Here is a 111,877-nt window from a genome sequence, read left to right as displayed (position 1 = left end):
ATCAGCAGGCCGGCGACGAACGAGACCTGCTGCCTGTCGGTGGTCAGGACGTCGGCGTAGGGGGTCGCGATCCCCTCGGGGAGCACGTAGAAGCCGCACAGCCAGGCGAAGAGCACCAGCGTCCGCAACCGGGGGTCGCCGAAGACCAGCCTGGATCCGGCGCGGGTCATGGTCCACATGGAGGGCCGGTCGGTGCCGGTGTCGAGGGGAGCGGGGCGGCGGCGTACTCCCGAGACCAGGATCAGCGCGGAGGCGAGGAACGTGGACGCGTCGAGTGCGAGCGCGCGGTACGGTCCCATCGCCATGATCAAGGCGCCGCCGAGGGCGAAACCCAGCATCTGCGCGCCCTGGTTGGTCATGTTCTGCAGCGCCGAGCCCGCGACATAGCGATCGCCCTTGAGGAGCTCGGGCAGGAGCGCCGCCCTGGCGGCCGAGAACGGGGCGCTGAGCAGCACCACGCAGAAAACCAGCGCGCACAGCACGGCGAACGACGTCCCGGGGATGGCCATGAGCGCGACCAGGACGGCTCGGAGCAGGTCGCAGAAGATCATGATGCGCCGCCGGGCGTAGCGGTCGGCGAGCCCCGCGAGCAGAGGGCCCCCGATGATGGGCGGCAGATAGGTCAGCGCGTAGACCGACGCGGTCGCCAGCGGCGACTCCGTCCGCTGGAACACCAGCACGGACAGCGCCACTCGTGAGAGCTGGTCGCCGAGGAGAGAGAGTGCCTGGCCGATCCAGAGCGCGCGAAACTCCCTGATGGCGATGACCTCGCCGTAGGTCGCTTGGCGCTCGGCCGGGCGGCGGTGCCGCCCGGGTAGCCGGCCGGGCCTGGTGGCCGCCATAGGACTCCGCTGGGCTTAGCAGGCGCATTGACTGTAGGTGTTCGGTGCGTAACCTACGGTGCCCGCTGGAGAGTCGGCGCGCAACTGAAAGCAATCAACCTCATGCAAGCTGTAATTGTAAATTGGGAAATCTCGGGCATGGGGAAGGTCGATATGTAATACGGCTTTGGCTACCAGCCGAGGGTGTGCAGCCTGTCATCGTCGATGCCGAAGTGGTGGGCTATCTCGTGAACCACGGTGATCTGCACCTCTTGCACCACGTCATCCTCGGTTTCGCAGATCGAACAGATCGGGTTGCGGTAGATCTCGATCCGGTCGGGTAACACTCCTGCGTACCAGTCACCGCGCTCGGTGAGTGGTACGCCCGTGTAAAGGCCTAGAAGATCCGGCTCAGGCGGATCGTCCACGACCACCACGACCACGTTGTCCATGACTCTCGTCAGCTCGGGAGGGATCGTGTCCAGTGCGTCGGCCACGAGCTCTTCGAACTTCTCTCTCGAGACCTCGATCACACCTGCCATTGTGCCCCGTGTTTTCGGGTAAGGGGGAGCCGCATGGATTTCACAGACTGGACTCAGAGACTTCGCCGGTTCGCGACGGGGCGCATCTCGCGCGCGGTGGCGGTCCTGCTCGTGGCCGTGGGCGGAGCCTGGCTGGGCATCGCGCTCGGCGGCCCGGTGCGCGCCGCCGTCGGACCCGTCGAGATCGGCATGTCCGCGGAGCCGTCGTGGGCGGGGGAGACCGTCGTGGACGCGCACCCGCTGGGCACGCTCCTGTTCGACACCCACAACGCCCCGGTCGGCCTGCGCATCACCCTGGAGAACATCAACACCACCCGGGCCGGCGCGCTGCTGGAGGATCCCCGGTTCTCCGACCAGCTCCCCGCCCTGCTGGAGAAGGAGCTCAGCGAGGGCGTCAGGACGCTGATCCTGCGCGCCGCCCTCTGCGGCCTGGCGGGCGCCCTCATCGCCTCGCTGATCGTCTTCCACCGCCCGGGCCCGGCCCTGGCGGGCCTGCTGAGCGCCGCCGTCCTGATGACCGGTACGGGCGCCGCCATCGCCCTGACGTTCCGGCCCGACTCGGTGGTGGAGCCGAAATACACCGGCCTGCTCGCCGGGGCGCCTTCCCTGGTCGGCGACGCCGAGTCGATCGTGACCAAGTTCGAGTCCTACCGGGTCCAGCTGGCCAAGCTGGTCAACAACGTCTCCCAGCTGTACGACACGGTCTCGGCCCTGCCGGTCTACGACTCCGATCCCGCGTCGATCCGGGTGCTGCACGTCTCCGACATCCATCTCAGCCCCATCGCGTGGAATCTCATGCACTCGGTCACCGCCCAGTTCAAGATCGACGTGATCGTGGACACCGGCGACCTGACCGACCACGGGACCGGCCCCGAGGACAAGTTCGTCGAGGAGATCGACAGCTTCGGCGTGCCGTACGTCTTCGTCAGGGGCAATCACGACTCCAAGGCCACCCAGCGGGCCGTGGCCAAGCAGAAGGGGGCGGTCGTCCTCGACGACTCCGCCAAGACCGTGGCGGGGCTGCGCATCTACGGCCTGGGCGACCCCCGGTTCACCCCCGACAAGTCCGTGGCCGTCGACTCCGACCCCGAGTCCCTCGCCGCCCTGGGGCGCGCCCACTCCACGCGGCTCGGCCAGGCCTTCGAGCCGGTGGACCTCGTGGCGGTGCACGACCCGACGATCGCCCGGGAGTTCTCCGGCAGGGTCCCGATGATCCTCGCCGGCCACTCCCACGAGCGATCCACCGAACTGCTGCCCTCCGGCACCCGCCTCCTGGTCCAGGGTTCCACCGGCGGCGCCGGCCTGCGCGCCCTGGAACACGACGAGCCGACCCCGGTCGCGGCCTCGGTTCTGTACTTCGATCGCAAGACGCATCGCCTCCAGGCCTGGGACGACATCACCCTGGGAGGGCTCGGAGAGCAGTCGGTTCAGATCGAACGTCACGTTGAGACCGAGCCTGGCCGTACAATTTCTCCTGGGCCAACGTCCGTCCCGTCTCCGACGGGATCGGCCAGCGGCACCACGTCGCCTTAAGCCGGGAAGCCGCTTTGGCATCGGGGCAAAAGTCCCCTATGCTTCAGAGGTCTCCAGCGGAAGACGGCAACGGAACGGAATGAGAATTCCGAGCCCCCATCGTCTAGTGGCCTAGGACACCGCCCTTTCAAGGCGGCGACACGGGTTCGAATCCCGTTGGGGGCACGGCCGGGCAGTCGCTCGCCAGGGAAACGGCAGGTCGCAGACCTCCGAAGAACTGGTAAGCTAAGCAAGGCAAGAAGGACGGAAGCGAAAACTTCCGACCAAGCAAGGTCCTGTAGAGCAGTTTGGAGTGCTCGCCACCCTGTCAAGGTGGAGGTCGCGGGTTCAAGTCCCGTCAGGACCGCTCTGGTAGGTGTTCGATCCACCACCTAGGTCAGGTAGCTCAGTCGGTACGAGCGTCCGCCTGAAAAGCGGAAGGTCGGCGGTTCGACCCCGCCCCTGACCACAGCAGCTGAGCAGGAAAGACGCCCCGAACGATCATCGTTCGGGGCTTTTTTGATCTCCAGTGACAGCAACGCTGACAGCAACGGCTCTGCTGCCCCAATCTCGGATCTCTTGCCGGTGATCTTTCGTGCTCTGGACGATCCTGCCTAGGGACAGGATCATGAGAGTGTGAGCAGGACGGACAGCACGATGCCGCTTTGTTTGCAGGCGCAGGATGGGCGCCGTTTCGGACATGATGTGGGCGGGACCTATTCAGGTATCGGTGAGGACGCCAACCTCGCGGAGCGTAAGGCCCGACAGCGGGTACGACTGGCGCTGTTGCGCGGTGAGGAGCCGGAGCCGACCAGGCACCGTCATTGCGAAAAGTGGCTCTATTAACGAAGCGTCCCGGAGATTCCCCTCCGGGACGCTTCGTTTATGTACGGGAGATGTCAGCCGAGGGCATCACCGAGCTTTCCGAGAGCATTGCGCTTGTCGTCGAGGGAGACATGGGCGTAGATCGTCATGATGACCTCGATGTCGGAGTGTCCGACGATCTCCCGGACGATGTGCGGAGGCACTCCCGGGTCGAGCAAGACGAGCTAGTGCTGTGACCGCGTAGGTTCGCCGGGTTGGTGGTCGTGACGGTTGGATGTGCGGTGACGTCCATTCGACCGCTGGAGGCGCGGTGGCTGAGCCTGTCCGTGTACGCAGCTTGACCGACAAGGAGGGGCGGAAGCTGAAGCAGATCGTGCGCCGGGGCAGCACGAGTTCGGTGCGTTACCGGCGGGCGATGATGCTGCTCGCTTCGGCGGGCGGAAACCGGGTGCCGGTGATCGCCCAGCTGGTCCAGGCCGATGAGGACACCGTGCGCGACGTGATCCACCGCTTCAACGAGATCGGCCTGGCCTGCCTGGACCCTCAGTGGGCGGGAGGCCGTCCCCGCCTGCTCACCCCTGACGACGAGGACTTCGTCATCCGGACGGCCACCACCCGCCCCACCAGGCTCGGCCAGCCCTTCACCCGCTGGTCGATCCGCAAACTCGCCGCCTACCTGCGGGAAGTGCACGGACGTGTCATCCGCATCGGCCGTGAAGCCTTACGGTGCCTGCTCCGGCGCCGCGGCATCACCTTCCAGCGCGCCAAGACATGGAAGGAATCACCCGACCCTCATCGCGACGCCAAGATCGACCGGATCGAGCAGGTTCTGGACCGCTTCCCGGACCGGGTCTTCGCCTTCGACGAGTTCGGGCCGTTGGGGATCCGGCCCACCGCAGGCTCCTGCTGGGCGAAGCAGGGCAAGCCAAACCGGCTGCCGGCGACCTACCGCCGCACCCACGGCGTCACCTACTTCCACGGCTGCTACTCCGTGGGCGACGACCGCCTGTGGGGCGTCAACCGCCGCCGCAAGGGCACCGCCAACACCCTGGCCGCGCTGAAGTCGATCCGTGCCGCCCGACCCGACAGCGCCCCGATCTACATCATCCTGGACAACCTCTCCGCCCACACCGGCGCCGACATCCGCCGCTGGGCGAAGAAGAACAAGGTCGAGCTGTGCTTCACCCCGACCTACGCATCTTGGGCCAACCCGATCGAGGCCCACTTCGGCCCGCTGCGGCAGTTCACCCTGGCCAACTCCCACCACCGCAGCCACCCCACGCAAACCCAGGCACTGCACCGCTACCTGCGCTGGCGCAACGCCAACGCCCGCCACCCCGACGTACTTGCCGCCCAACGCAAGGAACGCGCCCGCATCCGCAGCGAGAAGGGCATCCGCTGGGGCGGACGCCCCCTCAACGCCGCAGCCTGACCGACCGCGAACCGCAGCCCCGGAGTGCCGAAAGGGACAAGTTCACGAGAAGGACAGCGACAGAAGAACGACTCAGGAGGCGGACGGCTCGATCTCCCCCGCAAAGACGATGACCTGGTCGATGAGGCTCCGCCGCAGATGGACGACGTCCGTTCCCGTCAGGCGGGGGCCTCCATCCGGCGTAGTGAAGACCCACTGGTACCGGGCCCACTCGTCAGGCATGTCCACCGCTGAGCAGCGCACCATCGTGCCGGTCCCCGCCGGGTGGCGCCGAATGTCCAGCACGAACCGCTCGACCGCCGCGATTCCTTCGCTGCGACCCAACGGCCCCCAGAAGACCACGTCTGAGGTCAGGGCCTGGGAGAGCAGGGCAGTCACATAGCTGTCGTCCGAGGCGTTAAACGCGGAGATGAACGTGTCGATCGCGGAGCGTGCCGTCTCTTCCTGCATGCCCCAGTAATACCAGCCGTTGCGCGTGCGCTCGTCCCGCGAGCCGCCTTCCGATCACGGTGGACCATCCCGGTCACAGCACTAGACGCCTGGTTGATCAATGGGTGCTTGAGAACGCGCTCACCTGGATCACCGGAGGTCTGGACTACCGCTTCGACAGCCGGTTCCGCGGCCTCATCAAGGCGGCCGAAAATGACTTCGACAGTTTCATGGATGCGATGTCCTACGAGGCGGACCGGATCGCCGACATGGAGTGGTGATGGAGACTGGTCACTCTGCTGTGAGCGAGTGGGTCGATGAGCTCACCGAGCGGATTGCGCAGCAACGACAGCAGATCACGAAACTCCGTGCTGCGAGCGGTGCGAGACGGCGCAATCGGCAGCCTGATCCGCTCGCCTCGGACGCGACGAGGGTGACGGGCCGACTGATGTGACGTTCCCGCGGCGGTCTGGGCTCCCAGCCGGTGCCACTGTCCGATGGGGAACGGTGCCTGCCAGGCGGCGATTGCTCTCGTGGCAGTGACGGTGTCCCGCTCGACTTGCTTCAGTCTGGCTGTGGATCACCGTCAGCTCGTTCAAGAGACGACCGCATCGCGGTGCGCGTGGATGGCTCGGGTCAGGATCCGGTGGACATAGTCGGTATCGGCGGGGGCGTTGTCGATGAGGATGGCGGTGCACAGACCATCGGAGGCGGCGACGAGTGCGGCGATGGCCTCGGGGTCGTCGGTGAGGGTGGCTGCGAGCTCGGCGATGTTCTCCCGCCAACGACGGGCGACGGGCGCCAGTGCCGGGCGGCGAGCCGCCAGGGTGGACAGCTCGCGCTCGGCCAGGGCATGTTCACGGCCGGCACCGGCGGATTCGACGATCAGCTCGGCCAGGTCACGGAGCTTGTCCCCGGGGCCGTCAATGATCTGGCGGATGCGCGTGGTGTAGGTGTCGGCGACGCTGGACAGGGCCGCGACGAGCAGGTCGTCGAGAGTGGCGAAGTAGTAGGTGCTCAGGCTGGTGGTGATGCCGGCCTGTTTGGCGACGGTGCGGTGGGTGACGCCCGCGGCACCGTCCCGCGTGACGATGGCGAGGGTGGCGTCGATGATCTCGGCGCGGCGCTTATTGCCCCGGGCCTTGCGCCCATCGATGTGCTCGCTCTCGCCGTTCATGCTCCCCTCCTGTGCGTTCCAGGGTAGTCGAGCACATCACCGCTGATCCGTTCCGTCGTGCTGATTCTCCCCAAGCGGACGCACGTGCCGTAATGCCGTCAGGCAGAGCACGGCCGCCGCGACGATCGCGACACCGGCCACGGCGGAGGCGATGTTCACCCCGCTGGTGAACATCCGCTGCGCTTCCTGCATCACCTGGGCCGGCACTTGATCGGCGACCGACAGCGCCCCGGAGAGGCTGTCAGTGAGACGCCCCTCGATCTCGGGCGAGACGTCCACAGGAGTGGCCATGCGGGCGGTGTAGAGGGCGGTGGTGAGGCTGCCGAGGACGGCCACGCCGACGGCGATGCCGAGTTCCTGGACGGTCTCGGACATCGCGGCGGCCGATCCGGACTTCGAGGCCGGTGCGGCGCCGACGACCATATCGGTGCCGAGGGCGGCGATCGCGCCGAGGCCGAGGTAGACGAACGCGAACCCGGCCACCACCATCACCGCATCCCCGGTGCCCGCGGTGGCCAGCAGCGCGTAGCCGATCACCGAGAGGCCGAGCATGATCGCCATGACCAGGCCGGGACGCACCCGCCTGGCGATGAGCGGTGCGCCGATCGCCGCGGCGAACATCGCCAGCGCGGGCGGCCCCATCCACAGGCCCGCCGCGAACGGCGTCAGGCCTTCGACGAGCTGGAGGTACTGGGTGACCAGATACATGGTTCCGCCGACCCCGACCAGTCCGATCAGCAGTACGGCCAGCGCCACGGAGAACGCCCGGCTCGTGAACAGCGTGACATCCAAGAGCGGCGAGGCCAGGCCGCGCTGGCGACGCACGAAGACCACCCCGGCCACGATGCCGAGTACAGCGAGGATCACAGTGCTGAGGTCGAGGCCGTACGCTGCGGCGTGCTTGATCGCATAGATCACCGGCAGGATCGCGGCCAGCGACAGGGCGACACTGGCCAGGTCGAGGCGGCCCGCCTGCGGGTCGGCATACTCGGGCAGCAGCGCCCGTGCCCCGGCCAGCACGACGGCCGCGATGGGGACGGCGAGCAGGAACGCCGCTCCCCACCAGAACGTGTCGACCAGAGCGCCGCCGACCACGGGGCCGGCGGCCATGCCCAGGGCGAACATCGTCGCCCAGACCCCGATCGCGACCGCGCGCTGACGCACATCGGTGAACATGTTCGAGATCAGCGACAGCGTCGAGGGCATCAGCGTGGCCCCGGCGACCCCCAGCAGCGCTCGGGCGAGAATCAGCAGCTCGGCACTCGGGGCGAAGGCTGCGAGCACAGAGACTGCGGCGAACGCGGCCATTCCGATCACCAGCAGGCGACGCCGTCCGATCCGGTCACCCAGGGTCCCCATGGTGATGAGGAACCCGGCGATGAAGAACCCGTAGGCGTCCATGATCCACAGCGTCTGCGTCGCCGACGGGTCCAGCGCCTCGGCCATGCTCGGCAAGACCAGATACAGCACGGTGACATCCAGGCCGAGCAGCACCGTCGGCAGCCCCAGCAATCCCAGGCCCGCCCACTCACGCGTTCCCGCACGCCGGGTCGTGACTTCTGGCATGGCGTCCTCCCTCGATGAGATTATTTGAACGATAGTACAACTAGGACTATCGTTCAAACATATGCGAGAAGAGTGGGCACCGGGAGTCTGCGGAGGCTTGGCGCCTGCTCTGGACGTCATGTGCCGGCGGTGTTCCCTTGGCTGAGCGATCACTGCCCGGGGCGCGGCGAAGACGTTCACGCTGATCGTTGCGCGCACTCGTGCGGTTCACTCACCCGTCGCGTCGATCGCCTACGACTGTGTGAAGCTCATCGTCGTCCGGTCGGAGTCTGCGATCCTGCTTGGAAGCCGGCGCCTTGCCGCCGCCCGTGGCCCAGGCCCGGTGCCATCGGTTCGCCGACACGCGGGTGACCCGCAACTCCTTGGCCACCTGCGCATCGGTGCATTCCCGTGCGAACAGCTCCGCCGCGCGCAGCCGTACCCGTTCTCGCCCGGTCCGTTGTGCGGCGGTCAGCCCGCCGCCCTGCGCATACCGCATGACCAGGGCATGCCCACACCGATTCCCTCACGCCACCAAGCCGCCAAACCCCACGAGTTAAAGATCAGTGAGCGGTAGCCGTCCCTGGACAGCTGGGGGACGACAAATGCTGATCTTGCTAACGCGGATGCTGACAACAGGTCTGGACGGTCCTGGACGCCGATGGACTGAGGAGCCTCGTAACGCCCGCTTGGCCAGGCACAGGAGACAGCGGTGGACGGTCCTGGACGATCGTCCCTTGACTCGTAATGGAGTGCTCCGGGGGTAGATGCCGCTCCGGGCCGGAGACCTGTGTCGCGCCCCCGGGGAGCGTTGTCGTCGCCGACGCGATCTTCCGTGCCGAAGAACTCGTCGGCTTCCTGACGCATGCGCTCGTGGTCCACACGCGGTAACCGGCGATGGCGGGCGGTGAGTTCCTCCGCGGTCAGGCGCCGTCTGCGGGCCAGGGGCCGTAGTTCGGCGACCTCGATGCCGTTGCGGGTGATGTGGTAGACCTCGCCCGCCTCGCCCGCCTCGCCCGCCTCCACCGCGTCCATGACGGCCGCGGAGTTGTTGCGGAACTCACGCTGGGTAATCGTCTTCACACATTCAATGTGGCTTCTCGTGTCTCGCTGTGCTGCGCCATGACGGATGGCCGTACGGGGAGAACCAGCCACCATGACGGATGGCCGTACGGGGAGAACCAGCCACCATGGCGGATGGCCGTACGGGGAGAACCAGCCGCCCGCGCGCTCTCGCCAGGCCATGCCCTTCCCCCCGCGGGTAGGCGGGAACAGGGGCCGGTCCCGGGCCCTCGCGTCAGGAGCCGGGACCGGCCGAGGTGACCGGCAGCGCGACGGGGCGGTAGGTCAGGCCGTCGCTCCACGCGACGTCCTCGGCCGGAACGGCCAGCCGAAGCCCCGGCCGTTTGATCACCAGCGCCCTGACGGCCTCGGTGAGCTCCACCCTGGCCAGCGCGGCGGCCAGGCAGCGGTGCGGGCCGTACCCGAAGGCCAGGTGCGGGTGCGGCGGCTGCGCGCCGAAGCGGTGGATGTCGAAGCGCTCCGGCTCGGGGAAGGCGCGGGGGTCGTGGTTGGCGGCGTTGAGGTTGGGCATCACGACCGTCCCGGCTTTCAGGGTGCCGCCCGACAGCTCGACGTCTTCGGTCATCCGGCGCATGAACGCACTGGCCGGCGGCCCGTCGTAGCGCAGGATCTCCTCGGCCGCGGTGGGCGCCAGCTCCGGCTGAGCGACCAGTTCGTCCCACTGCTCGCGGTGGAGCATGAGGCGGAATGCTCCCCTGGACACCATCGAGGCGGTCGTCTCGTGTCCTGCGGTGATCAGCGAGAACACGGTGTTGACCAGCTCGCCCTCGCTCAGCCGGTCCCCGTCGTCGCGGGCCTGCACGAGCAGGTCGATGAGGTCGTCGCCGGGTTCCGCGCGATGGCGGGCCACCAGGTCGCGGGCGTAGGCCATGAACTCGGTGTAGCCCTGGTAGCGGATCTGCTCGGTCGCGGTGGAGGTGGTGAGGAACATGTCCGTCCAGGCCACGAACCGGTCGTAGTCGCCGGGCGGGACGCCGAGCAGCCGGCAGATGACCTGGCCGGGCAGCCGCACCGCGAACGCGTCCACCAGGTCGAACTCCTCTCCCAGCCCGTCGAGCAGTTCACCGGCGATCGCCGCGATCCAGGGCCGCCACGGCTCGGTCTGGCGGGGCGTGAAGGCCCCGTGCATGATCCGCCGGTAGCGGGTGTGTTCCGGCGGGTCCTGGTTGATCAGCGCGTCGGGGTCGTCGTCGATGCCCATACCGCTCACCAGCCGCGGCAGACCGGGCAGGCGCAGGTTGCGGCTGGAGGCCGCCGAGCCCAGCAGGGTCCGCACGTCCTCGTATCTGACGGCCACCGGCACCAGGTCCCCGCTCGGCATGGCGGCCGGGTCCAGTGGCCCCTCCTCGTGGCGTCGCGCGAACTCCGGCGGCGGCGTGCCCAGCGGTCCGGGGACGATGTCCTTGTTCGGGCTGAGTTCGGCGGTCATCGCACCCCTTCCGCTCCGGGCGCCGTACAGGCGGCCCAAGCGGAACGTATGCAGAGGGCTGCCCACGGTCAATGACCGGTTCCGGATACCTTCGGGTGCGGGAAACGGCTGGGGAGGTTCACGCTGGTCCGGGCTCCTGCCGGGACGGTCCGCGACGATACCGGCCGTGGGGGACGACTGGACCGGGAGCACGGTCCGGCATCCCCCGGCACCGTCGCAGCCCGGCACCGTCGCGGACCGCGAGCAGCACGCGTACCGCCGCCGCCCAGGCCGGGCGCCTACTTCGACGCTCCGGTCAGTTCCCTGGATGCCTGCCGTACCTCGGAGCGGCCCAGGCGGCTGGGCCACCATGCCCGCGGGCCCAGATCACGCACCAGCGCCGGGACCAGCAGAGACCGCACCACCAAGGTGTCGAGCAGGACGCCGAAGGCGACGATGAAGGCTATCTGCGCGAGGAAGGCCAGGGGGATCACCACCAGCGCGGCGAAGGTGGCGGCGAGCACGACGCCCGCCGAAGTGATCACCCCGCCGGTGGTGACCAGCCCGCGCAGCACACCCTCGCGCGCCCCGTGGTGCGCGGTCTCCTCGCGCACCCTGGACATGAGGAAGATGTTGTAGTCCACACCCAGCGCGACCAGGAAGACGAAGCCGTACAGCGGCACGGACGCGTCACTGCCGGTGAATCCGAACACGTGCGTGAAGACCAGCGTGGAGACGCCGAGGGTGGCCAGGAAGTTCAGCGCCACGGTGACCACCAGGAGCACGGGCGTCATCAGCGAGCGCAGCAGGACGATCAGGATGAGCAGGATGATCGCCAGGACGACCGGGACGATGAGCAGCGTGTCGTTCTTCGCGGTCTCCGTCGTGTCGTATCGCTGGGCGCTGTACCCGCCGACCATGACGCCGTTCTCCGGGGCGAGCGCGGCGCGCAGGCGCTTGACCGTGTCCTGGGCGGCGTCGCTGTCCGGCGCGTCGCGCAACGTCGCCTCCACCAGCACGCGTCCATCGACGATCTTGGGGGTGTCGCCCGGCCGTCCGCTCTGCGTCACCACCGAGGCGCCGGACACGCCCTCGACGCCGTCGGCCGCCTCCGCCACGGCCGCGGCACGTTCGGCGGGGGCGACGATGACCGCGGGCTGCCCCGAGCCTCCGGGGAAGTGCTCGCCCAGCATCGCCTGTGCCGCCACCGACGGCGCGTCGTTCACGAATGTCTCGTCCAGCGGCACGCCTCTGGCGTTCAGCTGCGGCGCGAAGAGGGCGAGGCCGATGAGGGGCAGGATGGTCGCGATCCAGAGCCGGCGCGGATGGCGGTCGACCAGGGCGGCCACGCGGCCCCAGATCCCGCGGCCCTTGGCGTCGACCGGATGCGGCTTCGCCGGCCACAGGGCGGCACGGCCCAGCAGGACGAGAGCCGCGGGCAGGAAGGTGAGCGCGCTGAGGGCGGCGCACGCGATGCCGATGGCGCCCACCGGGCCGAGCGCGCGGTTGTTGGTCAGGTTGCTGAGCAGCAGCGCGAGCAGGGCCAGGGCCACCGTGGCGGCACTGGCGACGATCGGCTCGAACGAGCGTCGCAGCGCGACGCGGCCCGCGGCGAAGCGGTCGCCGGTCGCGGCCAGCTCCTCCTGGAAGCGGGCGGTCAGCAGCAACGCGTAGTCGGTGGCCGCGCCGATGACCAGGATGAACAGGATGCCCTGCACCTGGCCGTCGACCCGGACGATGTCGCGGTCGGCCAGGAAGTACACCACGGCGCATGCCAGGCCCAGTGCGAAGACCGCGCCGGTGATGATGACGAGAGGCAGCAGCACGCTCCGGTACACCGCCAGCAGGATGATCAACACGGTGATCAGCGCCACCCCGAGCAGCAGGCCGTCGATCCCGGCGAAGGCATCGGACAGGTCGGCCCGGGTGGCCGCCGGTCCCGCGAGCTGAGCCCGCAGGCCGTCGACCGCCACCGCCGAGCCGATCCGGTCCAGGCTCTCCCCGAGCGAGCCCTCAAGGTCGGGGCTGAGCTGGATCACGCCTTGCAGCGCCTGGCCGTCGTCCGATCCGATGGCGGGGCTGGGCGTCCCGACGACGCCCGCCGTGCCGCGCAGCGAGGCGAGCGTCCGGGTCGCCGCGGCGCTCTGCTCGGGAGTGATGGCCTTCCCGTCCGCGGTCCACACCACGATGACCGGCTGCGACTCGCCCTGGCGGAAACCCTCCTGCACCTCCAGCACGCGCGTCGACTCCGCACTCTGCGGCAGGAAAGCGGCCTGGTCGTTGGTGGACACCTCGGTGAGCTTGCCGGCGAACGGCCCCAGCCCTCCGCCGACGGCCAGCCAGACCAGCACCAGCAGCGCCGGGACAAGCCAGCGGATCGGTTGCCGCGCCATGAGATCACCTCTCCGTGATGCCATATAACTCAATAATTGAAATACTCAATTGTTGAGTTAATGTAGCATGGCGGTATGAACGGCGATAACGAGGAGGGCATCGATCTGCAGTCCTTCGCGGTACGACTGCGCCGGATGACCGCCGAGTTCAACCGCATCGCCCACGAGTTCGCCCACGAGCACGGGCTGCACACCACCGACGTCCAGGCCCTCATCAAGATCTTCGACGCTCCGTCGCCGATCACTCCAAGCCGGCTGCGGGAGGAGTTGAACCTCACGTCGGGTGCCATCACCGCGTGCCTCGACCGGCTGGAGCGGGCCGGGCACATCCGCCGGGTCCGCGACGTGCACGACCGGCGCGTGGTCCACCTGCACTACCTCGGCGCGGCGAAGGAACTCGCCGCCGCCTTCTTCCGCCCGCTCGCCCGTGGCACGGACAGCGCCGTGCGGCGTTTCAGCCCGGAGGAGTTGCGCACCGTGGCCGCCTTTCTCGACGCTATGAACGAGGAGCTTGACGCGCTGCGAGCCGCGCCGCGTTCTCCCTGACATTGCTTTCGAGCGCGCGGGTCGAACGGTTGCGTACCGGCATCGACTTCTCTCGGCCTTCATGGCCGTCGGCTGGGGCGGCAGCCGCCGCGTGCCAGGATGGTGCAGCTCGCCGGCGCCCGCGACTGTCCGGCCGGGCCACGGCCGGACAGTGAAGCGGTAGCACCCCCGCCTTCCTAGCCGGAGATGTCCAGGGCGGTGCCATACAGGCGTGACACCCGAAGCCTGATCACCACGCGTCGTTCCTTCACCGCCTGCCTGAGGAACGCCGCCTCCTGTGCCGGGTCCTGGAAACCCGGGGTGAGGGACAGCAACTCCCGGCCGACCGTGTCCCCGGGCTCGGTCGTGGCCTCTGACACCTCCGCATCGCCCTCCGCGACGGCGAACGACCAGATGTCCGGCCCGTTCACGTGCAGCGCGAGGCGGGGATTGTTGCGTACGTGACGCGCCTTGAGGCGGTCGGCCGTCGTGGAGATCCGTACGATCCGCTCGTCTGGATTCCAGTGGTAGAGGACGGTGGACATGTGAGGGTGACCGCTGCGCTTCACGGTCGCCAGCACGCCGAACTGCTGCTCGCTGAGCAGGTTCGCCAGTTCCTCGTCGGTAAGGATCCGCGGCGCGGGGCCGGAGCCCGGCTCGTTCTCGTCCGTGGTGGTGAGCGTGGTCATCTGAATCAATCCCTGTCTACTCTGTGTGGTTGAGCTGGTTGTGGCGGCGGTCAGCCGGTTCAGCGGACCGCCGGCTCGGCGGGGGCCGTGTCCTGGGCGGCTGCGCCCTGTCCGGAGTGGCGCAGCACGAGGAGCGCGACGGCGAAGGCGGCCACGAGCAGGGCGGCGGCGACGCCGAAGGCCAGGTGGTAGCCGCCGGTCAGCGCGGACGCCTCGTCGCTGCCGGCGGACAGCAGCTCATCGGTACGCGAGGCGGCCAGCGTGGACAGCACCGCGACGCCGATGGCCATGCCGATCTGCTGGGTGGTGTTGAACAGCCCGGAGGCCAGGCCCGCGTCGTCGGCCCGGGCGCCGGACATGCCGAGCGTGGTCAACGCCGGGAGCACCAACCCGCCACCCGCGATGAGCAGCATCACCGGGAGCAGGTCGGTGACGTAGTCCGCGTTCACCGGGACGCGGGTGAGCCAGCCCATCGCCCCGAGCAGGAGCGCCAGGCCCGTCAGCAGGACGGCTCGCTCGCCGAAGCGGGTGTTGAGCCGGGCGGAGACGAACAGGGACACGCCGCCGATGGCCACCGCCGCGGGGAGCATCGCCAGGCCGGTGTCGAGCGCGCCGTAGCCGAGCACCTTCTGCATGTAGAGCGCGACGATGATCTGGAAGGCGAACATGGCCGACAGCGTCAGCATCTGGACCAGGTTCGCGCCGGAGACGTTGCGCGAGCGGAAGATCCGCAGGGGCATCAGCGGGGTCTTGGCGGTCGCCTGACGGGCGACGAACGCGGCCAGCAGGGCCAGCGACACCGCGCCGAGGCCGAGGGTGTGTGCCGCGAGCCAGCCGTACTGCTCGATCTTGACCACGGTGTAGATGCCCAGCATCAGCCCGCCGGTGACCAGCACGGCGCCGATGACGTCGGCCCCGGCGGCGAGTCCGGCCCCACGCTCGCCCGGCAGCACCCGGACCGCCAGCGCGATCGTGGCCAGCCCGATCGGCAGGTTGATGAAGAAGATCCAGTGCCAGCTGAGGGCGTCGGTGAGGACCCCGCCCAGGACCTGGCCGATCGAGGCTCCGGCGGCGCCGGTGAAGCTGAAGATGCCGATCGCCTTCGCGCGCTCCCCGGCCTCGGTGAACAACGTCACCAGGATGCCCAGAACGACCGCGGAGGCCATGGCGCTGCCGACGCCCTGCAGGAACCGGGCGGCGATCAGCATGCCGGGGCCGGTGGCCGCTCCGGCCAGCAGCGATGCGGCGGTGAAGACCGCGTTGCCTGCCAGGAACATGGCCTTGCGGCCGATGAGGTCGCCCAGCCGTCCGGCCAGGAGGAGCAGCCCGCCGAAGGCGATCAGATAGGCGTTGACGGTCCAGCTGAGCCCGGCGGGCGAGAAGCCCAGGTCCCGCTGGATGGCCGGCATCGCCACGGTCACGATGCTGCCGTCCAGGATCGTCATCAGCATCGTGGCGGACAGCACGGTGAGCGCCAGCCAGCGCGATCGCGCCGTGCCGGTGCGGGTCGGTCGGAAGGAAAGTGTGGTGTGCGACATGGCCATCTCCTGTCGGAAAGCAACAAGAGTGACCGTAGCAGATAGTTTTGTTGTAGACGATCCCTTATGGATTCATTTTGTGTGCTGCCGTGCCCGCCGGACCCCTTGCGGCGCCTCGGCGGGGGTGGCCAGATGCCCCGTCACCAGGTGGTTCATGGCCCGCACGAGCGCCTCGCCCTCGTTTCCGGGCAGCGCGCCCAGGGCGGCCCTGTGCACGCCGTCGACGATCTCCTGGCTCTGCCGCGCGACCTCCGCGCCCTTCTCGGTGACCGCGATGATCCGGGCCCGCCGGTCCGTCCTGGACGGGCGTCGCTCGGCGAGTCCCGCCTTCTCCAGGGCGTCGACCGTGACCACCATCGTGGTCTTGTCCATGTCGCCGATCTCGGCGAGCTGGATCTGGGTCCGCTCCTCTTCCAGGGCGTGAACCAGCACGCAGTGCATGCGCGCCGTCAGCCCGATCTCGGCGAGCGCAGCCGCCATCCGGGTTCTCAGGACGTGGCCGGCGTGGTCCAACAGGAACGACAGGTCCGGCTGAGTGCGAGCAGGTGCCATGGCGGTCATGCCTCCAGCGTAGCAACTGGTTCCGTTCTGGATTATCCATAAGGAGTCCCATCGAGTCCGTTGGCCTCGCCGATGGCCCCGGTCCGATGGCGGGCCGGTGTCGCGGCGGGGCCGGCCCCGCGTCACGCACACCTGCTTCCAAGGCGCTCCGTCATCCAAGGCCTTCCAAGGCGCTCCGTCTGACATCTGCTTTCAAGACGCTCCGTCTGACACGCCCGACTGCCGCGGTCCTAGAAGTCGCGCCACTCGTCGAACCAGGCGGCCGTCTCGGAGTCCGGGACACCGGCGCGCCGCGCCAGCTCGAAGAACGCGTCCGCGGCCTCCTCTCGTCTGACCGTGTCGATGATCTCGTGGCGTCCGTCGATCGCGTTCAGTTTCTCGACGAGGCCCTGGAGGATCGGCCGCGCGCCGGCCGCCGTGGTGGGATCGCCGGCAGGCAGGCGTTCGATGGCGCGAAGTGCGGACGCGTAGGCCTTGCACGCGGCGGCGCCCGCCCGTCCGTCGTCGTCGGCCCAGTCACGCAGCGGGTTGTCGACATTGGCCGCCAGCCAGGTGTCGGACTTGGCGCCCCGGATGGTCACGCACACGGGCGAGTCCTTGTAGCGGGCCTTGATCGGTTTGACCTGGCTGCGCCGGATCCCTGCGAGGTCCAGGCGGCGCAGGGACGGCGCGGGGAGTGGCAGGGAGGACGAGTCGACGCCGTACGCGTCGGTGAGCCGCAGGGTGTGCAACCGCTGCAATAGGCCCGGGCCGGCGGCGTCCAGCAGCCGGCCGTACGGTCGGGACCACCAGATCTGCAACGACTCCAGATCGGTCAGGGCGCCCAGCGCGGCCATGGACAGGTCGTCTGTCACCCGCAGGTCGAGGTCACGGATCCCATGCAGGCCGCTCGGGACGGGAGCGGGTGAGGTCATGGTGAGCTGGATCCATCGGCCCTCCTCGGCCGCCTCGACAACCTCGGGTGGCTCGGCGGTCAGCCGGAGATCCATCAGGCCGGGCGGGAGACGGAGGTGCCGCAGCCCGGAGCCCCGGATGACGAGCTCGGTCAGGTGCGTCGTGCTCAGATCCACGACGGCCGGTGGGGACTCCCAGATCAGAGACTGGATCATGGGCCGACCGGCGACGGCCTCGGAGAGGCCGCGATCGGCCCCGGACCATCCCAGAGCGGTCAGGCGTGGCAGCGCGTCCAGGCCCGACCAGCGGACCTCCGCGAGATGAGCCGGAAGGTCGAGCCTCGACGTCGTGGCGTCCATGGTCTGCGGCGCATCACCGAGATCGACCACGACCGGGCCTCTGGCGGAGTTCTTGTAGGCCGCCTTGGCCTCCGCGGGCACCTGCAGGGCCCATCGCCTCTGGTGGGCGATCTGCAGCGGCAGGCCTTCCCAGCCACCGAGGGAATCGATCTCGCGCGGGACGTCCGGGTGAATCGGCAGATGTCCGAGCCATACGAAATCAGGCGGTGGGGCATCGGAGCCGTCGATCCTGAGGGCCTCCGGCTCCGCCGACCAGCTGTGGTGGTCGCGGAGCAGGGGACCCGCCGAGGACAGGTCGTCCAGCGTTGGCATCGCGTCGGAGCGCCAGTCGAGCACGCACACCGTCACCCAGCCGTCGGCGTCGATCCCGCTCACCTGGCAGGCGCCGTATCCCCCCAGCGGCAGGAGCACGGCTGCGGTGTCTCCGATCTTCAACATGGCCGGAGGCTAGCAACCGCCCACGACAGGACCGGCCGTCGAACCGGCGGTTGCCGCGCCCGGGAGGCGGAAGGCCGGGGGTCCGGCCCCGGCCCCGGCCGCAACTGGACCGGCGCGCTGGCCGACGCGGACGCGGCGCTGGACCGGCCGGTCCGGGGCGGGGTCGCCGTGGTTCCCGCGCTGGTGGCGCGGGGCCGGATCCGGGCGGCTCGCGGCGAGCCCGAGGCGCCGGCCACGCTGGACGAGGCCGCCCGCCAGGCTCGAACGCACCGGTGAGGTGCAGCGGGTCTGCCCGGTCGCGGCGGCCCGCTCGGAGTGCTTCCTGTGGTACGGCGACGCCGGGCGTGCCGCGGAGGAGGCCCGGCGCGGCCTGGACCTGGCCATGGCGGACGCTACCTGGGATGCCCGATCTGCTTCGAGGCCCGCGCGCTCGACAGGCGGCGGCTCGTCGAGGGCGCGGAGCTGGGCGGCACCGTCCCCATGTGGCAGTGGATCGGCGACGAGGGCGCGACCACCTTCAGCTACTGATGTCCCGGGGGCGTGGACGTGTCTTGAGGGGCGGTGGATGTGTCCCGGGGGGGCGTGGACGTGTCTTGAGGGGCGGTGGATGTGTCCCGGAGGGCGTGGACGTGTCTTGAGGGGCGGTGGACGTGTCCCGGAGGGCGTGGACGTGTCTTGAGGGGCGGTGGATGTGTCCCGGAGGGCGTGGACGTGTCTTGAGGGGCGGTGGACGTGTCCCGGAGGGCGTGGACGTGTCTTGAGGGCCGTGGACGGACTACGCCGTCCCCGCCAGGCGCCGCCGGGTGCGGGACGGCGCCGACGGGGGCAGCGCGGCGAGGATGCCGGCGAGGGTGACCTCGGCAAGGGTGCGTCGCCACGCCTCGTGTGCGTCGGCCATCTTCTCGGCGAGGATGCAGGTGCGGCGGCACTCCTCGGGGGCCAGCGCTCCCCGTCCCTGCTGGCGGATCTCGCGGCACTCATACGGTGGGGACGTGCCGTCGACTGCCTCGACGATCTGCAGGAGCGTGATCTCGGAGGCGGGCCGCGCGAGCCGGAATCCTCCCCGCGGGCCCGTGGTCGCGGCCAGCAGGCCGGCTCTGACGAGCGACTTCAGCTGCTTGGTGAGATAGGCCGCCGGGAGGTCGTAGTACTGCGCGAGCTGTGCCGCCGACGCGCTGGCTCCCGGATCGAGCTGGGCCAGCGTCGTGGCGCAGTGCAGAACCCATTCGGTGCTCACAGGCAGCTTCACGCCCCGAGTCTATCGCAGATATTATGGACCTCTTTAGTCCATGATACTGTCTGCTCGACAGCGAGCAGAAGGAGAGATCATCATGCGGATCGCAGTCGCCGGCGCGACCGGGAACATCGGGGCCCTCACCGTCGCCGTCCTCGAACGGGGCGGGCACGACGTCGTACGCATCAGCCGCTCCCTCGGCGTGGACCTGTCGACCGGTGACGGGCTCGACGACGCCCTGGCCGGTGCCGAGGCGGTCGTCGACGTGACCAACGGGCCGGCGGTCGGCGAGGCCGAGACGGTGGCGTACTTCGGCACCGCCACGCGGAACCTGCTCGCCGCCGAGGAGCGGGCCGGTGTCCGTCACCACGTGCTGCTGTCGATCGTCGGGATCCATCGCGTCGAGGGCAACGCGCACTACGCCGGCAAACGGGAGCAGGAGCGCCTCGTGGCCGCGGGGCCGGTGCCGTGGACGGTCGTCCCGGCCACCCAGTTCCACGACTTCGCCGAGATGGTGGCGGGCTGGACCGAGCAGGACGGTGTCGCCATGATCGCGCCGCTGCTCGTGCAGCCGGTCGCGCCCGCGGACGTGGCCGACATCCTCGCCGAGATCGCGGTGGGCGAGCCGCAGGGATGTTACGCCGATGTCGCCGGGCCCGAGCCGCAGGACCTGGTGGACATGGCCCGGCGCACCAACGAGGCGCGCGGCCGCGCGGTGAGGCTCGTCCCGACGTGGTCGGCAAGGTTCGGCCTGGCGATGGCCGGCAACGTGCTGCTGCCCGGCGAGGGTGCGCGGATCGCGCCGACCACCTTCGACGAGTGGCTCGCGGAACAGCGATAGATCCGCCCCGGGGAGGCGTCACTTCGCAGGGCCGGGCGTTTTCAGAGGGGCCGAGGGTTCTAAATCACGATGACATGCGATAAAAGATCATTTGTCCTTATCATCTCTTTTTGAGGTACATGTGAAGAAGCTCCTTCGACTTCTTGCTACCCCGCTGTTCGCCGCGGCCCTCGTTCTCACCGCCTTCTCCGGCCCTGCCCGCGCCGACGTCCCCCAGAGCGACGCCGAGCTCGCCGCCGAGTGGCAGACCGCTTGGGACACCTACAGGTTCTACGACTCCACACCCCCTCCCCTTCCGGGGTCGGGGCGGAGCCGGGACAAGGCCAGCATCTCAATCGAGATCGACGCCCCGGTGGAACACGTGTTCGCCGCGTATTCGGATATCAACCATCACATCGGCATGCATTCGTTCCTGAAGCGAGTCGTCACCCACGACGACCGGTCTCAGGCCGGCACGCGCACCATCGACTTCACGGCCATCGAGGAGATCCCGTACCAGGGCACGATCGTCACCAGCAAGACACACGCGCAACAGCGCATTGACCACGCCGGCCTCAGGTACGAGACGGACACCTGGTCGCTGCCCGGCGTCGTCACGCACCAGAAAATCGTCTTCAAGGAGCTGGACAACGGGAAGACCGAGGTCACCGAGCGTCTCATCTTCGACGCGGACACCTCGCTGATCGATTTCGTCGTCACGAACGGCGTCGCCTCCCATGAGCAGACGCAGGCGGCCCTCAAGCAGGCGATCGAGAGCGGCGAGCTCTGATCCACCGCCGGGCGGGGCTCGCTCTCCGGACGCGTCCCGCCCGGCACCGCCGCTGTCGCGGTGCTCGCGTCCGGCCGCGACATCGGCGGTGCCGCCGCCGTCGACGAGGTCAGGGATCAGGCGAGCAGGAGCCGGCACCAGGAATCGGCGAGCCATCGCTCGTAATGCTCGCGCGTCCACCGGCGGTCGCGGACGAGAAGAAGGTAGAGCTCGGGGGAGTTGGTCGCCCAGATGACGTCCGCCGCTTCTTCGACCTCGATCCTCAGCCGGCCCGTCGTCGCCAGGTCGGCGGCCAGGAGGCGCATGTTGGCGGCACGCCGTTCCGCGATCTCGTGCCACAGCTCGGCGAGTTCGGGTGAGGCCGGCGCGGCCGTCTGCAGCACGCCGAACAGCGGCCCGAGCCGGGCGTGGATCCGGCTCATCGCGGCCGCGTAGACGGCCAGCTTGCGTGCCGGGTCGGGCTGGGCCCGGATGTCCTTCACGTAGTCGCGCTCCGGAGCGGGCACCGCGTGGTCCTCTCCGGAGATCGCCGCCTCGACGAGGAGGCGGAAGAGCGCGGGTTTGGCGCCGACCGAGGCGTAGACGGTGTCGGTGTTGACCCCGGCGCGCCCGGCGACGGCGGCCATGGTGGTGGTCGCGTAGCCCCGTTCGAGGAACAGCGCGGTGGCCGCGTCGAGGATGGCCTGCCTGGTACGGCCCGCGGTCGCCTGTCGCAGGCTCGTGTCGTAGCGCCTCTTGACGCGTTTGTCGTCAGCGGTCATGCTCGCATTATTGATCCGAGATAGTCTCGGATCAAATTACGGAAGAGCCGCGATGTCGTACGCGTTCACCTACGAAGTCCCGATCGGCCCCGACACCTACGCCCGGATCAAGGACGAGCTGGGCCCCGATTCGCCGCCCGGCATGATCCTTCACCTTGCCCACAACACCGACCAGGGACTGCGCTACGTGGAGGTGTGGGAGTCCAAAGAGGCCTACCTCGATTTCGTGGACAAACGCCTCCATCCGGTCGTCGACCGGGTGGTCACCCAGGCGCTGGGCTTCCGCCCGCCCGAGCCGCCCGTGACGATGCTCGATTTCGTCGACGTCTGGACCGGAGACTCGGCCGCGTAGGACACGACCGCGCCTCCCGGCGCCGTGCCGCCGGGCTGCGCGGCCGCCTCGGCCTCCGGGCCGTCGCACCGGACCGCGCCCGGACCCGCCGTGGCCGTGTTCCCCGCCGGCATGGCAGGCTGAGCCCGTGGACGAGTCGACGCTTCACCCGAAGGTTCTCCCTGCGGCCCGGACCCGCGGGCGGCGCCGCCGGACCGCCGTCTCGCGGGCGGAGGGACGCCGCGGATGAGCGAGCAGGTGGAGCAGGCGGAGCCGGTGGTCTGCTCGGCGAAGGGCTGCCGGGCAGCGGCGTTGTATGCCCTGATCTGGAACAATCCTCGGATTCACCCGCCTGAGCGGGAGAAGACCTGGGTGGCCTGCGAGGAGCACCGCCAGTCGCTCGCCGACTTCCTGGACGCGCGCGGGTTCCTGCGCCGGGTGGAGAGGTTGTAGACACCGTCCCGGCGGCGCCGGCGGTGCACGGACTCCGAAGCGCGCACGCCCTTCCCGGGAGCACATGCGGATTCTCCCGAAGCGCGCACGCCCTTCCCAGGAGCACATGCGGATTCCCCCGAAGCGCGCACGCCCTTCCCGCAAACGCGTGCGGACCGGCTCCGCCCGGCCGGGGTCACCGCTCCGGTGCGGGGGCGAGGCCGACGTCGAAGCGCACCTCGACCTCGTCGCTGAGTTTGAGCGTGCCGAAGAACGCCGAGTAGGGCCGGATCCCCCATCGGGTCTGCGCGATGGCCGCCGAACCGCGTGCGCGGCCCTCGGCCAGCACGCCCTGCACCGTGACGGGCCGGGTGACGCCGACGATGGTGAGCTCGCCCTCGACGCGGAACGACTCCGCGGTCCCGCTGACCCGCGTCGACCGGAACGTGATCGCCGGGTGGCTCTCGACGTGAAGGATCTTCTCCTGGAGGATCCTCTTGATCTCCCGGCGATCGGAGTCGCTGAGCGGCTTCACGCCGCCGGTCCCCTCCCGGACCTCGAACGACCCGGCGTCGGCCTCGACGGTCACCGAGGAGCCGGCCGGGTCGGCGATGTCGATCGTGGCGTCGCCGCGCCAGCGGGTGACCTCGATGGTGAGATCATGACCGGCCTTCGCGCCCAGTCCGGTGCGGGTCGTGTTGACGAGGAGCCGGCCGGACTCGGGCCCCAAGGCATGGCTACCAGCGGTGATGCTCACCATTCCAGGCTAACTCGCATCCGGGGGGAGGGCTCGGGAGAGGATGAAGGAGCCCGAGTGCACGGAGACGGCCGCTCTCTTCGGTCCCGCAGATGCGATGGGGATATGGAGAGCCGCCACGTGATTGCTATGAAATATGGGTATCAGGACCTGAATATGCAAAGGTATGGTGGTCGTTCGTGACGACGTTTCGGATCAGTGAGGCCGCCGCGCTGCTCGGGGTCAGCTCCGACACCGTCCGCCGATGGGTCGACGCGGGTCGGCTTCCGGCCCGCCGGGACGAGCACGGCCACCGGACGGTGGCGGGCGCGGATCTGGCGGCGTTCGCGCGCTCGCAGATCGAGGCGGAGAACGGCTCGGGGCACTCCTCGGCGCGTAACCGCTTCCGCGGGATCGTGACCGAGGTGATCAAGGACGCGGTGATGGCCCAGGTGGAGATCGCCGCCGGGCCGTACCGGGTGGTGTCGCTGATGAGCCGCCAGGCCGCCGACGAGCTGGGCCTGGAGGTGGGGGTGGTGGCGGTCGCCGTGATCAAGTCCACCAACGTCGTCGTGGAGATCCCCGACCGCGTCCGCGCGGTGAGCCAGTAAGGAGCCCCCCTTGTTCAGGCGTCTTTCCCGGTGGACCGTCACGGTCCCGCTCGCCCTCACGCTGGCCGCCGGTCTCTCCGGGTGCGGCGCCGGCCAGGACGCCCCCGGGGCCTCCGCCGCCGGTGGTGAGGCCACGACGTTGACGGTGTTCGCCGCCGCGTCGCTGACCGGCACGTTCGGCGAGCTGGGCAAGACCTTCGAGGCCGCCCACCCGGGTACGTCGGTGACGTTCAACTTCGGTTCCAGCGCCACGCTGGCCCAGCAGATCGTCCAGGGCGCCCCGGCCGACGTGTTCGCCGCCGCCAGCCCCGCCACGATGAAGACCGTCACCGACGCCTCCCTGGCCACCGGCCCGGACGTGTTCGCGCGCAACAAGCTGCAGATCGCCGTCCCGGCCGACAACCCGGCCGGGGTGGACGGCCTGGCGGACCTGGCGGACCCGAAGGTCAAGGTCGCCCTGTGCGCCGCCCAGGTGCCGTGCGGCGCGGCGGCGGTCAAGGCGCTGGACGCGGCCGGGCTCAAGGTCACCCCGGTGACCCTGGAGCAGGACGTCAAGGCCACGCTGACCAAGGTGGCGCTCGGCGAGGTGGACGCCGCCCTGGTCTACAGGACCGACGTGCTCGCCTCCGGCGGCAAGGTCAAGGGCATCGACTTCCCCGAGGCGGACAAGGCGATCAACGACTACCCGGTCGCCGTGCTGTCCAAGGCGCCCTCTTCGGAGCGGGCCGGGCAGTTCGTCGAGCTGGTCCTGTCGCAGCAGGGCAAGGACGTGCTGACCAGGGCCGGCTTCGAAGCTCCCTGAGTGACATGACACCTTTCACGACATCGGCCGGCCGGGACGGCGCGTCGCGCCGCTCCGGCCCGGAGGGCGGTACGGCGGGCCGCCTCCCGTGGGTGCTGGTCCTGCCCGCCGTGCTCGGCCTGGCCTTCCTGGTGCTGCCGCTGGCCGGGCTGCTGGTGCGCGCGCCCTGGTCCACCCTGGCCCGGCGGCTGGCCGAGCCGCAGGTGCTGGAGGCGCTGCGGCTGTCGCTGGTGACCGCGACCCTGGCCACGCTGCTGTGCCTGCTGCTCGGCGTGCCGCTGGCGTGGCTGCTGGCCCGCGTCGCCTTCCCCGGCCGTCGCCTGGCGCGGGCGCTGATCACCGTCCCCCTCGTGCTGCCTCCGGTGGTGGGGGGCGTCGCGCTGCTGCTCGTGCTGGGGCGGCGCGGGCTGATCGGCCAGTGGCTGGATGCCACCTTCGGCATCACCCTGCCGTTCACCACCGCCGGGGTGGTGATCGCCGAGGCGTTCGTCGCCATGCCGTTCCTGGTCATCAGCGTCGAGGGCGCGCTGCGCGCCGCCGACCTGCGGCTGGAGGAGGCCGCCGCCACCCTGGGGGCCTCCCGCTGGGTCATCTTCCGCCGCGTCACCCTGCCCCTGGTCGCGCCGGGCGTCATGGCGGGAGCCGTCCTGTGCTGGGCCCGCGCGCTGGGCGAGTTCGGGGCCACCATCACCTTCGCCGGCAACTTCCCCGGGCAGACCCAGACCATGCCGCTGGCCGTCTACCTCGCCCTGGAGACCGAGCCCGAGGCGGCCATCGTGCTCAGCCTCGTCCTGCTGGCCGTCTCCGTCGCCATCCTGGCCGGTTTGCGCGACAAGTGGACGGCCGGCCCATGACCCTGCGCGCCCGTCTCGTCGTCGCCCGGCCCCGCTTCCGCCTGGACATCGACCTGGAGGTCGCCTCCGGCCAGGTCGTCGCCCTGCTCGGCCCCAACGGCGCGGGCAAGACCACCGCGCTGCGCGCCCTGGCCGGGCTCACCGCCCTGGACGGCGGCCACATCACCCTGGACGGCGACCCGCTGCACACGTTCGCGGCCGAGCGCCGTCCGATCGGCATGGTCTTCCAGGACTACCTGCTCTTCCCGCACCTGTCCGCGCTGGAGAACGTCGCCTTCGGCCCGCGCTGCCACGGCGCCGCCAGAGCCGACGCGCGCCGTACGGCCGCCGCGTGGCTGCGGCGCGTCGGGCTGGCCGAGCACGCGAACGCCCGGCCCCGGCAGCTGTCGGGCGGCCAGGCCCAGCGCGTCGCCCTGGCCCGCGCCCTGGCCGTGGAGCCGCGCCTGCTGCTGCTGGACGAGCCGCTGGCCGCCCTCGACGCCCACACCCGGCTGGAGATCCGCTCCCGGCTCCGCCGCCACCTGGCAGACTTCGACGGCGCCGTCGTCCTGGTCACCCACGACCCGCTGGACGCCATGGTGCTCGCCGACCGGCTGGTGGTCATCGAGAACGGCGCGGTCGTCCAGCAGGGCACCCCGGCCGAGGTGGCCCGCCGCCCGCGCACCGACTACGTCGCCCGCCTGGTCGGCCTCAACCTCTATCGGGGCACCGCCGCCGGTCAGCAGGTCAAGGTCGGCGACATGCTCCTCAGCGTCGCCGACCACCTCGACGGTCCCGCGTTCGTCGCGTTCTCGCCCGCGGCGGTCGCCCTGTACCGCACCCGCCCGGACGGCACCCCGCGCAACCTGTGGCAGGCCCGCATCGAGGGGATCGAACGGCACGGCGACAACGTCCGCATCCACCTGGAGGGGCCGCTCACCGCCTCGGCCGACGTCACCCCCGCCGCCGTGGCCGATCTCGACCTGAGTCCCGGCCAGCGGGTCTGGGCCTCGGTCAAGGCCACCGAGACCCACGCCTACCCCGCGTGAGCCGGTCCCGGCCGCCCCGTCCGGAGAGTCGGCAACCCCATGCGCCGGTCACGCGCGGGCGTTCTCCCGCACGACCGGCGGCCCCCGGTGTATCCGTCGCACCAGAGCACCGCCATTCTCAGCTGATTTTCATGCCGCACAGAGGTTGATCCGAGAAGACGTGGCCAGTCTGAAAGTGACCGGTAAGCACTTCACACTGGACGGATCACGGTGAAATCAGGGAAAACGGAGCTGGCTCTGGCGGCACTCGCCGCCTGTGGCTCACTCACCGCCTGCGGCGGATCGCCGGCGGAGCAGGCGCCCGCCCCCGCGGCGGCCACAAGCGGATCGACCCAGTCCGCGAGGGTGTCGGCGAACACCGCCGGCGAGGCCGAGATCGCCGCCGCGCTCAGAGCCGCCGGCGTGTCCAACCCCGAACGGTGGGCGAAGGAGGTCGTCGAATACCGGCCCTACGCCGTCGATGACAGCGACCTCACCTCGCTGCGCGAGAACCTCGCCAAGTACAACCCGGGCCAGGGCACGGTAGACAAGATCGTATCGGCGTTGACACCTTGAACGGCGGCTCCGTGACCCTGCGCCGTGGTCTCATAGGCCTGACCGTGCTGAGCATCCTGGGCACCGCCTTCGAGCTGGCCACCGAACGCCACTGGCAGACCTGGGAGCAGTGCCTGCCCTGGGGCGCGCTGGTCCTCCTCGCGGCAGGGGTCGTGCTGCCGGCGCTCCACGACTCCCCACGTGTGATCATGGCGGTCCGGTGGCTCGCGTCGGCCGTACTGCTGGTGGCGCTGTTCGGCGTCTACGTCCACGTGGCCGCCAACCACGAGGCGGGCTTCCTCGACCAGGGGAACGCCGGCACGTGGGAGACGCTCCCCGCCCTCTCCCGCTGGTGGTACGCCCTCACCAAGTCGGTGGGGCCCACGCCGCCCCTCGCGCCCGGCATGCTCGCCCAGACCGCGTTCTTGCTGCTGCTGGCCACTCTCGCCCGCCGGACGAGCGGAAGGAGCGGACCGTCCGCGCCGGCTGTCGTCTACCGGTAGTCCCATCCGTCGCAGGGGGATGAGGCGATCCGATGGGAGGGACCTGGATCGCGCACCTACCGGGTCATCGCCTGGTTGCAGCCGCTCCTGGCCCGCTCGGCCGGGCTCAGCCGAGAGAGGCCCGCTCCAGCCAGAAGTCCAGCAGCGCCGCCTCGCCCAGCACCTCCACCCGCTCGCTGTCCGCCGGCAGCCGCCGGTACAGGACCCGCAGGACATCGGTGAGCGGGCCGCGCAGCGCGACGGTGGCCTTCGCGTGGCCGCGACGCCAGGTGAAGCCGTCCGCCCCGAACTCGATGAGCCACTCGGCGTCCAGCTCGGCACCGGTGTCGGTCGCGTGGAGATGGATGCTCCTGCCGGGGCCGCGCAGCTCCGCGAGGCCGGGGGAGCCGCCGGCCTGCTGGCCGCGGAACAGCTCCAGCAGCTCGTCGACGGCGTCGGCCGCCACCTCGGGGGCGAGGGTGTAGCCGGCGCCCACCGCGGCGGCCGCGTCGGCGCGGTGGATCGCCAGGTCATGCAGCCCGCGGCGGACCCAGAAGGCCGTGCTCCCCTGGAACGTCCAGATCCGCGCCTCGGCGTCGGGGCCCGCCTCGCGCAGCGTGCCCGCGTATCGCGCGGCCCCCTCGGCGAGCCAGGCGTCCAGCTCGGCCGGATCGTCGCCGTCCGGTCCCGCCACGCCGGGGACCTGCTTGCCGGGGTCGTCTATGGTCTCCCCGGTCCGGACCGCCGTCTCGCCGGTGCGGAGATTGCCGCCGATGTGCCGGACGAGCCCGGCGAGTGTCCAGCCGGGGCAGGTCGGCACGTCCGCGGACAGGTCGGCTCCCTTCAGGAGCTCCCTGAGCAGGTCGGTCTGAGTGATGATCTCGTCGCAGTAGCGGTCGTGCCCCAGGAGTGCCATGCGCCCACCAATGTCTCGATGATGCTTGCCGTCCCGCCATTCTCCGGGCCTTCCCCGCCCCCGTGAAGGACGGCAGGGCCGATTAGGGGGTGCTGATCGGCGGCGCCGGGGCGGGGGACGGCGGGCTCCCTTCCCCCGGCGGGGCCGGGGACCGGTGAGCGCCGGGGAGCGGCATGCGACCGGCGTCGCACTACTTCGCGATCGCCTCGCGGACGGACGGGACGATCTCCTGGGCCCAGCGGGCCAGGAAGGTGAGGTCGGGGGCGCCGTGGCCGGCGGAGAAGAGCGTGAAGCCCGACGCGCCGTGCTCCAGCACGGCTCCGGTCAGTTCCTCGACCCACTGTCCGACGGAGCCGCCGACCCAGCGGCCGTCGCGGTCGCGGGTGGCGGGCAGCGGCCGGTCGGTGATGCGTCCGGGGAAGTTGAAGACCGTGCGGATCTCGCTCGGATCGCGGCCGACGGCCGCCGCCGCCTCGTCGATGACGGGCCGCGAGGTCCGGTAGCGCTCGCTGAGCCAGTCGGCCGCGTGGCCGGGGATCCAGCCGTCGGCCACGCGGCCGGTGGCGGCCAGGGATTTCGGGCCGACCGATCCGGTCCACACGGGAGGCGCGGCGACGGGAGCGGGCTCGATCTGGTTCACCTGGTAGTGCCTGCCCTGGTAGGTGACCGGAGGGCCGCCGCCCGACAGCAGCTTGACCAGGACGATCGCCTCCTCGAAGGCGTCCACGGCGTCGCCGGCCGTCAGCCGCGGCACCCCCATGTCGGCGATGCGATCCCACAACCCGCCCGCGCCCATGCCGAGCACGATCCGGCCTCCCGACAGCGCCGACAGCGACGTCACGGTCCTGGCCAGCATGGGAGCGGGCCGGGTCGGCAGGTTGGTGACGTTGGCGAAGCCGGCGATGTGCTCCGTACGCCCGAGGATGAAGCCGAGCGCGGCGTAGGCGTCCAGGCGCCCGCCGATGTAGGGATGGTCCGACAGGGTGAAGATGTCAAGCCCGTCCCGGTCGGCCTGCTGGGCCATGCGCAGCAGCTCGGATATGTCGTCGATGCCGGAATGCGCGCCGAAACCGAAGACGATGTCATGTGCGGACAATGCTCTGCCTTTCCGCGAGGAAGTTGAGTTCGTGCCACGAACAATATTAGTTCGTGGCGCGAACTGCAATTCCTTCTCGGGCTCAGCGCGTGTGATCCGGTTCCATGAAGACGACGGGGGCCTTGTTGTCGGTCACGACGCGGCCGAGCAGGGCGGCGAGCGTGTCGTGCTCCTCCGGGGCGAACCCCGAGGTCAGCTCCTCGATGCGGCGGCAGGTCTCGGTGTAGAACTCGTCGGCGAGCTTGGCGCCCTGCCCGGTGAGCGCCACCCTCACCGCACGGTGGTCCTGGGGGTCCGGCTCGCGCTGGACCAGGCCGTTGCGCTCGCTGCGATCGACCAGGCCGCTCAGGCTCGACTTGGCCAGGCCGAGCACCGCGCCCAGTTCGCTCATGCCGTACGGCTGCGCCATCAGGACGCACAGCAGCTGGCCCTGCTGCTGGGTGAGGCCGTACTCGCGGGCGGAATCGGCGTACACGGCATTCACCAGGAACGTGGACCGCACCAGCGCGGCCACTGTCCCGATCCGGCCGTCAACATGCTTGCTCATCGGCCCACGGTAACAAATTCGTGGGACGAACTACCGCTTCCGGGCACAGCCCGATGAGAGCCCGCCCGGACAGCGGTAATCCCTCCCCGCCCATGGGACTTGCGGGAGTTCAGCGCCTGCGGGCGAGGGTGACGCCGTCGCGCACGGGCAGCATCACGGAGTCGACGCGCTCGTCCCCGACGACGGTCTCGTTCATCCGGCGCATGGCCACGTCGGCCTCGTCCTGGAAGGCCGGGTCGAGCACGCGGCCTCCGCGCAGCACGTTGTCGAGGACGATCAGGCCGCCGGGGCGCAGCCGTACGACCAGTTCCTCGTAGTAGAGGGGGTAGCCGACCTTGTCCGCGTCGATGAACGCGAAGTCGACGACCGGCTCGGCGGGGAGTGCCCGCAGGGTCTCGACCGCCGGGGCGATCCGCAGGTCGATCCGGTCGGCCACGCCGGCCCGGTCCCAGTAGCGACGGGCGATCGAGGTCCACTCGTCGCTGACGTCGCAGGCGAGAAGGTGACCGTCCTTGGGCAGGCCCCGGGCGATGCAGATCGACGAGTATCCGGTGAACACTCCTACCTCGACGGCCCGTCGCGCGCCCACCAGCCGGACCAGCATGGTGAGGAACTCGCCCTCGTCGTGGGAGATCTGCATGCCCGCGGAGTCGGGGAAGGCCTCCCGCGTCTCCGCGGCCAGTTCGCGCAGCAGGTCGTCGGCGGGTGTGCAGTGGGAGAGCAGATAGTCGTTCACGGCGGGGTTGACGATGTCCATGTCGTCTCCTTCGGATGTTCTTCTCACGGCGGGGTCGCCGGTCGGCCGCGAGCTCTTCGCGGGGGCGGGGCGCGGGAGGCGGCGGCCGGCGACGCCCCGCACCCCGGCCGGACAGCCCGAGGGTGAACCTTACGGGTCGCCGCTCGACCTCCACCGGGCCGGCGTCCCCGGTCTTCCCGTGGAGCGGCGGCGGCCGTCCCCGGCGGCACCGCCCGGGCACGCGGGCGGAGAATTGCGATGATCCACCATCCGAGCATTTTATGACAACAAATATTGATATATAAGGGAGTGCAAAATATGCATATATCTACATTTGCTCCAGGCGTCCTGGAAAGGATAAAGGAAATCTGGCTATCCGCCGCGCCAGGCGAATGAGGCGATTAGGATTTAACGCGACCGGCGAGGTGAAGGGGGATCATCTCCCGTCCATGATCGTTGTGAAGTTCCGTCGTCGAAATCGTCGAACAGGCAGTGGTCTCCATGGCCGGATCCTCTCCCTCCCCGCCCGGCGACGGCTCGCGAGGGCCGGACGGGGATCCGTCCGGCCTCACCCCCGCGAAGCTCAGGGAGATCGCGCTCACCGCCCTGATCGGCGGCGGCGTCACCGCCCTTTTCACCCTGCTGGTGGAGGGCATGCGGGCACTGGGAACGGGTCTCACCCTGCTCATCAGCGCGGTGATCGGCCTGGCCGTGGCCGTTCTCCTGACCCTGGGCCATTTCTCCAGGTTCCTCCGACGGCTGTTGGAGCCGGTGAAGCGGGTCGTCACGCGCCGCCGTGCCGCGGCGACGGCCGGGACCGGCGGCCCGGATCGGCCGCCGAGCCGGAGACGTCAGCGGCTGGAACGGGCCGTGCTCAGGCTGTCGGCCGGTTACGTCGGCGTCCTGCTCGGCGCCGCCGTCGTCATGGTCCCGTGGGGAGCCGTCAAGGGCGGGGCGTGGCTGAGCCACAGAATCCAGCCCCCGGACTGCGAGCGGCCGCTGGAACTGCGCGTCATCACCGCTCCCGAGAACGTTCTCGCCCTGCGCGAGAGCGTCGCCCTGTTCATCCGGAGCAGGCTGGTGGACGGCTGCGCGCCGTACGCGATCTCGGTGGGGGTCGCGCCGTCGATCGGCGAGCTGGCCTACGCCCTCGGCGACAACTGGTACCGCGACGACGTGCGCCAGGAGGGGGGCGAGCCGTTCCGCCGCCTGTACGGCCCGCGTGCCGACGCCTGGATCGCCACGAGCACCGGTGAGGCCGATCTGGTCTCCGACGAGATGAGGGCGGGTGGCGCCACGCTCCGCATCGGCCCGGCGGTCGCGTCCGACCGCCTGGTGATCGGCATGATCAGCGGGCGGGCCGAGGACATCAGGGAGAGGCTCCCGCTGGAACGGCCCGGCAGTCACAGCCTGCGGGACCTGTGGACCGCCATCCGATCGGAGGCCGGCATGTCGGTGAGCTACCCGCAGCCCGAGCTCTCCACCGCCGGGCTCGCCGCCGTCTCCGACCTCCTGCTCCTCGACGGCGAGGCGGACGGCACGGCGGACGGCGAGGCGGACGATGCGGCGGACGACGTGGTGGATCGGGAACAGCGGGGGATCGTCGCCGAGAGCGTCAGCTCCCTGCTCTGCCAGTTCAAGACCGCGGCTCAGGGAACCGGGGGCGAGAACCTCGCCCGGAGCCTGGCCGTGGTGGTCCCCTTTCACAGCCTCACGGACTACAACAACGGAAGGTTCAACGACCCCCGCTGCCCGGAGGGGGCGTCGAGCGGAAGGAACAAGCTCCGTGAGTTCTCCTCTCCGGGGCTCTCCAGGCTGGACTACCCGTTCGTCACGATCGACTGGCCGAAGGAGCGGAGCGGGGAGCGCGCGGCGGGGCTCGACCTGTTGCGCGGATGGCTGACCACCCACCCGCTCTTCGGCGATGGTGCCGGGGGGAGACCGGAGACCGGAGCGGCGGTGCGCGGCCTGAAGGATCTGAGAGACGCCCAGAACGAGTTCTTCGACCTCCTTCCCCGCGTCGACGCCGAGATCGCCCTCGACGTGTCCGGCTCGATGGCCGCCCCGCCCCGGTCCCTGCTCGTCCGGCTGCGTGAGGCGTTTCCCGACGTCAAGCCCGTGATCACGCCGCGAGACGACCTCACGCTGAGCTCCTTCTCCAGGGTCGGTGGGAAGACCCGGGTCAGGGAGCTCCAGCCGTCGGTGAGCCGTGAGGAGTTCGACGAGCTCACCAAGAGCGTCATCGGCGCGACGGGGCGCGGCTCCGACGCCCCCGTATCGGACATGATCATGAATCTGAACGGGCGTGCCGGGTCACCCGGGCGCGCTCTCGTCGTCGTGACCGACGGAGGCGTATTCGACAACGAGCGGCCGGGAGAGAGCGTCGGCAGGACGCTCGCCCGCGCATCCCACGTCACCGACCTCTACGTCCTGGCCCTCGGCGACAACGGCTGCGACCGCTCTCCCCCGCGGCGCGGGAAATACCGGGCCTGCGTCGAGACCGGCACCGACATGCAACAGGCGCTGAGACATCTGATCTCCAGCATGCGCGGAGAGGCCCGGCGATGAGCGCGATCCGACGCCCGCGTGATCTGCTCCGCCGGTTGGATCCGGCCCAGCGCCGCTGGGGCGGCGCCGGGCTGGTGGCCGGGCTGGCCCTGGCGTCGGTGCTCGTCTCCCTCACCGGGAAGGGCGCCCCGCCCTCCGTCTCCTCCTTCACCGGCTGCGGCGGGCCGAACCGGCTCACCGTGGCGACCGGCGCCGACATCACCGCCGGGAGCTTCCGCCGCGACCTCATCGAGGAGTGGAACCGTACGCACACCACCCAGGTCACCCTGGTGGAGGTGGCCGACCGCACCGACGAGGAGCGGGCCGAGATGGTGGGCCGGGCCCGGCTGGGGAGCTGCGCCTACGACGTGTTCTCCGTGGACGTCGCCTGGATGGCCGAGTTCGCCCGCAGCGGCTACATCCGCCCGTACCCTCTCGAACCTGGAGAGGCCAACCGCTACGTGGACAACGTTCTGAAAGCCGGCCAGGTGGACGGTGTCCAGTACGCGGTGCCCTTCGTCACCGACGTGCCCCTCCTCTTCCACCGTCGTGGCGTACCCGTGCCCGCCACGATGGAGCAGCTCTGGAAATACGCCGCCGAGAACGGCGGATACTCCGTACAGCTCGGCGACTACGAGGGAGGGACGGTCAACCTGCTGGAGGCGATCCGGTCCGCGGGCGGGAGGGTCACCGACGGCGAGCGGATCGTGGTGGACGAGGGAGACTCCGCTGAGGCCGTGCGCGAGGCGCTCTCCCGCTGGCACGCGCTGCTGGAGAAGGGGGTCCTGGCGCGCGGCGCGGAGAACTTCTCCAAGGAAGACACCTTCAGCACCTTCCGGAACGGATTCCTGGAGCGGGGGTCGAAGAACTCCGTGGAGGAGAGCAGCCTCCGGGCGTTCCGCGACGACGACGTCGCCTACATGCGCAACTGGCCGTTCGCGTTCCACCGCCTGGCCACGGACCGTTCGATGTACGACGACCAGGGACGGCTGCGCTTCGGGATGGCCGCGCTACCCGGGACAGGCATGCTCGGCGGGTTCAATCTGGCGATCTCCGCGCATTCCGGCAACCCGGCCAAGGCCAGGACGCTCATCGACTTCCTGACCGGGCACGACGCGCAGATGAAGCTGTTCGCATGCAGCGGATACCCTCCCGTCCTCGAATCCGTCTACGAGGAGTACGCCAGGAATCCGCGCACCTGCGGCCAGTTGCTGGCCGCCTCCGGGACGGCCGCCGACCCCACCGCCGGGAAGGGCACCACGGCCCCGACGGACGGTCCCACCCCCGTGCCCGCCGGCGAGGACACCGAGCTCACCGGCCCCATGCTCCAGGACCTGGCGGCGAAGATCCACCAGGCCCTGCGCACGGCCGAATCGCGTCCGCAATATTCCTATTACGCCACTTTCAGTGAGGTGTTCCGTTCGTGCGCCCGCGCGGTGGTCACCGGCGACCTGCTCGCGAAGGAGCTGGATCTCGCCCGGTTCGCCGACGCCCTGCGCGACGCGCGGCAGGGCAGAGCGCCCGCGGAAACGGTCAGGTCGCTCGCCCACTGCGGGAAACCCGAAGGGCGGCAGGGGCAGTGAGACCAGGGCTGATCCCGTCCCGGACGTTCGATTCCCGCACCGACCGGGAAGGCTAGCCGGTCAAGGGGGGATCGATGTGGAATACAAGGAGTTCGTTCAGACGGTGGCGGAGCGTGCCGGTCTGTCGCGCGAGGAGGCGGCGGATCTCACCCGCGCGACGCTCGGCGCGCTGGGGGACCGGCTGAGCGCGGGGGAGGCCCGCCACCTCGCGCTCCAGCTCCCCGAGCCGCTGCGGGAGTCGCTTCCCGTGAAGGACAAGAGCGAGCAGTTCGGGCTCCACGATTTCGTCGTGCGGGTGAGCAACCGGACCGGCCTGACCGTGCAGGAGGCCACCGGCGGCGTCCGCGCCGTCCTCACGACGCTGCGCGAGACGATCCCCGGCGAGGCCTTCGACCATGTCATGTCCCAGCTCCCCGGTGAGTTCCAGGAGATGGTCGAGTCCACGACCTGACGGTAGAGGGCCGCCCGCGCCGTGCTCACAGCATTTCGAGCGGCCTTCCGCCGAGCGGTGGCGGGAACGCCCCGTCCAGCGACGTGAAGTCGTCCTCGGTGAGGCGGAGGGCGAGGGCCGCGTGGTCCTGCCGGACGTGCTCCCGCGTCCCCGCCTTGGGAATGATGACGACACCGTCCTCGCGCAGCACCCAGGCGAGGGCCACCTGGGCCGGGGTGGCTCCGTGCCGCTCCGCCACGGAACGGAGCGCGGGATGGGTGAGCATCCGGCCCTGCTCGATCGGCGAGTAGGCCATGATCGGCAGGCCCTGCCCGCGGCACCAGGGCATCAGGTCGTACTCGACGCCGCGCCGCATCAGGTTGTAGAGCACCTGGTCGGTCTGTACGGCCTCCCCGCCGGGAAGGGCCACCACCTCTTCCATGTCCGCCACGTCGAAGTTGCTCACGCCCCAGCTCCGGATGCTCCCCCGGCTCACCAGCTCCTCGAAGGCTCCCACGGTCTCCTCCAGCGGCGTGGGGCCCCGCCAGTGCAGCAGGTAGAGATCGAGCCGGTCGGTCCCGAGGCGGCGCAGGCTGCCCTCGCAGGCGGCGATCACGCCCTTGAACGTGGCATGCCGCGGCAGCGCCTTGCTGACCAGGAAGACCTCGTCCCGGTGGCCGGCGATCGCCTCGCCGACGAGCTGCTCCGCCTTGCCGTCGCCGTACATCTCAGCGGTGTCGATCAGCGTCATGCCCAGCTCCAGGCCCAGCCGCAGCGCCGCGATCTCCTCTCCCCGGCGCGAGGGGACCTCGCCCATGCGCCACGTCCCCATGCCGAGAACCGCGACCTCACCGCCGGACGGAAGCTTGGTCATGCGCATGGCGGACCTCCCTAAAGGCCGACTCTCGCTGTCAGGCAGTGCCTTCCGAACCGCGGGCTCAGGTGCATAAAGTCGATGGTATGACGGTCATCATCGGTCTTGCCGGTGCGGGGCGCCGGGCCGCCGAGGCCGAGATCTCCGGTCCGGGTGGCGCCGCCGTGATCGACCGCGTGGCGGCGGCCGGTCCCGACGCGATCGGCACGATGCGCCGGGAGTCCGTGGCAGCGGTCGGGCAGGGCATCCCGTACGGACTGGACGTACGGGACGGCCTCCGCCTGCGGCAGGTGATCGAGGCCGCCGGGACCGGCCTGATCGCCGGCGAGGCCTGAGCGAGATCTCCAGGGAAAGCAGGCCATCCCATGACCCTGGATCCACCGGCGGGCGTGCTCTGCGACGCCTCACCGTTCCCGCCCATCGCGGACTACGGCTTCCTGTCCGACTGCGAGGTCACCGCTCTGGTCGCGCCGAGCGGAAACGTGGAGTGGCTGTGCCTGCCCCGGATGGACTCTCCCAGCGTGTTCGCCGCCATCCTGGACCGGGACGCCGGAGGGTTCCGGATCGGTCCCGCGGACCTCAGGGTGCCGGCCGCGCGCCGCTACCTGCCGGGCACCATGGTGCTGGAGACGAGCTGGGGCACGCCGACCGGCTGGATCATCGTCCGTGACCTGCTGCTCATAGGGCCCTGGCATCACGACGAGGAGCTGTCGAACACGCACAGGCGGGCCCCGACCGACTACGACGCCAGCCACGTGCTGCTGCGCACGGTGCGCTGCGTCAGCGGGGAGGTGCAGATCGCCCTCGACTGCGAGCCGGTGTTCGACTACGGGCGCAGGCCGGCCCACTGGATCTACACGGACCGGGGCTACCACCAGGGCGCCGCCCGGGGAGACGGGGTGAATCTGGAGCTCAAGCTCACCACCGACATGCGACTGGGGTTCGAGGGGTCGCGGGCGACCGCGCGCACCCTGATGAGAGAGGGGGACACCCGCTTCTGCGCGCTGTCGTGGACCGTTCACGAGCCGCCCTACACCTTCGCGGAGGCATACGGACGGCTGGTGTGGACCGCCCACCACTGGCAGCACTGGCTTGCCAGAGGCGACTTCCCCGACCACCCCTGGCGCAGCTTCCTGGAGCGCAGCGCCCTCACCCTCAAGGGCCTGACCTTCGCCCCGACCGGAGCGCTGATCGCGGCGGCGACCACCTCCCTGCCCGAGACACCGGGCGGGGACCGGAACTGGGACTACCGCTACAGCTGGATCCGCGACTCGACCTTCGCCCTCTGGGGCCTCTACACCCTCGGATTCGACTGGGAGGCCGACGACTTCTTCTGGTTCATCGCCGACGTCGCGGAGAGGGACGAGGAGCTTCAGGTCATGTACGGCGTCGACGGCGAGCGTGACCTGGAGGAGCACATCCTCGACTATCTGGACGGCTACGAGGGGGCCAGACCCGTCCGGGTCGGCAACGCCGCCTACAAGCACCACCAGCACGACGTCTGGGGGGCGGTCCTCGACTCCTTCTACATCCACACCCGGTCCCGGGACCGCCTGGACGAGCGGATCTGGCCCATCCTGAAGCGCCAGGTCGACGCCGCCATCAAACACTGGCGGGAGCCCGACCGCGGTATATGGGAGGTGCGCGGCGAGCCCAAGCACTTCACCTCGTCGAAGGTCATGTGCTGGGTGGCGGCCGACCGGGGCGCGCGGCTCGCCCGGCTCCGCCAGGACTTCCACCTGGCCGCGCGCTGGCAGGCGTCCGCCGACGAGATCCACGCCGACGTCTGCGCCAACGGAGTCACCGAGCGGGGGGTCTTCAGGCAGCACTACGGCACCGATGCCCTCGACGCGTCGCTCCTGCTCCTCCCGCTGGTGCACTTCCTGCCGCCCACCGACCCCAGGATCCGCGACACCGTCCTGGCCATCGCCGACGAGCTGACCGTCGACGACCTGGTCATGCGCTACCTGCCGAAGGAGACCGACGACGGCCAGGCCGGGGACGAGGGGACCTTCACGATCTGCTCGTTCTGGCTCGTGTCGGCGTTCACGGAGATCAGGGAGGAGAGCCGTGCCCGCAGGCTCTGCGAGAAGGTCCTCTCCTTCGCCAGCCCCCTCGGTCTCTACGCCGAGGAGATCGACCCCGTCACCGGACGCCACCTGGGGAACTTCCCCCAGGCCTTCACCCATCTCGCCCTCATCAACGCGGTCATCCACATCATCCGGGCCGAACGCGGCTCGCTGACCTCGAAGACATGGCGAACGCCCGCGACGGGATCACTGTGACCGTGCACGACGCGCCGCGCAGCAGTGACTGGGAGACCAGGCCGAGCGGCAGCTCGACCGGGTCGTCCTGCTCGCGGTCGTTGACCACCAGCAGGTCCGCGTGCTCGGCCGCGCTGTGCATCACCGCCGTGTGAGGCCGCGTCTCGATCATGGTCTCCACGTTCACCTGGGGATACTTCTCCTCCCACACCGAGATGGTGCTGTGGAAGCGGGCCGCCAGCGGCCGCGTGTCCTCTAGCCCCTCGGGGCACAGGCAGATCGCCAGCAGCGTGGCGTGCCGCAGCTTCGCCTCCTCGAACGCCGTCCCGAGACCCGACCGCTCCACGTTCGCGCCCTCCACCCCGACCACCACGCGGCCCGTGGCGGGCCGGCCGGACTCCCTGACGACGGCCACCGGGCAGTACGAGTGCGCGGCCAGCTGCATCGCGGTCGAGCCGATCTGCAGCTCCTCGAAGCCGCCCGTTCCGCGCGGCCCGACCGCGACCAGCTCCGCGGTGGACGACTCGCCCACCAGGACGACCGCCGACGACCCCGTCACCAGCTTCCCCCGCACCTCCAACCGGGGCGCCAGGCTGCGCGCGAGGCTCACTCCCGCGTCGAGCACGTGCTGGCCCATCCGCCGTACGGCCTCCAGCGTCTCGGGGGAGACGGGCGGCATGGGATAGGACCACTGCCAGGCATGGCAGACGACCAGGGGAACGAATCGCATCCGGGCCTCGTTGACGCCCCACCGGAGAGCCTGCTGGCTCGCTGTCGAACCGTCGTATCCGGCGACCACCGGCCGCCCGTCATCTGCCTGCATCGCGACCTCTTCCCCCTGCTTCCCCTTGTTCCCCTCATCTCCATAGTTGTCTTGTTCACGGGTGATGGCGAGCGCCACGCCAGGTCAGAGGGCTTCCTTTGGCGTAGGGCATGCGCGCGCGAGTGGCACACGGGCATGCGGACGCGAGCCGTACGACATGCGGACGCGAGCCGTACGGCATGCGCGGGACTCCGGCGGCACGCGTAGGCGGGGTGAGGACCAGGCCGGCCCTCTCGGTGCTCCGGTGGGGGAGGGAAGGCCCGGGGAAGCGTGGTTTCTCCCCGGGAGAGCGTCGGAGCCGCTCCGGCGTGGCGCTCAGAGCCGCTCCGGCGGTGGCTTCGGCGTGGTCCTCAGCGCGCTGCTCCGGCGGTGGCGGTCAGCCGTCCCGGGTGGCCGTCAGAGCCGCTTCAGCAGGCGGCGACGGCGCCAGAGCACCAGGGGCATCGCCCCGGCGACCCCGAGCAGGAACGGCGCCCCACCGCCGATCGCCCCGGCGGCCTGGAGCGCGGGCTGGGAGAAGGTGTCGGGGATCGGGAGCGTGGTGGCGCGGGAGAACGGCCACACGATCACGAAAGCACGGCCGATCACCTGGTCGACCGGGATCGTGCCGCCTCCGGGGTCGCCCTGGTGGGAGCGGGAGTCGTACGACACCGAACGGTGGTCGCCCATCACCCAGAGCCGCCCCTCCGGCACCTTGATCTCGAAGTGCCTGCCCGACGGCTTGTCGTCGGGGTAGATGTAGCTCTCCTCCTCCAGCGGCACCCCGTTGACCGTGATGCGGTCCTTGGCGTCGCAGCACTTCACGACGTCACCCGGCACACCGATGACCCGCTTGATGTAGTCCTTCTCGCCGGGCACCACGCCGAAGACGGTGCCGGCCCAGTTGAAGAACGCCGCGACCGGGTTGGACGGCTCCGGGAGGTCGACCTCCCCCTTCCACGAGTCGACCCCGGAGAAGACCACCACGTCGCCGCGCTCGATGTCACGGGTGTGGTAGACGAGCTTGTTGACCAGGACCCGGTCGTTGACGAGGAGCGTGTTCTCCATCGACTCCGACGGGATGTAGAACGCCTGGATGACGAAGCTCTTTATCAGCAGCGCCAGCAGAAGGGAGACCGCGACCAGCAGGGGGAACTCCAACCAGAACGAGCGCTTCTTCTTGCCGCTCTTGGCCGACTGCTCGATGTCTTCGGCGACCACGTGCACCTCGTCCTCGGTGGGGCGGCGTACGCCGTAGCCCGGTCTTCGCTAGTCAACGCTGACGAGCCTAAATCATTCTCGCCGCCGGCACCCCCCGTTGAGATGCTCAAAGAGCGTGAGGATCGCCACCCGGTGCCGCGGGACGAGAGCGCGCGGATCGGCGGGGAGACGGAGCACGCTCCGCGTGCCCGCCGTCCGGTGGGCGACCGCACCGGCGACCTGTCGCTAGGCTCCGAGGCATGAACCGTCGGATCGTCGCCATAGTGGTGCTTATCGGACTGATCGGGACGAGTGGTCTCGCGGTGGTCGCGTCCTGGGGACTGTCGGGCTGAACCCGCGCCGCCGGCGCCGTGGCACGCCGCCCGCGGGCCGGAGTGAGACGCCGAGCCGCGGCACGGGCTGGAGTGAGACGCCGAGCCGCGGCACGGGCTGGAGTGAGACGCCGAGCCGCGGCACGGGCCGGATGCCGCGGCGGCTCACTCGACGGCCTGGCTCGCTCAGACGTTCACCATCGTGGCCTGGCCGGGGAGGCGCTCCTGCTGCTGCGGCTGCTGTCTCTGCGCCTCGGGCTCCGCGGGAGCCTCCGTGGCGGGCGGGCAGGTGCAGTATCCGTTGGTCACGATCAGGCGCCCTCGCTGCGGCGTGTACGTGCGGGAGTCGCTGGCGAGGAGAACACCTGTGCATGTATGGCAGAGAACGGGTTGGGGGTCCATGGGACGGCTTCCTTCCTGAGGGTAGCCGTCGAACACCGCTGGGTCCGGCCGGCCGGCTGCTCCTGCCCTAAAGAGGAGTCTTCAATCTCTCTATCGGGCCTTTATCTTACTTGATAGCATAGGGTAGTCATTCAATTGCAGATAGTGACAAGCGTGCGTTGTTCCACACCGCCGAATGTAGCCGCCCGGGGACTCGCGTGATCTAAAACCGGATAGGAAGTGGGGGAAAACACCCCTATATCACTGCCGCCCTTTTCTACCGGTTGTGGTTTTTCCCACTCTTTTTCTACCCGGCCCCGCCGCCCCGACGGCCCCGCCGTCCCACGGTCCGCCGCCTTACGCCCCGTCGCCCCGCTGCTTACGCCTCGCCGCCTCGCTGTCTCGCCGCTTCGCGCCTTACGCCCCGTCGCCCCACGCCTCGCGCCCCGTCGCCCCGCTGTCTCGCCGCTTCGCGCCCCACGCCCCGCGCCTCGTGGTCCGTGGCTCGCCGGCTCACGGCTCGCTGTGCGCGTGGGCGAGGATGTCCTCGACCGTCTCGGCGGGCGTCTGGTCCGAGGTGTCGAGCCAGAGGCCGATGCGGGGGGTCTGCCTGCGGAGGATGTGATCGAGCTGCTGGATCGCCCAGGCGTCGTAGGCGTTCTTTCCCCGCGCCGCCTCACGCTCGGCGACAACCTCGGGGCGCGGGGCCAGCACGACCACGGACAGCGGCCGGGTCTTGATCATGGCCACCATCTCGGCCAGGTGCTCGCCGAGGATCACGTCCTGCGCGACGACGGTGAAGCCGGCCCGGGTGTAGCCCTCGCTCACCGTCGCGGTCAGCCGGTGGCGCAGCCGTAGCTGGTCCAGGGCCTCCGGGGAGGGGGTGGGCGTCATGTCCGCCCTGCCGTTGACCACCATGCGCCGGAAGCCGTCGCCGCGCACGTGCACCGACCGCGGCAGCCGTTCCGCCAGCAGTTGCGCGACCGTCGACTTGCCGGACGCCTGGATGCCGGTGATGACAAACACCTTCGCGACCTCCTGTGTTGGGTGGGCGCGACCGGCGCCCGGTCGCGCGGACGGTGCGCTTGATCGCTGACGCGTCCCGTGTTCCGCCGACCGTACCGCCGCACCCTCCGGCCCCCCGCGGATCCGGCCCCGGCGCGCCTCACCGTGGCGGGGCATGCGGCCACCCTGGTGCCCCCGCCACGGCAAGGCGCGGGCACGCGGTCACCTTGTGCGCGGCGCCCGCACGACCTGCGACGGGGACGAGGCCGCCGCGGTGGTCTCCGGAGGATCGAGGAGGAGCCGGCCGCGGCGGAGCGCGCGATCGTGGACCCGGGCGAGGTCCCTATGCCGTGACCTTCTGCTGCACCACCGGCCGTTCCCCGGCCACCGGCCGCCGCCGGAGCAGCGCGTTGGCGGCCACCGCGATGCAGACCGCGCCGAGCAGGAGGCCCCAGCTCACGTCGCTCAGGTGGTGCATCCCGCGGTACATCCGGGAGTAGGCGATCCCCAGCGGGACCGCCAGGCCGACGGCCCACCACAGCACGTTGAGAATCTTGTAGCGGTGGGTGTGGAGGGTCAGCACCAGGGCGACGGCGCAGTAGAACCCGACCGCGGCGCTGGTGTGGCCGGAGGGGAAGCTGGAGGTGGGCGGCGCGGGGTCGAGGTGCTGGACCAAGGGCCGCTTGCGCTGGGAGAAGACGGTCGCCAGCAGGAAGATGGCCGACTGGGAGAACACGGCCAGGAGCAGGAAGATCGACTCGTTCCAGCGCTTGAACGCCAGCCGGAAGACGACGATGAGCACCGCGGTGGCGATGATGATCGTCGGCATGTCCGACAGCTTGGTCATCTTGTCCGTGATGTCGTTCAGGAACGCCGTGCGACCGTCTACCAGCTGCTCGTTGACCCCCTGGTCGTTGGCGATCAGAGTGGTCGTCTGCAGGACCTTGGTGATGAGCAGCCCGACGCTGATCGTCAGGACGGCCATGATGGCGAGTGGCAGCAGGATGAGACGGGCCACGCCCTTGAAATCGACCGACGTTTTAGACATGGCGCCCGAGCTACCCTCGTTTTTACCTTAAGAACACCTCGGGATCCTTACCTTCAGGACGCCTCGGGCTCGACGCCTTCCTTGTGCGGCTCGACAGGCCTGCGCCCCTCGGACCGGCGCCAGCTCTCGAACCCCGCGACGATCCCCGCGACGACCACGACGCCCAGCGCGATCCCCGCGACCACGTCGCTGAACCAGTGGACGCCGAGGGCGACCCGGCTGTAGGCAACGAAGACGGTCAGGACCGCCGCGACGGCCCATGAGGCGAGGCGGGAGGACCAGCTCCGCAGGTAGGGCAGCAGGAGAAGCACGAGGACGCACGTGCCCGTCGCCGCACCCATCGTGTGCCCGGAGGGGAACGAGGCGCCCGGTGCCCATGACACCGGGTCGGGCAGGGCGGGCCGGGCCCGATCGACGATCTCCTTGACCGCCAGGTTCAGCAGGCCGCTGACGGTGATCGTGACGACCGCCCAGACCGCCAGGCGCCGCGCGCCCCGGAACCAGAACCAGGCCGCGGCCATCACCACCAGCGCGCGCCACACGTTCGGGCCGAACACCTCCGTCGCCACGTTGAGGAATCGCGCGTAGCCGGGATTGGCCAGGGCGTACGCATGGAGCCGGTGGGCCACGCTCTCGTCGAAGTCGTTCAGCGGCGCGAAGGAGGACATCACGAAGACCAGCAACAGGATGAACGGCACCGAGAAAAGCGCCACGGCCGCCGTCGCGACCGTGAGCCGCACGCCCAGCCGACGGTCCGAATCATGATGATCTTGACGATCGAGTAGCCTGACCATCGTTTATGGCTACCCCATGGCTGAGGGATATGCCTCAGTTCACCGGCGAGCCTCAGGCGGCGTGTCGGCTCTCCCGCCGGGTGGTCCAGCGCAGCACGTCGCAGTGGCGCCGCTCGGCCTCGGCGAGCGCGGACGCGTCGGTGTAGGAGTCGAGCACGGCCCTCAGGTGCGGCATCTGCTCGGAGACGTCGGCCCACGCCTGCGTGGGGTCGTCGGAGCCGAGCTCGATCAGCGCGTCCAGATGCGCGGCGTAGGCCGTCCACCACTGGCGGCTCAGCTCGGCCAGGAACCCGTCCAGACCGCCGAACTCCCGCTGGATTTCGGACTCCCACCAGGGCGGTACCGTGGTGTTGCCGGTCTCCGCCATATCGCGGAGCACGACATGCACCAAAGTGCGACGCCGACGGACGATGGCGGAACGTGACAAGATGCTCATGTCCCTACCTTGTCGCCCCCAGTTTGCGAAACGCTTAACGATCTATTGACGACAATGTGCGGCCATAGCGCGATAAGCAGGATTGGGAACCGCTTGGCCGGAGTCATCGCACACCACTAGTCTTCAAGCTGCAGTTCATTCCGCCTTGCGTCCGCGGATCTACCTCAACGCGGAGAAAGCCTCTTATGGCCCAAGGTGTCGAATTCCCCCAGCTCGTCAACCGTACTATGAACGCCCTCGCGGTCGAGCTCGGGGCTGACGGCGCGGCCCTGATGCCGGTCGACGACCACGACCGGTTACGCGCGGGCGCCGGACCCGACGACGAGGGCCTGCGGCTGGAGCCGGTGCGGGAGCGGACGGGCTCCGGACCGGCGGTGGGGAGTCTCGCCCGCGGTGCGGACGTGGCGGTCGACGACCTCCGGGCCGCCCGCCCCCTCGGTTCTTCCGCCCTGGCCGGGCGGGTCCCCGGGATCCGCGCGGTGCTGACGGTGCCGCCGCGCGCGGACGACCGGCTGATCGGCACCCCGAATTTCCACGACCGTGACAGCCGTGAATGGCCGCCCGCGAAAGTCCGGGCGGGAGAACGCCTCGGCGAGCTCATGGTGATGGTCATGCGGACCCTCGCCCATAAGACATTCATTCCTGGGCAGTCGTAGTGAGCAAGTCAAGTAACCAGGTCGACGCTGAAAGGCGCCACACATATGACGCACATTGACCCGGAAGCCCTGGTCGCCAGTCTGAGACGGCTTCAGACGACCTCGCCCACGACAGGCATAGTCCATCAGCTTGAGCGGGCTGTGGATGTCGTGGACACGCTTTTCGGCTATTCGGGTGCGGGCCTGATGTTTGCGGAGGAGGGCAAGGATCTGCGCTACTTGGTCGCCACCGACGACCGGGGCCGCAGCCTTGAGGGAGCCCAGCTCCACCTCGGCCAGGGTCCGTGTGTGTCCGCCTACGAAGAGAACACCGCGGTGACCTCGTTCGACGTGCATGTGGATCCGCGCTGGCCGAAGCTCGCCGACCGGCTCCACCCCGAGGTGCGGGCGGTCGCCGGAGTGCCGGTGCGGCTTGGCGGAGACCCTGTGGGCACCTTGAACGTCTACCAGTCCGAGCCCTACAACTGGGATGAGTCGGATATCCAGGCTCTTTACGCCTATGCCGACGTGATCGAGCAACTGCTCACCGCGGCGATGGCGGCCGAGGAGAAGAGCGCCCTGGCCGATCAGCTCCAGTACGCCCTCGACTACCGGGTGATCATCGAGCGGGCCGTCGGCTACCTGATGGGCAAACACGATCTCACCGCCGCCCAGGCCTTCACCGGCCTGCGCAAGCAGGCCCGGGACAGCCGCCGCCGGGTCGCCGACCTCGCGGCTGAGGTGCTCGGTGAGGGGGCCGGCGAATTACGGTGATCAGGGTCGTGCCGCCGGCGGCCGGCACCGACAGGGCGGAGATCTCCGTATACGGCGATCTCGACTCCGTCATCGGTCTCGAGCTGCGACGCGTCGTGGCCGGGCACACCGCCGCGCATCTGGTGCTCGACCTGGCCCACGTGGGTTTCCTCGACTGCGCGGGCGCCAGGGCCCTGCTCTGGGCGGACGGGCACGTGTGCGGCCGGGGTGGTGTGATGGTCATCCGGAACCCCTCCGACCTGGTCCTCCGGCTGCTCCGCCTGCTCCGGTTCGACCGGCATCTGCTGATCCGCCAGTCCGGTGACACGGCCGGGGCGAGCCCCGGCCCGCCGGGGGACTAACCTGATCGGTGATGTATCGATTCGTGTTCACGCAGCTCCTCAGCCGCATCGACCCGGAGGATGCGCACCATCTGACGGTCGGCGCGCTCCGCCTTCTCTCGGTGACGCCCGTGGTCAAGCGGCTCGTCCACCGCCGGCTCGCGCCGCGCGACCCCGCCCTGCGCGTGCAGGCCTTCGGAGTGCACTTCCCCGGCCCCTTCGGGCTGGCGGCGGGCTTCGACAAGGACGCCGGCTGCGTGGAGGCCATGTCCGCACTCGGCTTCAGCCATGTCGAGGTCGGCACGATCACCGCGCACGCCCAGCCCGGAAACGCCAGGCCCCGGCTGTTCCGCCTGGTCAAGGACCGGGCGATCATCAACCGGATGGGCTTCAACAACGCCGGCGCGAGCGCCGCGGCGCGGGCGCTGAGCAGGCCCCGCGGTGTCCCGGCGGTGGTCGGCGTCAACATCGGCAAGACCAAGGTCGTGCCTGAGGCGGAGGCCGTCCACGACTACGTGGCCGGCGCCAAGGAGCTGGCTCCGCTGGCCGACTACCTGGTCGTCAACGTGAGCTCGCCGAACACGCCCGGTCTGCGCAACCTCCAGGCCGTCGAGCTCCTGCGCCCGCTGCTCCAGGGGGTCAAGGAGGTCGCCGACAGCACCCCCAGGCGCACCCCGCTGCTGGTCAAGATCGCCCCCGACCTGGCCGACGACGACGTGGACGCGGTCGCCGACCTGGCCCTCGAACTCGGGCTCGACGGCATCATCGCGACCAACACCACGATCAGCCGCGAGGGCGTCTCCAGCACCGAGCCCGGCGGCCTGTCCGGCCGCCCGCTGAAGGCCCGCTCGCTGGAGGTGCTGCGCAGGCTCCGCGCCCGGGTGGGCGACCGCCTGGTGCTCGTCTCCGTCGGCGGCGTCGAGAACGTGGACGACGTCTGGGAGCGCCTGCTCGCCGGGGCCACCCTGGTCCAGGGCTACAGCGCGCTGATCTACGAGGGCCCCCTCTGGGCCCACCGCATCCATCGCGGGCTCTCCCGGCGCCTGCGCCGTCACGGTGTCAGGGACCTGCGCGAAATCATCGGCCGCACCGCGACCTGAGTAATACCCTAGGCGGGTAACCCTGGACATTGGAGGCGCGATGAGCGTGAGCACATATACCGTCACCGGCATGACCTGCGGCCACTGTGTGAGCTCGGTCAAGGAAGAGGTCGGCGAGGTCCCCGGCGTTACCGGGGTCGACGTCGACCTGCAGAGCGGCCGGGTGGACGTCTCGGGCGACCCCCTCGACGACGCCGCCATCCGCGCCGCCATCGCGGAAGCCGGCTACGAGGTGGCCGGCTGACCGCACGGCCCTGATCCGCGCAGGCCCGTCCACCCTGGCCGCTGTTCCCCGGACGACCCCGTCAACCCTCGTGGGGCCTGCGGGGATTCACATGCTCGGCCGGGTGGAGTCGGCGAGGTGGGTCATCTCCTCCAGGTGCCCCATGACCTCGTCCACCTTGACGACCCCCGGGCGGTGGCGGCGGCGCCCGGTGCCGCCGAGCTGCCAGGGGCGCGGGCCTGCCGGCGGGCGGTACTCGACCCCCAGCGCGTCCAGGCGGCCCAGGTGCCCTTCGAGCCGCTCCCCGAATCCGGGCCCGGCCGAGCCGGACCAGACGACCTCGGCCAGCGCGCAGCCTCGCGGCCAGGCGCGGTAGTCCACCGCCCGGCCGTCGGGCAGGCGCTCGCTCCACAGCTGGAACTGCGCCCCGAGCACGTGCTCCCGCTGCTCGGCCGTCCACGACTCCGGTGCGGGAGCGAAGGTCGCGACGTCCGACACGGTGATCGCGTCGCCGATGGCGAGCGGCTCCTCCTCCGAGGAGGTCTCGGCGTAGTCGAAGTACAGCGGGAAGACCGGTGTCTGCACCACGTCGTGCCCGGCCTCGGCGGCGCGCCGGGCCACGCCCGGCCCGCGCCACGGCATCACGATCGTGTCGGGCCGCAGCATGCCGCTGACGAACGCCTCGTCCCAGACGATCGCCCGGCTGCCCCGCTCGGCCAGCAGGTCCGCCAGCCGGCGCAGGAACCAGGCGTGCAGGCCGCTCAGGCTCTCCAGGCCGAGCTCCTCCTGGAACGCGACGATCTCCGCTGAAGCAGCCCAGTCGTCGAGCACGCACTCGTCCCCGCCGAGGTGCACATAAGGCGTCTCGCCCAGCGCGCCGCGGATCTCGTCGATCACCGAGGTCAGGAAGTCGACCGTCGGGGGGAGCGGGGACAGGATCGCGGGGGAGATGCCCCACCGGTCCAGCACGGGGAAGGGCTCGGGCTCCCGGCCGCCGGTGGCCCGCGCGTCGAGCGAGGGGTAGGCCGCGAGGATCGCCGAGGCGTGTCCCGGCACGTCGATCTCGGGCACGACGGTCACGGCCCTGGCCCGCGCGTAGGCGGCGATCTCCGCGAGGTCGTCCAGCGTGTAGTAGCCGCCGTGCGGCACCTCGTCGTAGACCGGGTCGTCCTTGTGGTGGCTGGTGATCGTGCGCGGCCGGTGCGAGGCCACCTCGTGCAGCCTGGGGGCGACCCGGCTCTCGACCCGCCATCCCTGGTCGTCCACCAGGTGGAGATGGAGCCGGTTCAGCTTGTGCGCCGCCATGAGGTCGACCATCCGCAGCACCTCGCGCTTGGGCAGGAAGTGCCGCGCCACGTCCAGGTGGACGCCGCGCCAGGAGAACCGGGGCGCGTCCTCCACCCGGCCGCACGGAACGGTCCAGCCCGCCTGGGCGACCGTCCGGAACGCCCCATGGGGGAGCAGCTGCCGCAGGGTCTGGCCGGCGTAGAAGGCCCCCGCGCGGTCTCCGGCCGTGATCCGCACGCCGGTGGCCGTCACCTCCAGCGTGTAGGCCTCCGCGTCCAGCGCCGCGTCCCGCTCCACCACGATCGTTCCCGCCTCCGCCGGCCGCGGATCAAGCACGGCGAGCGCGAGCCGTACCCCGTCCACCAGCTCGGCGGGACCGGAGACGGGGGTGCCGGGAGAGAGCGGGAACGAGCCGTCGGCAGGCGCAAAGACAGCGGGACGCGGCAGAAGGTCAGTCATGCCTCAAATAATGCCAAATTGGACTAGACCACGCATTAATTGAGGTATTTCTGCAGCCCGTCGGCGAGGGAGAGCGCCAGCTTCTGCCGGAACGCCGGGTTCTGGAACTTGGCCGCGTCGCCCGGGTTCCTCATGTTGCCGGACTCGACGAAGATCTTGGGAACCGTGGAGAGGTTCAGGCCGCCGAGGTCGTTGCGGAAGCTCAGGGCCTTGCTGCCGATGTAGGTGGAGTACGGCAGGCCGGCGACCGACTTGATGGAGTCGCGGACGTCGAGGCCGAGCCTCCTGGACGAGTCCACCACCGGGTCCACCGGACCGTTGATCTTCTTCGGGATGATCACGTGGAAGCCGTGCCCGGAGGCGGGAGCCCCGTCGGCGTGGACCGAGATCGCCGCGTCCGCCTTGGCCTTGTTGCCGATCGCCGCGCGCTCGGTGATGCACGGGCCCACGCCGGAGTTGCTGGACCTGGTCAGCTTGACCGTCGCGCCGCGCTCCTTGAGGATCTTGGCCAGGCGCTGGGAGACGTCCCAGGTGAAGGCGGCCTCGCTGTAACCGTTGTCGGTGGCGGTGCCGGTGGTGTCGCAGGCCTTCCACTGGGTCAGGACGTTGACCTTCTTGTTGATCTTCGAGGGATGCTTGTAGTTGAGCCCGTTGTGCCCCGGGTCGATGACCACGACCTTGCCGCTCAGCGGCTGGGCCGGGGCGCTCTTGCCCGCCGGGGGAGTGGCCGTGGCGGGCAGCGCCGCCCTGGTGGCCTGGGCCACCGGCTGGGAGGCGGGGCCGTCGTTCCGTGCCGAGCCCGCGGTGGCGCCGCCGACGGTGCCGCCGCAGGCGGCGGCGCTCAGGCCGCACACGACAAGGGCCGCCGCGAATGCTTTGCTGGTCACGTTCATCCCCCTCGAAGGAAATCCGTCAACCACCCAACCTACGCGGCCCGGCGTCGTGACTCGGCCGTTGTCACCAGACGTGTTCCCCCGTCTCCTGCTTCTGCAGGAGTGAGGCGAGTTCCCTGGCGTCCTCGGCGTCCAGGCCCAGGACCACTCGCGGACGCCCCCATGGATGGTCGATCGAATGGGCCACGTAGCTCGCCACGGATTCAGCGCCGGCGTCCCCGTTCCGGCCCCGGGTGGCGCGCCAGTGCGCCCACGCCCTCTCCAGCTCGGCAGCCGCGCGCTGGGCGCAGGACACCAGTTCCGGATCACGCATTGTTACCCCCTCTCGTCACATCTGAGTCAACACCAGGGCTCCGCCGCCATTTCGATGCTTGACCTGTTTTTGACGAGTCCTAGGGGCCGCCTGGGCGTGGTGTAACGCTCCAGGCGACCCCCTACCCCTGGGCGGGGCCGGTGCTGCGCCGTACGACGAGCTGGGGGGTGACCTGGCGCAGGCGCGAGGTCTTTCCCGGGTCGCCGATCCGGTCGCTGAGCAGTGTCGCGGCCGAGCGGCCCATCGCCCGGCGGGGCTGGTCGACGGTGGTCAGCGAGATCGGCTGGGCCCCCGCGAGATGGGTGTTGTCGTACCCGATCACCGAGAGGTCCTCGGGCACCCGCAGGCCCAGCTCGGCCGCCGCGGCGAGCACGCCTATGGCGACCGCGTCGTTGGCGGCGAAGATCGCGGTGGGCCGGGGGTCGCGGGTCAGCAGCTTCCGCGCGGCCAGCGTGCCGCCCTCCTCGGTGCAGTCGCCCTGCTCGACCATGATGTACGGCGCCAGCGCGTGCCTGCGCATCGCGACCAGGTAGCCCTCGCAGCGGAACCGTCCGGACGAGGAGCGGGTGCCCTCGATGTGGGCGATCCGGTGGTGGCCGAGCTCCACCAGGTGGTCGATGGCCAGGCGGGCGCCGAGTTGGTCGTCGTCCACGACGATGTCCACGCCGCCGAGATCGATGTCGCGCTCGCCCACCACGACCGTCGGCGTGTAGCCGGTGGCCTCGATGAGCGTCTCGCTGGTGGGCGCGATGCCGAGCAGCACGAGCCCGTCCACCCGCAGTTCCAGGAACGCCTCGACCGCCTCGTCCTCGAACGCCGGATCCCACTGGCTGTTGCCGATGAGCAGCCGGAGCCCGTCGCCGTGCAGGCTCTCCTGCAGGCCGTCGAGGAACTCGGCGTAGAACGGGTTGTGCAGGTCGGCGACGAGCGCCCCGACCAGATGGGTGCGGCCTTCGACCAGGCTGCGCGCGACCGCGTTGGGCCGGTAGCCGAGTTCTCTGGCCGCCTGTAGCACGGCTTGCCTGCGGTGCTCGCTGACGTGCGGCGAGCCGCGCAGGACAAGCGAGACCAGTGATTTGGAGACACCGGCCCGCTCGGCCACGTTGCGGATCGTGGGCCGTGGGCGTGGTCCGAAGCCGTCCGGCGAGACGGGTTCGGCGAACCCGCGGGCTCGGGTGGCGGTGGTGTTGACCGACGGTCCTGACATGGCTCTCCCCCGGGATGGTGGATGGGCACCTGTCACTCAAAACGATCGAGTTCCGAATGGGGTACGGCTTCCGCCCAAGGGAACTCCGATCTTGACGTCACCGTCGCCGTGGATGGACTCCGATAGTCTGCGGACTGTGGGTTCGACATCCGGAGCCGCCAAGCAGGACAAACCTGCGGCGGAGGGCGCGCGACCGGCGCGGCGCAGGCTCAGCGTGGACCGGCGTCGTGAGGAGCTCATGGCGGCGGCTCTGGAGCTGTTCAGCACGCGCGACGCCGAGGACGTCTCCATCGACGACGTGGCCTCGGCGGCGGGCGCGTCGCGGGCCCTGGTCTACCACTACTTCGGCGGCAAGCAGGAGCTCTACGTCGCCGCGCTGAAGAGCGCCGCGGCCCAGCTGGAGGCGCGGCTGCGGCCCCCCGAGGGCGGCCGCCCGCTCGACGATCTCGCCGGAGGGCTGGCGCGCTACTTCGACTTCGTCGAGGAGCACGCGGCCGGTTTCGCGGCGCTGCTCAAGGGCGGCCCCGCCAACCGCAGCGGCGAGATCGGTGAGATCGTCGACAGCGTCCGGCACCGCCTGTTCCGCCTCATCATGAAACAGATGCGGGTCGACGAGCCGGGGCCCGCGCTCCGCATCACGCTGCGTTCGTGGATCGCCTCCGTCGAGACGGCCGGTCTCGACTGGCTGGAGCACCGGGACATCGAGCGCCCGGCGCTTGAACGCATGCTGGTCGATCAGATGGTGGCGCTGCTCGGAGTGGCCGCGGCTCACGATCCGCAGGTCGAGCAGCTCCTTGAGGGCCTGGTCCGCGAACACGCGCCGTAGCCGGCCGGGTCGCGGAAGGTCGGCGAGGGCCGTACGGGACGATGCCGGGGCGGCGCCGGGCGGGCGACGCCGCTCCCCACAAACAACCCGTGTGGCCTACGCGCTCACGCGGTGGGCGCACACGTGGTTCCCCCCAGGTCCGTGACGGCCCCCGTCTTACTCGGTGCGCTGCTGCGGAATCCCCGCGAGCAGCGCGCGAACCTCGGTCTCCCGGTAGCGGCGGTGCCCACCCAGGGTGCGGATGGACGTCAACTTGCCGGCCTTCGCCCACCGTGTAACGGTCTTGGGATCGACGCGGAACATGGTTGCGACCTCCGCCGGGGTGAGCAGCGGCTCTGCCTCGGGTGTACGAGCTGACATTTGTGCGGCCTCTCCTCCATGTGGACCGGCGACAGCGATCCTGCGACTTGACGCTTGTCACGGATGTCCCCCTATGGCCCCTTGCGTGCGGCTGTTCGGGCCATATGCGGCATCACCCGATGTGACCATACAGCCACGTAGAGCGATTGGCGAGCCTTTGAGTGGCTCATCTCTCTTGTGTACCTGTTGTTGTCACGCTCGGTGATTCTAGCGACACGTTTCGTGGTATCGCAGTGAAAACGGCAAACTACTCAGTTCGTAGACGTGTCGCCGGTCATCGACCGAACTACTTATGCAGGTCAGAGGGATGATTTGCGACTCAGTTTGCTGATTCGAGAAGTTGTATTGATCGCCAACGGAGAATCACCCGCTGGTACATGGCGAAGGCCAACTCTTCCTCGCCGGTTTCCAGACCGGTGATGGCCGCCGCGAGCTCCGCCGCCGACTGGTCGGCCCGGAGCTTCTCGGCGTCCATGAGATGGACGATGCCGCCGTAGTCGAGCTCCACCAGCGAGTGCGGGTGGAACTCCTCCAGCCACCGCGCCACCTCCTCGACCTCGGCGGTCACCGTCACCTCGCCCACCTGCCTGCGGATGATCTGCAGGGCGCGGGCGGCGCGGCGCCGGGCGTGGGCCATGGAGGTGACGTAGATGAGGTTGCGGGTGGTGGTCGTGCCCCCGGGCCCCCGCTGCCCGTCGAGGACCAGCCAGCGCTCGTTGCCGTCGAAGGGAACGAACCACGACGTGGGAACGTGCCATGTCGAGGTCCGGATGTGGGTGCGCAGGGCGGCCGAGCCGCTGCGGCGCTTGAACCTGTCGAAGTCGTCGGCCGTCTGCTCCGCGACGGAGACCGGCACGAACCGCTCCATCAACCGCACCGGCGTCGCCCCGCGGAAGCGCGAGAAGGCCAGCCACGACCGCAGCCTGCTCTGCCAGGGGCAGACGTAGAGCACGTCCTCCACGCGTCTGAGATAGGCGTTGGGGCTCTCCTGGGCGGGCGCCGGGGTGGGCGGAACCCCCAGGAGGCGGAGGACCGCCTCGCCGTGCTCGGCGTGGAGCGCGCTCGCGCGGCGGGGCCGGTCGGCCGCCTCGGCGTAGGCGGCCCACGAGGCGCGTTCCGACGGGGTGAACGCGGTCAGTGGTTCATAGACACGGAGGTACGCGGCATAGGGCAGCACGACCGCATCGTGTCACGAAGGACCTGCTGTTGTCCGGTATCGACCCTGTGTGGGCCGTGGCGTCGCTTGTCGTGTCCCGAGTGCCGGGGTGGCGCCACCTGTCGCGTCTCGGGTAATGAGAACGCGCCGTTCTTCCCATCGTTCCACTCCGAGTTCTGGTTACGCTGAGAGTGATCTCCGCCGCGACGGAGCGGCGGACCTGAACGACCGGGAGTCACCACCGTGACCGACGTCTTCGGGCTGTCCCACAAGGACACCAGCCCCGCAAGCGGCCAAGCCAAGCACGAGCAGGTCATCTTCTGCTCCGACGAGCACAGCGGCCTCCACGCGATCATCGCGATCTACAACACCGCCCTCGGCCCGAGCCTCGGGGGCACCAGGTTCTACCCCTACGAGAACGAGCAGGCCGCACTGGCCGACGTGCTCAACCTCTCGCGGGCGATGGCCTACAAGAACGCCCTGGCCGGACTCGACCTCGGTGGCGGCAAGGCCGTCATCATCGGCGATCCGGCGACCGACAAGAGCGAGGCGCTGCTGCGCGCCTACGGCCGGTTCGTGCAGTCCCTGGGGGGCCGCTACTTCACGGCGTGCGACGTGGGCACCTACAGCGAGGACATGGACATCGTGGCCCGCGAGAGCTCCTACGTGACCGGCCGTACGGTGGCCAACGGCGGAGCGGGCGACTCCTCGATCCTGACCGCCTACGGCGTGTTCCAGGGCATGCGGGCCGCGGCCGAGCACACCTACGGCACGCCGTCGCTGCGCGGCCGGCGGGTCGGCGTCGAGGGCGTGGGCAAGGTGGGCCACCGCCTGGTCGACCACCTCGTCGAGGACGGCGCCGAGGTCGTGCTCTGCGACGTCAGCGAGCAGGCGGTCGAGCGGGTCCGGCGGCGCCACCCTCAGGTCGAGATCGTCGCCGGCAGGCTGGAGCTCACCGGGGCCGACATCGACGTCTACGCTCCCTGCGCGCTAGGCGGGGCGCTGGACGACGACACGGTCGCCCGGCTGCGCGCCACGATCGTCTGCGGCGGGGCCAACAACCAGCTGGCCCACCCGGGAGTGGAGAAGGAGCTCGCCGACCGCGGCATCCTCTACGCCCCCGACTACGTGGTCAACTCCGGCGGAGTCATCCAGGTCGCGGACGAGATCCAGGGGTTCAACATGGACAGGGCCAGAGCAAAGGCGACCCAGATCTACGACACGACTCTCAAGATTTTTGCCGCGGCGGCGGAGGATGGCGTTCCCCCGGCGGTCGCAGCCGATAGGCTAGCCGAACGCAGAATGTCGGAAGTCGGGCGAATTAGGGGCATTTGGCTAGGCCACTAGTCCCTCACGCCCATACGGCGTACCGAGCCGGGCGTAAAACAGGTACGGTTGTAGTCGAACGAGAGCTGACGCCTCAAGTCAGGTGGCGTCAGTGCGTGGTGCGTTAGCGACGAGGGGTCGGGCACGACCCCACACGAGGGGGTCGAGCCAATGGGGCGCGGCCGAGCAAAGGCCAAGCAGGTCAAGGTTGCTCGCCAGCTGAAGTACAACAGCGGTGGCACTGATCTTGAGCGTCTTCGCGACGAGCTCGGAGTCAGAGACGACTCCAACCACAATGACGACGCCGACGACTCCTACGATGAACTGGCGGATCGGTATGCCGATTACGCCGATGACTTCGGCTCCGGAGACGACCGGGACGAAGGGACGCCCGGCCGCCGCTAGGCGAGCTTCAGGTTGTGTGAGCAGGCACCCGGTGGCCGCAGGCCACCGGGTGTTTTCTCCGTGCGCGTCAGCCCGTGACAGCGCTCCGGTGATCCGGGGCGCTGTCCGGCATGTCCGCCCCTGACAGCGGTTTCCGCGGATACGGCGGGACGCCTTCGCCTTCGCGGACGGCCACGCCGTACCGGGTGGTCCCCACCCGCGTCCTGGGGCACCGGCCGGTGACGGCCGGTGCCCTTCCGGCATCGGGCCGCCGGGCTAGCGGTAACGGGCCCGGCCGGTGCCGGGGACGATCTCGCCGAGCACCCAGGCCGGGAGGCCCCGCTCCTTGAGCAGGGCCAGGGCCGGGTCGACGGCGTCCGCCGGGACGATGGCCGCCATGCCCACACCCAGGTTGAAGGTGCGGTCCATGTCGGCCTGGGCTACCTTGCCGTGTCCCGCGAGCACCTCGAAGACGGCGGGAGGGGTCCACGACGAACGGTCCAGCAGCGCGTCCAGCGCCGGCGGCAGGGAACGGGAGAGGTTGCCCTCCAGGCCGCCGCCGGTGATGTGCGCGTACGCGTGGACGTCGATCGAGCGGGCCAGCTCCAGGCAGTCCAGGGAGTAGATCCTGGTCGGCTCCAGCAGCTCTTCGCCCAGGGTCCGGCCGAGCTCGGCGAGCTCGGCCTCCAGGGAGAGCCCGGCGAGCTTGATGATGTGCCGGACCAGCGAGTAGCCGTTGGAGTGCACGCCGGAGGAGGCCAGCGCCAGCACCACGTCGCCCTCGCGCACCCGGTCACGGCCGAGCATCCTGTCGGCCTCCACCACGCCGGTGGCGGCACCCGCGAGGTCGTACTCGCCGGCGCCCATGGCCCCGGGGTGCTCGGCCGTCTCGCCGCCGATCAGAGCGCAGCCCGCCAGGCGGCAGCCCTCGGCGACGCCGCCCACGATCTCGGCGATCCGCTCGGGGACGACCTTCCCGCAGGCGATGTAGTCGGTCATGAACAGCGGCTCGGCGCCGCAGACCACCAGGTCGTCCACGACCATGCCGACCAGGTCGATGCCGATCGTGTCGTGCTTGTCCAGGGCCTGCGCCAGCATGACCTTGGTGCCCACCCCGTCGGTCGAGGTGGTCAGCAGCGGACGGCGGTAGCCCAGCAGGGCCGAGGCGTCGAAGAGACCGGCGAAGCCGCTGGCGTCGTCCACCACCTCGGGCCGCCGGGACCGTGCGACCTTCGACTTCATCAGCTCGACGGCGCGCTCGCCCGCGTCGATGTCCACGCCGGCAGCGGCGTAGCTGGTCATGCGTCCCCCTCACCCGGTCGCACGACCGGGATGCTGTGCTTGCCGGCCCGCCCGGGCGCGGCCTCCCTGGCCTCCGTGCCGCGACGGCTCAAAGCTTGGCCTCCAGGACGTACTTACCCACGTTGTCGCGGTCGATGGCGATCGGGTAGACGCCGTCGAAGCAGGCGCGGCAGAGCCGCTCGGCCGGGATCGTGGTGGCCTGGGTCAGGCCCTCCAGCGAGATGTAGCCGAGGGAGTCGGCCCCGAGAGAGGCGCGGATCTCCTCCACGCTCAGCGAGCCGGCGATCAGCTCGGCCCGGGTGGCGAAGTCGATGCCGTAGAAGCACGGCCAGGAGACCGGAGGGGAGGAGATCCGGACGTGGACCTCCCGGGCACCGGCCTCGCGCAGCATCTTGACGATCGCCCGCTGGGTGTTGCCGCGCACGATCGAGTCGTCCACGACGACCAGGCGCTTGCCCGCGACGACTTCCTTCAGCGGGTTGAGCTTGAGCCGGATGCCGAGCTGGCGGATCGTCTGCGACGGCTGGATGAAGGTCCGGCCGACGTAGGAGTTCTTGACCAGGCCCTGGCCGTACGGGATCCCGCTCTCCTCGGCGTAGCCGACGGCGGCGGGGGTGCCCGACTCGGGCGTCGGGATGACCAGGTCGGCGTCGACCGGATGCTCGCGGGCCAGCACGCGGCCGACCTCGACGCGGGTGGTCTGCACGCCGCGCCCGGCGATCGTGGTGTCGGGGCGGGCCAGGTAGACGTATTCGAACAGGCAGCCCTTGGGCTCGGCCAGCGCGAACCTGCGGGACCGCACGCCGCGCTCGTCGATGGTGATCAGCTCGCCGGGCTCGATCTCGCGGACGAAGGTGGCGCCCACGATGTCCAGGGCGGCGGTCTCGGACGCGACGACCCAGCCGCGCTCCAGCCGGCCCAGCACCATGGGGCGGATGCCCTGCGGGTCACGGGCGGCGTACAGCGTCGTCTCGTCCATGAACACGAGCGAGTAGGCGCCCTTGACCTGGGGCAGGAGCTCGGCGGCCGCGTCGTCGATGGGCTGGCTGCGGTCCTGGGCCAGCAGCGACGTCAGCACCTCGGTGTCGGTGGTCGCCCTCGTCGAACCCGGAGCGAGCCGCCGGGCCAGCTCCGGGGTGTTGATCAGGTTTCCGTTGTGGGCGAGCGCGAGCCCGCCCTCCTCGGTCGAGCTCAGCGTCGGCTGGGCGTTCTCCCAGACGCTCGACCCGGTGGTCGAGTAGCGGCAGTGACCGATGGCCAGGTGGCCGCGGAGGGTCCCGAGCACCGACTCGTCGAAGACCTGGGCCACCAGGCCCATGTCCTTGTAGACGAGGATCCGGCTGCCCTCGCTGACTGCGATGCCCGCGGATTCCTGCCCGCGGTGCTGCAGCGCGTACAGCCCGTAGTAGGTGAGTTTGGAGACTTCTTCCCCAGGGGCCCAGACGCCGAAGACGCCACATGCGTCCTTCGGGGGTCGGTCCTGGGGGTCAAGGTCATGGCTCAGATGGCCGTCGCCCTTCAGCACATGCTTCAGTCTAGGTCGGCCTCTTCGCTGCTTGCACCCCGGGGGCAGATCTGCCCGATGTCCCACTTTGACCGAACAATCGTCGGGGTTTTGCCGTGTCGGCCTGTTTCATCGCAAACAGGCAGGGGAGTGTGAGGTATCCGGCATGCCTACGCGTCGGGAGAACAGACGTGACAACACCTGAGGATCCCAACGAGCCCGGCTCGCGGCGCGAGCCGCGGGACCGGCGATCCGAGCGGGAGGAGGCGGGCCCGGAGCAGTCCTCGGGCGCCTCCGAAGAGGCGGCCGTTCCGAGCGGACCGGACGATTCCGACTCCACGGTCTTCCGCCCGGAGGACCCTTCCACGTGGTCGGCGCCCGATCCCGCCGACCCTCTGCGCTCGTCGTCCGAGCCCACCCCTCCGACCGGCCGGTCCGATCAGCCCCCCGAGCCCCCTTCCGAGCCCTCCGCGAGGCCCGCTGAGCCCGCGCCCCCGACCGGGTGGCCGTCCGAGCCCACGCCCCCTTCCGAGCCCTCCGCGAGGCCCGCTGAGCCCGCGCCCCCTTCCGAGCCCTCCGAGCCCCCTTCCGAGCCAGAGGAGCCCGAGAAGCCCACGCCGGGGTCGCCCGAGCCACGCGGTCCCGGTGAGACCCCGGGCTGGCCGCCGATCTCCACGCCCGAGGAGCCGTCGCTGCCGGGGCATCCGGATGTGCCCACCGCGCCGGAGGTCCCCAGGCCGGTCCAGGCGGATCCGGACACCACCAGCGTTTTCGAGTCCCCGGGCACTCCGGCCGCCGAGGCCCCGCCCCCCTATCCGGTCCCGGGCGGCACGCCTGCCTATCCGGGCTGGGAGAGCGCCTCGGAGACACCGGCCTCAGGCGGCCGGGACGACAGGGACGGCATGGATGTGCCGCCCGGCGCCGCCCAGCCCTCGCGCTACGATCCGCCGACGTCCCCCGAGGGGTTCCCCGCGGCCTCGCACCGGCAGCCCGAGCAGCCCGAGCAGCCCGAGCAGGCCGGGCTCCCCGAGCAGCCCGGTCGGTTTGAGCAGGCCGGGCCCTCCGAGCAGCCCGGTCGGTTTGAGCAGGCCGGGCCCTCCGAGCAGGACAGGCCGTCCGAGCAGGCCGGTCGGCCTGAGCAGGCCGGGCCACCCGAGCAGCCTGGCGGAGGCTTCCAGGCGGAACCGCCGCCGGGACCGGGCGGTCCGTACGGTGGCCCCTCGGCTCCGTACGGCGGCCCCGCGGCCCCGTACGGCGGCCCTTCGGCTCCGTACGGCGAGGCCGCCCCCGGTGCCCACCGCGGGCCGGGCGACGAGGCTCCGACGGAGAACATCTCCGGCGCGGGCCCCTACGGAACCCCTCCCTACACCGGTGCCCACGCGAGCCGGCCGGATGAGCCGCCGCGGCAGCCGCCGTACGCCCCACCGGCCGGCGGTCCGTCCTATCCGTCCTATCCGTCCGAGGGCCCGCCGCAGGGCGGCCTGTCCTACCCGTCGGGCCAGCCGTACCAGGCGGCGCCTCCGGGAGGCGCCTATCCGGGAGGTCCCGGCTATCCGGGCGGCACGCCGTACCCGGCCTATCCGGGTGACGACCGGTCGCGCCAGCAGGGCGGCGGACTCGGCACCACCGCGCTCGTACTCGGCATCGTGAGCCTTTTCCTGCTCGTCGTGTGCGGCCTGGGGGCGCTGACGGCCATCATCGGCCTGATCATCGGCATCGCCGCGGTCGTCAAGAACTCCAACCGCGGCCGCGCCTGGGTGGGCATCGCCCTGAGCGTCCTGACACTGATCATCGCCGTGGTGGTGCTCAGCTGGTTCTACAGCAAGGTGGGCGACTGCCTGAACCTGCCGCCCGAGTTCCAGCAGCGCTGCATCCAGGAGAAGTTCGGCGGGCAGTTCACCACGTCGTGACCGCGGCCGGCCCCGGGACCGCACCCGGGGCCGGCGCGGCACCAGCGGACGGTCCCGTGGACGGCATGGCGGGCACCGGGTCCGGCCCGGCGTCCGGATGGGCGTCTACGTAACCGGCAGGTGATCCGACAGGTCGGCCCGGGCCCCGCTCGCGGAGACCTTCCCGGCCGCCACCGCCTCGGCCCACAGCAGCCGTCCCGTGGCCAGCTCCAGCCAGGTCCGGGCGTCGGTCTCCACCACGTTGGGCGGGGTGCCCCGGGTGTGCCGGGGCCCCTCCACGCACTGCACCGCCGCGTACGGGGGGACGCGCACCTCGACGGTCCGCCCGGGGGCCGCGGTCGCCAGCCGGTCCAGCAGGTGCCGTACGGCGAAGCGCGCGATCTCCCGCTCCGGCCGGATCTGCCGTCCGTAGGCCCGCAGTACCACCGGCACGCACGCCGCCAGCAGCGCCGGAAGGTCTCCGGGCCCGTCGTAGGACGGTTCGTCGAGTGCGATCAGCTGGGCGTCCAGCGCGGCGCGGACCTTGGCGGGGTCGGGCTTGTGAGGTGGCACGGACCCATCATGCCCGCTCGGCGCGCCAAAAGATTGCGACAAATGGTTCATCATGGGGGCAAACGTCGTTCACCCTGGGTTCTACTGGGGCCCGTAGTGTTCCGGCCGGAACGATCGCGCACCCCTTTGGAGGCCCCTGTGGCGAACCTGTCGCCGCGCAGACTGCTCCCGCTGCTCACGAGCCCTCACAAGGGGGGACGGACCGCCCTCACCTGCCGGTTCCGTTGTGGCAACCAGTGCGCCCACGACGTGCTGAACACCAGCGACAACGCCTACTTCGGCGATGTGGTCGCCGAGGCGATGTCCCGCCGCGGCGTGCTGCGCGCCGGCGCCCTCGGCGCCCTCGTGGCAGGTGTGGGCGTCACCACGGCGGTCCCGGCCGCCGCCGACCCGGCCCCGGAGGCGCAGGCCGCCTCCGGCTTCGGTGGTGACCGCCACGGCCGCAGCGGCCTCCGCTTCACCGCCGTCCCGCCGAACACCGACGACAAGGTGACGGTCCCCGAGGGCTACGAGACGGCGCCCGTGGTGCGCTGGGGCGACCCGGTGCTGCCCGGCGCCCCCGCCTTCGACTTCGAGAACCAGACCGCCGCCGCGCAGGCCGCCCAGTTCGGCTACAACTGCGACTTCGTGACGTTCTTCCCACTGGGCCAGCAGCGCGGCCTGCTCTGGGTGAACCACGAGTACACCGACGAGAACCTGATGTTCCGCGGATACAAGAGCGGCGACACCGCGCCGGAGGAGCAGATCAGGATCGCGCTGGCCGCGCACGGCGGTTCGGTGGTCGAGGTCGAGAGGGTGGGGCGCTCGGGCCAGTGGAAGCTGGTCACGCAGGGGCGCCGCCGCTACAACCGGCGTGTCACGGCGCAGACCCCGATGGCGTTCAGCGGCCCGGCCGCGGGCGGCGACCTGCTGAAGACCGCCGCAGACCCGGCGGGCGCCAGGCCGCTCGGCATGCTCAACAACTGCGCCGGCGGCACCACCCCGTGGGGCACGGTGCTGAGCGGTGAGGAGAACTTCAACCAGTACTTCGTCAACGGCAACGGCGTGCCCGAGGCGCAGAAGCCCTTCCTCACCCGGTACGGCGTGAGCGCCACGACCGGCATCCCGAGCGGCAACCGCCGGTTCGACCGGGTGGAGGAGCGGTTCGACCTGGCCAAGCACCCCAACGAGGTCAACAGGTTCGGCTGGATCGTGGAGATCGACCCGTTCGACCCCGACTCCACCCCGGTCAAGCGCACCGCGCTCGGCCGGCTGGCCCACGAAGGCGCCACCACCTCCCTGGCCAAGGACGGCCGCGTCGTGGCCTACATGGGAGACGACTCCCGCTTCGAGTACGTCTACAAGTTCGTCTCCAAGAAGCGCTACATCCCCGGCTTCGACCGGCACAACCGGACGCTGCTGGACGAGGGCACGCTGTACGTGGCCAAGTTCACCGGCGACAGCCCGGCCGCGGAGATCGACGGCACCGGCAAGCTCCCCGCCGACGGCCGGTTCGACGGCTCCGGCGAGTGGATCCCGCTGGTCACCGGCAACGTCTCGCACGTGCCCGGGATGACCGCCCAGGAGGTTCTCGTCTATACCCGCGTGGCGGCCGACAAGGTCGGCGCGACCAAGATGGACCGTCCCGAGGACGTGGAGCGCAACCCGGTCACCGGCGGTGTCTACGTCGCGCTGACCAACAACTCCAACCGGACCCCGGCCCAGGTGGACGAGGCCAACCCGCGCCCGTCGAACAAGCACGGCCACATCCTGGAGATCACCGAGCGCCGTGACGACGCCGGGGCCACGACCTTCGCCTGGTCCCTGCCGCTGGTCTGCGGCGACCCCGAGGACCCGTCGACCTACTTCGGCGGGTTCGACAAGTCCAAGGTCTCGCCGATCTCCTGCCCGGACAACGTCGCCTTCGACGCCGAGGGCAACCTCTGGATCTCCACCGACGGCAACCAGCTCGGCGCCCACGACGGCCTGTTCGCCATGCCGGTCCGCGGCTCCGAGCGCGGCCATCTCCGCCAGTTCCTGAGCGTCCCGGTCGGCGCCGAGACCTGCGGCCCGCTGGTCAGCCCCGACCAGCGCAGCGTCTTCGTGGCCGTCCAGCACCCCGGCGAGACCAACGGCGCCACCCCCGAGGCGCCCACCAGCCACTGGCCCGACGGCGGCACCAGCCAGCCCCGCCCGGCCGTCGTGGTCGCCTGGCACAGGCAGGGCAAGAAGATCGGTTCCTGACCCCGGTGCCGCCCGCGCCGTGACGGGCGCGGGCGGCACGGTCCCGGCTCTCACCCCACCGGTACGGCGGGGCGTTCGGTCTCACGCCACCGGTACGGCGGGGCGCTCGGCGGGGGCCTCCACGTGCTCCGGGGTCCGGGGGATCCGCAGGGCGAACAGGCTGACCGGCACGCCCACCAGCACGATGGCCGCCGCGATGACCAGCGTGGACTGGTAGGCCTCCAGGAAGGCCGTCAGCGGCGTGGCGCCGTCCCGGAGGATCGAGGTCTGCCGGCCGGTGAGGATCGCGCCGAGGACGGTGATCCCGAGCAGGCCGAAGATCTCCCGGGAGACGTTCAGCACGCCCGAGGCCACCCCGGCGCGGCCGGCGGGGAGCGTGCCCAGGATGGCCGTGGTGAGCGGTACCAGCAGCCCGCCGCCCAGCCCGTAGACCAGGAACCACGGCAGCAGTTCCCCGAACGAGGCGCCCTCGCCGATGAAGGAGAGCCCGAACACCGCCGCGGCCATCAGCAGGAGCCCGGCGGCCACGGTCCGCGCGGTCCCGAGCGCGCCGCTGATCCGCGAGGCGACGGCCGCGGTCACCGCCATCACCAGGGCCATGGGCACGAACGAGACCCCGGCCTCCATCGGTGAGAAGCCCAGCGCGTTCTGCAGGTAGAGCGCCGTGAAGAAGTAGATCCCGAACACCCCGAACGACCACAGCCCCATCGAGAGCACGCCCCCGCTGAAGACCCGCGACCGGAACAGCGACAGGTCGATCATCGGCTCCCGGCTCCTGGTCTCGATCACCACGAACGTCACCGCCGCCGCCACCGCGAGCCCGAAGGCGCCCAGGATCTCCGGCGAGGTCCAGCCGGCCCCGTCGCCCTCGATCAGCCCGTACGTCAGCGCGGACAGCGCCAGGCCGGACGTCACCAGTCCGGGGACGTCCAGGCTGTGCCGTACCCGATCCTGCGGGGCCACTCTGATCGCCCACAGGCCGAGTCCGAAGGTCGCGATCCCGATCGGTACGTTGATCAGGTAGATCCACCCCCAGTCCCACCGCTCGCTGATGAACCCGCCGGTCAGCGGGCCGAGGGCCAGGGCCAGCGCGCCGACCGCGCTCCACATGCCGACCGCCGTGGCGCGTTCCCGGGGGTCGGGGAAGATCGAGGTGAGCAGCGCGAGCGCGGTGGGCGTGAGGAACGCGGCGCCGACGCCCTGCAGCGCCCGGGCGGCGATCAGACCCGTGCCGTCCGTGGCCAGACCGGCGGCCAACGACGCCACGGTGAACACGCCGAGACCGATCATGAAGATCCGCCGCCGGCCGAAGACGTCCGCCAGGCGCCCGCCGACCAGCATCAGCCCGGCGAAGACCAGGATGTAGCCGCTCACGATCCACTCCAGCCCCGAGATGCTTACCCCGAGGTCCCGCTGGATCGTCGGCAACGCGACGTTGACCACGTTGTTGTCCAGGTACGTCATGAAAGTGGCCAGCGAGATCGCTCCCAGCGCCCACCACTTGCGGGTAGCCGTCACTCCAACTCCTCTACGTTGTACTTGTACGACGTACATGTACGGTGGATAGTGGAACGTGTACGGCGTATAGTTGTCAAGCGTGATGGGAAAACTGACCCGCGAGGCCGTCGTCGAGCAGGCGCTGGGCATCGGCTCCGCCGAGGGACTGCAGGCGGTGACCATCCGGCGGCTCGCCCAGGAGCTGGGGGTCACCCCGATGGCGCTGTACTGGCACTTCAAGAACAAGGAACAGCTGCTCATCGGCATGGCCGATCACCTGGTCGAGGGGTTCGTGATCACCGAGGACTACGACAGGCCGTGGTGGGAACAGCTCCGCGAGCTTGTCACCGGCCTGGTCAAGGTGCTGCGGCACTACCCGTGCGCGGCGGCCGTGCTGGAGGAGGTGGACCACATGACCGTGCCGAGCTTCCTGCGGGTGTGGGACACCGCGCTCGGCCTGGCCAAGCAGGCGGGGTTCTCCTACGAGGAGAGCTGCCTGATCTCCAAATACCTGCTCCAGGGGGCGATCGCCCTGGCCGCCGGCCCGCTGAACCGCCGCTCCGGCCTGTCGGACCAGGACGCCGCCGAACACCTGCGCGTCAAGCGCCTCGGCCTCCAGTCCCTGCCGCAGGACGTCTACCCGCACATCGTGGAGATGGCCACCCCCCTCTGCGAGGGCGGCACGGCCGAGCTCTACGACACCTTCGGCGTCGACCTGCTGGTGACCGGCATCGAGACCCTGGCGGCCCGCGTCCACCGGGACTGAACACTGCCTCCCCGGGACGCAGCGCCTCCCGGACCCCGCGCCGACCGAGCAATCAGGCGTCTGGTCCCCGGGGCCGCGGCCCCTTAAGTTGATCTACATGACAGATCGCCCGTTTGAGCTCGTCTGCGAGGTCGAGCCGCCGACCCGCCCCGACCTGAAACACGTCCGCCACCAGATCGGCACCCTCAGCAAGGTCGCTCACTCGTTCCTGATCCCGGACAACCACATCGGCCGCGCCACGGTCTCCAGCGTCGCCGTCGCGCACGAGGTGCAGGAGATGGGCGGGCGCAGCATCGCGTGCCTCAACTCCCGCGACCGCAACCTGCTGGGCTTCCGCCGCGACCTGCTCACCGCCGCCGCCTACGGGGTGGACCAGTTCCTGTTCGTCTACGGGGACAAGCCCAACTCGGGCAACCGGACCAGCGACCTCACCGTGCGCTCGATGATCGAGGAGGTGCGCTCCCTCGGGGAGGATCCCGCCTTCGCCCGGACGCCCGCCTTCCGGGTCGGCACCGCCGCCGGGCTGCGCCCGCTGCCCGCCTGGAAACGCGCGGCCGACTTCATGTTCGTCCAGGTCAGCTTCTCCGTCGAGGCGCTGCTCCGGTGGCGCGAGGCCAATCCCGTGGACATGCCGGTCTACGCCGGGGTGATGGTCATCGCCAGCGAGAACCACGCCCGCCGCCTGGCCGACGCGATCCCCGACATCGACATCCCCGCCGGCCTTGTGGAGAGGATCGCGGCCGACCGGCTCGCCGGGGTCGAGGCGGCGTGCGAGCAGGTGCTGCGGATCCGGGACTCGGGCGCGTTCGACGGCGTCCACCTGATCCCGGTGGCCCGCTACCGCGAGGTCGAGGCCCGGTTGAGCGGCGCCCTCTGACCGTCAGTCGAAGAACTGGGCGATCCGGAATCTGCGCACCTGGAGGGGGACGGAGTAGCGGCTGATCACCCGGATTTTCCTGATCCGGGTCTTCTGGTCGATCGTGACCTTCACGCACTTCATGCAGACCTCGTGGTACCCGGGCAGGGCGTAGTAGGAGATCGAGACGGCGCGGCGTCCGAGGCCTCTGTCGGAGAGCCCCAGTCCGACCTCCCGGTAGAGCCGTGTCGAGCCCTTGAGGGTGAACGCGGTGGAGCCGATGATCGCGTGGTTCGCCGCGGTGGGACAGTGCGCGAGTATCCGGACGTTGTTGTTCTGGCGGGGCCACTGGGGCAGGACCCGGAGCGAGGTGCGCTTCTTCCAGCCGTCGGGGCCGGAGCCGCCGGTGACCGACGCCCCGCTCGTGGGCGCGGTGCTCGTGGGTGCGGTGCTCACGGGTGGTGCGGTGCTCGCGGGCGCGGTGCTCACCTGCGGCGTGGGGGAGACCCCGGCCGCCACGCCGGGGCCCATCATGAGGACGGTGGCCGCTCCCATGCCTGCGACGGAACGCATGTGCTCCTCCTGCCGGACGGAGGCCCGGACGTCGGTGGTACGCGCTCGCCGGACGACGGAACGCAGGCGGCGGTGGAGGGCGAGATGCCGGGGACGGCTCGGGTGAGGACATCCGAAACCCGTCCTGACCAGGCTGTCCGTCCTATTATGCCGACCTCGTCGCGCAGCGGCGGGACGCCACGCGGGCGCGGGCCCGCGCCGGCCGCCGATGGCCGTACCCGCCGATGACGGACGGCGGGAGAGCGGACCGGACGCCGGGCCGGGGGACGGACGCCGGTGGATCGCCCCCCGGAGACCTACCGGAGCCGGACCTGTCACCGCGGGCGCCCGTCCCGGTCGAGCGGCCCCCTCCGGGTCCTGGCCAGCACCGACATCAGGGCACCCGCGAGGGCGACGGCGAACAGCACGGTGTAGGTCCTCCGGAAGCCGTCCATGAGCTGGCCCACGGCGACGGGGGACATGCGCGACAGCGTGCCCTCGTAGACCAGGTCGCGTAGCCCGGGACTGACCGAGCTGGTCAGGACGCTCAGGGTGAGGGCGACGCTGAGCACGATCCCGACATTCATGATCATGAGTCGGAAGCCGTTCACCAGGCCGAGGCTCCCGGCGGGCAGCGCGGCCATGACCTGGGTGGTGTTGCCGGTGAGGAAGGTTCCGCTGCCGCAGCCGCACAGGAACAGGCCCGCCCCGATGATCCAGTACGGCGTGGCGGGATCGGTGTTCAGGGCCAGGACGCCGAGCCCCGCCGCGCTCAGCAGCGAGCCCCCGACCGACAGCGCGTAGGGGGAGATCCGGCGCCCGAGCGACCCGGCGGCCGGGGAGGCCAGGGCCATGCCGATCGGGACCGGGAGCACGCCCAGGGCGGCCGTGACGGCGTCGACGCCTCTGGCCGCCTGGAAGTAGAGGGCGGCGAGCAGGATCAGCGCCGCGCGGGCCAGCGCGTTGCAGAACGAGGCGAGGTTGGCGAAGGCCAGCATCCGCTCGCCGAAGAGCCGCACGTTGAGCACGGGGTGTGACGCCCTGCGCTCCACGATGACCAGGACCGGGACGAGGGCCAGTGCGAGGGAGGCGCCGACGATCACGACGGGGCTGGACAGTCCCCGCGACCCCGCCTCGGACATCGCGATGAGCGCGGCCGACAGGGCGGTGAAGACGATCAGGTTGCCGAGCGCGTCCACCGGCTCGCGTGGCCCCCGGGCGACCCGGCGGAGGGTGAACCCGCCCCAGACGAGGGCGATCAGCCCGGCGGGCACGTTCACCCAGAAGATCCACTGCCAGCCGGCGGTCTCGGCGACGAGGCCGCCCAGGGTGGGGCCGGCGAGCTGGGCGACCGACAGGGTGCCGATGTAGACGCCCATGCCCTGGCTGAGCCGGTCGGGCGGGAAGGCGTCGGTGATGATCACGGTCCCGTTCGCCAGGATCATGGCCGCTCCGACGGCCTGCACCGCCCGCATCGCGATCAGGAACCAGACGCCGGGCGAGAGCCCCGCCAGCAGCGACCCCACAGTGAAGAGGGCGAATCCCGCCAGGTAGACCTCCCGGCGCCCGAGCAGGTCGGCCACCCGGCCGAAGAACACCAGGGTCGCGGTGTTGACGAGCAGGAAGGCCAGCAGGATCCACCCGGAGGCGAACGCGTCCGCGTGGAAGTGCCTGACCACCGCGGGAAGCGCCACGTTCAGAGTGCTTCCCGAGACGCCGATCAGCACCAGGCCGAGGCTGGTGACCGAGCAGACCCGCCACGCGTAGCGGAGCCTCGATATGTATTCGGGGGAGCCGGGCAGGTCCTGGGGGAGGGAGACCATGGGCTCCAGTCTGACGTACGCCGTACTTCGCCCCGGAGGGGAGATCGGCCGCCAGGACGGCCGCCCGAAGGTGTCCGGCGACGGAGCACCGGCAGCATGTCGATCAGGCGGGCCACCGACGCGACGGCATCGACAGGGACGCCCGGCTCAGGGGTCCGGGTGAACAGGGCACCTCGTACCGCTCGGCGTCAGTGCTGGCGTCGCAGAGTCCAGAACAGCCAGTTGCCGGTGGCCGCGCACGTGGCCACGTCCCAGCCCTGATCGCCGAGCTCGGAAAGCACCGCGACCAACCGGTCGTAGCTGCCGGAGAATCTGCGTTCGTTGCCCCCGACCATGTTGACCCGGATGGTCTCCTGGTCCCACAACCATTCGACGGTGGCGAACTCGTACTTGAAGATCGCTGCCTCCACTCGGGTCGACCGCCACCGGAAGATGGCATGGCCTCATAGCCTTTTATCATCATCTCGCCCACCACGGGAGCCGTCTGTCCGGCTCCGGCCGCCTGCCGCCGGTATGGAGCGCTCCGGCGGCCGGGTGGTGTCAGCGGGCCCTTCTGCGCAGGCCCTCCAGGTCGTGGATGATCACGCGGCGGCGGCCCGTCTCGATCAGGCCACGGTCCCGGAGCGAGCGCAGCGCCTTGCTGACCGCCTCGCGGGAGGCCCCGGTCCAGCCGGCCAGCTCGTCCTGGGAGAGCGGCAGCGTCACCCGCACGCCGCCGTTGACCGGCTCGCCGTACCGCTCGGCCAGCTCGACCAGCCGGGTCGCCACCCGGCCCGTGGTGTCGAACGCGCCGTACTCGATCCGCTTGCGGTCGGAGTCGCGCATCTTGCCGATCAGCATCTGCATGAGCAGCACCGCGACCCGGCCGTGCTCCCGCAGGTAGCCGGAGAAGTCGCGGATCGCGACGCCCTCGACCGGCTCCAGCGCGGTCACCGTGGCCGACCTCGGCAGGCCGTCCAGGGCGGCGAACTCGCCGAGCAGCGCGCCCGGCCCGCGCACCGCGAGGACGACCTCGGTCCCGGTGGCGGTGTGCGAGGAGACCTTGACCCGGCCGGATGTCAGCAGGAGGACCCAGTCGGCGACATCGCCCTCGGTGCACACCGCCGCGCCCCGGTCCCAGTGCCGGGGCCGCCCGGCGGCGTGCAGCGCCGCGACCTCGTCGGCTGTGAGCAGGGTGACGAACTCGCCCGGTTCGGGAGTGGGACTCACGGGCACCTCCTGGCGATGTCGGCTACGGCTGTACGGCTCTCGCGGGCGTGCGGATCCCTACGACAGACCGGACAGCACGTATGCGTGGACGGGCTTCTCCTTGCCCTTGAGCGCGAGCTCGCCCAGGGAGCGGACCCTGGGGCGGGGGGTTATCAGGTCGAGGGTGCTCTGGCCGATCACGACGGTACCGGGTTCGGCGACGCCTTCCAGCCGGGCGGCCACGTTCACGCAGTCGCCCATCGCGTTGAACCCGCGCAGTTCGGGGCTGCCGATGTTGCCGACCAGCGCGAGCCCGGTGTTGATCCCGATCCTGAACCGGGGGTAGCCCGGGGTTCCGGCGCAGATCTCCTCGGCCGCCTCCTGCATGGCCAGCGCCGCCCTCGCCGCGGCGGCGGCGTGTCCCGGCTGCGGGGCGGGCGCGTTGAACAGCGCCAGCAGCGCGTCCCCCACGAACTGCACGATCGTGCCCCCGTTGCCGAGGATGATGGGCACGGCCGCCGTGTGATAGCGGTTCAGCATCTCGACGATCTCTCCAGGCGTGGCCCGCTCGGAGAAGCTGGTGAAGCCCTTCAGGTCGGCGAAGAGGGCCGTCAGCTCGACCAGCTCGCCGCCGAGCGCCGCCGTCCGCGGGTCGGCCAGCAGGGAGTTCGCCACGTCCGGGGACATGTACTGCCGGAACAGGGTGGACAGCTCCCGGTAGAGCCGGGCGTTCTCCAGGGAGAGGGACAGCTGGCTCGCCAGCGTGGCGGCGAGCGCCTCGTCCTGCGGGGTCCTGCCCACCGGCACCTCCAGCGCCCCGGCGAGCTGTCCCTTCACGGTCAGCGGGTGGACGGCCGTCCTGTCCAGCAGGACGGGCCGGTTCCCCGGGAAGTCGCCGGGGCCGTACTCCCCGGAGCCCATGGCGACCCGCCCCTCCGACACCAGCGTGATGCGCACGTCGCCGTACGCCTGCCGCACGCGGTCCAGGGCCCGGGTCAGCAGCTCGCGCTCGGGCAGTCCCACGCGGGCCTGGTTGCCGGTGTCCACCAGCGCGGCGAGCCGTTCGGACAGCTCCCGCTCGTTGGCCAGCGCCTCGCCGGCCCGGTCGAGCACCGCCGCCTGGCCCTCGGTGAGCCCGAACTTGCCCGCCAGCCGGGTCGCGACCGGGACCCTGCTCTCGGCCCTCCGCCGGATGTGGCCGACGAGCTCCTCCAGGGCGTCCTCGTACTCGGCCCTGATCTTCCGTACGGTCGCCGACAGCGCCACCGAGTCGAACAGCCCCGCGCTGGAGCCCTCCCGCCGGAACTGCAGGTGGGCACTGTAGGCGACGAACACGAAGGCCACGGTCAGCAGCACGTGCCACAGCCACCACGACAGGTGCCAGTTGTGGCGCGACATCCCGGCGATCATCGCCTCGGCGAGCAGGGCGTAGGCGGTGACCAGGCTGACCAGCATGGCGGCGGGGCGCCTGCGGTGGAGCTGGAACATCATCGCGGTCGCCGCCGCGTACAGGGCGACCCCGACCAGCTCGAACCCGCCGAGACCGGCGCCCCGCGGGGGAGCCGGGTCGCTCAGCGCGGTGAGGCCGGGCACCAGCGAGGCGACTCCCCACACGACGAGCAGCGCGACGAGTCCGCCGCGCAGCCAGATCTGCGACCTGAGCACGGCCTGGGCCGTCCGCTCGTTCAGCGGCAGCGCCGAGACGGCCGCGAAGACCGAGGCGATGAGGAGACCGATCGGCTGGGAGAGGTCGAACCCGTAGGTTCCCTTCGCGAGGATGATCCGGGGGGTCGCCAGGCCGTGCATCAGGAAGAAGCCCGCGCTGCTCAGGAAGACCAGCGAGACCAGCAGCAGCCGGGCGTCCGCCCGCCGGGCCGACGCCTGGCCGATCATGGCGCCCAGGACCAGGTTGATCCCCGCCACGGCGATGATCAGCCAGAAATGGCTGGGGTTGTCGTGCCACTCGATGTTCAGGTGGTCGTGGTTGGCCAGCAGCAGCCAGAGTCCCAGCATCGGCAGGGCCAGGTGGATCACCCAGACCACCGCGCGGACCGGCTGGGTCGCCGGCGGGAGATACGGCTCTGACCTGACGCGTCCCTCGGCTGACGTGCTCGTGAGGTCGTTCGTCGACACGGGTGGCCTCCGCGGCTCGGGGAACCCCGGTGGGCTCCCTGTGGCGTCCGCCCACGCCCACCGGGCGGGGTTCCCCCGAACGGACCGATTATCGCGCACCTCGCCGACGCGGGGAGGAATTCGTTCGTCCCCAAACTGTGATGTTTGCCGTGACAACCGTTAGAACGCTCCAAACGTGAAACATCCGACCCACAGAACACACCAGGACCCTGGTGTCGCAGAAAGGAAGCCCAGTGGCTTTCAAGTTGCCGGGCGGACGCACGATCGGTGTCGTGGCCGTCGGAGTACTGGCTGGAACCCTGCTCACGGCGGGCGGTAGCGCTGTCGCGTCGTCGGCCGGTACAGAGGTTCATGCGTGTGTGAACAAGAAGACGCGTTACGCGCGGATCGTCAACGCGACGGCCGCATGCAGGGCGACCGAGACCAGGGTGACCTGGGGCGACGGCGGTAGCCAGTCGCAGGGCGTGAACACCCAGGGCCCGCAGGGACCCGCGGGCAGGAACGGCGCCCAGGGCCCCGCCGGCCAGCAGGGGCCGCAGGGTGACCGTGGCTTCCCGGGCAAGCAGGGTCTGCCGGGCAAGGACGGCCAGAACGGCCTGCCGGGCAAGGACGGTCAGAACGGCCTGCCGGGCAAGCAGGGCGAGCAGGGCGAGCAGGGGCCGCGCGGCCAGGACGGCAAGGACGGTGCTCCCGGGGCGAAGGGCGACACCGGTCCCCGCGGTCTTCCCGGCGAGAAGGGCGACACCGGTCCTCGCGGGCTCCAGGGCGCAGAGGGTGACAAGGGCAGGGACGGCGCTCCCGGGGCGAAGGGTGACACCGGCCCTCGCGGGCTCCAGGGCGTGAAGGGGGACACCGGGCCGCAGGGTCCCAAGGGTGACCCCGGCACGGGCGGCGGCACGCTGAGCGTGCAGACCGCCTACGGCGAGATCGGCCACAACGGCGGTACGGCAAGCTGCAAGGCCAACGAAGTCGCGACCGGCGGCGGTTACTCCCTCAGTGACAGCCGGTACATCGTCACGGCGTCCATGCCCAGCGGGTCGACCAGCTGGAGCGTGAAGATCAGCAAGCTCCCCGGTGACAACGACAACGACAGGAGTCTCAGCGGTGGCGGCGGCTCCAAGGGCACTGTCTACGTGATGTGCGCGAAGAAGGTCTGATCCTCGCCTGAGCCGTACGTGCAGTGAGCGAGGCCCCTCCGGACGGTCGCCGGAGGGGCCTCCTGCCTTCCCGGCTCGATCGATCCGCCGGAACATGGAAAAACCGCCGGAACATGGAAAAAGCCGGAACATGGAAAAAGGGGTACGGCTCGCGTGAGCCGTACCCCTTCCGTGCTGGAGGCGATCAGCCGAAGATGCCCGGCAGGGTCGCCGTGTGGGTCTCCCGGAGCTCGGTGACCGGGACGTCCAGGACGCCCTCCACCGTCAGGGACGTGCCGCCGGTGGTGCCCAGGCCGTAGCAGGGGACCTCGTGGGCGGCGCAGAGCTCGGCGAAGGCCTCGAAGGACTCCGGTGCCACGGTCACCAGCGCGCGAGACGACGACTCGCTGAACAGGCCGACGAACGCGTCCTCACCCGTGAGGGAGACCGTGCAGCCGACCCCCTGGGCGAGGCAGGACTCGGCCAGGGCGATGGCCAGGCCGCCGTCGGACAGGTCGTGGGAGCCGGTCAGCAGGCCGCGGGAGGCGGCCTCGGTCAGGACGAGTCCCAGGGCCCGCTCGGCCTCCAGGTCGGCCTGGGGCGGCAGGCCGCCGAGGTGGCCGTGGGCCACGTGGGCCCATTCGGAGCCGCCGAACTCCTCCTCCGTGTCCCCGAGCAGGATGATCTTCTCGTCCGGGCCGGTGAAGCCGCTGCGCACCCGCTTGGCCACGTCGTCGATCACGCCCAGCACGCCCACGACCGGGGTCGGGTGGATCGGGGTCGACCCCGTCTGGTTGTAGAAGGAGACGTTCCCGCCGGTCACCGGGACGCCCAGGGCCCTGCAGGCGTCGGCGAGGCCACGCGTGGCCTCGGCGAACTGCCACATGACCTCGGGGTCCTCGGGGGAGCCGAAGTTGAGGCAGTCGGTCACCGCGAGCGGCCTGGCGCCGGTCACCGCCACGTTCCGGTAGGCCTCGGCCAGCGCGAGCTGCGCGCCCGCGTACGGGTCGAGCCGGGCGTAGCGGCCGTTGCCGTCCGTCGACAGCGCGATGCCCCGGGTGGTCTCCTCGGCGCCCGGCATGACCTCGCTGATCCGCAGCACGCCGGCGTCGGCGGGCTGGGCGAGCACGGTGTTGCCGCGCACGTAGCGGTCGTACTGGGAGGTCACCCACTCCTTGGAGGCCAGGTTCGGCGAGCCGAGGAGCTCCAGCAGCGTCGCCCGGAGGTCGTCGGGGCGGGCCAGCCGCGCGGGGTCGTCGGCGTTGAGCGCCGCCTGACCGGCCGGCTCGTGGAACGGCCGTTCGTAGACCGGGCCGTCGTCGGCCGCGGTGCCCGGCGGGATGTCCACGATGGTCTCGCCGTACCAGGTCATCACCAGGCGGCCGGAGTCGGTGACCTCACCGATCACGGTCGCCGGGATGTCCCACTTGGTGCAGATCGCCATGAAGGCATCGATGTCGTCGGGCGTGACGACGGCCATCATGCGTTCCTGCGACTCGCTCATCAGGATCTCTTCGGGGCGCAGCGACGGGTCGCGCAGCGGGACCAGGTCCAGCCGGACGTCCATGCCGCCGGTGCCCTTGGCCGCGAGCTCGGTCGTGGCGCAGGAGACGCCGGCCGCGCCGAGGTCCTGGATGCCGACGACCACGTCCGCCTGGTACAGCTCCAGGCAGCACTCGATCAGCAGCTTCTCCATGAACGGGTCGCCCACCTGGACGCTGGGGCGCTTGGTGTGCGACTCGTCCTCGAAGGTGGCGGAGGCCAGGACGGAGGCGCCGCCGATGCCGTCGGGGCCGGTCAGCGCGCCGAACAGCACGACCTTGTTGCCCGGCCCGGGGGCGGTCGCCAGCTTGATCTGGTCCTTGCGGAGCAGGCCCACGCAGAGCGCGTTGACCAGCGGGTTGCCGATGTAGCAGGGGTCGAAGACGACCTCGCCGCCGACGTTGGGCAGGCCCAGGCAGTTGCCGTAGTGGCTGATGCCCTCGACCACGCCGGGCAGCACCCGCCGGGTGTCGTGGGCGTCCGCCGCGCCGAACCGGAGCGCGTCCATCACCGCGATCGGCCGCGCGCCCATCGACATGATGTCGCGGACGATGCCCCCGACACCGGTCGCCGCGCCCTGGTGCGGCTCGACGTAGGACGGGTGGTTGTGCGACTCGATCTTGAAGGTGGCGGCCCAGCCGTCGCCGATGTCCACGACGCCGGCGTTCTCGCCCATGCCGACGAGCAGGGCGTCGGACTCGGGGGCCTTGGTGCCGAACTGGCGCAGGTGCACCTTGGAGGACTTGTAGGAGCAGTGCTCGCTCCACATGACGCTGTAGATGGCCAGCTCGGAACTCGTCGGCCGGCGGCCGAGGATGTCGCGGACCCGGTCGTACTCGTCGGTCTTCATGCCCAGCTCGGCGTACGGCTGGCGCTCGCCGGGGGTGTCCTCGGCCCGCTTGACGGTGTCCAGATGCGCGTCGGGCGCCTGGCCGCCGTGCGTGTCGGCTCGCTCGCTCACAGGTTCACCAGCTTCTTCAGGATGGAGGAGAAGAATCCGCGGCCGTCCGTGCTCGGCGCGCCGGTGAGGTCCTCGACCGCGTGCTCGGGGTGCGGCATGAGGCCGACGATGTTCCCGGCCTCGTTGCGGATGCCCGCGATGTCGTTCAGGGAGCCGTTGGGGTTGCCTCCGACGTAGCGGAAGACGATCTGGCCGTTGCCCTCCAGCGCGCTCAGGGTCGCCTCGTCGGCGACGTAGCGGCCCTCGCCGTGCTTGACCGGCAGCACGATCTCCTGGCCCTCGGTGAAGTCCGACGTCCACGGTGTGGAGGTGTTCTCCACCCGGATGCCCTGGTCGCGGCAGATGTAGTGCAGTCCGGCGTTGCGCATCAGCGCGCCGGGCAGCAGATGGGCCTCACAGAGGATCTGGAAGCCGTTGCAGGTGCCCAGGACGGGGAGCCCGGCCCTGGCGGCGGGGATCAGCTCCTCCATCAGCGGGGCGAATCTGGAGATCGCCCCGCACCGCAGGTAGTCCCCGTAGGAGAACCCGCCTGGCAGGAAGACCGCGTCCACCCCCTTGAGATCGGGATCCGCGTGCCACAGCGGGACGGCTTCGCCGCCTGCGTGACGCACGGCGCGAGCCGCGTCCTGATCGTCAAGAGTTCCGGGAAAAGTGACGACGCCCACGCGGGCAGCACTCATGACAGCGTTCCCCTCCACAAACGAGCACCGCGCCGACGTCTCACACATCGGACGACGGTCTGCGGCGGTGCGCCCAGGCTATCCGCTCCTGGCCGGGAGGTCACACGCGGAGTCGTCCGATCACACAGCTCACCGCCCTGGAACCGGTCCGTGACATGGAGGATCGCACAACGGCGGCGGTGCGGAGGTCTGTACGGCTGCGAGCATCCGGCGCCGGTGCGGAGGTCTATACGGCGGCGAGCATCCGGCGGCGGAGGAAGGCGGCGTCCTCGTCCCAGTCGAGATGCTTGCGCAGATGCACGGTGGTGCCCCGGCCGGGGGTGATGTCGAAGGAGATCTCGTCCACCACGGCCTGCATGATGAGAATGCCCCGGCCGTTCTCGGTGTCCGCCGGGGGGTAGTGCTCGGGCACGCGCAGGAGGCCGTGGCCCCTGTCGATGATGCGGACGTCGCAGCGGCCGTAGCCGATCGCGGCCTCGACCTCGTAGCGGTTGGCGGGGCCACCGTGGCGCACGGCGTTGGCGCACGCCTCGGTGACCGCGAGCAGGATGTCGGACACGCAGCTCTCGGTGACGCCGAGCGAACGCAGCGAGTCGCCCAGGGCTCTGCGGACCATGGGAATGCCGATGGCCTCTCTCGGCAGAGCCAACGAGAACTCGATATCCACCGGATCCCTCCCGGGGCCAGACGTCACCCTGTCAAGGTTTCCCCCCAGAATCCGGGCTAACCGCAAAATAACCTTAATGTTATTTACTGTTGGTCAAGCTGTGGGATTAGGGCATATCCGGAGTGTGATTTACCCGGACGTAAGGAAACTCTCCACGCGATATAGGACGATCTACGACTCCACGGTGACCGTGTAGTTCTCGATCACGGTGTTGGCCAGCAGGGTCTCGGCCATCTTGCGGACCTCGGAAAGCGCGGCCTCGTCGGCGGGACCTTCGAGATCCACCTCGAACCGCTTGCCCTGCCGTACCGCTGAGACACCGGAGAAGCCGAGCCGCGGCAGTGCGCGGGCGATCGCCTGGCCCTGAGCGTCAAGAATCTCGGGCTTCAGCATGACGTCGACGATGACGCGCGCCACGGTGTTCCTCCTGGTTGCAGCGGGGACGGTCCGGCGCCTCAAGCGTAACGGGCTTCTCCGGCAGTTCGTCGCCGGGTCCGGCCGCTCCCCGTGCGAGGGTAAAGACACGAGGGTAAAGAGGGGTTCAGCGGGAACGGGGAGCGTATGGACATCGAGGTAGGTCTTGCGCGCAGGTATGTGACCTCTGCCACGATGTCCACAAACGCAGACGAACCACCACCAGACGGGTCGGATGCGTCGCTAACCGGCCGCACGGTGATGGCGAACCCATCCAGGCGGCCCCGAGCACACAGGAGCGGCACGTGACAGCCGACGCCCCTCATGGTGCGGAAGCACCCCCGGAGCTCGTCCAGTTGCTGACCCCCGAAGGGGAACGGGTCGAGCATCCCGACTACGACATCGACCTGACACCCGAGGAGATCCGCGGCCTCTACCGGGACCTGGTCCTGGTCCGCCGCGTCGATCTGGAGGCCGTGGCCCTGCAGCGCCAGGGCGAGCTGGGCATCTGGGCGTCCCTGCTCGGCCAGGAGGCCGCGCAGATCGGCTCGGGCCGGGCATTGGCCGAGACGGACATGGCCTTCCCGACCTACCGCGAGCACGGTGTGGCATGGTGCCGGGGCGTCGACCCGGTGAACCTGCTCGGCCTGTTCCGCGGCGTCAACCACGGCGGCTGGGATCCGGCCGAGCACAACTTCCACCTGTACACGATCGTGATCGGCAGCCAGACCCTGCACGCGGTCGGCTACGCCATGGGCGTCCAGCGCGACAGCGCCGAGGCCGCCACGATCGTCTACTTCGGGGACGGCGCCACCTCCCAGGGCGACGTGAACGAGTCGTTCATCTGGGCGTCGGTGTTCAACGCGCCCGTGGTGTTCTTCTGCCAGAACAACCAGTGGGCCATCTCCGAGCCCCTGGAGAAGCAGTCCCGCATCCCGCTGTACCGCCGGGCGAGCGGCTTCGGCTTCCCCGGCGTCCGGGTCGACGGCAACGACGTCCTCGCCTGCCTCGCCGTCACCCGCAAGGCGCTCGCCGACGCCAGGTCCGGGCAGGGGCCGATGCTGATCGAGGCCTTCACCTACCGGATGGGCGCGCACACCACCTCCGACGACCCGACCCGTTACCGGGTGGCCGGGGAGCTGGAGGCGTGGAAGCTCAAGGACCCCATCGAGCGGGTCCGCGCCTACATGTTCAAAAACCAGCTCGCCGACCAGGAGTTCTTCGACGCGATCGACGCCGAGGCCGATGATCTGGGCCGGGACGTGCGTAAACGCTGTCTCGCGCTGCCGGATCCCGAGCCGCTGGCCATCTTCGACCACGTCTACGCGGAGCCGCACCGGCTGATGGACGAGGAGCGCGCCCAGTTCGCGGCCTACCTGGAGGGGTTCGAGGGATGAGCACTCTCACGCTGGCGAAGGCACTCAACGAGGGCATGCGCAAGGCCATGGAGGACGACCCCAAGGTCCTCATCATGGGCGAGGACGTGGGCAAGCTCGGTGGCGTGTTCCGCGTCACCGACGGGCTGCAGAAGGACTTCGGCGAGCAGCGGGTCATCGACACGCCGCTGGCCGAGTCGGGCATCATCGGCACGGCGATCGGGCTCGCGCTCCGGGGGTACCGCCCGGTCTGCGAGATCCAGTTCGACGGGTTCGTCTTCCCCGCCGCCGACCAGATCATCACCCAGCTCGCCAAGATGCCGCTGCGGTCGCTGGGGAAGGTGAGGCTGCCGGTCGTGGTGCGGATCCCGTGCGGCGGCGGAATCGGCGCCGTGGAGCACCACAGCGAGTCGCCCGAGGCCTACTTCACCCACACCGCGGGCCTGCGGGTGGTGGCCTGCTCCAACCCCGCCGACGCCTACACGATGATCCAGCAGGCGATCCGGTGCGACGACCCGGTGGTCTTCTTCGAGCCCAAGCGGCGCTACTGGGAGAAGGCCGAGGTGGACACCTCCGCCGCCCCCGACGGCTGGACGCCCTTCGACCAGGCCCAGGTGGTACGGCCGGGCACGGACCTCACCGTGCTGGCGTACGGGCCGATGGTCAAGACCTGCCTGGAGGCGGCGGCGGCGGCCGAGGAGGACGGCCGGTCCCTGGAGGTGGTGGACCTGCGCTCGCTCAACCCGCTGGACATCGCGCGGGTCACCGAGTCGGTCCGCAAGACAGGGCGCTGCGTCGTGGTGCACGAGGCGCCGGTCTACAACGGCTTCGGCGCCGAGGTGGCCGCCCGCGTCACCGAGACCTGCTTCTACAACCTGGAGGCGCCCGTGCTGCGCATCGGCGGGCCGTCCACCCCCTACCCGCCCTCCAGGCTGGAGGACCACTACCTGCCCGACCTGGACCGGGTCCTCGACGCCGTCGACCGCGCGTTCGCGTTCTGAGAGGGAGGAGACGATGAAGCAGTTCAAGCTCCCCGACGTGGGTGAAGGCCTGACCGAGGCGGAGATCGTCCGCTGGCACGTGAAGGCCGGCGACCCCGTCAAGGTCAACCAGATCATCGTGGAGATCGAGACCGCCAAGGCCGTCGTCGAGCTGCCCTGCCCGTTCGAGGGCGTGGTGGCGGCCCTGATGGCCGACGAGGGCGAGACCGTGGACGTCGGCAGGCCGATCATCTCGGTCGACGACGGGACCGGCACGGACCCCGCTCCCTCCGCCGCCCCCGGCCCCGCCCCCGAACGCGGGCAGGCCCTGGCCGAGGACATGGTGCCCGCCCTCCCGAAGGAGGAGCGCCAGCCGGTCCTGGTGGGCTACGGCGTCAAGATGGGCGCGGCCAAACGCCGTCCCCGCAAATCGGCGCCCACCCCGCCCGCGGGCTCGCCGGCTCCGCGGAGCGTCCAGCCGTCCGCGCGGGAGGACGCCGGGCCCGCCGCCGGCGAGGCCGCCGGGCCGTTCACCGGGGAGAGCGCCGCGCCCTCCGTGCGGGAGGACGCCCGGGAGAACGGGACTGCCGCCGGTGCCGCGCCCGCCTCCGGGGGACGCGTCGCGACGCTGGCCAAGCCTCCCGTGCGGAAGCTGGCCAAGGATCTCGGAGTCGACCTGACCACGCTCACCGGGAGCGGCCCGCAGGGCTCGATCACCCGGGACGACGTCCAGTCGGCGGTCGGGGCGGTCTCCGCTCCGGTTGCGGTGCCGGCCGTACGGGCGGGTGAGGAGCGGATCCCGGTCAAGGGTGTGCGCAGGGCGACCGCGCAGGCCATGGTGGCCTCGGCGTTCACCGCGCCGCATGTCACCGAGTTCCTCCAGGTGGACGTCACCGAGACCATGGACGCGGTCGGGCGGCTGCGACGGTTGCCCGACTTCGCCGAGGTCAAGGTGTCGCCGTTGCTCCTGGTGGCGAAGGCGGTGCTCGTCGCCGCGCGCCGGTATCCGATGATCAACTCGGCGTGGGACGAGGCCGCGCAGGAGATCGTGGTCAAGCACTACGTGAACCTGGGCATCGCCGCGGCCACCCCGCGCGGCCTGCTCGTCCCCAACGTCAAGGACGCCCACGCGATGTCCCTCCCGGACCTCGCCAGGGCCCTCGGCGCCCTCGCCGAGACCGCCCGTGCGGGCCGCACCCAGCCCGCCGACATGGCCGGCGGCACGATCACGATCACCAATGTGGGCGTGTTCGGGGTGGACGCGGGCACTCCGATCCTCAACCCCGGGGAGTCGGTCATCCTGGCCTTCGGGCAGGTCAGGGACATGCCGTGGGTGGTGGACGGGCAGATCGTGCCACGCAGGGTCTGCACGCTGGCGCTGTCGTTCGACCACCGGGTCGTGGACGGGGAGCTCGGCTCGCTCTTCCTCCGTGACGTCGGCGCCATGCTGGAGGACCCGCTCCGCATGCTCGCCTGGAACTGAAACCGCAGAAGTCGCGAGCCCGCTCCCCGGAGGGAGCGGGCTCGCGTGGTTCCAGGACGCCCGCGTCCGCCCAGGGCTCCTCCGCCGGTGCTCCGGAGCGCCTTCCCCATTTGGCGTTCATTTACCGACTCGCCGTTTCCAGGTTTCCTTATGGAGAACTTATGAGGTTCGCGGGGGGCTCGGGGCGATCGTCCGGCGCGTTCGGCGATGGCCTTTCATTGGATCAGGGAGACTCTCTCCTGGTGGTTTTCCGGGGCGCGCTTTGAATAACGTCCCCTTGCTTGGGCGTTCCGTGGCCCACCGGTGACAGGTGCGAAGGAGCTGGTCCACCCTCTCCGGGAGGCACATTGGAATGGCCGGTTAAAAGATCTCAAATCCGCGTCGAGCCCGGAGATTGATGCGCATATGGGTGATATTGTCGTAATTGGCAAGTCCGCGAAAGAACGGTCAGAAGGGAAAGTCAATGAGACTGGACAAGTTCTTCCCGGCTAACCGCGCTCCGCTTGGTTGGGGCGGATGCCGTCGTCGTCGTCGCTGCGGATGCGGCGGCGGCTGGGGCGGCGGCTGGGGCGGCGGCTGGTGGTGGTAGCAAAGTCAGACGAGAACCGGCGGGTCACCCGCCGGTTCTCCTTTGCGACCCCCTCGCCGGACGGAGCCGGACCGGTAGGGGACCTCCCGTCCCCGATCGCGCCGGCGGTCTCCATCCGGGACGCCTTCCGGCGGTTCTGGCCCTGCACCCGCGGCGTCCGCAGGTTTTTCGTGGTCGGCGTCGTGCTGGCGATCGTGGCGGCCCTCTGCGAGGTCAGCGCGATCTGGCTGTTCGGGCGCATCACCGACGAGGTCCTCAGCGACCAGAACATGGGAGCGTTCTGGACACCCGCGTTCACCTGGCTCGGCCTCGTGGTCATCGCGGGCCTGGCCTCCTTCGTGGGTTCCTACGCCACGGCCCTGGGCGGGGAGCGCTTCCTGCTGCGGTTACGGGACAGGGTGTTCTCCCACATCCAGACGCTCACCCCCGACTTCTTCGACAACCGCCGGCTGGGCGACCTGATGGCCCGGCTCACCGACGACATCGAAGCCATCGAGGAACTGGTCGGCTCCGGCGTGGTCCGGCTCCTCACGACGGTCGCCAGCGTGGTCTTCTTCGCCGGGGCGGCCTTCTACATCCGGTGGGATCTCGCGCTGGTGACGTTCGCGATGGTCCCGGCGTTCCTGATCGTCTCCAAGGTTTTCGCGTCGAAGTTCAGGACCGTCGCCGCCCGGGAGCGGCTCAGCAACGGAGCCATGAACAGCGTCATCGAGGAGGGCCTGGCCAACCAGTCCCTCGTCCAGGCCTACAACCGCCAGGAGGCCGAGGCGGATCGGCTGCACGCCGAGGGCCACACCTGGCTACGGGCCAACGTGTCCCAGGCCCGGCTGTCCGCGCTGTACGGGCCGGTCGTCCAGGTCATCGAGACCATCTGCCTGCTGGTCGTCATCGGCTTCGGCGCGTGGGAGATCGCGGCCGGCCGGCTCACCATCGGCGGGCTGCTCGCCTTCGCCGCCTACCTCGCCTACCTCTATCCGGCGGTGCAGAGCCTCGGGCAGATCGCGCTCACCGTCTCCGAGGCCGCGGCGGGCTCCGACCGCGTCATCGAGATCCTGCGGACCCGGCCCGCTGTCACCGACCGGGCCGGGGCGGTTCCCATGGCCGGGCGGAGCCGTGGCCGGATCGAGTTCGCCGAGGTCGGCTTCACCTATCCGAACCGGACCAGTCCCACGCTGCGGAATCTGTCCTTCCGCGCGGAGCCGGGCGAACTGATCGTCTGCACCGGGCCCAGTGGCGCGGGCAAATCCACCCTCACCAAACTCCTGCTGCGGTTCTACGACCCCACCGCCGGGCGCATCCTTCTCGACGGAGTCGACATCCGGGACCTGCCGCGCCGGTCGCTGCGCGACAACATCACCATCCTCCAGCAGGAGAACCTGCTCTTCTCCGGGACCGTGCGCGACAACATCGCCTACGGCCGTCCCGGCTCAAGCATGGACGACATCGTCCGGGCCGCCGTCCTGGCGGACGTGCACGACTTCATCGGCACGCTCCCCCGGAAATACGACACGCCCATCGGCCAACGCGGCCGGCTCCTGTCCGGCGGGCAGCGCCAGCGCATCGCCATCGCCCGGGCGATCCTGCGCGACGCCCCGGTGCTCGTGCTCGACGAACCGATGACCGGACTCGACTCCCTCACCGCGGCACGGATCATGGAGCCTCTCCGGCTGCTCATGTCCGGCCGCACGACCATCCTCATCACCCACGATCTCCGCCTCATCCCCGAAACGGCGCACACGATCGTCCTCGGCGACGCGCGGAGCCCGGGCCGTACGGAGGTCAGGCTCTCCAGGCGCCGCAGCGCGGCCCCTCGCCCGGTCTGAGGGCCCGCACCCGACGGGCGCAGGCAGGGAAAGGCGCCCTCCGCCGGACGGGTCCTTCGCCGGACGTGGTTCTCTGTCGGATGGGTGTTTCGTCGGACGTGGTTCTCTGTCGGACGGGTGTTTCGTCGGACATGGTTCCCCGTCGGACGGGTGCTCCGCTGGCCCGGCTCTCCGCCGGACGGGTCCTCCGTCCGGCGGGTTCTCCGTTGAAAACGGCTTTCGGCTGGAACCGCCCTCCGGCGGACCGGGTCTGCCGGAGGCGCTCCCAAAGGCTCGGGAAAACAGGCTCGGGAAAACGCGGTGAGCCCGCTCCCCGAAAGGAGCGGGCTCGCAGCGGAGGCGAATGGACCCGTCCGTTCTCGCCCCAGATGAGGGTCTGCCGGAAAACGTTCCCGGTATCATCCGGCCCGGCCTTTCTCGGCCCGGCCGGATGACAAACGTGTTCTCGCCCCGGCCGCTCGTGGTCCTATGACGGGCGGCGGGCTGTCCGCCTCCGGCCTACCACCAGCCGCCACCCCAGCCGCTGCCCCAACCGCCCCAGCCCCGTCCGCCCCCGCCGCCGCCCCAGCCCCAGCCTCGGCCGCCGCCGCCCCAGCCACAGCCTCCGCCGCAGCGGCAGCAGCGGCGTCTCCAGCAACCGCAACCCGTGACGACGTTCGTGGCCGTGGTGGCGGCCTGGGAGGCCTGGGTCGATACCGCGGGTTTGACCGAGGCCTGTGCGGAACCTGCCACGAGTGCTCCGGCGAAGAGCCCCGCGCCCATCATGCTCGCGATGAACGAGGCGGCAGTTTTGGTTTTCATGCGATCCTCCGGGTTTCACGCGAAGACGGATCCGTCCTCATGGATTGCTGGACAATCCACAGACTGCCGGAGGGGGAGCGATCAAGACACCGCAAAGCACTTATGCTTTGGCAAAGCACCACAGAGCTGTATAAATAAGAAATAAATTACGATATCGGCGCATTTCAGGACAAAGAGTCCTACCCACGCTAAAGGTGATTTAGTCCCCGCCGCCGGGTCTCCGCGGGCGTGGCCGTACGCTGGCTGGGAACTCGAACGAAGGGAAGATCATGTTCCGGCATGTCGTGCTTTTCACCTGGGCCGAAGGGGCCACCGACGAGCAGAAGGCCGCGGTCGCGACCGAGCTCGGCAAGTTGCCGGAGATCATCACGGAGATGCGCGCCTACGCCGTCGGCGCCGACGCGGGCGTGAACCCGGGCAACCACGAGTTCGCGGTCGTCGCGGACTTCGACAGCCTCGACGACTACCTGGTCTACCGTGACCACCCGGCGCACCAGGCCGTGATCGCCGAGCACATCAAGCCGATCCTGGCCTCCCGGGCGGCCGTGCAGTACGCCTTCTAGATGTCCGGAGGGTTGTTCTCGCGGTGCATCAGGCGATCCTCCGACGTCTGCCCGCGCTTGGGGGCCAGTACGACGCTCAACACGATCCCGACGGCGCCGACGATCATGAAGATCAGGCCGATGACGTCGATGTGCACATTCTCGCCCAGGACGTCGGGCTCGATGGCGAAGCGGAGGATGGCGCCGAGCGTGAGAAAGAAGATGCTTACCCCGACACCCATCAAGTCCTCCGGACGCGAGTAATGGTCAGGTAAAGGGAACGTACGTGGGTGGTCATACCCTTTCGGGGGCGATCACACTACTCAGGCGCGTCTTGTCTGCGGCGGTGGGTCCGGCCGAGCCCAGCCAGACCGGGACCCCCAGGGCGTCGGCGACGGCCGCCGGCCAGTCGCCGGCGCCGATGCCGTCGGTGTAGCGGGGGCGCGCCCTCAGCACCCGCCGGGTCAGTTCGGCCTGCGCGCCGAGGTCACCCGCCGTCCCCGCCGCGAGCTCGCCGATGTCGTAGGAGACGCACATCCGCGACACCGGCGCGTCCAGGTGGGTGAGCGCGAGCGCGTCGGCCCCGCCCGCGACCGCCAGCGCGTAACGGTGGGCCACCGCGTCGAAGTGGCCGGCCCGGAAGGGCCCCTGCCATGGCCCCGTCGCGTTGTGGGCCTCGTCGATCTCCAGCGTCGGGTCCTCGGTGACCAGCGGGCCGGGCCCGTGTCGGGGGGTGTAGGTGCGCAGCACGCCCAGCCGTACGGCGGGCACCCCGTCGAGCAGGGCCAGCGCGTTGGCGAAGGTCGTCGTGCTCCAGGTCGTGTAGGGGTGGAAGCCGTGCCACTCGTCGAGCAGCACGCCCTGCGCCCCCTCGAAGACCACCGGACGCCTGCGCAGCAGGGCGGCCGTGAACGTGGAGTCCACGAGGATCACCCGCTCGGCGAACGCCCGGTAGGCCGCGACGCAGTCCTCCACCGGAGGCCCGGTCACCCTCAGCGCCTCGCGGAGCGCGTGCAGCTTGCGCGCGAGCAGTGCCGGGTTCTCGCAGTCGCCGGCGGTCGGCCCGAGACCCGGATGGTCCAGGGCGTAGGCCATGGTCTCGCCGATGCCCATCCCGCACGACCCGTGCCGGTCGTCCCCGCGCGCCAGCTCCCGTGCCCGGCCCGCCGCCACGTGGTACGGCGTGGCGAGCAGGGCGTCCCGATCCACGGTGAGCAGCCCGAACGGGTCGGGCACGCCCAGCTCGCTCAGGTGCGCGGCCTCCGAGGCCAGGGCGAGCGGGTCCACGACCATGAAGCGGGACAGGTGGGTCGGCACCCCCCGGAGCGTCCCCGACCCGAACTGGGCGAACGTGTGGTGCCGCCCGTCGGGAAGGACGACGTTGTGGGCCGCCTGCCCGCCCCCGTTGAACCTGACGACCGCCTGGACGGGCCCCTGGGCGCAGAGCCAGTCCACGACCGTGCCCTTCCCGGCGTCGCCGTACCCGAGGTCGGCCACGATCACGTGCTCGTTCACAGCCGGATCACGCCGCTGTCGCCACCGAGGCCGAGGTCCTCGGCCACCACCAGCGCGCCCCGGTCCAGCCTTGCCAGGGCCTTGCCCACCGCGGCGCCCGCCGTCGAGCCCAGCTCGTCGAGATCGTTCAGCCCCTGGTCCAGGTCGATGGCGTCCTCGCCGAGGCCGACCGTCAGCGCGATCGTCTCGCAGACCGCGTCCAGGTCGTCCAGCTCCAGCACGTTCTGGCCGAGCAGCTCACGCCAGGCGGCCAGTGTCCGCCGGTCGCCGGCGTAGCTGGTCCCGGCGGGGAGGATGTAGTAGACGTCGTACATCCTGGTCAGCTCGGCGACGATCTCCTCGGTCGTGACGTCCCGCGCGAGCCGGTCGCCGATCACCGCGCCGACCTCGCGGCGCTTGACCTTGGGGTAGGGCAGCTCGTCGCCGATGATGAACAGATAGCCCCGGCGTCCGCGCTTCTCGAAGCAGTCGAGCGAGGTGTGCCGGGCCATGAAGTACATCGCCAGCTCGTACGACTCGGTCCGCTGGCCGCCGCCTCCGCCCTCCAGCAGGATCCTGCCGAGGTCCTCGTCCATCCGGTTGTCGGACTCGAACTGGCCGATCTGCAGCGGGGCCCGGTCGCAGGTGGCGTCGCCGATCGCGCCGAAGAGGATCTGCGGGTCGGCCGCGTAGCCCTTGCGGAGCAGCAGGCCGAGCAGGTCGGGAAGCTTGCTCTGGAGCGTGCGGGGCACCCCGCCCATCGAGCCGGTCACGTCGAACAGGACGGCGACGGCCACGGTCTCGGGGTGCTCGTCGGAGTCACGGCTCTCCCGGGCCGCCACGCCGTACGGGTTGAGATCGTCGTGCACGGCGCGCGCGCCGCTGTCGCTGTAGGCGAAGGCGCTGGTGCCCTTGGCGGCGCGGTAGCCCGCGGCGGCGGTGTAGACGTCGGTGGACCAGATTCCGCTTCCCATGGGGGTCTCCTGGGGTCGTCCTTCACAAGTTTTTCTCAAGTAGAGACAATCTCAGTATGAGAATAACTGTGGGCCGCGTCAACCCCTCCGTGTGTTCCGCCCTCTCAGCCTCGGCGGGTCAGCGCTTGAGGCCGTCGAGTATCACGGTGGTCAGATGGTCGTCGACGCGTGCCCCCGGGCGGCAGACGGCCACGTTGAGCAGCTCGACGATCTCGCGCGGCGGGATGTCCGGGCGCAGCGTCCCCTCCTGCTGGGCCTGTCCCAGGAGGTGTTCGAGCCGGGCGTTGACGTCGTGCTCCATCTCCCGCAGCTCGGGGTTCGCCGGCGTGGCGGCCAGCAGCGTCTTGATCAGTGCCAGGGGCAGCTCGACGCACTGCTCCACGATCCGGCGGAGGACCTGCCACCGCGGAGTGTCCTCCGCGACGGCGGCCCGGGTGAACGTCTGGAGCCGGCCCAGTGCGTCGAGGGCGATGGCCTCCAGTAGCGCCTGCCGGTCGGGGAAGTGGCGGTAGAGCGTGCCGACGCCGAGTCCGGCCGCGCGGGCGATCTCCTCCATCGACACGCCCGCCCCGGACTCGGTGAACAGGTCGAGCGCGGTCGTGACGATGAGCTCGCGGTTGCGTCGCGCGTCGGCCCGCACGGAGACCCCTCTCCATCGGATCCCGATCAAACGGAATCACAGGTTCAGATTAGTGTAGCGTGAGCCAACGGAACCGGAAGATCCGCTTCACTTTGGAGGGACCGTGAGGACAGGTCTGTACATCAGCGGCGTCGGGCTGAGCCTGGACGCGATGATCGGGCAGGTGCGCGCCGCGGCGGAGGCCGGGCTCGACAGCGCCTTCTTCAGCCAGCTCACCTCCTGGGACGTGCTCACCGTGCTGGCGCTCAGCGCGCAGCACGTGCCCGGCGTCGACCTGGGGACCGCGGTGGTGCAGACCTACCCCAGGCACCCGCTCGCGCTGGCCGGGCAGGCGCTCACGGCGCAGGCGGCGACCGGCAACCGGCTCACCCTCGGCATCGGGCCGAGCCACCAGCAGATCATCGAGGGGCAGTTCGGCCACTCCTACGACCGGCCCGCCCGGCACGTCCGGGAGTACCTGTCGGCGCTGCGGCCGCTGCTCCGCGGCGAGCACGTCGAATACCGCGGGCAGACCCTCAGCGCGGCGGGGCAGGTCGACGTGCCCGGCGCGGAACCGCCCTCGGTGCTGATCTCCGCGCTCGGACCGGTCATGCTGCGCGTCGCCGGCGAGCTCGCCGACGGGACGGTGACCGTGTGGGCGGGCCCGGAGACCATCGCCGACCACATCGGACCGGGGATCACCCGCGCCGCCTCGGAGGCGGGGCGGCCCGCTCCCCGGATCGTGGCGACCGTCCTGGCAAGCGTCACCGCCGATCCGGACGGTGTCAGGCGGCAGGTGGACGAGCAGGTCGGGTTCGCCGGCCGGTTCCCCAGTTACCGGGCGCTCCTGGACCGTCAAGGCAAGTCCGGCGTGCACGAGACGGTCATCGCGGGGGACGAGGCCGTCGTGGCGCGGGCGTTCCGGCAGTACGCCGAAGCCGGGGCGACGGAACTGCTGGTGAGCCCGCTCGGCGGTGAGCGGGAGCAGGAGCGGACCCTCGAACTCCTCGCCTCCCTGCGCGACGAGACGTAGCGCCCGGCGTGTGGCGGTGGGGTGGCGCCCGGCCGCCGCCTGGCGGCCGGTCCCCGCCGAGGCCGCAGGGGCGGGCCGGCGGGCGGGGGTCACAGGTGGAGGGGCCGGTATTTCCTGGGGCCGTACAGATCGTCGAGCAGTTCGTCGAGCTCGCCGAGGAGTCCCCAGGCGTCGTGGGGCGGACCCGCCAGGCTCCCCCGGACGAAGCGGCGGATCGGGGCCGGGGCGCCGTCGCCCATGAGGGCGGCGACGCAGCGGGTGGCGAGCCGGATGTCGAGGGCCTGGGTCGCCGGTCCTCCGGCGAGGACCTCGGGCGGGTAGTCGTCGCGGTGCCGGGCCACCAGGGCGGTCAGCGGGCTGCCGAGCGGCACCGACTGGCTCCAGTCGACGAGCACCAGGCCGTGGTCGATCGGGTGGACCAGCACGTGGTGCCCGAACACCGCGCCGTGCACCACACCCGCCCGGTGGGCCATCCCGATCGCGACCAGCAGCCGCCGCCAGATCCACGCCACGTCCCTCGGGTCGAGCACCGGCCGCAGCCGGGTGATCTCCGTCAGGCTCATGAAGCCGTCCGGCGCGCGGCTGATCACGTTGGCCTGCCGCTCGACCCCGCCCGAGCGGTGCCGGAAGGAATCCACCAGCCGGGGCACGTACGGCAGGAGCAACGGGTCGCCCTCCCGCGTGACCGTCGCGAGCGCCTGCGCCTCGCGCCTCATCAGGTCGTTGTCCGCGTGACTGCGCGGGAGCTTGAGCAGCGCGTCGTCGTCGCAGCCGTACAGCACGGCCGAGGCGCCGCGCCGGAACACGCCGCCGACCCGGTGGGTCCCCCGCCTGGTGGTGATCACTGTCTCGGTGTCCCGGCCCCGGGCCGCCCACAGCTCCGAGAGCCTGGCGAAGGCCTCGGCGGCGTCCGGTCCGGAGGCGAGGTCGGGGTGGAGCAGCCGCGCCAGCCGCCGGTATGCCCGGTGTGGCGCGTCCCCGCCGAACAGGTCGTCCGGTGTGCGGGCGCCGGACACCAGGGCGACCGCCTCGGCCGTGGTGGTCATCCGGCCTCCCCTTCGCGGGCGGGCCGCAGCAGCGCGGGGTGCAGGAGCCGTGCGTCGCCGGCCCGGTAGAGCCTGGCCCGGGGGCCGCCCCGGGTCCCGCCGCTCTCGGTGGTCTGCCCGGTTCCCTCCACGAATCCGGGCACCGACAGGACCTTGCGGTGGAAGTTGCCCGCGTGCAGCGGCACGCCCCAGACCGTTTCGTAGACGCCGCGCAGTTCGGTGATCGTGAACGTCTCGTCCACGAACGTGGTGGCCAGCGGGGTGTACTCCAGCTTGGCCCGCGCCCGTTCCAGTCCTTCGCCGAGGATGCGGTCGTGGTCGAAGGCCAGCTCCGGCAGCCGGTCGATCCGCCGCCAGGCGGCGTCCGCCGCGTCCGAGCCGGCGCGGGGATCGGGAAGGCGGGGGGCGAAGGCGAGGTAGGAGACCGACACGATCCGCATCCGGGGGTCCCGCCCGGGGGCCCCGTAGCTGGCGAGTTGCTCGATGTGCACGCGTGGGGCGAGACCGGTCTCCTCGGCCAGCTCCCGCGCCGCGGCCTCCGGCAGATCCTCGTCCGGCCGGATGAACCCCCCGGGCAGCGCCCACCGTCCCGCGTGGGGCTGCTCGCCCCGCTCGACCAGCAGCACGTGCAGCGCGCCCTCGCGGATGGTCAGCGCCACCACGTCGACCGTCACCGCGACCGCGGGGAAGGCCCGGGGGTCGTAGCTCGCCAGGAACTCGGAATCGTCCATCGCATGTCCTCCACACCAAGATGTTCTCATTATGAGAATAACAATTCTCGCATGTCAACGTCCCCGGCGGTTCCGGAGGTCGATCGAGCGCTCCTTCCTCCGGAGCATATGGGCCTGGCCAGTATGAATATCCATTTCGATATTTATGGTCCTTCCATATCGATATTGGACATGACATGGACCGCTCTGGTCTGCTCTTCCGGTGAAGATCGAGAGCAAGGAGCCTGGCATGCAGCATTCCTCCGACTCCGCCCGCCGGCGGCGGGTCCGGACGACACTGGGCGTCGCCGTCCTGACGGCGTCCGCGCTGTTCGGCGGGACCGCCGCCCACGGCGCCGCGGGTCCTTCCGGCGGCGGGACCGCCGCCGCCGGGACCGCGGCGGCGCAGTCCGCGGTCCAGCAGCGGACGATCGTCCGGGACGACCTGCAGGCGCTGTTCCGCCAGGCGGGGGTGCGCGGCACGTTCGCCCTCCTGGATGTGAAGACCGGGCAGACCACGGTGGTCGACCGGCGCAGGGCGGAGCAGCGGCTGATCCCCGCGTCCACCTTCAAGGTCCCGCACGCCCTGATCGCGCTGGAGACCGGTGCCGTCAAGGACGAGAACGAGGTGATCCCGTACGGAGGAAAGCCGCAGCCGTTCCCGGAGTGGGAGCAGGACATGAACCTGCGCGACGCGATCCGGGTGTCCAACGTCCCCGTCTTCCAGACGCTCGCCCGGCGGATCGGCGTCAAGCGGGAGAAGCAGTGGGTGAACCGGCTCGGTTACGGCAACCGCCAGATCGGCTCCGTGGTCGACCAGTTCTGGCTTGAGGGCCCGCTGGAGATCTCGGCGACGGAGCAGACCCGCTTCCTGTCGCGGATGGCCCGCGGGCAGCTGCCGGCCTCCCAGCGCAACCAGCGGACGGTGCGCGAGCTGCTGAAGATCGAGGAGAAGGACGGCTACACCCTGTACGCCAAGACCGGCTGGGGCATGTCCACCAAGCCGGGCATCGGCTGGTGGGTGGGCTGGATCGAGCGCGGCGACCGGCTCTACACCTTCGCGCTCAACATCGACGTCAACGCCGACGAGGACACCAAGAAGCGGATCCCGCTCGCCCGCGAGCTGCTGAGCCGCCTCGGCGCACTCCCGGCCGCCTGAGCGGAGCGCCCCCCTCACGCCCGCGGGCCGTACGGCGAGCCGTGAGGCCGTACGGCCCGCGGGCGGGAGAACGGCCGAGGGGCGGCCCTGTGAGACAGGGCCGCCCCTCGGTGTCGCCTGCCGCGGGAGCAGGTGGCCGGGTGGAAAAGGTCAGAAGGCCTCTTCGGGGAGCTCCATCAGGTCCTGGTTGGTGGCGGCCAGCACGCGGCGCTCCGCGGCGAGGCGGGGCAGGACGGTCTGGGCGAAGAACGAGGCCGCGGCGACCTTGCCGGTGTAGAAGGCACTGTCGCGGTCGGAGGAGCCCAGCGCGGTCAGCGCCACCTCGGCCTGGCGCAGGAGCAGCCAGCCGATCACCAGGTCGCCCAGGGAGAGCAGGAACCGGGTGGTGTTGAGGCCGACCTTGTAGACCTCCTCCGGCGCGTCCAGCGAGCCGATGGCCCAGCCCGCCAGGGTGTCGGCCATGGCCTTGACCTCGTCCGCGGCCTCGTCGAGGAGCTTGCGCTCCTCCTTGAGGCGGCCGTTGCCGGCCTCGGAGGCGGCGAAGGCCTTGATGTCGCCGTACAGCGTGCCGAGAGCGACGCCCTGGTTGCGCAGGACCTTGCGGAAGAACAGGTCCAGGCCCTGGATCGCCGTCGTGCCCTCGTAGAGGGAGTCGATCTTGGCGTCCCGGATGTACTGCTCGATCGGGTAGTCCTGCAGGTAGCCCGAGCCGCCCAGGGTCTGCAGCGAGCGGGCCAGCAGCTCGTAGGAGCGCTCGGAGCCGACGCCCTTGACCAGCGGGAGCAGCAGGTCGTTCATCGCCTCGGCGTGCTCGTCCCGGCGGCCCTCGAAGGCCGCGATCTGCACCGCGTCCTGGTAGGTGGCGGTGAGCAGGACCAGGGCCCGCATGCCCTCGGCGTACGACTTCTGGAGCATGAGCTCGCGGCGTACGTCCGGGTGGTGGGCGATGGTCACGCGCGGGGCCGACTTGTCGGCCATCTGGGTGAGGTCGGCGCCCTGCACGCGCGTCCTGGCGTACTCCAGGGCGTTCAGGTAGCCGGTGGAGAGCGTGGCGATCGCCTTGGTGCCCACCATCATCCGGGCGTGCTCGATGATCATGAACATCTGCTTGATGCCCTCGTGCACCTCGCCGATCAGCGTGCCCACGGCCGGGTGCTTCTCGCCGAAGGTGAGCTCGCAGGTCGTGGAGACCTTCAGGCCCATCTTCTTCTCGACGTTGGTGACGTAGACGCCGTTGCGCTCGCCGAGCTCGCCGGTCTCCAGGTCCACGTGGTACTTCGAGACCAGGAACATCGACAGGCCCTTGGTGCCCACGCCGTGCCCCTCGGGACGGGCCAGGACCAGGTGGAAGATGTTGTCGGCCATGTCGTGCTCGGCGCTGGTGATGAAGCGCTTGACGCCCTCGATGTGCCAGGTGCCGTCGTCCTGCCGGACGGCCTTCGCGCGGCCGGCGCCCACGTCGGAACCGGCGTCGGGCTCGGTGAGCACCATGGTGGCGCCCCACTGCTTCTCGATGGCCAGCTCGGCGTAGCGCTTCTGCGCCTCGGTGCCGATCACGTGCATCACGTGGGCGAAGGCCGGGCCGCTGGCGTACATCCAGATCGCAGGGTTCGAGCCGAGGACCATCTCGGCCAGCGCCCAGTTCACGCTGTTGGGCAGGCCGGGGCCGTTCAGCTCGGCGGGCAGGCCGAGGTTGGTCCAGCCGGCGTCACGGTAGGCGGCGAAGGACTTCTTGAAGCCCTCCGGCATCGTCACCGTGCTGGTGACGGGGTCGAAGACCGGGGGCTTGCGGTCGCCCTCCTCGAAGGAGTCGGCCAGCACTCCCGTGGCCAGGCGGTTGACCTCGTCGAGGATGGTCCGCACGACATCTTCGTCAAGGTCGGCGTAGGGGCCCGTGCCCAGGACATCCCGGCGCCCGAACACCTCGAAGAGATTGAACTCCAGGTCACGGATGTTGCTCTTGTAGTGGCCCATGGGGTCTGCTCCTTGAAACCGGGGGAAGCCGGGACTCTGACATACTCGTCAGTAACCTTACCGACAATGCTACCCGCCAGTAACCCCTGGAAAACCGTACTCATAGGACGTTTGTCACACTCCCCGCGGCAAGGTGCGCGTTACGTGACGCTCCCTCTCCGCCCCGTCCTCGTGTCGATCGACCGGCCCGGCGGACTTTCCTAAGCTCGTCCCATGGACGAACAGTGGCGAGCGGATCTCGCGCGATGGGGCATCCCCGACGAGATCGTGGCGCGGGCCCCGGCCAGCCCCTGGGAGCACTCGCCGGCGCGGTTCGCCGAGCGGACCGACCGCGCGCTCGCCGACCCCGAGGGCCCGACCCTGGCCCGGGTCGCCGAGGCGCTTCCGGCCGGAGGGAGCGTGCTGGACGTCGGCGCCGGCACCGGTGCGGCCTCGCTGCCGCTGGCCGGGAGCCTGGGGGAGCTGATCGCGGTGGACTCCTCCGCCGCGATGCTGGCCGAGCTGACCTCCCGCGCGGACAGGCTGGGCGTCCCCACCCGGATCATCCGGGGGCGATGGCCCGACGTCGCGGCCGAGACCCCGGCGGCGGACGTGGCGATCGCCGCCCACGTCGTCTACAACGTGCCCGACCTGGCCGCCTTCCTCACCGAGCTGTCCGGCCACGCCCGCCGCCGGGTCGTCCTGGAGCTCACCGAACGCCATCCGATGAGCTGGCTCAACCCCCTCTGGGAGCACTTCCACGGCCTCGTCCGCCCGGAACGGCCCACGGCCCACGACGTGATCGCCGTGGCCGAGGCGCTCGGCCACGAGGTCCACCAGGAGCGGCGCCTCGCCCCGCTGACCCGCTTCACCACGCTGGAGGAGCTGGGCGAGAGCGCGTGCCGCCGGCTCTGTCTCGGCCGGGACCGGGCCGAGGAGGTCATCGCGGCGGCGGTCGAGCTGGACATGTGGCCGGTGCCGCGTGATCGGTGGTTCACGCTCTGGTGGGAATCGGAATGAGATTTGCTACGCTTCGATAACAGAGCCCCCGGACGGGAGGCTCCCGGACGAGACGCGCCGTACCCGGTCTGAAAAGACGACGCTCCTTTGGAGGGAGCCGTCATGGCCTGGGTCATCATTGTCGTCGCCGGTCTGTTCGAAGTCGCGATGGCGTACTCGCTCAAGATGAGCCACGGATTCTCCGTACCCCTGCCGAGCATCGGGTTCATCGTCTTCGCCGTGCTCAGTTTCGGCCTGCTCGCCATGGGCCTCAAGAGCCTTGAGGTCGGTACGGCCTACGCCGTCTGGACCGGCATCGGCGCGGTCGGCACCGCCTCCCTGGGCATGCTGTTCCTCGGCGACGACGTGTCGTTCCTCAAGATCGCCTCGATCGCCCTCATCCTCGCCGGCGTCGTCGGCCTCAACCTCGCCGGCGGCGGGCACTGAGCCCGCGCCCGTGAGGGCCAAGACGAGTTCCGCGTCCGCCGGGCCGGAGTACGAGAGGGCGCGGTAACCCTTGCCGGAGGGATGTTCTGTCGGACATGCTGCGGGCATGAGCCCCCCGAGTGCGTCCGTGAGCGTCCACGTCTCGGCGCCGCCCGCAGTGGTCTACGGCCTGGTCACCGACATCGCCGACATGGGCGAGTGGAACGTCGAGTGCCGAAGGGCCGACTGGGTCGGGCGGGTCAGGGAGGCGCGGCCCGGGGCGCGGTTCCGGGGGCGCAACAGTAACGGGTGGCGGCACTGGTCCACGCTCTGCACGGTGACCGCCGCCGACCCCGGCCGGGTCTTCGCCTACCACGTCCGCGCCGCCGGCCTGCTGGACGTGGCCCTGTGGCGCTTCGGCATCACGCCCACCGAGGCGGGCTGTCACGTGGAGCAGAGCACCTGGGACACCCGCGGCCCCCTCATGCGTGTCGTCGGCGGGCTCGTCACCGGCGTCCGGGACCGGGCCGCCCACAACGAGGCCAACATGCGGCGGACCCTGGAGGGCCTCAAGAGGGTCGCGGAGCGGCGACCCTGACCTGGCCCGCCGCGAGTATGGGGCGGCGGCCCCGATCAGCCGCCGTGGGGCAGGGAGGACTGTCCTCTCCCCTTGAGGGTCAGGGCCAGCACAGCGGTGATCAGATACACCGCGACACCACCCTGGAGCGCGTCCAGCGCCGCGCCGAACACGCCTTCGTTGTCGACGACGAGCTGCACGGGGTACATGAGCGCGGCGGCGCCGAGCGCGGGGTAGAGGGAGAAGCGCCAGGGGTGGCGCAGGGCCCAGAGGCGGGCCTGCCGGGTCACCCGGTCCGCGATCTTGGGCTTGCCGATCGAGCCGACCGCCGCGATCAGCGTGAACAGGCTGATGCCGAGCGACAGGGCCCAGGTCAGGTCGGCGGTCCCGGGCAGGATCACCCCCATGCCGAAACTGGCGGCCGCGACCGCGCCGCCGGTCACCGCGGCGGCCTTCCACGGCGCCCCGCGCAGAGCCGCTCCGGCGAGGGACATCTCGTCACGTCGAGTCAGTTCGTCGTTCATGACTTCAGAGTGCCCCTTCGGGGCCCTTGTCCACATCGGGGAGCAACCCTGACCCGTCCCTGAGCCCTGCCCCCCGGTAGATTGACCGCCATGTCGGTGAACTTCCGTACCGCCCGTGCCGAGGACGTCCCGCTGATCGTGGCCATGATCGCTGACGACCCGATCGCCGCCGCCCGCCAGGGGGCCTACGGAGACGAGCACCGCGCCGCCTTCGAGGTCATCGACGCCGACCCCAACAACGAGCTGATCGTGGCGGAGCTGGACGGCGAGGTCGTGGGCACCATGCAGCTCACCTACATCCCTGGCATCTCCCGGCGGGGGGCACTCCGGATGCAGATCGAGGCGGTCCGGATCGACTCCGCCCTGCGGGGCCGGGGCCTGGGCCGCCAGATGATGGAGTGGGCGGTCGAGCGGGGCCGGGCCCGAGGCTGCGCGCTGGTCCAGCTCACCACCGACAAGGCCCGCAAGGACGCCCACCGGTTCTACGACTCCCTCGGCTTCGTCGCCTCCCACGAGGGGTACAAGCTCGCGCTGAGCTGATCGGCCGGTCCGCCATCCGTGGGAGAGTAGATCTTCTTGTCCTGCGGCCCCGGCTCCGGGACCTGCTCGAAAGGGAGAGTGATGGGAAGACACGCACTGGGTCTGGGCGCCCTGGCCCTGCTTCTGGCGGCCTGCGGGGGCACGGCCGGCAGCCAGGCCGGGGGACCCACGACCCCTTCCCCCGTTCCGGCCGGCACTTCCGGCACGGCCCCCACCCCTGTCGCGACCCCCACCCCCACCCCCACCGGGGCGAACATCGACGGCTGCGTCACCGAGAAGACAGGGAAGATCTTCGACTACAAGCGCGGCGGCACCACCACCAAGGGCGTGATCATGGGCAAGGGGCCCGTGGGCGTGGTGGTCTCCTACGAGCACCAGGGCAGCGTGTGCGGCTGGCTCCCGCTGGCCGACCGGCTGGTCGCCGCGGGACACCGGGTCCTGCTGTTCGACCGGAACAACACGGCGGCGCCCGAGGAGGACACCGTCGCGATGGCCCAGCGGCTGCGCAAGGCGGGCGCCACGAAGGTGGTCCTGGTCGGCGGGTCGATGGGCGGACGGCTCTCCCTGCTCGCCGCCGGCAAGCTGGACTTCCCGGTGGCCGCGCTCATCAGCGTCTCCGGGACGATCCAGCCGGGGGAGGTGGACGACCTCAGGGCGCCCTTCCTCCAGGTGACCGGGGACGCCGACCCCGACGCCCCGGTCGACATGCTGCAGATCGTCTACAACGAGGCCGTGAAGTCAGCCGACCGCCAGATGCTCGTCCTCCCCGGCCAGGCCCACGCCAGCGAGCTGTTCACCGGCGATCAGGGAGAGAAGGCGCTGCGCGCCGTCACGTCCTTCGTCGAGAAGCACACGGGCTGAGCTCGACCAGGTTGTCGTGGTAGACGGCGCCCCGGCCCATGTCGGCGTCGCGCTCGTCCACCACGGCGTTCACCGTCGCGCCGCCGGGGCTCAGCTTGCGCCAGTGCCCCTTGGTGGAGGCCACCACGCCGGGCCGTACCCTGTCGCTGACCTCCACCACGGCCTCGAACTCGCCGTTGTCGTTGAACACCCGCGCCCGCTGCCCGTCGCTCAGCCCCCGCTGGGCGGCGTCCGCCGGGCTGACCAGGATCAAGGGCCCCTTCGAGCGCCGCAGCAGCTCGGGGTTGTTGCCGAAGGTGGTGTTGAGGAACGTGTGGGAGGCCGGGGTGATCAGCGCCAGCGGGTACGGCCCGCGCTCGGCGGATGCCGTGTGCGAGGGGACGTAGGCCGGCCCCGGACCGAACTCCAGCTTCCCCGAGGGCGTCGGGAAGCCGTCGGCGAAGGGCACGAACGGCTGCGGCACGTTGAGCCGGACCCAGCCCTCCTTGCGCAGCCGGTCGACCGTTACGCCCTCCAGCGACGGGTGCCCCGAGGCGAGCAACTGCTCGGCCAGCTCCAGGTCCGAGTCGTACAGCGACGGCTCGGTCAGGCCCATGTGTCTGGCCAGGCGCCGGAACGTCTCCATGGTGGACAGGCACTCGCCCGGCGGCTCGACGGCGGGCTCGTTCCACATCAGATACATGTGCCCGTAACCGGCGTGCAGGTCGGTGTGCTCGGTCTGCATGGTCGCCGGCAGGACGATGTCGGCGTAGTCCACGGTGTCGGTAGGGAACTGCTCCATCACGACCGTGAACAGGTCCTCGCGCAGCAGCTTCTCGCGGACGCGCTCCTGGGCGGAGGTGGAGCCCATCGGGTTGGCGGCGTACACCCACAGGCACTTCACCGACTCGTCCAGCCCCTCGGCCAGCCGGGTCATCGTGAGCTGCCTGACCGGCGCGGCGAGCAGGTCCTCGCGGCTGTCGATGTTCAGGTGGAAGTAGGCGGTGGTGGAGTAGGCGACCCCGCCGCCGGGGCGGCGCCAGTCGCCGGTCACCCCGGGGATGGCGGCGATCGTGCGCATCGCGGTGCCGCCGCCCGCGTGCCGCTGGATGCCCATCGTGGCCCGGATGCCGGTGGGCCGGGTGTGCGCCAGCCGTACGCCCAGGGCCCGGATGTCGGACTCGGGCAGCCCGGTGATCTCCGCCACGCGCTCCGGCGGGTGGCGCAGGATCTCCGCGCGGAACCCCTCCCAGCCGCTCGTGTGGTTCTCCAGGTAGTCGCGGTCCTCCGCGCCCTCGGAGAGGACCACGTTCAGCAGCCCGAGGGCCAGCGCCGCGTCGGTGCCGGGCCGGATCGGCAGGTGCTCGTCGGCCTGCTCGGCGGTCCGGGTGCGGATCGGGTCGATCGCCACCACGTGCGCCCCGGCCGCGCGGGCTTCCTGGATGAACTTCCACAGGTGGTGCCCGCTGGTCAGCGTGTTGGTGCCCCAGAGCAGGATCAGCTTCGACAGGGCGAACGTCTCGGGGTCCATCCCGCCGGCCGTGCCGTTGGTCCGTGCCAGCCCGATGTTGCCCGCCGTCGAGCAGATGTTCAGGAAGTGCTTGGAGGCGCCGAGCACGTTCCAGAACCGCCGGCCCGCCATGCCCTCGGACCCCTGGACGTAGCCCAGCGTGCCGGTGCCCAGATACGGCCAGATCGCCTCGCCGCCGTGCTCGTCGATGATCCCGCGCAGCCGTACGGAGATCTCCTCCAGGGCCTCGTCCCAGCTGATCCGCTCGAACCGGCCGGACCCCTTGGGGCCGACCCGGCGCATCGGGTGGAGGATGCGGTCGGGCGCCCGGGTGTGCTCAAGGTAGCGGTTGACCTTCACGCAGAGCGCGCCGCGGGTATAGGGGTGGTCGGGGTTGCCGCGCATCTTGACGGCCTCGCCGTCCCGGACGGTCACCACCCACGAGCACGTGTCCGGGCAGTCCAGCGGGCAGGCGCCCAGGACCTGCAGTTCCCCCAGTGACATGTCCCCGACTTTAGCCGTGCCCGGAAAAGCACGGAAAGGAGGGTGCGGCCGGACCGGCCGCACCCTCCTTCCCGCACTCTCCGGCGCCCTCGGCGCGCGGCGCTACATGGGGACACCGCTGTGGTCGTGGTCGTGCCCGCCGCCACCGGTCCCCGGCTGGGTGGAGACGGGGGCGGCGCCGCCGGGCAGGGTGCGGCTGTAGGCGTAGACGAACGCCGCCGTCGCGATCGCGCCGGTGTTCACCGCGAGGGCCTTGTCGTTGACGTTGGCGAGGGTGTCGCACGCCTGGTGGTAGCACTTGTCGTAGGCGACCCCGGCCTCGCCGCCGAACTTGGCGGCCTCCTCGGCGGTCTTGATGCCCTCGGCGCCGGTGAACAGGCCTCCCGAGGGGATGCCGACCCCGATGAAGGGGCCGTAGTCCGAGCGCCCGGTGAAGTCGGTGCCGGTGTACGGCTGGCCGATCGCCGTGAAGTACGACTCGAATAGCTTCTCGATCTTGTCGGAGCCCGCGGGGCCCGCCGGAGCGCCGGTCGCGTCCGAGTTGTCGCCGTCGTAGATCCCGAACACGTGGTTCGGCGAGGCGATCATGTCGAAGTTCAGGTACAGCTTGATCTTCGCCCTCTCCTCGGCGGAGAGATCGGCCACGTAGTGCCGGGAGCCGAGCAGACCCAGCTCCTCGGCCCCCCAGAAGGCGAAGCGGAGCTTGTTCCTGGTGGGCAGGACGCTCGCCTTCAACGCCGTCTCCAGGATGCCCGCGCTGCCGGAGCCGTTGTCGTTGATGCCCGGCCCCTCGGTGACGCTGTCCAGGTGGGCACCGAGCATGACGACCTTGTCCGGGTCCCCCGAGTGGCTCTCGGCCAGGATGTTGCGCGTCTTGCGGTGCGGGTCGCTCTCGGTGGCGGCGGTGAGCGTCACCGTCGTTCCGGCGGCGGCCAGCTCGTTGCCGACGGCGAAGCTGGTGCCGACGACCGGGATGTTCGTGGTGGGGGCGCCGAGCGTGCCGGTCAGCAGGATCCGGCGGTCGTCGGGGCCCTCACCCGCCTGCCCCTCGTTGAAGAGGATCACACCGGAGGCGCCGGCCGCCTGGGCCAGCTCGGCCTTGACCTGGAAGTTGCAGGTACCGCGCTGGACCAGCGCGATGTTGCCGGGGGTGAACCCGGCGAAGTCACTCGCCTCGCAGCCCGAGCTGGAGCTGGGCTCCGGGCTCGGCGGCAGGACCAGGTCCACCCCCTGCACGGCGCCGGTGACGTTCCCCGAGCCGGAGTACGTCATCACCTTGAAGTCCGTGTTGCGAACATAGGTCTTCGCCCCGGGCGAGACACGGTTGAGCACGGTCCTGGTGACCTCGCGGAAGAACGGGAACTCGAACTCCTGCAAGGTGACCTTGTATCCCGCGCCCCGCAGCTTGCCCGCCACATAGGTGACCGAGGCCTCGTGACCCGGGGTGCCCGCGGCGCGGGTGCCTCCGTTGGCGTCGGCGATCTGCTGGAGCTTCTCCACGTGCCGCTTGATGGCCGGGGCCTTGACCGACTGGCTGAACGCCTTGGGGTCGGGGGCGGCGGCGGCCGGGGCGGCGGAGATCACGGGCAGAACCATGGCCGAAGCCGCGGTGATCGCGGTCAGCAGACTCTTGTGAGCGCGTACGCGCATGCAAACTCCTCTGGCACTGGCAAGAGCGGAGCGGAAATCCCCCGTGATCGCGATAGGACGGACGGCAGCAGGAGTAATCGCGATCTTTAACGACCGTCTCCACAATTGTTATCAAGCGGAGTCGAATCAGCGTTCCGGGCGTTCTCCACCCCTACTTGACGGTAGTCGTGTCGTGGGCGTAAGTGCGCGCAGTCGCATCCGATGTCGTCCCCCGGGAGCGGGCGGCCGCCGGGGAGTGGCTATGGTCGGGATACGGGAAAACCACGGCGGCGGGCGGGCTGCAGCGCATGATGATCAGCTTTTCAGGCCGTCGCCCGCCCAGGCCATCATCGCCGCAGGTCCCAGAGTCAATTCTCGATCTCGGATAGGTAGGCGATGTTCGCCAGATCAGTCTCGTCAGGGCTGGCACTCCCCGAGAACCAGGCGTCCAGGATCTCCTCCAGCAGAGGCGCCGACGTCAGCCGCAGGCTGATGGCCAGCACGTTGGCGTCGTTCCAGCGCCCGGCCGCCGTCGCCGCGTCCGCGCACAGGGCCGCCCGGATCCCCGGCACCTTGTTCGCCGCGATCGACGCCCCGGTCCCCGTCCAGCAGCACACGACCGCCTGGTCCGCCGCGCCCGAGATGACATCCTCGGCGGCTCGGGAACAGCATCACGCCCAGTCGGCCCGCTCGTCGGCCAACGCGCCATGGACGATCACCGTGTGCCCTCTTTTCCGGATCTCAGGCATCAGGATGGGAGCTATACCGTCGAGACTGTCGGAGGCGAGTGAGATACGCATGCCTCTGATTGTGGACACTGGAAGAGAAGATCGGTGACGCACCTGTAATGCGGAACGTGCAGAATCGCTGGCGGTGACGAAAATCAGAGAACGCGGCAAAGCTGCGCCCGTTGACGACATGAGGTCGTCGACGGGCGACGATTCCGTCGTGCTCGTCGTCGAGCCACTGCTCCCGCAGCGGATCCGGCGCCCCTCCGACCTTCTGCGCTTCCTGGCCACCCTGCTGGGGCTGGCGGCCGTGGTGCTGCTCGCCCTCGTCGCGCAGAAGACGCTGAACGGCCTCGAAAGCGACGTCATCGACGGCACGAGACGGGCGCCGTTCCTGCTCAGCGGTCTGGTCGGCGTGCTGAGCGGGGCGGCGATGCTGGGCGTCCCCGCCGCCTACGCCATCGAGCGGGTGCTCCACCGCGACGGGCTCCGGGTGGCCGAGGGCCTGTTCGCGGCCATCGCCGGAATGGTGCTGTCCTTCGCGCTCGGCGAGTGGCTGCTCAACGCCGGCCCCGACGACCTGCGGATCCTGCTGACCGGTGACCGTGCCGGGGTCGAACCCCTCAACACGCTGCTCACCTCGGTCATCGCCTACGTCACCGCGGTGCGGATATCCCGCCGCCCCACCTGGCGGGCGGCCCTGTGGAGCGCGGTCGCGCTCAACGCGATCGCCCTCTTCGCCGCCACGGCCGCCACCATCCTCGGCATCGTCGTCTCCATCCTGGTCGGCCTGGCCGTCGGCTACGCCACCCTGTACGGCGTGGGCAGCCCCAACACCCGCCCGCCGGGCAGCGCGATCGTCGCGGCGGTCGCCAAGCTCGGCTTCGTGCCGGTCAGGGCCCGCAGACTCGACGACGACCACCAGAGCAGCCGGCGATACGCCATCGGCCTCAAGGACGGCAGCCGCCTCGACGTCACCGTCCTCGACCGCGACCGCCAGGTCGCCGGACTCCTCTACCGCCTCTGGCGGCGGATCCGGCTCAACTCCGAGACCCGCCGCCGGGCCATCCGCTCCCTCCGCGCCGAGCTGGAGCGCGAAGCCCTGATGGCGTACGCCGCGCAGGCCGCCGGGGCCAGCACGCCCCGGCTCGTCGGCACCAGCGAGATCGGCACCGAGGCCGCGCTGCTCGCCTACGAGCACACCGCCACCCGCGCGCTCGACGACATCCCCGACGAGGAGATCGACGACAACCTGCTCGCCCAGATCTGGGAGCAGGTCCTGCTCCTGCAGGTCCAGCGGCTCGCGCACCGGCGCCTGACCGGCGACAGCATCCACGTCGACGACGAGGGCCGCGTCATCCTCATGGACGCCCGCAGCGGGGAGATCGCCGCCGGCGACCTCCTGCTCCGCCTCGACATCGCCCAGCTGCTCACCTACCTCAGCCTGCGCGTCGGCGCCGAGCGCGCGGTCCGCGCGGCCGCGTCCGTCGCCGGCCCGAACACGCTGGCCGGCGCCCTCCCGCTGCTCCAGCGGATCGCGCTCACCCGCGAGACCAGGGCCGCGCTCAGCAAGGACAAGGAGCTGCTGACCGCGATCCGCGAGCAGATCGTCGAGCTCGAACCCAAAGTCGAGGTCGAGGAGGTCCGCCTGGAGCGCTTCCGCCCGCGGACCCTCATCACCATCATCGCCAGCGCCTTCGCCGCCTACTTCCTGGTCTACTACATCACCCAGATCAACCTGAACATGATCAGCTCGGCCAAGTGGAGCTGGACCGGCGTCGCGCTGGTGGCCTCGATGCTGAGCTACGTCGCGGCCGCGCTGATGCTCAGGGGCTTCGTGCCGGAGAAGCTCCCGCTGGGCCGTACCGTGCTCGTCCAGTTCGCCGGGTCGTTCGTGAAGCTGGTCGCCCCGGCCGCGGTCAGCGGCGTCGCCATCAACACCCGCTACCTGCAGAAGCGCGGCATCCCCCCGGGGCAGGCGGTGGCCAGCGTGGGCGCCTCCCAGCTCATCGGCCTGGGCTTCCACATCACGCTGCTGCTGCTGTTCGCCTACATCACCGGCTCCAGCGCGGCCACCTCGTTCACCCCGTCGCGCACGCTGGTGTTCGTCGTGCTGGCCGTGGCCGTGCTGATGCTGGTCGCCGTGACCGTCCCCCGCCTGCGCCGGATGATCACCTCGCGCATCCGATCGCTGTTCTCCGGGGTCATCCCGCGCCTGCTGGACGTGCTCCAGTCGCCCCGCAAGATCATCGAGGGATTCAGCGGCACCCTGCTGCTGACCATCTTCTTCGTGCTCTGCCTCGACGCCAGCGTCCGCGCCTTCGGCGGCTCCCTCAGCTTCGCCGCCGTCGCCATCGTCTTCCTGGCGGGCAACGCCATCGGCTCCGCCGCCCCCACCCCCGGCGGCCTCGGCGCGGTGGAGGCCGCCCTCATCGGCGGCCTCACCATCTCCGGCCTCCCCGGCGAGGTGGCCACCTCGGCCGTCCTGCTGTTCCGGCTGCTCACCTTCTGGCTGCCGGTCCTGCCCGGTTGGGCCTCGTTCACCTACCTGCAGCGACACGAGGCCCTTTGAGGGGTCAGGCCTCGCTGGAGCGGGCCCAGAGGTTGACGCCCGCCTCGACCGCGTCCTTGTCGATCGCCTCCAGCTCCTCGCCGGTGAAGGACAGGTTCCCCACCGCCCCGAGGCTGTCCTCCAGCTGCCGGACGCTGCTCGCGCCGATCAGCACCGAGGTGACCCGCCGGTCGCGCAGCGCCCACGCCAGCGCCATCTGGGCGAGGGACTGGCCGCGCCGCCGCGCGATCTCGTTGAGCGTGCGGACGTGCCGCATGCTCTCGTCGGTGAGCATCTCCGGGGTGAGGAAGTGCCCCAGCGAGGCCCTCGACCCCTCGGGGACGCCGTCGAGGTAGCGGTCGGTCAGCATCCCCTGCGCCAGCGGCGAGAACGCGATGCAGCCCACGCCCTCCTCCTCCAGGACGTCGAGCAGGCCGCCCTCGATCCACCGGTTCAGCATCGAGTACGACGGCTGGTGGATCAGCAGCGGCGTGCCCATCTCGCGCAGGATCCGGGCGGCCTCGGCGGTGTGCTCCGGCGAGTAGGACGAGATGCCCGCGTAGAGCGCCCTGCCCGACCGGACCGCGTGGTCCAGCGCGCCCATCGTCTCCTCCAGCGGCGTGTCCGGGTCGAACCGGTGGCTGTAGAAGATGTCGACGTAGTCCAGCCCCATCCGCTTCAGCGACTGGTCGAGGCTGGACAGCAGGTATTTCCGCGACCCCCACTCGCCGTACGGCCCGGGCCACATGTCGTATCCGGCCTTGGTGGAGATGACCAGCTCGTCGCGGTATCTCGCGAAGTCCTCCCGGAAGTGCCGGCCGAAGTTGGTCTCCGCCGAGCCGTACGGCGGGCCGTAGTTGTTGGCCAGGTCGAAGTGGGTCACCCCCAGGTCGAAGGCCCTCCTGAGGATGGCCCGCTGGGTGTCGAAGGGCCTGTCGTCGCCGAAGTTGTGCCAGAGCCCCAGGGAGACCGCCGGGAGCTTCAGCCCGCTCTTCCCGACCCTGTTGTACGGCTGGAGCCCGTCGTATCTGCCGTCCGCCGCGATGTAGGTCATCGGGTCACCTTGGCCGTGTCGAGGATCCAGGAGAGGGTGAGGGCCTCCTCGCGCCAGGAGTCGTACCTGCCGCTGCGGCCGCCGTGCCCGGCACCCATCTCCGTCTTGAGGAGGAAGGGGCCGCCGTCCGCGACCTCGCGGAGCTTCGCGATCCACTTGGCGGGCTCGTGGTAGAAGACACGGGTGTCGTTGAGGCTGGTGATGGCGAGGATCGGCGGGTAGACCCGGTCGTCCACGTTCTCGTAGGGCGAGTAGGACTTCATGTACTCGTACACGTCCGCGTTGTGCAGCGGGTCGCCCCACTCGTCCCACTCGATGACCGTCAGGGGCAGCGACGGATCGAGGATCGTGTTCAGCGCGTCCACGAACGGCACCTCGGCGACCACGCCCGCGAAGGTCTCCGGCGAGAGGTTGGTGACCGCGCCCATCAGCAGGCCGCCGGCCGAACCGCCCCTGGCGATGATCGCGCTCGACCGGTTCGCCGCCTTGAGGTGCTCGGCGGCGGCCACGAAGTCGGTGAAGGTGTTCTTCTTCTTCTGGAACTTGCCGTCCTCGTACCAGCGGCGTCCCATCTCACCGCCGCCCCTGACGTGCGCGATGGCGAAGACGAAGCCCCTGTCGAGCAGGCTCAGCCGGGCCACCGAGAACGACGGGTCGATCGAGATCTCGTAGCTGCCGTAGCCGTACAGCACGGTGGGCGCGGGCAGCGCGGTGCCCTTCCTGGCCACGATCGAGATGGGGACCCGGGTGCCGTCGGCGGCGGTGGCCCACTCGCGGAACTGCTCGTAGTCGGCCGGGTCGTAGCCGCCGAGCACGACCTTCTGCTTCAGCAGGATCAGCTCGCGCGCCCGCAGGTCGTAGTCGTAGACCGAGGGCGGAGTGATCATGCTGGTGTAGCCGAGGCGGAGCCGTTCGGTGGTGAACTCCGGGTTACCCGCCGGCGAGACGTCGTAGATCGGCTCAGGGAAGGAGATCTCGTAAGCGGAGTCGAGACGCTCGCTCCGATACGTCCCGGCGTCCCGGGGCAGGATGCGGATGCCGGTGAGGCCGTCCCGGCGGAAGTGCACGACGGTGTGGCTCTGGAAGGCGTCGACGTCGAGCAGCCGGGTGTCCTCGCGGTGCTCGATCAGCGGGGTCCAGTCGCCCGGGGCGTCGAGCGGCGCGGTGGCCAGCTCGAAGTTCTCCGCGTTCCGGTTGTGCAGGACCAGGAAGTGGTCGCCGGCGTGGTCGATGCCGTACTCGACACCGGTCTCGCGCGGCCGGACGAGCCGGAACTCACCCGCCGGGTCGTCCGCCTCAAGGATGCGGACCTCGCTGGTGATCTTGCTTCCGGCGGAGAGCACGAGGTAGCGCTCGCTCCGGCTGAGCCCGATGCCGATCCAGAACCGCTCGTCACCTTCCTCGTGGACGAGCACGTCCTCCTCGGCCGGGGTGCCGATCGTGTGCCGGTGGACCCGGTTGGGCCTCCAGGCCTCGTCGACCGTCGTGTAGAAGAACGCGGTGCCGTCGGCCGACCACGCCCCGCCGTAGAAGATGCCGGGGATCTCGTCGGGGAGGGTCTCCCCCGTGGTGAGGTCCTTCACCTTCAGGGTGAAGCGCTCGTCGCCGGTGAAGTTGACGGAGTAGGCCAGCAGGTCGCCGCCGGGGCTGACCGCGCTGGTGCCGATGGAGAAGAAGTCGCTCTCCCCGGCCAGTTCGTTCCCGTCGAGCAGGATCTGCTCGCCGGGGAGCGACTCGCCCGCCTTCAGCTCCGGGGGAGTCTCACCGTCGGCGGCCACCCGGCACTGAATGCCGTACTGCTTGCCCTCCTCGGTCCGGGAGTAGTACCACCAGCCGTTCTTGCGGGTGGGGACCGAGAGGTCCGTCTCCAGGGTCCGGTCCTTGATCTCCTGGAAGATCGTTTCCTGCAGAGGCTTGAGGTGGGAGGTGGCCTGCTGCGTGTAGGCGTTCTCCGCCTCCAGATATGCGACCGTCTCCGGGTCGTCCTTGACCGTCAGCCACGCGTAGTCATCGACCACGGTGTCCCCGTGGTGCACGCGCTCGCTGGGAACCTTCTTCGCCGTAGGCGGCGTCTGGCTGCTCACCCGGTCGAGTCTATGTTTCCCGCCGGGCCCGGCCCGGGACAGTTCGGCGGGCTTCGCCGTTCCGTCCCGAGCGGTCTTGGAGGACTGCTAATCTTTCGAGGTCGGCAAGGTCCGGCGCAAACCACTCCAATCACTCTGGTGACTTCGGTGTGGCTTGCTCCGTGTTTGCCGGTAATCCCTTTGAAACCAACGGTCCCAAAGATCGGTTCGCAGAGCCGCTCAGAGGCTGGTAAGTTTGAGGGGTTGCCCCGGAAACGGGGTGGTCGGAATTCTGGTAAGTCCAGCTAGATCAAGTCAAGTGGTTCCAAACGGGCCGGTTTGACACGAAAAAGCGGGCCTGAAAGAATAAAGACACAACGGAACGAACGAAACGCCCCGAAGTCGGGACCACGGTCACGGCGACGGAGAACGCGTCCGTTTCTTGAGAACTCAACAGTGTGTTAAAAGCCAGTGCATGAAGCACAACCCCGTCCAACCCATTTTTAGTGGGGGACGGATTCCTTTGGTTGATACATCCGATGCGAATCGGGTGCTTTCAGCTGGGAAAACCTTTCAAACATTGTTTGGAGAGTTTGATCCTGGCTCAGGACGAACGCTGGCGGCGTGCTTAACACATGCAAGTCGAGCGGAAAGGCCCTTCGGGGTACTCGAGCGGCGAACGGGTGAGTAACACGTGAGTAACCTGCCCCTGACTCTGGGATAAGCCCGGGAAACTGGGTCTAATACCGGATACGACCACTTCTCGCATGGGATGGTGGTGGAAAGTTTTTTCGGTTGGGGATGGACTCGCGGCCTATCAGCTTGTTGGTGGGGTAACGGCCTACCAAGGCGACGACGGGTAGCCGGCCTGAGAGGGCGACCGGCCACACTGGGACTGAGACACGGCCCAGACTCCTACGGGAGGCAGCAGTGGGGAATATTGCGCAATGGGCGAAAGCCTGACGCAGCGACGCCGCGTGGGGGATGACGGCCTTCGGGTTGTAAACCTCTTTCAGCAGGGACGAAGTTGACGTGTACCTGCAGAAGAAGCGCCGGCTAACTACGTGCCAGCAGCCGCGGTAATACGTAGGGCGCAAGCGTTGTCCGGAATTATTGGGCGTAAAGAGCTCGTAGGTGGCTTGTCACGTCGGGTGTGAAAGCTTGGGGCTTAACTCCAGGTCTGCATTCGATACGGGCTGGCTAGAGGTAGGTAGGGGAGAACGGAATTCCTGGTGTAGCGGTGAAATGCGCAGATATCAGGAGGAACACCGGTGGCGAAGGCGGTTCTCTGGGCCTTACCTGACGCTGAGGAGCGAAAGCGTGGGGAGCGAACAGGATTAGATACCCTGGTAGTCCACGCTGTAAACGTTGGGCGCTAGGTGTGGGGACCTTCCACGGTTTCCGCGCCGTAGCTAACGCATTAAGCGCCCCGCCTGGGGAGTACGGCCGCAAGGCTAAAACTCAAAGGAATTGACGGGGGCCCGCACAAGCGGCGGAGCATGTTGCTTAATTCGACGCAACGCGAAGAACCTTACCAAGGCTTGACATCGCCCGGAAACACTCAGAGATGGGTGCCTCTTCGGATCGGGTGACAGGTGGTGCATGGCTGTCGTCAGCTCGTGTCGTGAGATGTTGGGTTAAGTCCCGCAACGAGCGCAACCCTTGTTCAATGTTGCCAGCACGCTCCTTCGGGGGTGGTGGGGACTCATTGGAGACTGCCGGGGTCAACTCGGAGGAAGGTGGGGATGACGTCAAGTCATCATGCCCCTTATGTCTTGGGCTGCAAACATGCTACAATGGCCGGTACAGAGGGTTGCGATACCGTGAGGTGGAGCGAATCCCAAAAAGCCGGTCTCAGTTCGGATTGGGGTCTGCAACTCGACCCCATGAAGTCGGAGTCGCTAGTAATCGCAGATCAGCAACGCTGCGGTGAATACGTTCCCGGGCCTTGTACACACCGCCCGTCACGTCACGAAAGTCGGCAACACCCGAAGCCCGTGGCCCAACCAGCTTGTCTGGGGGGAGCGGTCGAAGGTGGGGCTGGCGATTGGGACGAAGTCGTAACAAGGTAGCCGTACCGGAAGGTGCGGCTGGATCACCTCCTTTCTAAGGAGCATCGGTTTCGGCAGGTTCACCTGTGGGTGGCTGTCGGTCCCATGCCGTGTCCGTGGGCGAATGTCTCACGCTCGGCGCGCTCATTAGTGGAGCACTGGCTACTCGGTTCGGCGTGATCGCTGATCGGCTAGTACCGCCCTCTTCGGAGGGAGTGGGAACGGCGGTTTCAGGGGTCATGCGGTTCCGGACACACTGTTGGGTCCTGAGGAAACGGACCGGGCGGGCCCGCTGAGGCGGGTTTGCTGTCTGTTTGACCTCGTGCGGGACCGGCCTTCTGTCAGACCGGCTCATCTTCAGGGTGGGTGTCTGGTGGCGGAGTGGGTTTGGTCGCTGTTTGTTGTTTGAGATTTGCATAGTGGACGCGAGCATCTTTGTGGCCAAGTTTTTTAGGGCACACGGTGGATGCCTTGGCATCAGGAGCCGATGAAGGACGTGGGAGGCTGCGTTAAGCCCCGGGGAGTCGCCAACCTGACTTTGATCCGGGGATGTCCGAATGGGGAAACCTAGCACCAGTCATGTGGTGTTGCCTCCGCCTGAATGTATAGGGCGGTTGGTGGTAACGCGGGGAAGTGAAACATCTCAGTACCCGTAGGAAGAGAAAACAATTTAGTGATTCCGTGAGTAGTGGTGAGCGAAAGCGGAAGAGGCTAAACCGTATGCGTGTGATAGCCGGCAGGCGTTGCGTGTGCGGGGTTGTGGGACCCTCTGGGAGAGGCTGCCGCTTCTCCAAGCAGTGAGAAATCGATGGGATAGCCGAAGTTTCTGGGAAGTTGCGCCGTAGACCGTGAGAGCCGGGTAGGCGAAATCTTGTCGACTGTTTGAGGGGATCCCAAGTAGCACGGGGCCCGAGAAATCCTGTGTGAATCTGCCAGGACCACCTGGTAAGCCTAAATACTCCCTGATGACCGATAGTGAACAAGTACCGTGAGGGAAAGGTGAAAAGCGCCCCGGTGAGGGGTCGTGAAATAGTACCTGAAACCGTGTGCCTACAAGCCGTAGGAGCGTAAACAGGCTTGCCTGTTTGTGATGTGACTGCGTGCCTTTTGAAGAATGAGCCTGCGAGTTATGGTGTGTGGCGAGGTTAACCCGTGTGGGGGAGCCGTAGCGAAAGCGAGTCTGAATAGGGCGTTTGAGTCGCATGCTGTAGACCCGAAGCGGAGTGATCTAGGCATGGGCAGGTTGAAGCGCGGGTAAGACCGCGTGGAGGACCGAACCCACCAGGGTTGAAAACCTGGGGGATGACCTGTGTTTAGGGGTGAAAGGCCAATCAAACTCCGTGATAGCTGGTTCTCCCCGAAATGCATTTAGGTGCAGCGTTGCGTGTTTCTTGCCGGAGGTAGAGCACTGGATGGCTAATGGGCCCGACAAGGTTACTGACGTCAGCCAAACTCCGAATGCCGGTAAGTGAGAGCGCAGCAGTGAGACTGCGGGGGATAAGCTCCGTAGTCGAGAGGGAAACAGCCCAGACCACCGACTAAGGCCCCTAAGCGTGTGCTAAGTGGGAAAGGATGTGGAGTCGCAGTGACAACCAGGAGGTTGGCTTAGAAGCAGCCATCCTTGAAAGAGTGCGTAATAGCTCACTGGTCAAGTGATTCCGCGCCGACAATGTAGCGGGGCTCAAGTACACCGCCGAAGTCGTGGCATTCACGCATTAACCTGGCAGCTTGTCTGTCTAGGTGTGTGGATGGG

General features: G+C 69.9%; 107 protein-coding genes, 3 tRNA genes, 2 rRNA genes, 2 pseudogenes and 1 riboswitch (2 of these 115 only partly in view). Of the genes and pseudogenes, 51 read left to right on the top strand and 63 right to left on the bottom strand.

Features of this window, described 5'->3' with window-relative positions:
- Both SROS_RS43750 and SROS_RS43745 read right to left on the bottom strand, forming a co-directional pair.
- A protein-coding gene (locus SROS_RS43750) for an MFS transporter (protein WP_012895413.1) crosses the window boundary here: on the bottom strand, positions 1–842 show its 5' portion. Its footprint begins 454 nt before the window's first position; the window shows 842 of its 1,296 coding nt (coding positions 1–842); it begins with the start codon at positions 840–842; its stop codon lies off the left edge, out of view.
- Positions 843–1,012: 170 nt separating this feature from the next.
- On the bottom strand, positions 1,013–1,363 hold the full coding sequence (locus tag SROS_RS43745; protein WP_012895412.1) for a metallopeptidase family protein: 351 nt from the start codon (positions 1,361–1,363) through the stop codon (positions 1,013–1,015).
- A gap of 33 nt (positions 1,364–1,396) precedes the next feature.
- Here SROS_RS43745 and SROS_RS43740 point away from each other — a divergent pair, with 33 nt between their 5' ends.
- The 4 genes from SROS_RS43740 (at position 1,397) to SROS_RS43725 (ending at position 3,344) form a co-directional block, all read left to right on the top strand.
- Entirely contained in the window at positions 1,397–2,896 is a 1,500-nt protein-coding gene (locus tag SROS_RS43740; RefSeq protein ID WP_012895411.1) for a metallophosphoesterase family protein, read from the top strand.
- A gap of 92 nt (positions 2,897–2,988) precedes the next feature.
- Positions 2,989–3,061, top strand: a tRNA-Glu gene (locus tag SROS_RS43735).
- A gap of 106 nt (positions 3,062–3,167) precedes the next feature.
- Positions 3,168–3,242: transfer RNA gene (locus SROS_RS43730), tRNA-Asp, on the top strand.
- A gap of 28 nt (positions 3,243–3,270) precedes the next feature.
- Positions 3,271–3,344, top strand: a tRNA-Phe gene (locus SROS_RS43725).
- A gap of 430 nt (positions 3,345–3,774) precedes the next feature.
- Here the strand turns inward: SROS_RS43725 and SROS_RS50520 are convergent.
- Positions 3,775–3,918: a hypothetical protein gene (locus SROS_RS50520; RefSeq protein WP_245564506.1), complete on the bottom strand. Its 144-nt coding sequence runs from the start codon at positions 3,916–3,918 to the stop codon at positions 3,775–3,777.
- 92 nt (positions 3,919–4,010) lie between these two features.
- On the opposite strand from SROS_RS50520, the gene SROS_RS43720 reads away from it, so the two are divergent.
- Positions 4,011–5,132 carry an IS630 family transposase gene (locus SROS_RS43720; protein ID WP_012895410.1) on the top strand — a complete coding sequence of 374 codons (1,122 nt, stop codon included), beginning with the start codon at positions 4,011–4,013 and terminating at the stop codon, positions 5,130–5,132.
- Between the two features lie 72 nt (positions 5,133–5,204).
- On the opposite strand, the gene SROS_RS51795 is transcribed toward SROS_RS43720, so the two are convergent.
- The gene (locus SROS_RS51795; RefSeq protein WP_012895409.1) at positions 5,205–5,582 is read right to left on the bottom strand and encodes a nuclear transport factor 2 family protein; all 378 of its coding nucleotides are present in this window, start codon (positions 5,580–5,582) and stop codon (positions 5,205–5,207) included.
- Positions 5,583–5,686: 104 nt separating this feature from the next.
- Here SROS_RS51795 and SROS_RS51550 point away from each other — a divergent pair, with 104 nt between their 5' ends.
- Positions 5,687–5,842: a hypothetical protein gene (locus SROS_RS51550; RefSeq protein WP_012895408.1), complete on the top strand. Its 156-nt coding sequence runs from the start codon at positions 5,687–5,689 to the stop codon at positions 5,840–5,842.
- 314 nt (positions 5,843–6,156) lie between these two features.
- On the opposite strand, the gene SROS_RS43710 is transcribed toward SROS_RS51550, so the two are convergent.
- The 6 genes and pseudogenes from SROS_RS43710 to SROS_RS43695 form a co-directional block, all read right to left on the bottom strand.
- The gene (locus SROS_RS43710) at positions 6,157–6,738 is read right to left on the bottom strand and encodes a TetR/AcrR family transcriptional regulator (RefSeq protein WP_012895407.1); all 582 of its coding nucleotides are present in this window, start codon (positions 6,736–6,738) and stop codon (positions 6,157–6,159) included.
- 36 nt (positions 6,739–6,774) lie between these two features.
- Positions 6,775–8,304 (bottom strand): MFS transporter, encoded by a 1,530-nt coding sequence (locus SROS_RS43705; protein ID WP_012895406.1) that lies wholly within the window; start codon positions 8,302–8,304, stop codon positions 6,775–6,777.
- Between the two features lie 280 nt (positions 8,305–8,584).
- Positions 8,585–8,782, bottom strand: a pseudogene (locus SROS_RS54705) (helix-turn-helix domain-containing protein); the annotation flags it as partial.
- Positions 8,755–9,366 carry a hypothetical protein gene (locus tag SROS_RS53630; RefSeq protein ID WP_245564504.1) on the bottom strand — a complete coding sequence of 204 codons (612 nt, stop codon included), beginning with the start codon at positions 9,364–9,366 and terminating at the stop codon, positions 8,755–8,757. The pseudogene SROS_RS54705 and the gene SROS_RS53630, both read right to left, overlap by 28 nt.
- A gap of 214 nt (positions 9,367–9,580) precedes the next feature.
- On the bottom strand, positions 9,581–10,795 hold the full coding sequence (locus tag SROS_RS54150; protein ID WP_012895404.1) for a cytochrome P450: 1,215 nt from the start codon (positions 10,793–10,795) through the stop codon (positions 9,581–9,583).
- 278 nt (positions 10,796–11,073) lie between these two features.
- Positions 11,074–13,167, bottom strand: coding sequence for an MMPL family transporter (locus tag SROS_RS43695; protein WP_012895403.1), 2,094 nt, complete (start codon positions 13,165–13,167; stop codon positions 11,074–11,076).
- 75 nt (positions 13,168–13,242) lie between these two features.
- On the opposite strand from SROS_RS43695, the gene SROS_RS43690 reads away from it, so the two are divergent.
- On the top strand, positions 13,243–13,713 hold the full coding sequence (locus SROS_RS43690; RefSeq protein WP_012895402.1) for a MarR family winged helix-turn-helix transcriptional regulator: 471 nt from the start codon (positions 13,243–13,245) through the stop codon (positions 13,711–13,713).
- Between the two features lie 176 nt (positions 13,714–13,889).
- Here SROS_RS43690 and SROS_RS43685 read toward each other — a convergent pair whose 3' ends face one another.
- From SROS_RS43685 to SROS_RS43670, 4 genes are all read right to left on the bottom strand, one after another.
- Positions 13,890–14,381, bottom strand: coding sequence for a PPOX class F420-dependent oxidoreductase (locus SROS_RS43685; protein WP_012895401.1), 492 nt, complete (start codon positions 14,379–14,381; stop codon positions 13,890–13,892).
- A 59-nt stretch (positions 14,382–14,440) separates the two neighbouring features.
- Positions 14,441–15,919, bottom strand: a complete 1,479-nt coding sequence (locus SROS_RS43680; RefSeq protein ID WP_012895400.1) for a DHA2 family efflux MFS transporter permease subunit — start codon at positions 15,917–15,919, stop codon at positions 14,441–14,443.
- Positions 15,920–15,991: 72 nt separating this feature from the next.
- Positions 15,992–16,480 carry a MarR family winged helix-turn-helix transcriptional regulator gene (locus tag SROS_RS43675; RefSeq protein ID WP_043654180.1) on the bottom strand — a complete coding sequence of 163 codons (489 nt, stop codon included), beginning with the start codon at positions 16,478–16,480 and terminating at the stop codon, positions 15,992–15,994.
- Between the two features lie 230 nt (positions 16,481–16,710).
- Entirely contained in the window at positions 16,711–18,171 is a 1,461-nt protein-coding gene (locus SROS_RS43670) for a hypothetical protein (protein WP_012895398.1), read from the bottom strand.
- A gap of 324 nt (positions 18,172–18,495) precedes the next feature.
- Here SROS_RS43670 and SROS_RS43665 point away from each other — a divergent pair, with 324 nt between their 5' ends.
- On the top strand, positions 18,496–18,699 hold the full coding sequence (locus tag SROS_RS43665) for a hypothetical protein (RefSeq protein WP_218919779.1): 204 nt from the start codon (positions 18,496–18,498) through the stop codon (positions 18,697–18,699).
- Between the two features lie 247 nt (positions 18,700–18,946).
- Here the strand turns inward: SROS_RS43665 and SROS_RS43660 are convergent, their stop codons facing one another.
- Complete coding sequence (locus SROS_RS43660; RefSeq protein ID WP_012895397.1) at positions 18,947–19,420, bottom strand: RrF2 family transcriptional regulator; 474 nt, start codon at positions 19,418–19,420, stop codon at positions 18,947–18,949.
- Between the two features lie 82 nt (positions 19,421–19,502).
- Here SROS_RS43660 and SROS_RS43655 point away from each other — a divergent pair, with 82 nt between their 5' ends.
- Both SROS_RS43655 and SROS_RS43650 read left to right on the top strand, forming a co-directional pair.
- Positions 19,503–20,246: an SDR family oxidoreductase gene (locus SROS_RS43655; RefSeq protein WP_012895396.1), complete on the top strand. Its 744-nt coding sequence runs from the start codon at positions 19,503–19,505 to the stop codon at positions 20,244–20,246.
- A gap of 121 nt (positions 20,247–20,367) precedes the next feature.
- Positions 20,368–21,015 (top strand): SRPBCC family protein, encoded by a 648-nt coding sequence (locus SROS_RS43650; protein ID WP_012895395.1) that lies wholly within the window; start codon positions 20,368–20,370, stop codon positions 21,013–21,015.
- A 116-nt stretch (positions 21,016–21,131) separates the two neighbouring features.
- On the opposite strand, the gene SROS_RS43645 is transcribed toward SROS_RS43650, so the two are convergent.
- Positions 21,132–21,776, bottom strand: a complete 645-nt coding sequence (locus SROS_RS43645; protein ID WP_012895394.1) for a TetR/AcrR family transcriptional regulator — start codon at positions 21,774–21,776, stop codon at positions 21,132–21,134.
- Between the two features lie 52 nt (positions 21,777–21,828).
- Here SROS_RS43645 and SROS_RS43640 point away from each other — a divergent pair, with 52 nt between their 5' ends.
- The gene (locus tag SROS_RS43640) at positions 21,829–22,128 is read left to right on the top strand and encodes a hypothetical protein (RefSeq protein WP_012895393.1); all 300 of its coding nucleotides are present in this window, start codon (positions 21,829–21,831) and stop codon (positions 22,126–22,128) included.
- 225 nt (positions 22,129–22,353) lie between these two features.
- Positions 22,354–22,560, top strand: a complete 207-nt coding sequence (locus SROS_RS43635; RefSeq protein ID WP_012895392.1) for a hypothetical protein — start codon at positions 22,354–22,356, stop codon at positions 22,558–22,560.
- 175 nt (positions 22,561–22,735) lie between these two features.
- Here SROS_RS43635 and SROS_RS43630 read toward each other — a convergent pair whose 3' ends face one another.
- The gene (locus SROS_RS43630; RefSeq protein ID WP_012895391.1) at positions 22,736–23,299 is read right to left on the bottom strand and encodes a YceI family protein; all 564 of its coding nucleotides are present in this window, start codon (positions 23,297–23,299) and stop codon (positions 22,736–22,738) included.
- 176 nt (positions 23,300–23,475) lie between these two features.
- Between SROS_RS43630 and SROS_RS43625 the strand changes: the two genes are divergently transcribed.
- From SROS_RS43625 to SROS_RS43600, 6 genes are all read left to right on the top strand, one after another.
- Positions 23,476–23,886: a TOBE domain-containing protein gene (locus SROS_RS43625; RefSeq protein WP_012895390.1), complete on the top strand. Its 411-nt coding sequence runs from the start codon at positions 23,476–23,478 to the stop codon at positions 23,884–23,886.
- A 10-nt stretch (positions 23,887–23,896) separates the two neighbouring features.
- Positions 23,897–24,688 (top strand): molybdate ABC transporter substrate-binding protein, encoded by a 792-nt coding sequence (gene modA / locus SROS_RS43620; protein ID WP_012895389.1) that lies wholly within the window; start codon positions 23,897–23,899, stop codon positions 24,686–24,688.
- A gap of 5 nt (positions 24,689–24,693) precedes the next feature.
- Positions 24,694–25,542: an ABC transporter permease gene (locus tag SROS_RS43615; protein ID WP_012895388.1), complete on the top strand. Its 849-nt coding sequence runs from the start codon at positions 24,694–24,696 to the stop codon at positions 25,540–25,542.
- A complete protein-coding gene (locus SROS_RS43610) occupies positions 25,539–26,570 on the top strand; it encodes an ABC transporter ATP-binding protein (RefSeq protein ID WP_012895387.1) in 1,032 nt (343 codons plus the stop codon). The genes SROS_RS43615 and SROS_RS43610 overlap by 4 nt, the downstream gene beginning before the upstream one ends.
- 210 nt (positions 26,571–26,780) lie before the next feature.
- Entirely contained in the window at positions 26,781–27,125 is a 345-nt protein-coding gene (locus tag SROS_RS43605; protein WP_012895386.1) for a hypothetical protein, read from the top strand.
- Positions 27,126–27,136: 11 nt separating this feature from the next.
- Complete coding sequence (locus SROS_RS43600) at positions 27,137–27,607, top strand: hypothetical protein (protein WP_012895385.1); 471 nt, start codon at positions 27,137–27,139, stop codon at positions 27,605–27,607.
- A gap of 106 nt (positions 27,608–27,713) precedes the next feature.
- Here SROS_RS43600 and SROS_RS43595 read toward each other — a convergent pair whose 3' ends face one another.
- From SROS_RS43595 to SROS_RS43580, 4 genes are all read right to left on the bottom strand, one after another.
- Positions 27,714–28,502 carry a maleylpyruvate isomerase family mycothiol-dependent enzyme gene (locus SROS_RS43595; RefSeq protein WP_012895384.1) on the bottom strand — a complete coding sequence of 263 codons (789 nt, stop codon included), beginning with the start codon at positions 28,500–28,502 and terminating at the stop codon, positions 27,714–27,716.
- A 190-nt stretch (positions 28,503–28,692) separates the two neighbouring features.
- The gene (locus tag SROS_RS43590) at positions 28,693–29,598 is read right to left on the bottom strand and encodes an LLM class flavin-dependent oxidoreductase (protein WP_012895383.1); all 906 of its coding nucleotides are present in this window, start codon (positions 29,596–29,598) and stop codon (positions 28,693–28,695) included.
- 82 nt (positions 29,599–29,680) lie between these two features.
- Entirely contained in the window at positions 29,681–30,145 is a 465-nt protein-coding gene (locus SROS_RS43585; RefSeq protein ID WP_012895382.1) for a MarR family winged helix-turn-helix transcriptional regulator, read from the bottom strand.
- A 109-nt stretch (positions 30,146–30,254) separates the two neighbouring features.
- Entirely contained in the window at positions 30,255–30,902 is a 648-nt protein-coding gene (locus tag SROS_RS43580) for an O-methyltransferase (protein ID WP_012895381.1), read from the bottom strand.
- Between the two features lie 480 nt (positions 30,903–31,382).
- Between SROS_RS43580 and SROS_RS43575 the strand changes: the two genes are divergently transcribed.
- The 3 genes from SROS_RS43575 (at position 31,383) to SROS_RS43565 (ending at position 35,462) form a co-directional block, all read left to right on the top strand.
- Positions 31,383–33,449 carry a vWA domain-containing protein gene (locus SROS_RS43575; protein ID WP_012895380.1) on the top strand — a complete coding sequence of 689 codons (2,067 nt, stop codon included), beginning with the start codon at positions 31,383–31,385 and terminating at the stop codon, positions 33,447–33,449.
- Positions 33,446–35,011, top strand: a complete 1,566-nt coding sequence (locus SROS_RS43570; protein ID WP_012895379.1) for an extracellular solute-binding protein — start codon at positions 33,446–33,448, stop codon at positions 35,009–35,011. Before SROS_RS43575 ends, SROS_RS43570 begins: the two co-directional genes overlap by 4 nt.
- Positions 35,012–35,087: 76 nt before the next feature.
- Positions 35,088–35,462, top strand: coding sequence for a DUF2267 domain-containing protein (locus SROS_RS43565; RefSeq protein ID WP_012895378.1), 375 nt, complete (start codon positions 35,088–35,090; stop codon positions 35,460–35,462).
- A 25-nt stretch (positions 35,463–35,487) separates the two neighbouring features.
- Here SROS_RS43565 and SROS_RS43560 read toward each other — a convergent pair whose 3' ends face one another.
- Positions 35,488–36,315 carry an aldo/keto reductase gene (locus tag SROS_RS43560; RefSeq protein WP_281047989.1) on the bottom strand — a complete coding sequence of 276 codons (828 nt, stop codon included), beginning with the start codon at positions 36,313–36,315 and terminating at the stop codon, positions 35,488–35,490.
- 86 nt (positions 36,316–36,401) lie between these two features.
- On the opposite strand from SROS_RS43560, the gene SROS_RS43555 reads away from it, so the two are divergent.
- Together SROS_RS43555 and SROS_RS43550 are read left to right on the top strand one after the other, a co-directional pair.
- A complete protein-coding gene (locus tag SROS_RS43555) occupies positions 36,402–36,650 on the top strand; it encodes a hypothetical protein (protein WP_012895376.1) in 249 nt (82 codons plus the stop codon).
- Between the two features lie 30 nt (positions 36,651–36,680).
- Positions 36,681–38,600 carry a glycoside hydrolase family 15 protein gene (locus tag SROS_RS43550; protein WP_012895375.1) on the top strand — a complete coding sequence of 640 codons (1,920 nt, stop codon included), beginning with the start codon at positions 36,681–36,683 and terminating at the stop codon, positions 38,598–38,600.
- Here SROS_RS43550 and SROS_RS43545 read toward each other — a convergent pair.
- The 7 genes from SROS_RS43545 to SROS_RS43515 all read right to left on the bottom strand — a co-directional run bounded on the left by SROS_RS43545 (position 38,533) and on the right by SROS_RS43515 (position 44,577).
- A complete protein-coding gene (locus SROS_RS43545) occupies positions 38,533–39,402 on the bottom strand; it encodes a universal stress protein (protein WP_148269409.1) in 870 nt (289 codons plus the stop codon). The two genes, SROS_RS43550 and SROS_RS43545, sit on opposite strands and share 68 nt — an antisense overlap.
- Positions 39,403–39,798: 396 nt before the next feature.
- A complete protein-coding gene (gene lepB, locus SROS_RS43540; protein ID WP_012895373.1) occupies positions 39,799–40,608 on the bottom strand; it encodes a signal peptidase I in 810 nt (269 codons plus the stop codon).
- A gap of 491 nt (positions 40,609–41,099) precedes the next feature.
- Positions 41,100–41,222, bottom strand: a complete 123-nt coding sequence (locus SROS_RS54145) for a hypothetical protein (RefSeq protein ID WP_281047988.1) — start codon at positions 41,220–41,222, stop codon at positions 41,100–41,102.
- Between the two features lie 585 nt (positions 41,223–41,807).
- Positions 41,808–42,320 carry an AAA family ATPase gene (locus tag SROS_RS43530; RefSeq protein WP_012895369.1) on the bottom strand — a complete coding sequence of 171 codons (513 nt, stop codon included), beginning with the start codon at positions 42,318–42,320 and terminating at the stop codon, positions 41,808–41,810.
- 322 nt (positions 42,321–42,642) lie between these two features.
- Complete coding sequence (locus SROS_RS43525; protein ID WP_012895368.1) at positions 42,643–43,347, bottom strand: phosphatase PAP2 family protein; 705 nt, start codon at positions 43,345–43,347, stop codon at positions 42,643–42,645.
- Between the two features lie 53 nt (positions 43,348–43,400).
- The gene (locus SROS_RS43520; RefSeq protein ID WP_245564500.1) at positions 43,401–44,060 is read right to left on the bottom strand and encodes a phosphatase PAP2 family protein; all 660 of its coding nucleotides are present in this window, start codon (positions 44,058–44,060) and stop codon (positions 43,401–43,403) included.
- Positions 44,061–44,193: 133 nt separating this feature from the next.
- Positions 44,194–44,577 carry a hypothetical protein gene (locus SROS_RS43515; protein WP_012895366.1) on the bottom strand — a complete coding sequence of 128 codons (384 nt, stop codon included), beginning with the start codon at positions 44,575–44,577 and terminating at the stop codon, positions 44,194–44,196.
- A 185-nt stretch (positions 44,578–44,762) separates the two neighbouring features.
- Between SROS_RS43515 and SROS_RS43510 the strand changes: the two genes are divergently transcribed.
- From SROS_RS43510 to SROS_RS43490, 5 genes are all read left to right on the top strand, one after another.
- The gene (locus SROS_RS43510; RefSeq protein ID WP_012895365.1) at positions 44,763–45,233 is read left to right on the top strand and encodes a GAF domain-containing protein; all 471 of its coding nucleotides are present in this window, start codon (positions 44,763–44,765) and stop codon (positions 45,231–45,233) included.
- A 141-nt stretch (positions 45,234–45,374) separates the two neighbouring features.
- Positions 45,375–45,986, top strand: a complete 612-nt coding sequence (locus SROS_RS43505; RefSeq protein ID WP_052317161.1) for a GAF and ANTAR domain-containing protein — start codon at positions 45,375–45,377, stop codon at positions 45,984–45,986.
- Positions 45,983–46,327, top strand: a complete 345-nt coding sequence (locus tag SROS_RS43500; protein WP_012895363.1) for an STAS domain-containing protein — start codon at positions 45,983–45,985, stop codon at positions 46,325–46,327. The genes SROS_RS43505 and SROS_RS43500 overlap by 4 nt, the downstream gene beginning before the upstream one ends.
- An 11-nt stretch (positions 46,328–46,338) precedes the next feature.
- Positions 46,339–47,406: a quinone-dependent dihydroorotate dehydrogenase gene (locus SROS_RS43495; protein ID WP_012895362.1), complete on the top strand. Its 1,068-nt coding sequence runs from the start codon at positions 46,339–46,341 to the stop codon at positions 47,404–47,406.
- A gap of 40 nt (positions 47,407–47,446) precedes the next feature.
- A complete protein-coding gene (locus SROS_RS43490; RefSeq protein WP_012895361.1) occupies positions 47,447–47,650 on the top strand; it encodes a heavy-metal-associated domain-containing protein in 204 nt (67 codons plus the stop codon).
- An 87-nt stretch (positions 47,651–47,737) separates the two neighbouring features.
- Here SROS_RS43490 and SROS_RS43485 read toward each other — a convergent pair whose 3' ends face one another.
- From SROS_RS43485 to SROS_RS43470, 4 genes are all read right to left on the bottom strand, one after another.
- Positions 47,738–49,375, bottom strand: a complete 1,638-nt coding sequence (locus SROS_RS43485; RefSeq protein ID WP_012895360.1) for a beta-N-acetylhexosaminidase — start codon at positions 49,373–49,375, stop codon at positions 47,738–47,740.
- Positions 49,376–49,410: 35 nt separating this feature from the next.
- Positions 49,411–50,268, bottom strand: a complete 858-nt coding sequence (locus SROS_RS43480; protein WP_043654167.1) for an N-acetylmuramoyl-L-alanine amidase — start codon at positions 50,266–50,268, stop codon at positions 49,411–49,413.
- Between the two features lie 64 nt (positions 50,269–50,332).
- On the bottom strand, positions 50,333–50,581 hold the full coding sequence (locus SROS_RS43475) for a hypothetical protein (RefSeq protein ID WP_012895358.1): 249 nt from the start codon (positions 50,579–50,581) through the stop codon (positions 50,333–50,335).
- 121 nt (positions 50,582–50,702) lie between these two features.
- Positions 50,703–51,788 (bottom strand): LacI family DNA-binding transcriptional regulator, encoded by a 1,086-nt coding sequence (locus SROS_RS43470; protein WP_012895357.1) that lies wholly within the window; start codon positions 51,786–51,788, stop codon positions 50,703–50,705.
- A 136-nt stretch (positions 51,789–51,924) separates the two neighbouring features.
- On the opposite strand from SROS_RS43470, the gene SROS_RS43465 reads away from it, so the two are divergent.
- Complete coding sequence (locus SROS_RS43465) at positions 51,925–52,614, top strand: TetR/AcrR family transcriptional regulator (RefSeq protein ID WP_012895356.1); 690 nt, start codon at positions 51,925–51,927, stop codon at positions 52,612–52,614.
- 156 nt (positions 52,615–52,770) lie between these two features.
- On the opposite strand, the gene bldC is transcribed toward SROS_RS43465, so the two are convergent.
- Complete coding sequence (gene bldC, locus SROS_RS43460; RefSeq protein WP_012895355.1) at positions 52,771–52,974, bottom strand: developmental transcriptional regulator BldC; 204 nt, start codon at positions 52,972–52,974, stop codon at positions 52,771–52,773.
- Between the two features lie 319 nt (positions 52,975–53,293).
- Positions 53,294–54,151 (bottom strand): DUF8083 family protein, encoded by an 858-nt coding sequence (locus tag SROS_RS43455; protein WP_012895354.1) that lies wholly within the window; start codon positions 54,149–54,151, stop codon positions 53,294–53,296.
- A 222-nt stretch (positions 54,152–54,373) separates the two neighbouring features.
- Here SROS_RS43455 and SROS_RS43450 point away from each other — a divergent pair, with 222 nt between their 5' ends.
- Together SROS_RS43450 and SROS_RS43445 are read left to right on the top strand one after the other, a co-directional pair.
- Positions 54,374–55,477 carry a Glu/Leu/Phe/Val family dehydrogenase gene (locus SROS_RS43450; protein WP_012895353.1) on the top strand — a complete coding sequence of 368 codons (1,104 nt, stop codon included), beginning with the start codon at positions 54,374–54,376 and terminating at the stop codon, positions 55,475–55,477.
- A 150-nt stretch (positions 55,478–55,627) separates the two neighbouring features.
- The gene (locus SROS_RS43445; RefSeq protein WP_012895352.1) at positions 55,628–55,861 is read left to right on the top strand and encodes a DUF3073 domain-containing protein; all 234 of its coding nucleotides are present in this window, start codon (positions 55,628–55,630) and stop codon (positions 55,859–55,861) included.
- A gap of 255 nt (positions 55,862–56,116) precedes the next feature.
- Here the strand turns inward: SROS_RS43445 and purM are convergent, their stop codons facing one another.
- Entirely contained in the window at positions 56,117–57,142 is a 1,026-nt protein-coding gene (purM, locus tag SROS_RS43440; protein ID WP_012895351.1) for a phosphoribosylformylglycinamidine cyclo-ligase, read from the bottom strand.
- Between the two features lie 88 nt (positions 57,143–57,230).
- Positions 57,231–58,667, bottom strand: a complete 1,437-nt coding sequence (gene purF, locus SROS_RS43435; RefSeq protein ID WP_012895349.1) for an amidophosphoribosyltransferase — start codon at positions 58,665–58,667, stop codon at positions 57,231–57,233.
- 689 nt (positions 58,668–59,356) lie between these two features.
- Here purF and SROS_RS43430 point away from each other — a divergent pair.
- Positions 59,357–60,556, top strand: coding sequence for a DUF4190 domain-containing protein (locus SROS_RS43430; protein WP_043654157.1), 1,200 nt, complete (start codon positions 59,357–59,359; stop codon positions 60,554–60,556).
- A gap of 105 nt (positions 60,557–60,661) precedes the next feature.
- Here the strand turns inward: SROS_RS43430 and SROS_RS43425 are convergent, their stop codons facing one another.
- Positions 60,662–61,108, bottom strand: coding sequence for a sterol carrier family protein (locus SROS_RS43425; protein ID WP_043654154.1), 447 nt, complete (start codon positions 61,106–61,108; stop codon positions 60,662–60,664).
- 138 nt (positions 61,109–61,246) lie between these two features.
- Between SROS_RS43425 and SROS_RS43420 the strand changes: the two genes are divergently transcribed.
- A complete protein-coding gene (locus SROS_RS43420) occupies positions 61,247–63,331 on the top strand; it encodes a PhoX family protein (RefSeq protein WP_012895346.1) in 2,085 nt (694 codons plus the stop codon).
- An 81-nt stretch (positions 63,332–63,412) separates the two neighbouring features.
- On the opposite strand, the gene SROS_RS43415 is transcribed toward SROS_RS43420, so the two are convergent.
- A complete protein-coding gene (locus SROS_RS43415; RefSeq protein WP_012895345.1) occupies positions 63,413–64,849 on the bottom strand; it encodes an MFS transporter in 1,437 nt (478 codons plus the stop codon).
- A gap of 82 nt (positions 64,850–64,931) precedes the next feature.
- Here SROS_RS43415 and SROS_RS54140 point away from each other — a divergent pair, with 82 nt between their 5' ends.
- Entirely contained in the window at positions 64,932–65,594 is a 663-nt protein-coding gene (locus SROS_RS54140; protein WP_012895344.1) for a TetR/AcrR family transcriptional regulator, read from the top strand.
- Between the two features lie 97 nt (positions 65,595–65,691).
- Entirely contained in the window at positions 65,692–66,471 is a 780-nt protein-coding gene (locus tag SROS_RS43405; RefSeq protein ID WP_012895343.1) for a methylenetetrahydrofolate reductase, read from the top strand.
- Positions 66,472–66,474: 3 nt separating this feature from the next.
- On the opposite strand, the gene SROS_RS43400 is transcribed toward SROS_RS43405, so the two are convergent.
- The 5 genes from SROS_RS43400 to SROS_RS46745 all read right to left on the bottom strand — a co-directional run bounded on the left by SROS_RS43400 (position 66,475) and on the right by SROS_RS46745 (position 72,146).
- Positions 66,475–67,023, bottom strand: a complete 549-nt coding sequence (locus SROS_RS43400) for a hypothetical protein (protein ID WP_012895342.1) — start codon at positions 67,021–67,023, stop codon at positions 66,475–66,477.
- A gap of 314 nt (positions 67,024–67,337) precedes the next feature.
- Positions 67,338–68,825 (bottom strand): MFS transporter, encoded by a 1,488-nt coding sequence (locus SROS_RS43395; protein WP_012895341.1) that lies wholly within the window; start codon positions 68,823–68,825, stop codon positions 67,338–67,340.
- Between the two features lie 188 nt (positions 68,826–69,013).
- Positions 69,014–69,235, bottom strand: a complete 222-nt coding sequence (locus SROS_RS43390; protein ID WP_012895340.1) for a hypothetical protein — start codon at positions 69,233–69,235, stop codon at positions 69,014–69,016.
- Between the two features lie 130 nt (positions 69,236–69,365).
- The gene (locus SROS_RS43385) at positions 69,366–70,034 is read right to left on the bottom strand and encodes a Crp/Fnr family transcriptional regulator (protein WP_012895339.1); all 669 of its coding nucleotides are present in this window, start codon (positions 70,032–70,034) and stop codon (positions 69,366–69,368) included.
- Between the two features lie 57 nt (positions 70,035–70,091).
- Complete coding sequence (locus tag SROS_RS46745; RefSeq protein WP_012895338.1) at positions 70,092–72,146, bottom strand: adenylate/guanylate cyclase domain-containing protein; 2,055 nt, start codon at positions 72,144–72,146, stop codon at positions 70,092–70,094.
- Between the two features lie 359 nt (positions 72,147–72,505).
- On the opposite strand from SROS_RS46745, the gene SROS_RS46740 reads away from it, so the two are divergent.
- A complete protein-coding gene (locus SROS_RS46740) occupies positions 72,506–73,303 on the top strand; it encodes a collagen-like domain-containing protein (RefSeq protein WP_052317160.1) in 798 nt (265 codons plus the stop codon).
- Positions 73,304–73,487: 184 nt separating this feature from the next.
- Here the strand turns inward: SROS_RS46740 and purL are convergent, their stop codons facing one another.
- The 4 genes from purL to purS all read right to left on the bottom strand — a co-directional run bounded on the left by purL (position 73,488) and on the right by purS (position 77,549).
- Positions 73,488–75,785, bottom strand: a complete 2,298-nt coding sequence (gene purL, locus SROS_RS43370) for a phosphoribosylformylglycinamidine synthase subunit PurL (RefSeq protein WP_012895336.1) — start codon at positions 75,783–75,785, stop codon at positions 73,488–73,490.
- Positions 75,782–76,465: a phosphoribosylformylglycinamidine synthase subunit PurQ gene (purQ, locus tag SROS_RS43365; protein ID WP_012895335.1), complete on the bottom strand. Its 684-nt coding sequence runs from the start codon at positions 76,463–76,465 to the stop codon at positions 75,782–75,784. Before purQ ends, purL begins: the two co-directional genes overlap by 4 nt.
- Positions 76,466–76,691: 226 nt before the next feature.
- A complete protein-coding gene (locus SROS_RS43360; protein WP_245564498.1) occupies positions 76,692–77,114 on the bottom strand; it encodes an ATP-binding protein in 423 nt (140 codons plus the stop codon).
- A gap of 189 nt (positions 77,115–77,303) precedes the next feature.
- On the bottom strand, positions 77,304–77,549 hold the full coding sequence (gene purS, locus SROS_RS43355; protein ID WP_012895333.1) for a phosphoribosylformylglycinamidine synthase subunit PurS: 246 nt from the start codon (positions 77,547–77,549) through the stop codon (positions 77,304–77,306).
- A gap of 302 nt (positions 77,550–77,851) precedes the next feature.
- Between purS and pdhA the strand changes: the two genes are divergently transcribed.
- The 4 genes from pdhA (at position 77,852) to SROS_RS43335 (ending at position 83,797) form a co-directional block, all read left to right on the top strand.
- The gene (pdhA, locus tag SROS_RS43350; RefSeq protein WP_012895332.1) at positions 77,852–78,943 is read left to right on the top strand and encodes a pyruvate dehydrogenase (acetyl-transferring) E1 component subunit alpha; all 1,092 of its coding nucleotides are present in this window, start codon (positions 77,852–77,854) and stop codon (positions 78,941–78,943) included.
- A complete protein-coding gene (locus SROS_RS43345; RefSeq protein WP_012895331.1) occupies positions 78,940–79,923 on the top strand; it encodes an alpha-ketoacid dehydrogenase subunit beta in 984 nt (327 codons plus the stop codon). Before pdhA ends, SROS_RS43345 begins: the two co-directional genes overlap by 4 nt.
- Before the next feature lie 13 nt (positions 79,924–79,936).
- On the top strand, positions 79,937–81,385 hold the full coding sequence (locus SROS_RS43340) for a dihydrolipoamide acetyltransferase family protein (protein ID WP_012895330.1): 1,449 nt from the start codon (positions 79,937–79,939) through the stop codon (positions 81,383–81,385).
- A gap of 516 nt (positions 81,386–81,901) precedes the next feature.
- Positions 81,902–83,797, top strand: coding sequence for an ABC transporter ATP-binding protein (locus tag SROS_RS43335; RefSeq protein WP_245564496.1), 1,896 nt, complete (start codon positions 81,902–81,904; stop codon positions 83,795–83,797).
- A gap of 498 nt (positions 83,798–84,295) precedes the next feature.
- On the opposite strand, the gene SROS_RS48435 is transcribed toward SROS_RS43335, so the two are convergent.
- Entirely contained in the window at positions 84,296–84,598 is a 303-nt protein-coding gene (locus SROS_RS48435) for a hypothetical protein (RefSeq protein WP_012895328.1), read from the bottom strand.
- Between the two features lie 269 nt (positions 84,599–84,867).
- Here SROS_RS48435 and SROS_RS43325 point away from each other — a divergent pair, with 269 nt between their 5' ends.
- Positions 84,868–85,161: a Dabb family protein gene (locus tag SROS_RS43325; protein ID WP_012895327.1), complete on the top strand. Its 294-nt coding sequence runs from the start codon at positions 84,868–84,870 to the stop codon at positions 85,159–85,161.
- Here SROS_RS43325 and SROS_RS43320 read toward each other — a convergent pair.
- The 4 genes from SROS_RS43320 to SROS_RS43305 form a co-directional block, all read right to left on the bottom strand.
- Complete coding sequence (locus SROS_RS43320) at positions 85,158–85,382, bottom strand: DUF6458 family protein (protein ID WP_012895326.1); 225 nt, start codon at positions 85,380–85,382, stop codon at positions 85,158–85,160. The two genes, SROS_RS43325 and SROS_RS43320, sit on opposite strands and share 4 nt — an antisense overlap.
- 52 nt (positions 85,383–85,434) lie before the next feature.
- The gene (locus tag SROS_RS43315; protein WP_012895325.1) at positions 85,435–86,655 is read right to left on the bottom strand and encodes an adenylosuccinate synthetase; all 1,221 of its coding nucleotides are present in this window, start codon (positions 86,653–86,655) and stop codon (positions 85,435–85,437) included.
- The gene (locus SROS_RS43310; RefSeq protein ID WP_012895324.1) at positions 86,652–87,608 is read right to left on the bottom strand and encodes a hypothetical protein; all 957 of its coding nucleotides are present in this window, start codon (positions 87,606–87,608) and stop codon (positions 86,652–86,654) included. The genes SROS_RS43315 and SROS_RS43310 overlap by 4 nt, the downstream gene beginning before the upstream one ends.
- 118 nt (positions 87,609–87,726) lie before the next feature.
- A complete protein-coding gene (locus SROS_RS43305; RefSeq protein ID WP_012895323.1) occupies positions 87,727–88,248 on the bottom strand; it encodes a TetR/AcrR family transcriptional regulator in 522 nt (173 codons plus the stop codon).
- A 103-nt stretch (positions 88,249–88,351) separates the two neighbouring features.
- On the opposite strand from SROS_RS43305, the gene SROS_RS43300 reads away from it, so the two are divergent.
- The gene (locus tag SROS_RS43300) at positions 88,352–89,260 is read left to right on the top strand and encodes an LLM class F420-dependent oxidoreductase (RefSeq protein ID WP_012895322.1); all 909 of its coding nucleotides are present in this window, start codon (positions 88,352–88,354) and stop codon (positions 89,258–89,260) included.
- An 89-nt stretch (positions 89,261–89,349) separates the two neighbouring features.
- Here the strand turns inward: SROS_RS43300 and SROS_RS43295 are convergent, their stop codons facing one another.
- Positions 89,350–90,306, bottom strand: coding sequence for a lipopolysaccharide kinase InaA family protein (locus SROS_RS43295; protein WP_012895321.1), 957 nt, complete (start codon positions 90,304–90,306; stop codon positions 89,350–89,352).
- The gene (locus SROS_RS43290; protein ID WP_012895320.1) at positions 90,303–91,037 is read right to left on the bottom strand and encodes an NUDIX hydrolase; all 735 of its coding nucleotides are present in this window, start codon (positions 91,035–91,037) and stop codon (positions 90,303–90,305) included. The genes SROS_RS43295 and SROS_RS43290 overlap by 4 nt, the downstream gene beginning before the upstream one ends.
- 229 nt (positions 91,038–91,266) lie before the next feature.
- Between SROS_RS43290 and blaOXA the strand changes: the two genes are divergently transcribed.
- Complete coding sequence (gene blaOXA, locus SROS_RS43285; protein WP_012895319.1) at positions 91,267–92,175, top strand: class D beta-lactamase; 909 nt, start codon at positions 91,267–91,269, stop codon at positions 92,173–92,175.
- Between the two features lie 150 nt (positions 92,176–92,325).
- Here the strand turns inward: blaOXA and SROS_RS43280 are convergent, their stop codons facing one another.
- Positions 92,326–94,149 carry an acyl-CoA dehydrogenase gene (locus tag SROS_RS43280; RefSeq protein ID WP_012895318.1) on the bottom strand — a complete coding sequence of 608 codons (1,824 nt, stop codon included), beginning with the start codon at positions 94,147–94,149 and terminating at the stop codon, positions 92,326–92,328.
- Between the two features lie 213 nt (positions 94,150–94,362).
- On the opposite strand from SROS_RS43280, the gene SROS_RS43275 reads away from it, so the two are divergent.
- The 3 genes from SROS_RS43275 to SROS_RS43265 all read left to right on the top strand — a co-directional run bounded on the left by SROS_RS43275 (position 94,363) and on the right by SROS_RS43265 (position 96,151).
- Positions 94,363–95,148, top strand: coding sequence for a class I SAM-dependent methyltransferase (locus tag SROS_RS43275; RefSeq protein WP_012895317.1), 786 nt, complete (start codon positions 94,363–94,365; stop codon positions 95,146–95,148).
- 19 nt (positions 95,149–95,167) lie between these two features.
- Positions 95,168–95,234, top strand: a riboswitch (guanidine-III (ykkC-III) riboswitch).
- Between the two features lie 16 nt (positions 95,235–95,250).
- Positions 95,251–95,574 carry a DMT family transporter gene (locus SROS_RS43270; protein WP_012895316.1) on the top strand — a complete coding sequence of 108 codons (324 nt, stop codon included), beginning with the start codon at positions 95,251–95,253 and terminating at the stop codon, positions 95,572–95,574.
- Positions 95,575–95,680: 106 nt separating this feature from the next.
- Complete coding sequence (locus SROS_RS43265) at positions 95,681–96,151, top strand: SRPBCC family protein (protein WP_012895315.1); 471 nt, start codon at positions 95,681–95,683, stop codon at positions 96,149–96,151.
- Positions 96,152–96,186: 35 nt separating this feature from the next.
- Here the strand turns inward: SROS_RS43265 and SROS_RS43260 are convergent, their stop codons facing one another.
- Positions 96,187–96,654: a hypothetical protein gene (locus SROS_RS43260; RefSeq protein ID WP_012895314.1), complete on the bottom strand. Its 468-nt coding sequence runs from the start codon at positions 96,652–96,654 to the stop codon at positions 96,187–96,189.
- Between the two features lie 90 nt (positions 96,655–96,744).
- Between SROS_RS43260 and SROS_RS43255 the strand changes: the two genes are divergently transcribed.
- Together SROS_RS43255 and SROS_RS43250 are read left to right on the top strand one after the other, a co-directional pair.
- A complete protein-coding gene (locus tag SROS_RS43255) occupies positions 96,745–97,194 on the top strand; it encodes a GNAT family N-acetyltransferase (protein ID WP_012895313.1) in 450 nt (149 codons plus the stop codon).
- 81 nt (positions 97,195–97,275) lie between these two features.
- On the top strand, positions 97,276–98,055 hold the full coding sequence (locus SROS_RS43250) for an alpha/beta hydrolase (RefSeq protein WP_012895312.1): 780 nt from the start codon (positions 97,276–97,278) through the stop codon (positions 98,053–98,055).
- Here SROS_RS43250 and SROS_RS43245 read toward each other — a convergent pair.
- From SROS_RS43245 to SROS_RS54135, 4 genes and pseudogenes are all read right to left on the bottom strand, one after another.
- Complete coding sequence (locus SROS_RS43245) at positions 98,024–100,048, bottom strand: molybdopterin-containing oxidoreductase family protein (RefSeq protein WP_012895311.1); 2,025 nt, start codon at positions 100,046–100,048, stop codon at positions 98,024–98,026. The two genes, SROS_RS43250 and SROS_RS43245, sit on opposite strands and share 32 nt — an antisense overlap.
- A gap of 102 nt (positions 100,049–100,150) precedes the next feature.
- Positions 100,151–101,698, bottom strand: coding sequence for a M28 family metallopeptidase (locus SROS_RS43240; RefSeq protein WP_012895310.1), 1,548 nt, complete (start codon positions 101,696–101,698; stop codon positions 100,151–100,153).
- Positions 101,699–102,045: 347 nt separating this feature from the next.
- Positions 102,046–102,333, bottom strand: a pseudogene (locus tag SROS_RS52520) (RpiB/LacA/LacB family sugar-phosphate isomerase); the annotation flags it as partial.
- Between the two features lie 15 nt (positions 102,334–102,348).
- Positions 102,349–102,477, bottom strand: a complete 129-nt coding sequence (locus SROS_RS54135; protein ID WP_281047987.1) for a hypothetical protein — start codon at positions 102,475–102,477, stop codon at positions 102,349–102,351.
- 118 nt (positions 102,478–102,595) lie between these two features.
- Here SROS_RS54135 and SROS_RS43230 point away from each other — a divergent pair, with 118 nt between their 5' ends.
- On the top strand, positions 102,596–104,977 hold the full coding sequence (locus tag SROS_RS43230; RefSeq protein ID WP_012895309.1) for a lysylphosphatidylglycerol synthase transmembrane domain-containing protein: 2,382 nt from the start codon (positions 102,596–102,598) through the stop codon (positions 104,975–104,977).
- A 4-nt stretch (positions 104,978–104,981) separates the two neighbouring features.
- Here SROS_RS43230 and mgrA read toward each other — a convergent pair whose 3' ends face one another.
- Both mgrA and SROS_RS43220 read right to left on the bottom strand, forming a co-directional pair.
- Positions 104,982–106,010: an L-glyceraldehyde 3-phosphate reductase gene (gene mgrA, locus SROS_RS43225; RefSeq protein ID WP_012895308.1), complete on the bottom strand. Its 1,029-nt coding sequence runs from the start codon at positions 106,008–106,010 to the stop codon at positions 104,982–104,984.
- A complete protein-coding gene (locus SROS_RS43220) occupies positions 106,007–108,094 on the bottom strand; it encodes a S9 family peptidase (protein ID WP_012895307.1) in 2,088 nt (695 codons plus the stop codon). The genes mgrA and SROS_RS43220 overlap by 4 nt, the downstream gene beginning before the upstream one ends.
- Positions 108,095–108,654: 560 nt before the next feature.
- Between SROS_RS43220 and SROS_RS43215 the strand changes: the two genes are divergently transcribed.
- Positions 108,655–110,179, top strand: a 16S ribosomal RNA gene (locus SROS_RS43215).
- 384 nt (positions 110,180–110,563) lie between these two features.
- Positions 110,564–111,877 (top strand): 23S ribosomal RNA (locus SROS_RS43210); it runs 1,813 nt beyond the window's last position.
- Together the 16S and 23S rRNA genes form the textbook arrangement of a ribosomal RNA operon.

Source organism: Streptosporangium roseum DSM 43021 (assembly GCF_000024865.1).
Classification (GTDB): Bacteria; Actinomycetota; Actinomycetes; order Streptosporangiales; family Streptosporangiaceae; genus Streptosporangium; species Streptosporangium roseum.
Note: the sequence above shows the minus strand (reverse complement) of the source record. Positions and strands in the feature narration are given on the sequence as shown.

What these genes read in the sequence shown, in the direction of transcription:
- SROS_RS43260 (WP_012895314.1), bottom strand. Translation starts at nt 96,654, where the DNA reads ATGAACGACGAACTGACTCGACGTGACGAGATGTCCCTCGCCGGAGCG.
- SROS_RS43310 (WP_012895324.1), bottom strand. Translation starts at nt 87,608, where the DNA reads ATGGGAAGCGGAATCTGGTCCACCGACGTCTACACCGCCGCCGCGGGC.
- SROS_RS43270 (WP_012895316.1), top strand. Translation starts at nt 95,251, where the DNA reads ATGGCCTGGGTCATCATTGTCGTCGCCGGTCTGTTCGAAGTCGCGATG.
- SROS_RS43325 (WP_012895327.1), top strand. Translation starts at nt 84,868, where the DNA reads ATGTTCCGGCATGTCGTGCTTTTCACCTGGGCCGAAGGGGCCACCGAC.
- SROS_RS43490 (WP_012895361.1), top strand. Translation starts at nt 47,447, where the DNA reads ATGAGCGTGAGCACATATACCGTCACCGGCATGACCTGCGGCCACTGT.
- SROS_RS43635 (WP_012895392.1), top strand. Translation starts at nt 22,354, where the DNA reads ATGAGCGAGCAGGTGGAGCAGGCGGAGCCGGTGGTCTGCTCGGCGAAG.
- SROS_RS43545 (WP_148269409.1), bottom strand. Translation starts at nt 39,402, where the DNA reads ATGCAGGCAGATGACGGGCGGCCGGTGGTCGCCGGATACGACGGTTCG.
- mgrA (WP_012895308.1), bottom strand. Translation starts at nt 106,010, where the DNA reads ATGACCTACATCGCGGCGGACGGCAGATACGACGGGCTCCAGCCGTAC.
- SROS_RS43245 (WP_012895311.1), bottom strand. Translation starts at nt 100,048, where the DNA reads ATGTCACTGGGGGAACTGCAGGTCCTGGGCGCCTGCCCGCTGGACTGC.
- SROS_RS43290 (WP_012895320.1), bottom strand. Translation starts at nt 91,037, where the DNA reads ATGGACGATTCCGAGTTCCTGGCGAGCTACGACCCCCGGGCCTTCCCC.
- blaOXA (WP_012895319.1), top strand. Translation starts at nt 91,267, where the DNA reads ATGCAGCATTCCTCCGACTCCGCCCGCCGGCGGCGGGTCCGGACGACA.
- SROS_RS43240 (WP_012895310.1), bottom strand. Translation starts at nt 101,698, where the DNA reads ATGCGCGTACGCGCTCACAAGAGTCTGCTGACCGCGATCACCGCGGCT.
- SROS_RS43560 (WP_281047989.1), bottom strand. Translation starts at nt 36,315, where the DNA reads ATGACCAAGCTTCCGTCCGGCGGTGAGGTCGCGGTTCTCGGCATGGGG.
- SROS_RS43515 (WP_012895366.1), bottom strand. Translation starts at nt 44,577, where the DNA reads ATGAGCATCTTGTCACGTTCCGCCATCGTCCGTCGGCGTCGCACTTTG.
- SROS_RS43550 (WP_012895375.1), top strand. Translation starts at nt 36,681, where the DNA reads ATGACCCTGGATCCACCGGCGGGCGTGCTCTGCGACGCCTCACCGTTC.
- SROS_RS43265 (WP_012895315.1), top strand. Translation starts at nt 95,681, where the DNA reads ATGAGCCCCCCGAGTGCGTCCGTGAGCGTCCACGTCTCGGCGCCGCCC.
- purQ (WP_012895335.1), bottom strand. Translation starts at nt 76,465, where the DNA reads ATGAGTGCTGCCCGCGTGGGCGTCGTCACTTTTCCCGGAACTCTTGAC.
- SROS_RS43680 (WP_012895400.1), bottom strand. Translation starts at nt 15,919, where the DNA reads ATGTCGCACACCACACTTTCCTTCCGACCGACCCGCACCGGCACGGCG.
- SROS_RS43585 (WP_012895382.1), bottom strand. Translation starts at nt 30,145, where the DNA reads ATGAGCAAGCATGTTGACGGCCGGATCGGGACAGTGGCCGCGCTGGTG.
- SROS_RS43745 (WP_012895412.1), bottom strand. Translation starts at nt 1,363, where the DNA reads ATGGCAGGTGTGATCGAGGTCTCGAGAGAGAAGTTCGAAGAGCTCGTG.
- SROS_RS43655 (WP_012895396.1), top strand. Translation starts at nt 19,503, where the DNA reads ATGCGGATCGCAGTCGCCGGCGCGACCGGGAACATCGGGGCCCTCACC.
- SROS_RS43395 (WP_012895341.1), bottom strand. Translation starts at nt 68,825, where the DNA reads ATGGTCTCCCTCCCCCAGGACCTGCCCGGCTCCCCCGAATACATATCG.
- SROS_RS43340 (WP_012895330.1), top strand. Translation starts at nt 79,937, where the DNA reads ATGAAGCAGTTCAAGCTCCCCGACGTGGGTGAAGGCCTGACCGAGGCG.
- SROS_RS43280 (WP_012895318.1), bottom strand. Translation starts at nt 94,149, where the DNA reads ATGGGCCACTACAAGAGCAACATCCGTGACCTGGAGTTCAATCTCTTC.
- SROS_RS43510 (WP_012895365.1), top strand. Translation starts at nt 44,763, where the DNA reads ATGGCCCAAGGTGTCGAATTCCCCCAGCTCGTCAACCGTACTATGAAC.
- SROS_RS43575 (WP_012895380.1), top strand. Translation starts at nt 31,383, where the DNA reads ATGGCCGGATCCTCTCCCTCCCCGCCCGGCGACGGCTCGCGAGGGCCG.
- SROS_RS43345 (WP_012895331.1), top strand. Translation starts at nt 78,940, where the DNA reads ATGAGCACTCTCACGCTGGCGAAGGCACTCAACGAGGGCATGCGCAAG.
- SROS_RS43275 (WP_012895317.1), top strand. Translation starts at nt 94,363, where the DNA reads ATGGACGAACAGTGGCGAGCGGATCTCGCGCGATGGGGCATCCCCGAC.
- SROS_RS43645 (WP_012895394.1), bottom strand. Translation starts at nt 21,776, where the DNA reads ATGACCGCTGACGACAAACGCGTCAAGAGGCGCTACGACACGAGCCTG.
- SROS_RS43610 (WP_012895387.1), top strand. Translation starts at nt 25,539, where the DNA reads ATGACCCTGCGCGCCCGTCTCGTCGTCGCCCGGCCCCGCTTCCGCCTG.
- SROS_RS43525 (WP_012895368.1), bottom strand. Translation starts at nt 43,347, where the DNA reads ATGTCTAAAACGTCGGTCGATTTCAAGGGCGTGGCCCGTCTCATCCTG.
- SROS_RS54150 (WP_012895404.1), bottom strand. Translation starts at nt 10,795, where the DNA reads ATGACCGCCGAACTCAGCCCGAACAAGGACATCGTCCCCGGACCGCTG.
- purM (WP_012895351.1), bottom strand. Translation starts at nt 57,142, where the DNA reads ATGACCAGCTACGCCGCTGCCGGCGTGGACATCGACGCGGGCGAGCGC.
- SROS_RS43295 (WP_012895321.1), bottom strand. Translation starts at nt 90,306, where the DNA reads ATGACCACCACGGCCGAGGCGGTCGCCCTGGTGTCCGGCGCCCGCACA.
- SROS_RS43495 (WP_012895362.1), top strand. Translation starts at nt 46,339, where the DNA reads ATGTATCGATTCGTGTTCACGCAGCTCCTCAGCCGCATCGACCCGGAG.
- SROS_RS43595 (WP_012895384.1), bottom strand. Translation starts at nt 28,502, where the DNA reads ATGGCACTCCTGGGGCACGACCGCTACTGCGACGAGATCATCACTCAG.
- SROS_RS54135 (WP_281047987.1), bottom strand. Translation starts at nt 102,477, where the DNA reads ATGCGTATCTCACTCGCCTCCGACAGTCTCGACGGTATAGCTCCCATC.
- SROS_RS43445 (WP_012895352.1), top strand. Translation starts at nt 55,628, where the DNA reads ATGGGGCGCGGCCGAGCAAAGGCCAAGCAGGTCAAGGTTGCTCGCCAG.
- SROS_RS48435 (WP_012895328.1), bottom strand. Translation starts at nt 84,598, where the DNA reads ATGAAAACCAAAACTGCCGCCTCGTTCATCGCGAGCATGATGGGCGCG.
- SROS_RS43335 (WP_245564496.1), top strand. Translation starts at nt 81,902, where the DNA reads ATGCCGTCGTCGTCGTCGCTGCGGATGCGGCGGCGGCTGGGGCGGCGG.
- SROS_RS43400 (WP_012895342.1), bottom strand. Translation starts at nt 67,023, where the DNA reads ATGCGTTCCGTCGCAGGCATGGGAGCGGCCACCGTCCTCATGATGGGC.
- SROS_RS43740 (WP_012895411.1), top strand. Translation starts at nt 1,397, where the DNA reads ATGGATTTCACAGACTGGACTCAGAGACTTCGCCGGTTCGCGACGGGG.
- SROS_RS43710 (WP_012895407.1), bottom strand. Translation starts at nt 6,738, where the DNA reads ATGAACGGCGAGAGCGAGCACATCGATGGGCGCAAGGCCCGGGGCAAT.
- SROS_RS43695 (WP_012895403.1), bottom strand. Translation starts at nt 13,167, where the DNA reads ATGGCGCGGCAACCGATCCGCTGGCTTGTCCCGGCGCTGCTGGTGCTG.
- SROS_RS43690 (WP_012895402.1), top strand. Translation starts at nt 13,243, where the DNA reads ATGAACGGCGATAACGAGGAGGGCATCGATCTGCAGTCCTTCGCGGTA.
- SROS_RS43705 (WP_012895406.1), bottom strand. Translation starts at nt 8,304, where the DNA reads ATGCCAGAAGTCACGACCCGGCGTGCGGGAACGCGTGAGTGGGCGGGC.
- SROS_RS43670 (WP_012895398.1), bottom strand. Translation starts at nt 18,171, where the DNA reads ATGTTGAAGATCGGAGACACCGCAGCCGTGCTCCTGCCGCTGGGGGGA.
- SROS_RS43480 (WP_043654167.1), bottom strand. Translation starts at nt 50,268, where the DNA reads ATGAACGTGACCAGCAAAGCATTCGCGGCGGCCCTTGTCGTGTGCGGC.
- bldC (WP_012895355.1), bottom strand. Translation starts at nt 52,974, where the DNA reads ATGTCAGCTCGTACACCCGAGGCAGAGCCGCTGCTCACCCCGGCGGAG.
- SROS_RS43640 (WP_012895393.1), top strand. Translation starts at nt 21,829, where the DNA reads ATGTCGTACGCGTTCACCTACGAAGTCCCGATCGGCCCCGACACCTAC.
- SROS_RS43320 (WP_012895326.1), bottom strand. Translation starts at nt 85,382, where the DNA reads ATGGGTGTCGGGGTAAGCATCTTCTTTCTCACGCTCGGCGCCATCCTC.
- SROS_RS43615 (WP_012895388.1), top strand. Translation starts at nt 24,694, where the DNA reads ATGACACCTTTCACGACATCGGCCGGCCGGGACGGCGCGTCGCGCCGC.
- SROS_RS43405 (WP_012895343.1), top strand. Translation starts at nt 65,692, where the DNA reads ATGACAGATCGCCCGTTTGAGCTCGTCTGCGAGGTCGAGCCGCCGACC.
- SROS_RS43580 (WP_012895381.1), bottom strand. Translation starts at nt 30,902, where the DNA reads ATGGACATCGTCAACCCCGCCGTGAACGACTATCTGCTCTCCCACTGC.
- SROS_RS43570 (WP_012895379.1), top strand. Translation starts at nt 33,446, where the DNA reads ATGAGCGCGATCCGACGCCCGCGTGATCTGCTCCGCCGGTTGGATCCG.
- SROS_RS43250 (WP_012895312.1), top strand. Translation starts at nt 97,276, where the DNA reads ATGGGAAGACACGCACTGGGTCTGGGCGCCCTGGCCCTGCTTCTGGCG.
- SROS_RS51795 (WP_012895409.1), bottom strand. Translation starts at nt 5,582, where the DNA reads ATGCAGGAAGAGACGGCACGCTCCGCGATCGACACGTTCATCTCCGCG.
- SROS_RS43475 (WP_012895358.1), bottom strand. Translation starts at nt 50,581, where the DNA reads ATGCGTGATCCGGAACTGGTGTCCTGCGCCCAGCGCGCGGCTGCCGAG.
- SROS_RS43470 (WP_012895357.1), bottom strand. Translation starts at nt 51,788, where the DNA reads ATGTCAGGACCGTCGGTCAACACCACCGCCACCCGAGCCCGCGGGTTC.
- SROS_RS43485 (WP_012895360.1), bottom strand. Translation starts at nt 49,375, where the DNA reads ATGACTGACCTTCTGCCGCGTCCCGCTGTCTTTGCGCCTGCCGACGGC.
- SROS_RS43685 (WP_012895401.1), bottom strand. Translation starts at nt 14,381, where the DNA reads ATGACCACGCTCACCACCACGGACGAGAACGAGCCGGGCTCCGGCCCC.
- SROS_RS43630 (WP_012895391.1), bottom strand. Translation starts at nt 23,299, where the DNA reads ATGGTGAGCATCACCGCTGGTAGCCATGCCTTGGGGCCCGAGTCCGGC.
- SROS_RS43255 (WP_012895313.1), top strand. Translation starts at nt 96,745, where the DNA reads ATGTCGGTGAACTTCCGTACCGCCCGTGCCGAGGACGTCCCGCTGATC.
- SROS_RS43555 (WP_012895376.1), top strand. Translation starts at nt 36,402, where the DNA reads ATGACGGTCATCATCGGTCTTGCCGGTGCGGGGCGCCGGGCCGCCGAG.
- SROS_RS43675 (WP_043654180.1), bottom strand. Translation starts at nt 16,480, where the DNA reads ATGACCGCCATGGCACCTGCTCGCACTCAGCCGGACCTGTCGTTCCTG.
- SROS_RS54140 (WP_012895344.1), top strand. Translation starts at nt 64,932, where the DNA reads ATGGGAAAACTGACCCGCGAGGCCGTCGTCGAGCAGGCGCTGGGCATC.
- SROS_RS43230 (WP_012895309.1), top strand. Translation starts at nt 102,596, where the DNA reads ATGAGGTCGTCGACGGGCGACGATTCCGTCGTGCTCGTCGTCGAGCCA.